The 115,343-nt window shown below is 56.7% G+C and carries 88 protein-coding genes, 1 other RNA gene and 2 riboswitches (1 of these 91 running past the window's edge); of the genes, 47 read left to right on the top strand and 42 right to left on the bottom strand.

Annotation, left to right across the window (positions count from 1 at the left end; all coding sequences use genetic code 11):
- Nucleotides 1-332 carry the final stretch of a chain-length determining protein gene (locus tag RSK20926_RS13335; RefSeq protein ID WP_050773086.1) on the top strand. It extends 934 nt beyond the left edge of the window, so 332 of the gene's 1,266 nt are visible here — the last part of the coding sequence; the start codon falls outside the window, past its left edge; the stop codon is at nucleotides 330-332.
- Nucleotides 333-394: 62 nt separating this feature from the next.
- On the opposite strand, the gene RSK20926_RS13330 is transcribed toward RSK20926_RS13335, so the two are convergent.
- Nucleotides 395-1,765, bottom strand: coding sequence for an oligosaccharide flippase family protein (locus RSK20926_RS13330; protein WP_037255133.1), 1,371 nt, complete (start codon nucleotides 1,763-1,765; stop codon nucleotides 395-397).
- 232 nt (nucleotides 1,766-1,997) lie between these two features.
- Here RSK20926_RS13330 and RSK20926_RS13325 point away from each other — a divergent pair, with 232 nt between their 5' ends.
- A complete protein-coding gene (locus tag RSK20926_RS13325) occupies nucleotides 1,998-3,209 on the top strand; it encodes a glycosyltransferase family 4 protein (RefSeq protein WP_008207434.1) in 1,212 nt (403 codons plus the stop codon).
- Nucleotides 3,210-3,244: 35 nt separating this feature from the next.
- Here RSK20926_RS13325 and RSK20926_RS13320 read toward each other — a convergent pair whose 3' ends face one another.
- From RSK20926_RS13320 to RSK20926_RS13285, 8 genes are all read right to left on the bottom strand, one after another.
- Complete coding sequence (locus tag RSK20926_RS13320) at nucleotides 3,245-4,081, bottom strand: glycosyltransferase family 2 protein (protein WP_008207433.1); 837 nt, start codon at nucleotides 4,079-4,081, stop codon at nucleotides 3,245-3,247.
- On the bottom strand, nucleotides 4,078-6,603 hold the full coding sequence (locus RSK20926_RS13315) for a hypothetical protein (protein ID WP_008207432.1): 2,526 nt from the start codon (nucleotides 6,601-6,603) through the stop codon (nucleotides 4,078-4,080). The genes RSK20926_RS13320 and RSK20926_RS13315 overlap by 4 nt, the downstream gene beginning before the upstream one ends.
- Nucleotides 6,600-7,376, bottom strand: a complete 777-nt coding sequence (locus tag RSK20926_RS13310; protein WP_232281900.1) for a hypothetical protein — start codon at nucleotides 7,374-7,376, stop codon at nucleotides 6,600-6,602. The genes RSK20926_RS13315 and RSK20926_RS13310 overlap by 4 nt, the downstream gene beginning before the upstream one ends.
- Before the next feature lie 152 nt (nucleotides 7,377-7,528).
- Entirely contained in the window at nucleotides 7,529-8,242 is a 714-nt protein-coding gene (locus RSK20926_RS13305) for a 4'-phosphopantetheinyl transferase family protein (RefSeq protein ID WP_008207430.1), read from the bottom strand.
- On the bottom strand, nucleotides 8,239-12,822 hold the full coding sequence (locus RSK20926_RS13300; RefSeq protein ID WP_008207429.1) for a MupA/Atu3671 family FMN-dependent luciferase-like monooxygenase: 4,584 nt from the start codon (nucleotides 12,820-12,822) through the stop codon (nucleotides 8,239-8,241). Before RSK20926_RS13300 ends, RSK20926_RS13305 begins: the two co-directional genes overlap by 4 nt.
- Nucleotides 12,819-13,826 (bottom strand): glycosyltransferase family 2 protein, encoded by a 1,008-nt coding sequence (locus tag RSK20926_RS13295; RefSeq protein WP_008207428.1) that lies wholly within the window; start codon nucleotides 13,824-13,826, stop codon nucleotides 12,819-12,821. The genes RSK20926_RS13300 and RSK20926_RS13295 overlap by 4 nt, the downstream gene beginning before the upstream one ends.
- A gap of 5 nt (nucleotides 13,827-13,831) precedes the next feature.
- Nucleotides 13,832-20,320, bottom strand: coding sequence for a type I polyketide synthase (locus RSK20926_RS13290; RefSeq protein WP_037255185.1), 6,489 nt, complete (start codon nucleotides 20,318-20,320; stop codon nucleotides 13,832-13,834).
- Nucleotides 20,321-20,588: 268 nt separating this feature from the next.
- Nucleotides 20,589-22,052, bottom strand: coding sequence for a membrane protein (locus RSK20926_RS13285; RefSeq protein ID WP_008207426.1), 1,464 nt, complete (start codon nucleotides 22,050-22,052; stop codon nucleotides 20,589-20,591).
- Nucleotides 22,053-22,326: 274 nt separating this feature from the next.
- On the opposite strand from RSK20926_RS13285, the gene RSK20926_RS13280 reads away from it, so the two are divergent.
- Nucleotides 22,327-23,118, top strand: a complete 792-nt coding sequence (locus tag RSK20926_RS13280; protein ID WP_050773085.1) for a WecB/TagA/CpsF family glycosyltransferase — start codon at nucleotides 22,327-22,329, stop codon at nucleotides 23,116-23,118.
- 22 nt (nucleotides 23,119-23,140) lie between these two features.
- On the opposite strand, the gene RSK20926_RS13275 is transcribed toward RSK20926_RS13280, so the two are convergent.
- The 5 genes from RSK20926_RS13275 to RSK20926_RS13255 all read right to left on the bottom strand — a co-directional run bounded on the left by RSK20926_RS13275 (nucleotide 23,141) and on the right by RSK20926_RS13255 (nucleotide 32,033).
- On the bottom strand, nucleotides 23,141-24,118 hold the full coding sequence (locus tag RSK20926_RS13275; RefSeq protein WP_008207423.1) for a glycosyltransferase: 978 nt from the start codon (nucleotides 24,116-24,118) through the stop codon (nucleotides 23,141-23,143).
- Nucleotides 24,111-25,169: a glycosyltransferase family 2 protein gene (locus RSK20926_RS13270; protein ID WP_008207422.1), complete on the bottom strand. Its 1,059-nt coding sequence runs from the start codon at nucleotides 25,167-25,169 to the stop codon at nucleotides 24,111-24,113. The genes RSK20926_RS13275 and RSK20926_RS13270 overlap by 8 nt, the downstream gene beginning before the upstream one ends.
- Before the next feature lie 103 nt (nucleotides 25,170-25,272).
- Nucleotides 25,273-28,758, bottom strand: coding sequence for a translocation/assembly module TamB domain-containing protein (locus RSK20926_RS13265; RefSeq protein ID WP_008207421.1), 3,486 nt, complete (start codon nucleotides 28,756-28,758; stop codon nucleotides 25,273-25,275).
- A complete protein-coding gene (locus RSK20926_RS13260; protein ID WP_008207420.1) occupies nucleotides 28,758-30,575 on the bottom strand; it encodes an autotransporter assembly complex protein TamA in 1,818 nt (605 codons plus the stop codon). The genes RSK20926_RS13265 and RSK20926_RS13260 overlap by 1 nt, the downstream gene beginning before the upstream one ends.
- A gap of 228 nt (nucleotides 30,576-30,803) precedes the next feature.
- Nucleotides 30,804-32,033, bottom strand: coding sequence for a urate hydroxylase PuuD (locus RSK20926_RS13255; RefSeq protein ID WP_008207419.1), 1,230 nt, complete (start codon nucleotides 32,031-32,033; stop codon nucleotides 30,804-30,806).
- A gap of 125 nt (nucleotides 32,034-32,158) precedes the next feature.
- Between RSK20926_RS13255 and RSK20926_RS13250 the strand changes: the two genes are divergently transcribed.
- The gene (locus tag RSK20926_RS13250) at nucleotides 32,159-33,100 is read left to right on the top strand and encodes a LysR family transcriptional regulator (protein ID WP_008207418.1); all 942 of its coding nucleotides are present in this window, start codon (nucleotides 32,159-32,161) and stop codon (nucleotides 33,098-33,100) included.
- A 255-nt stretch (nucleotides 33,101-33,355) separates the two neighbouring features.
- Here the strand turns inward: RSK20926_RS13250 and uraH are convergent, their stop codons facing one another.
- Nucleotides 33,356-33,712 (bottom strand): hydroxyisourate hydrolase, encoded by a 357-nt coding sequence (gene uraH / locus RSK20926_RS13245; RefSeq protein ID WP_008207417.1) that lies wholly within the window; start codon nucleotides 33,710-33,712, stop codon nucleotides 33,356-33,358.
- Between the two features lie 221 nt (nucleotides 33,713-33,933).
- Here uraH and puuE point away from each other — a divergent pair, with 221 nt between their 5' ends.
- From puuE to RSK20926_RS13230, 3 genes are all read left to right on the top strand, one after another.
- Nucleotides 33,934-35,349, top strand: coding sequence for an allantoinase PuuE (puuE, locus tag RSK20926_RS13240; protein ID WP_037255128.1), 1,416 nt, complete (start codon nucleotides 33,934-33,936; stop codon nucleotides 35,347-35,349).
- Nucleotides 35,346-35,837: an ureidoglycolate lyase gene (locus RSK20926_RS13235; RefSeq protein WP_008207415.1), complete on the top strand. Its 492-nt coding sequence runs from the start codon at nucleotides 35,346-35,348 to the stop codon at nucleotides 35,835-35,837. The genes puuE and RSK20926_RS13235 overlap by 4 nt, the downstream gene beginning before the upstream one ends.
- Nucleotides 35,838-35,915: 78 nt before the next feature.
- Complete coding sequence (locus tag RSK20926_RS13230; RefSeq protein ID WP_037255126.1) at nucleotides 35,916-37,379, top strand: uracil-xanthine permease family protein; 1,464 nt, start codon at nucleotides 35,916-35,918, stop codon at nucleotides 37,377-37,379.
- A 254-nt stretch (nucleotides 37,380-37,633) separates the two neighbouring features.
- On the opposite strand, the gene RSK20926_RS13225 is transcribed toward RSK20926_RS13230, so the two are convergent.
- The 4 genes from RSK20926_RS13225 to RSK20926_RS13210 all read right to left on the bottom strand — a co-directional run bounded on the left by RSK20926_RS13225 (nucleotide 37,634) and on the right by RSK20926_RS13210 (nucleotide 41,101).
- Nucleotides 37,634-38,617 carry a type I glyceraldehyde-3-phosphate dehydrogenase gene (locus RSK20926_RS13225; protein ID WP_008207412.1) on the bottom strand — a complete coding sequence of 328 codons (984 nt, stop codon included), beginning with the start codon at nucleotides 38,615-38,617 and terminating at the stop codon, nucleotides 37,634-37,636.
- Nucleotides 38,618-38,691: 74 nt separating this feature from the next.
- Nucleotides 38,692-39,021: a hypothetical protein gene (locus RSK20926_RS13220; protein WP_085979712.1), complete on the bottom strand. Its 330-nt coding sequence runs from the start codon at nucleotides 39,019-39,021 to the stop codon at nucleotides 38,692-38,694.
- 151 nt (nucleotides 39,022-39,172) lie between these two features.
- The gene (locus RSK20926_RS13215; protein WP_008207409.1) at nucleotides 39,173-39,997 is read right to left on the bottom strand and encodes a bifunctional allantoicase/(S)-ureidoglycine aminohydrolase; all 825 of its coding nucleotides are present in this window, start codon (nucleotides 39,995-39,997) and stop codon (nucleotides 39,173-39,175) included.
- A gap of 327 nt (nucleotides 39,998-40,324) precedes the next feature.
- On the bottom strand, nucleotides 40,325-41,101 hold the full coding sequence (locus RSK20926_RS13210) for an IclR family transcriptional regulator domain-containing protein (RefSeq protein WP_008207407.1): 777 nt from the start codon (nucleotides 41,099-41,101) through the stop codon (nucleotides 40,325-40,327).
- A 168-nt stretch (nucleotides 41,102-41,269) separates the two neighbouring features.
- Here RSK20926_RS13210 and RSK20926_RS13205 point away from each other — a divergent pair, with 168 nt between their 5' ends.
- The 4 genes from RSK20926_RS13205 to RSK20926_RS13185 all read left to right on the top strand — a co-directional run bounded on the left by RSK20926_RS13205 (nucleotide 41,270) and on the right by RSK20926_RS13185 (nucleotide 46,906).
- Nucleotides 41,270-42,586: an aromatic ring-hydroxylating dioxygenase subunit alpha gene (locus RSK20926_RS13205; protein WP_008207405.1), complete on the top strand. Its 1,317-nt coding sequence runs from the start codon at nucleotides 41,270-41,272 to the stop codon at nucleotides 42,584-42,586.
- A gap of 56 nt (nucleotides 42,587-42,642) precedes the next feature.
- A complete protein-coding gene (locus RSK20926_RS13200) occupies nucleotides 42,643-44,100 on the top strand; it encodes a glutamine synthetase family protein (RefSeq protein WP_008207404.1) in 1,458 nt (485 codons plus the stop codon).
- Between the two features lie 219 nt (nucleotides 44,101-44,319).
- Nucleotides 44,320-44,399, top strand: a riboswitch (glycine riboswitch).
- Between the two features lie 109 nt (nucleotides 44,400-44,508).
- A complete protein-coding gene (gene gcvH / locus RSK20926_RS13195; protein WP_037255124.1) occupies nucleotides 44,509-44,868 on the top strand; it encodes a glycine cleavage system protein GcvH in 360 nt (119 codons plus the stop codon).
- A 364-nt stretch (nucleotides 44,869-45,232) separates the two neighbouring features.
- Entirely contained in the window at nucleotides 45,233-46,906 is a 1,674-nt protein-coding gene (locus RSK20926_RS13185; protein ID WP_232281899.1) for an amidohydrolase, read from the top strand.
- Between the two features lie 36 nt (nucleotides 46,907-46,942).
- On the opposite strand, the gene RSK20926_RS13180 is transcribed toward RSK20926_RS13185, so the two are convergent.
- Complete coding sequence (locus tag RSK20926_RS13180) at nucleotides 46,943-47,365, bottom strand: group III truncated hemoglobin (RefSeq protein WP_008207401.1); 423 nt, start codon at nucleotides 47,363-47,365, stop codon at nucleotides 46,943-46,945.
- Nucleotides 47,366-47,509: 144 nt separating this feature from the next.
- Nucleotides 47,510-48,742 (bottom strand): 50S ribosomal protein L11 methyltransferase, encoded by a 1,233-nt coding sequence (locus RSK20926_RS13175; RefSeq protein ID WP_008207400.1) that lies wholly within the window; start codon nucleotides 48,740-48,742, stop codon nucleotides 47,510-47,512.
- A gap of 427 nt (nucleotides 48,743-49,169) precedes the next feature.
- Between RSK20926_RS13175 and ileS the strand changes: the two genes are divergently transcribed.
- Complete coding sequence (gene ileS / locus RSK20926_RS13170; protein ID WP_008207399.1) at nucleotides 49,170-52,112, top strand: isoleucine--tRNA ligase; 2,943 nt, start codon at nucleotides 49,170-49,172, stop codon at nucleotides 52,110-52,112.
- Nucleotides 52,113-52,164: 52 nt separating this feature from the next.
- Complete coding sequence (locus tag RSK20926_RS13165) at nucleotides 52,165-52,455, top strand: DUF1330 domain-containing protein (RefSeq protein WP_008207398.1); 291 nt, start codon at nucleotides 52,165-52,167, stop codon at nucleotides 52,453-52,455.
- A 210-nt stretch (nucleotides 52,456-52,665) separates the two neighbouring features.
- On the opposite strand, the gene RSK20926_RS13160 is transcribed toward RSK20926_RS13165, so the two are convergent.
- The 4 genes from RSK20926_RS13160 to RSK20926_RS13140 form a co-directional block, all read right to left on the bottom strand.
- Nucleotides 52,666-54,561: a methyl-accepting chemotaxis protein gene (locus RSK20926_RS13160; protein WP_037255174.1), complete on the bottom strand. Its 1,896-nt coding sequence runs from the start codon at nucleotides 54,559-54,561 to the stop codon at nucleotides 52,666-52,668.
- Nucleotides 54,562-55,381: 820 nt separating this feature from the next.
- Nucleotides 55,382-57,043, bottom strand: coding sequence for an FAD-binding oxidoreductase (locus tag RSK20926_RS13150; RefSeq protein WP_008207391.1), 1,662 nt, complete (start codon nucleotides 57,041-57,043; stop codon nucleotides 55,382-55,384).
- Between the two features lie 57 nt (nucleotides 57,044-57,100).
- Nucleotides 57,101-57,724, bottom strand: a complete 624-nt coding sequence (locus RSK20926_RS13145) for a glutathione S-transferase family protein (RefSeq protein ID WP_008207390.1) — start codon at nucleotides 57,722-57,724, stop codon at nucleotides 57,101-57,103.
- 24 nt (nucleotides 57,725-57,748) lie between these two features.
- Nucleotides 57,749-58,225, bottom strand: coding sequence for a nuclear transport factor 2 family protein (locus RSK20926_RS13140; protein ID WP_037255172.1), 477 nt, complete (start codon nucleotides 58,223-58,225; stop codon nucleotides 57,749-57,751).
- Between the two features lie 132 nt (nucleotides 58,226-58,357).
- Between RSK20926_RS13140 and RSK20926_RS13135 the strand changes: the two genes are divergently transcribed.
- Entirely contained in the window at nucleotides 58,358-59,260 is a 903-nt protein-coding gene (locus RSK20926_RS13135; protein WP_008207388.1) for a LysR family transcriptional regulator, read from the top strand.
- A gap of 46 nt (nucleotides 59,261-59,306) precedes the next feature.
- Here the strand turns inward: RSK20926_RS13135 and RSK20926_RS13130 are convergent, their stop codons facing one another.
- A complete protein-coding gene (locus RSK20926_RS13130) occupies nucleotides 59,307-60,269 on the bottom strand; it encodes a LysR family transcriptional regulator (protein ID WP_008207387.1) in 963 nt (320 codons plus the stop codon).
- Nucleotides 60,270-60,350: 81 nt separating this feature from the next.
- Between RSK20926_RS13130 and RSK20926_RS13125 the strand changes: the two genes are divergently transcribed.
- From RSK20926_RS13125 to RSK20926_RS13105, 5 genes are all read left to right on the top strand, one after another.
- The gene (locus RSK20926_RS13125; RefSeq protein WP_008207386.1) at nucleotides 60,351-61,880 is read left to right on the top strand and encodes a trimethylamine methyltransferase family protein; all 1,530 of its coding nucleotides are present in this window, start codon (nucleotides 60,351-60,353) and stop codon (nucleotides 61,878-61,880) included.
- Entirely contained in the window at nucleotides 61,880-64,246 is a 2,367-nt protein-coding gene (locus RSK20926_RS13120; protein ID WP_008207385.1) for a GcvT family protein, read from the top strand. The genes RSK20926_RS13125 and RSK20926_RS13120 overlap by 1 nt, the downstream gene beginning before the upstream one ends.
- Nucleotides 64,243-66,621 (top strand): GcvT family protein, encoded by a 2,379-nt coding sequence (locus tag RSK20926_RS13115; protein WP_008207383.1) that lies wholly within the window; start codon nucleotides 64,243-64,245, stop codon nucleotides 66,619-66,621. Before RSK20926_RS13120 ends, RSK20926_RS13115 begins: the two co-directional genes overlap by 4 nt.
- Complete coding sequence (locus RSK20926_RS13110; RefSeq protein WP_008207380.1) at nucleotides 66,618-67,943, top strand: aspartate aminotransferase family protein; 1,326 nt, start codon at nucleotides 66,618-66,620, stop codon at nucleotides 67,941-67,943. Before RSK20926_RS13115 ends, RSK20926_RS13110 begins: the two co-directional genes overlap by 4 nt.
- Nucleotides 67,944-68,063: 120 nt before the next feature.
- Nucleotides 68,064-69,299 (top strand): acyl-CoA dehydrogenase family protein, encoded by a 1,236-nt coding sequence (locus tag RSK20926_RS13105; protein WP_037255119.1) that lies wholly within the window; start codon nucleotides 68,064-68,066, stop codon nucleotides 69,297-69,299.
- A 694-nt stretch (nucleotides 69,300-69,993) separates the two neighbouring features.
- On the opposite strand, the gene rpsU is transcribed toward RSK20926_RS13105, so the two are convergent.
- The gene (gene rpsU, locus RSK20926_RS13095) at nucleotides 69,994-70,200 is read right to left on the bottom strand and encodes a 30S ribosomal protein S21 (RefSeq protein WP_008207378.1); all 207 of its coding nucleotides are present in this window, start codon (nucleotides 70,198-70,200) and stop codon (nucleotides 69,994-69,996) included.
- A 153-nt stretch (nucleotides 70,201-70,353) separates the two neighbouring features.
- Between rpsU and RSK20926_RS13090 the strand changes: the two genes are divergently transcribed.
- The 3 genes from RSK20926_RS13090 (at nucleotide 70,354) to RSK20926_RS13080 (ending at nucleotide 73,034) form a co-directional block, all read left to right on the top strand.
- A complete protein-coding gene (locus tag RSK20926_RS13090; protein ID WP_008207368.1) occupies nucleotides 70,354-71,067 on the top strand; it encodes a COQ9 family protein in 714 nt (237 codons plus the stop codon).
- Between the two features lie 119 nt (nucleotides 71,068-71,186).
- Nucleotides 71,187-71,909 carry a hypothetical protein gene (locus tag RSK20926_RS13085; RefSeq protein ID WP_157133125.1) on the top strand — a complete coding sequence of 241 codons (723 nt, stop codon included), beginning with the start codon at nucleotides 71,187-71,189 and terminating at the stop codon, nucleotides 71,907-71,909.
- A gap of 135 nt (nucleotides 71,910-72,044) precedes the next feature.
- Entirely contained in the window at nucleotides 72,045-73,034 is a 990-nt protein-coding gene (locus tag RSK20926_RS13080) for an NAD(P)H-quinone oxidoreductase (RefSeq protein ID WP_008207364.1), read from the top strand.
- 170 nt (nucleotides 73,035-73,204) lie between these two features.
- Here the strand turns inward: RSK20926_RS13080 and RSK20926_RS13075 are convergent, their stop codons facing one another.
- Entirely contained in the window at nucleotides 73,205-73,852 is a 648-nt protein-coding gene (locus tag RSK20926_RS13075; RefSeq protein ID WP_008207362.1) for a ribonuclease T2 family protein, read from the bottom strand.
- Between the two features lie 145 nt (nucleotides 73,853-73,997).
- On the opposite strand from RSK20926_RS13075, the gene RSK20926_RS13070 reads away from it, so the two are divergent.
- Nucleotides 73,998-74,768, top strand: a complete 771-nt coding sequence (locus RSK20926_RS13070; RefSeq protein WP_008207361.1) for a DUF1013 domain-containing protein — start codon at nucleotides 73,998-74,000, stop codon at nucleotides 74,766-74,768.
- Nucleotides 74,769-74,826: 58 nt separating this feature from the next.
- Here the strand turns inward: RSK20926_RS13070 and RSK20926_RS13065 are convergent, their stop codons facing one another.
- Nucleotides 74,827-75,726 (bottom strand): LysR substrate-binding domain-containing protein, encoded by a 900-nt coding sequence (locus tag RSK20926_RS13065; protein ID WP_008207359.1) that lies wholly within the window; start codon nucleotides 75,724-75,726, stop codon nucleotides 74,827-74,829.
- A gap of 89 nt (nucleotides 75,727-75,815) precedes the next feature.
- Here RSK20926_RS13065 and RSK20926_RS13060 point away from each other — a divergent pair, with 89 nt between their 5' ends.
- Entirely contained in the window at nucleotides 75,816-76,520 is a 705-nt protein-coding gene (locus tag RSK20926_RS13060) for a hypothetical protein (RefSeq protein WP_232281898.1), read from the top strand.
- Nucleotides 76,517-77,572 (top strand): low-specificity L-threonine aldolase, encoded by a 1,056-nt coding sequence (ltaE, locus tag RSK20926_RS13055; RefSeq protein ID WP_008207356.1) that lies wholly within the window; start codon nucleotides 76,517-76,519, stop codon nucleotides 77,570-77,572. The genes RSK20926_RS13060 and ltaE overlap by 4 nt, the downstream gene beginning before the upstream one ends.
- 104 nt (nucleotides 77,573-77,676) lie before the next feature.
- Here the strand turns inward: ltaE and recR are convergent, their stop codons facing one another.
- Entirely contained in the window at nucleotides 77,677-78,276 is a 600-nt protein-coding gene (recR, locus tag RSK20926_RS13050) for a recombination mediator RecR (RefSeq protein ID WP_008207353.1), read from the bottom strand.
- 318 nt (nucleotides 78,277-78,594) lie between these two features.
- On the opposite strand from recR, the gene RSK20926_RS13045 reads away from it, so the two are divergent.
- Nucleotides 78,595-78,801: a cold-shock protein gene (locus RSK20926_RS13045; protein WP_008207352.1), complete on the top strand. Its 207-nt coding sequence runs from the start codon at nucleotides 78,595-78,597 to the stop codon at nucleotides 78,799-78,801.
- 187 nt (nucleotides 78,802-78,988) lie between these two features.
- Here the strand turns inward: RSK20926_RS13045 and RSK20926_RS13040 are convergent, their stop codons facing one another.
- Genes RSK20926_RS13040 through RSK20926_RS13030 form a run of 3 tightly spaced genes read right to left on the bottom strand, consistent with a single transcriptional unit; the run spans nucleotide 78,989 to nucleotide 81,547 of the window.
- On the bottom strand, nucleotides 78,989-79,333 hold the full coding sequence (locus tag RSK20926_RS13040; RefSeq protein ID WP_008207351.1) for a YbaB/EbfC family nucleoid-associated protein: 345 nt from the start codon (nucleotides 79,331-79,333) through the stop codon (nucleotides 78,989-78,991).
- 10 nt (nucleotides 79,334-79,343) lie between these two features.
- Nucleotides 79,344-79,760 (bottom strand): hypothetical protein, encoded by a 417-nt coding sequence (locus tag RSK20926_RS13035; RefSeq protein WP_232281897.1) that lies wholly within the window; start codon nucleotides 79,758-79,760, stop codon nucleotides 79,344-79,346.
- Complete coding sequence (locus tag RSK20926_RS13030) at nucleotides 79,736-81,547, bottom strand: DNA polymerase III subunit gamma/tau (RefSeq protein ID WP_008207349.1); 1,812 nt, start codon at nucleotides 81,545-81,547, stop codon at nucleotides 79,736-79,738. Before RSK20926_RS13030 ends, RSK20926_RS13035 begins: the two co-directional genes overlap by 25 nt.
- A 217-nt stretch (nucleotides 81,548-81,764) precedes the next feature.
- Between RSK20926_RS13030 and RSK20926_RS13025 the strand changes: the two genes are divergently transcribed.
- On the top strand, nucleotides 81,765-82,301 hold the full coding sequence (locus RSK20926_RS13025) for a protein-tyrosine phosphatase family protein (RefSeq protein WP_008207348.1): 537 nt from the start codon (nucleotides 81,765-81,767) through the stop codon (nucleotides 82,299-82,301).
- A 36-nt stretch (nucleotides 82,302-82,337) separates the two neighbouring features.
- Here the strand turns inward: RSK20926_RS13025 and RSK20926_RS23355 are convergent, their stop codons facing one another.
- From RSK20926_RS23355 to nudC, 4 genes are all read right to left on the bottom strand, one after another.
- Entirely contained in the window at nucleotides 82,338-82,469 is a 132-nt protein-coding gene (locus RSK20926_RS23355; protein WP_008207346.1) for a hypothetical protein, read from the bottom strand.
- A 378-nt stretch (nucleotides 82,470-82,847) separates the two neighbouring features.
- A complete protein-coding gene (locus RSK20926_RS13020) occupies nucleotides 82,848-83,252 on the bottom strand; it encodes a hypothetical protein (RefSeq protein WP_232281896.1) in 405 nt (134 codons plus the stop codon).
- 105 nt (nucleotides 83,253-83,357) lie between these two features.
- Nucleotides 83,358-83,586: riboswitch (cobalamin riboswitch) on the bottom strand.
- Between the two features lie 59 nt (nucleotides 83,587-83,645).
- Nucleotides 83,646-84,113, bottom strand: a complete 468-nt coding sequence (locus tag RSK20926_RS13015; protein WP_008207342.1) for an SRPBCC family protein — start codon at nucleotides 84,111-84,113, stop codon at nucleotides 83,646-83,648.
- A gap of 69 nt (nucleotides 84,114-84,182) precedes the next feature.
- Nucleotides 84,183-85,169: an NAD(+) diphosphatase gene (gene nudC / locus RSK20926_RS13010; RefSeq protein WP_008207341.1), complete on the bottom strand. Its 987-nt coding sequence runs from the start codon at nucleotides 85,167-85,169 to the stop codon at nucleotides 84,183-84,185.
- 414 nt (nucleotides 85,170-85,583) lie between these two features.
- Here nudC and RSK20926_RS13005 point away from each other — a divergent pair, with 414 nt between their 5' ends.
- The 3 genes from RSK20926_RS13005 (at nucleotide 85,584) to RSK20926_RS22135 (ending at nucleotide 89,715) form a co-directional block, all read left to right on the top strand.
- Nucleotides 85,584-87,458 (top strand): 5'-nucleotidase C-terminal domain-containing protein, encoded by a 1,875-nt coding sequence (locus RSK20926_RS13005; protein ID WP_008207339.1) that lies wholly within the window; start codon nucleotides 85,584-85,586, stop codon nucleotides 87,456-87,458.
- A gap of 52 nt (nucleotides 87,459-87,510) precedes the next feature.
- An RNA gene (gene ffs / locus RSK20926_RS22530) (signal recognition particle sRNA small type) lies at nucleotides 87,511-87,609 on the top strand.
- A 276-nt stretch (nucleotides 87,610-87,885) separates the two neighbouring features.
- Nucleotides 87,886-89,715, top strand: coding sequence for a putative bifunctional diguanylate cyclase/phosphodiesterase (locus tag RSK20926_RS22135; protein WP_050773082.1), 1,830 nt, complete (start codon nucleotides 87,886-87,888; stop codon nucleotides 89,713-89,715).
- 57 nt (nucleotides 89,716-89,772) lie between these two features.
- Here the strand turns inward: RSK20926_RS22135 and RSK20926_RS12995 are convergent, their stop codons facing one another.
- Nucleotides 89,773-90,606, bottom strand: coding sequence for a prephenate dehydratase (locus RSK20926_RS12995; RefSeq protein WP_008207337.1), 834 nt, complete (start codon nucleotides 90,604-90,606; stop codon nucleotides 89,773-89,775).
- A gap of 119 nt (nucleotides 90,607-90,725) precedes the next feature.
- Between RSK20926_RS12995 and RSK20926_RS12990 the strand changes: the two genes are divergently transcribed.
- The 5 genes from RSK20926_RS12990 (at nucleotide 90,726) to RSK20926_RS12970 (ending at nucleotide 97,165) form a co-directional block, all read left to right on the top strand.
- Entirely contained in the window at nucleotides 90,726-91,229 is a 504-nt protein-coding gene (locus tag RSK20926_RS12990; RefSeq protein WP_008207336.1) for a c-type cytochrome, read from the top strand.
- A gap of 210 nt (nucleotides 91,230-91,439) precedes the next feature.
- Nucleotides 91,440-93,380, top strand: coding sequence for an extracellular solute-binding protein (locus tag RSK20926_RS12985; RefSeq protein ID WP_008207334.1), 1,941 nt, complete (start codon nucleotides 91,440-91,442; stop codon nucleotides 93,378-93,380).
- 9 nt (nucleotides 93,381-93,389) lie between these two features.
- Nucleotides 93,390-94,478, top strand: coding sequence for a microcin C ABC transporter permease YejB (locus RSK20926_RS12980; protein ID WP_008207333.1), 1,089 nt, complete (start codon nucleotides 93,390-93,392; stop codon nucleotides 94,476-94,478).
- Between the two features lie 3 nt (nucleotides 94,479-94,481).
- Nucleotides 94,482-95,588 carry an ABC transporter permease gene (locus tag RSK20926_RS12975; RefSeq protein WP_008207332.1) on the top strand — a complete coding sequence of 369 codons (1,107 nt, stop codon included), beginning with the start codon at nucleotides 94,482-94,484 and terminating at the stop codon, nucleotides 95,586-95,588.
- On the top strand, nucleotides 95,585-97,165 hold the full coding sequence (locus RSK20926_RS12970; protein WP_008207331.1) for an ABC transporter ATP-binding protein: 1,581 nt from the start codon (nucleotides 95,585-95,587) through the stop codon (nucleotides 97,163-97,165). Before RSK20926_RS12975 ends, RSK20926_RS12970 begins: the two co-directional genes overlap by 4 nt.
- A gap of 43 nt (nucleotides 97,166-97,208) precedes the next feature.
- Here the strand turns inward: RSK20926_RS12970 and hemN are convergent, their stop codons facing one another.
- Entirely contained in the window at nucleotides 97,209-98,573 is a 1,365-nt protein-coding gene (hemN, locus tag RSK20926_RS12965; protein WP_008207330.1) for an oxygen-independent coproporphyrinogen III oxidase, read from the bottom strand.
- 62 nt (nucleotides 98,574-98,635) lie between these two features.
- On the opposite strand from hemN, the gene fnrL reads away from it, so the two are divergent.
- Nucleotides 98,636-99,376, top strand: a complete 741-nt coding sequence (gene fnrL, locus RSK20926_RS12960) for a transcriptional regulator FnrL (protein ID WP_008207329.1) — start codon at nucleotides 98,636-98,638, stop codon at nucleotides 99,374-99,376.
- A 126-nt stretch (nucleotides 99,377-99,502) separates the two neighbouring features.
- Here the strand turns inward: fnrL and RSK20926_RS12955 are convergent, their stop codons facing one another.
- A complete protein-coding gene (locus RSK20926_RS12955) occupies nucleotides 99,503-100,390 on the bottom strand; it encodes a LysR substrate-binding domain-containing protein (protein ID WP_008207328.1) in 888 nt (295 codons plus the stop codon).
- Nucleotides 100,391-100,502: 112 nt separating this feature from the next.
- Between RSK20926_RS12955 and glyA the strand changes: the two genes are divergently transcribed.
- Nucleotides 100,503-101,834: a serine hydroxymethyltransferase gene (glyA, locus tag RSK20926_RS12950; RefSeq protein ID WP_037255114.1), complete on the top strand. Its 1,332-nt coding sequence runs from the start codon at nucleotides 100,503-100,505 to the stop codon at nucleotides 101,832-101,834.
- Between the two features lie 317 nt (nucleotides 101,835-102,151).
- Here the strand turns inward: glyA and RSK20926_RS12945 are convergent, their stop codons facing one another.
- A complete protein-coding gene (locus RSK20926_RS12945; RefSeq protein WP_008207325.1) occupies nucleotides 102,152-102,991 on the bottom strand; it encodes a universal stress protein in 840 nt (279 codons plus the stop codon).
- 206 nt (nucleotides 102,992-103,197) lie between these two features.
- Here RSK20926_RS12945 and ccoN point away from each other — a divergent pair, with 206 nt between their 5' ends.
- From ccoN to ccoS, 10 genes are all read left to right on the top strand, one after another.
- Nucleotides 103,198-104,808 (top strand): cytochrome-c oxidase, cbb3-type subunit I, encoded by a 1,611-nt coding sequence (gene ccoN / locus RSK20926_RS12940; protein ID WP_008207324.1) that lies wholly within the window; start codon nucleotides 103,198-103,200, stop codon nucleotides 104,806-104,808.
- A gap of 14 nt (nucleotides 104,809-104,822) precedes the next feature.
- A complete protein-coding gene (ccoO, locus tag RSK20926_RS12935) occupies nucleotides 104,823-105,551 on the top strand; it encodes a cytochrome-c oxidase, cbb3-type subunit II (protein WP_008207323.1) in 729 nt (242 codons plus the stop codon).
- 12 nt (nucleotides 105,552-105,563) lie between these two features.
- Nucleotides 105,564-105,776, top strand: coding sequence for a CcoQ/FixQ family Cbb3-type cytochrome c oxidase assembly chaperone (locus tag RSK20926_RS12930; RefSeq protein WP_008207322.1), 213 nt, complete (start codon nucleotides 105,564-105,566; stop codon nucleotides 105,774-105,776).
- On the top strand, nucleotides 105,773-106,642 hold the full coding sequence (gene ccoP / locus RSK20926_RS12925; protein ID WP_008207321.1) for a cytochrome-c oxidase, cbb3-type subunit III: 870 nt from the start codon (nucleotides 105,773-105,775) through the stop codon (nucleotides 106,640-106,642). The genes RSK20926_RS12930 and ccoP overlap by 4 nt, the downstream gene beginning before the upstream one ends.
- 162 nt (nucleotides 106,643-106,804) lie before the next feature.
- Nucleotides 106,805-107,737 carry a carbohydrate kinase family protein gene (locus RSK20926_RS12920; RefSeq protein WP_008207320.1) on the top strand — a complete coding sequence of 311 codons (933 nt, stop codon included), beginning with the start codon at nucleotides 106,805-106,807 and terminating at the stop codon, nucleotides 107,735-107,737.
- Between the two features lie 616 nt (nucleotides 107,738-108,353).
- On the top strand, nucleotides 108,354-109,217 hold the full coding sequence (locus tag RSK20926_RS12915) for a LysR family transcriptional regulator (protein ID WP_037255112.1): 864 nt from the start codon (nucleotides 108,354-108,356) through the stop codon (nucleotides 109,215-109,217).
- A 241-nt stretch (nucleotides 109,218-109,458) separates the two neighbouring features.
- Nucleotides 109,459-110,898, top strand: a complete 1,440-nt coding sequence (gene ccoG / locus RSK20926_RS12910; RefSeq protein WP_037255110.1) for a cytochrome c oxidase accessory protein CcoG — start codon at nucleotides 109,459-109,461, stop codon at nucleotides 110,896-110,898.
- A gap of 2 nt (nucleotides 110,899-110,900) precedes the next feature.
- A complete protein-coding gene (locus RSK20926_RS12905) occupies nucleotides 110,901-111,365 on the top strand; it encodes a FixH family protein (protein ID WP_008207315.1) in 465 nt (154 codons plus the stop codon).
- A gap of 7 nt (nucleotides 111,366-111,372) precedes the next feature.
- Nucleotides 111,373-113,550 carry a heavy metal translocating P-type ATPase gene (locus RSK20926_RS12900; RefSeq protein WP_008207314.1) on the top strand — a complete coding sequence of 726 codons (2,178 nt, stop codon included), beginning with the start codon at nucleotides 111,373-111,375 and terminating at the stop codon, nucleotides 113,548-113,550.
- Nucleotides 113,551-113,580: 30 nt separating this feature from the next.
- Entirely contained in the window at nucleotides 113,581-113,739 is a 159-nt protein-coding gene (ccoS, locus tag RSK20926_RS12895; RefSeq protein WP_008207312.1) for a cbb3-type cytochrome oxidase assembly protein CcoS, read from the top strand.
- A gap of 121 nt (nucleotides 113,740-113,860) precedes the next feature.
- On the opposite strand, the gene RSK20926_RS12890 is transcribed toward ccoS, so the two are convergent.
- On the bottom strand, nucleotides 113,861-115,342 hold the full coding sequence (locus RSK20926_RS12890) for a D-alanyl-D-alanine carboxypeptidase family protein (protein ID WP_008207310.1): 1,482 nt from the start codon (nucleotides 115,340-115,342) through the stop codon (nucleotides 113,861-113,863).
- Between the last annotated feature and the right edge of the window lies 1 nt (nucleotide 115,343).

The following is a 115,343-nucleotide window of genomic DNA, read 5'->3' as shown; positions in this document are numbered from 1 at the left end:
CCCGCCGGAATGAGGCCGAAGTAGGTTTTCGGCTTGAAACAGCGCGCCAATCGGAGCGTTTGACCGTTCTGGAGCCCGCGACACTTGCGGATTATCCTGCGACTTCAGCGCGAAAGAAGAAAGCGATCATAGGTGGGGCTGCAAGCATTCTGATCGGCTTGATCATTGCCTTTCTCCTGGAGCTGCGGGCTCCGGTGCTGCGAACTGCAGCACAGATGGAGCGTGAAACCGGTCTGGCTCCCGTTGCTTCTATTCCCCCGTTGAAGGTGGGGCGCCGTGGGCAATTGCTGTTTTCGCTTTTGGCGCCTCTGCGCATGATCGGAAAAAGATAACTTCTTTTGCTTGGGAGGATGGTTGCAAGGGCGTCTCTTTTGGGGGGATGTCGCGTTTTCCGCTACTGAGGTGGCGCCATGTAAATCAGCTCTACCAAAGCGTCTTGATGCCACCAGAGGATGGCCGCACCTGCCAGCAGTGAGCCTGTGGCAAAGACGACGTCATGGAGCGGATCCCAGGCCTGGTGCTTTCGTGCCAACCAAATCAGAACCGGATATGCCAGCAGCATGGAGCCCCCCATGGTGACAATGCCGCCGGGTAGCCCCCAGAACATAGTCGCGAGCAAGAATAGCCCGGTCTGCAGAATGGCTCTGGTTGCGGTAAAGGCAAAGAAAGACCGCCCATCACCAGCGGCCAAAGCGGCCTGATCATAGGTCATGGTAATTACGGCGGGCACAAGTGACAGGGCGATCATGACCATCATTGGGCCAGCCATTGTGTAACGGGCATCATAAAGCAGATCTATGAGCCATGGGCCCAGCATCGCCATCGCAAATAACATCCCCAGAACGCCGAAGCTGAGGCCAAAACGAAGCAGTCGTTGTTTCCGCCGGTTTGCCGGATCAGCGGATACAGGTTTATCGCGATAAACCGGGATCATCAGGCGCTGGTTGACGGCATGCCCCAGCAACATCGGAAAACTGGCCAGGAAAAAACCGATATTGTAGATCCCCAGGGTCTCCAAGGGGACGAACTTCCCTAGAATGGCGCGGTCTCCCTGGGAGGTGAGAAACCAAAACGCGGTCGACATGAAGATCCATTTTCCAAATCGTATCAGCTCTTTGGCGGCATCTTTTTCCCAACGAAACCGATTGCGGTGCCCAGGTAGGCCAACATGCATCATGGTCAGCTTGGCTATGGCTTGGATAACGCCTCCCAAGACCAGTGCCAGGACGGATTCTGTCACCCAGGCCAAACAGACCATGGCGCTGACCCCCAATATCTGGGCGGCAAGATCCAAAAGAGTGACGCGCCCTACTAGGAGGTGGCGATGTGCGGTTTCAATCCGCGTCGGGTTGAAACCTGCGACGGCCAGTCCAACCCCCGCAATAGGCAGGTAGTAAAGCAACTCACGGCTGCCGTAAAACTCTGCCATCGGCCAGGCAAGAAGCAGTGTCATGCCCCATAGGACAAAGCCTCGCAGGATCTGAATACTCCAGGCAGTATCCAGAAAGGCAGGGTCATCCCCGCGGCTGTTTTGTGCAATCGAGGGGCCGATCCCTACATCAGAGAACAGTGAAAGACCCACGGTTACCACCGTAATCAAGGCCATCAAGCCGAAGGCTTCGGGAAACAAAAGTCGCGCAAGGATCAGGTTTGCGCCAAGCCTCAGGGCCTGGCTGCCGCCATAGCCTGCAACGAGCCAAAACGTGGATCGCAGGACCCGTGCCAAAAGTCCTTGGCCGGAAAAATGGGCTGCGATCTGCTTCATGGTTTCTCCGGCTTCTGAATGTGCCACTGCAAGCTAAAGGGCCTGCCTGTTATCGTCAATTGAAGGGCGAAAGTGCTAGATTTTAGGCCAATTTCAGGATTGGTTGCGGGATCAATTCCGATGAGAAACCCTCATTAAAGATGGATAAAGAACAATCGCTTAACACCTCTAGGCAAACGGTGGGGTAGCGGCTATTCTGCCGAAAATTTGGCTGACCTTGGAGTATAGGCCTTTGAAAATTGCTTATGTTCTGAACAGCTACCCACAGCCTTCTCACAGCTTCATCAGGCGGGAAATTCAAGCCCTGGAAAACCAGGGAATAGAGGTTTTACGTTTGGCTATGCGACCGGGGTCAGCACCATTGGTTGATCCGGGCGATATGAGCGAAGCCCAGAGAACGCAATATGTTCTCAAGGCGGGGGGCGGGGCCCTGCTTTCTGCGCTTTTTCTCAGTCTTGTCCAAACTCCAAGGCCGTTCTGGCAGGCTCTGCGTCTGGCGGTGAAAATGGGGCGTGTGTCCGAGGTTGGCTATCTGAAACACCTGATCTATCTGGTCGAGGCCGCTTATGTGAAACAAGAATGCCAGCGTGCTGGCATTGACCATATGCACGCCCATTTTGGGACCAATGCCACCTCGGTTGCGCTTTTTGCAAAAGCACTGAATGGACCCAGTTTCAGTTTTACAACTCACGGTCCCGAAGAGTTTGACAGCCCACGCGCATTGTCTCTGGGTGAAAAACTTAAACAGGCCAGTTTTGCAGTCGCGGTGAGCAGTTTTGGAAAAAGCCAATTGAGCCGCTGGGCCGATTTTGATTGTTGGCGCAAGTTAAGGGTCGTTCATTGCGGCATCGAGCCCAAGCATTTTTCTGAGGTGGTGCCCCTCCCTTCGAGTAGATTGCGACTTGTGGCGATTGGTCGTTTTGTAGAGCAAAAAGGGCAGATGGTACTGATCCAAGCTCTTTTACAGGTGATCAAAGAGCAGCCTTCTGTGCATCTAACCCTGATAGGGGATGGTGAGATGCGGCCTGAGTTGGAAGCCGCAATTGCGGAAAACGGTCTAGGGGCGCATGTCACATTGACTGGCTGGCTCTCGGAGGCTGGTGTGCGCGCAGAGCTTGCCGCCTCCCATGCTTTGGTCATGCCCTCCTTTGCGGAAGGGTTGCCGATGGTGGTTATGGAGGCCATGGCTGCGGGGCGTCCCGTGCTGGCCACCTATATTGCCGGAACGCCAGAACTGGTTTTGCATGGAGAAAACGGCTGGCTGGTCCCGGCTGGTGACGCAGGAGCATTGGCAGAGCAGATACTGGAGATAGCGGATTTGTCGCAAGAACGTTTCTCTGAAATGGGGATGGCCGGTCGCGAAAGGGTTCTTCAGCGGCACGACAGTGACAAAGAAGCGGTCAAGCTTGCGGCGTTGTTCCGAGAAGCCTGTGAACAAGCCTAGTTAGCAATCATCAGAGCGAACAGTTCGAACAGCAGCTAGCGCCCTCGTGTCCAGCGTTGGGAGGAGGGGAAAAGCGGAGATTTCACCGCAAGGGACAAAAGTGCGTAGACGGCAAACCCCAAGCAATCTTGTCGCATCAGGCGCAGCAGTTCTGTGATGGTTAGCTCTGATTTATCCTCGTTCTGCAAGAGATGAGGGAAACGCTGAGCCAGTTCCGCCACCCCTTCATTTTGCCGCCGCCGGACACGAACGAGATTGCGGAACCCCTCGACCAGGGGCCAGCTATATTTACCCGCGAGGCGGATGCGTTCAGTGGGTGCAAAAGAGAGGCGGGCAAACATGTCATCGGCGATGATATCCGGCCAGCTCTGCCAGCGTTCTCGTCCCGCTCTGTTCATTGCAAAGAGACCAAACCCAGGAACACCACTGCGAAAGAAAGGCAGCCTTACCCAAAACCGCCCATAGAGCCTGGAGATCAGGCTTGGGGATGGTGCGATCAGAGGGGTCCCGCTGGCATAGATCGGAGCCGAGCGATCCAGTGTTTTCCGGATCTGTCGGATCAAATCTGGTGCGACCTCAACATCTGCATCAAGGTAGACAAGAACGTTCCCTTTGGCGCGTGCATCGCCGTGGTTGAGCGCGTTCAGCTTTCCCCCCTCGGGGATTTCAATCACTTCGCAGTGCCATCCTTTGGGCACGGGCACGCCACGGGCGATCGATGCTGTTTCGTCGCTGCAGGCATTGGCAAGAACCAGAACCTCGACTTCGTCCCCATCAGGCAAAGGATCAGATGCGAAAAGGGCGCTGAGGCAAGGCCCTATATAGTTCGCCTCATTATGTGCAGGGATCAAAACGGAGAGCGCGGCGCTCATTTCACGGCCTCCAGTACAGACCAACGAGGGTTCTCATCGCTTAGGAAACGCAAGGCACCCCAACTGCCCCATTTTCCGGGGACGGCAATATCCGCATAGGCCGCAAATAGGCCGCCGCCATTCTCTTGCCAACCTGCGAGCAGCATTTCATAGAGTTTCCCCATCTCTGGGGTAAAGTTGAAATGGGTGAAGAAGGCGGTAATGGCTTCATCTTCTACAATGGGGCCCAGTCCCACCACATGGCTTCCGCCCTCATACATGATGAGGTCCAGCCCATGACGGTCTGCCACGGTTTTGTGATAGGGCAATACCCGACCTAAGAGGTCGGTGAGCGTGTCATCGACATTGCCGGTCACGAGCCCATCTTCAATTTCAATGGCGGCCTGAGCCACCGCGATGTCATATTGGTGCTCCAGAATGAAGCGTTCCGCCTCTTCGCCCTTCAAGCCGTTTGACCTAGCCTGTTCCGCTGCCAGGCTGCGGCTCTCGGCGAGCCAGGCACGCAACACCGGAGCGCGTTCTTTTGAACCAAGGATGCCGCCAAAATATCCAGTGACTGCATAGGCATCAAAATAGCTGGCAGGGGGGCGGCGATCTGCGACTTCGGCTGTCCAGAGTGGTGCGTTGAGGATCTGTTCTTCGAGGCCCAGCCAACCCGTTTGGGTGGCGAGTACACGGATCAAGCGTTCTTTGCTCTGGTCCCCAAAAACATCGGTCCAAATCTGCGAGATCTCGGCGGCCCGCCCCCCATAGAACTGCATCCAGAGATCTCTTCCCCCCCATATCCTTTGGGCCTGCTCATCTGCCCATCGGGCCTGTTCAAATTGCCAGTTCCAGACCTCATTGGAATATTCCACATAGGCCTGTAGATCGAAATCCAGCTGCTCTTGAACCAGGGTTGCGAATTTTCGCGTGTAGGTATCATCGGCCCGGTGGGGCATATTGAACCATGGTGCAGTACCAAGTTCATTGGCCAATGAGATCATTACTTCTGCGGGAACACCTTTGCGGGCCCAGCTGTAATCGCTGATAAGAGGGCGGTCTTCCCAGCCTACTTGAGCGGAATCATTTGTCCCCATCCAATCCATGAACCGAAGGGCGGCAAAGCCGTCCAGCCTCTCCAGCCAGAGCGGGTTGAACAAAGCTCCGGCGTCAAAAGCTTCGAGATGCTCTTCTTTGACCACGGTGATATTGCGGATGTAGTCCCCTTTTGGGCTCAGCCTTTGAATGCGGATTTCGACCGGACCAGGGCCGGGGCTGTAGTCAAACGATACCTGTCCCTTGCCATAGCGCTGGTTCGTTGCCCTGCCAGCGACTTCGACAATACCATCACCTTCAAACCGCAACACATAACGTCCAGCCAGAGAGCTGGCCTCGTCAGGCAGGTCGGTCAGGATCACGGTGCCGATGGATCCTAGCTCTGGCGGGATTGCGGTGGGCCAGCCTGTCGGGTCCAAATAGCCCGCAAGCTCTAGATCCTGTTCGGTTGCGCCACCCCAGCGTCCCGGAAGATGCCCAATCCAGGGGCGCGAGGTCTTGAAGTGATCCAGAAAGGGGGCCTGTGGGCTCCAGTCCGCAACAGGCATCAAGTTCATGGCAATGGGCTGGCGGTCTACCTCTGATGCGGGCTCAAGCGCATCGGGGAGAGCAACCGCAAGGGGGCCATTCAGCGCTGGCACATCAAGGTCTGCGGGTGGGAGCGGAAGCTCTTCTGGTAGGACCTCAGTCTGTACAACCCCATCCTGAGCCGACGCCCATGCAAGTTCCTTGAGGCGCTGGGCAACCTCGGGTGAGGGCGCGCGATAGGCTTCCCCCCACCGGTCTTTCATATGGGATGGCAGATCCTCGGGCGAGGATCCGGTCAGCACGGCATATTGCAACAGACTCAGATAGTAGAACCCCAGCGCATTGGGGTGGATATCATCGGCAAAGAAATCCTGGATTTTGTGATGACCCGGTATAGTTCCCGCGCGGATCGCATCATCCAGTCGCGCCAGGGCCTGGCCAGCAGGCAAAAGTGCGATTGTGCCTCCGGTGGCGTCGTTGACTTCGTCCACCAGTCCCTGCCACTTCGGGAAGTCTAACTCCAACCGGTCCCGCCAGGGCGTTTCGGCCCCATCATCAAAACGGATCTCTTTTCCCGTGCCACTCTCAAGGCTGTGCCAGGTTTCCTGGAGATAGAATTTCACCTCCGGATTGCTGCTGCGGGCCAGCTCATAGAAATTGGTGATGGCCTCTTCGGTTCCACTCCATTTTAGGTGGTTGTCCAGCGGAATGGCCTCAGTCACGATGACCACATCAGCGCTCTTGCTGAGGCGAAGGCGGGCATTGATGCCCTCGGCGCGGTCCGCATGCTCCCAGTTGTAGCCGAGTGGAGCCCCATTGATGATCTGCGCTTCTACCGCAACCTCAGAAACCTGGTGTTGATTGCTGAGCAGCTGTTCCAGCATGACGGGGTTATCTTGACCAAAGAGCGAATGGCCGATCATGACCACGCTGGTGATGAGGCTCTCGACATTCATTCCTGCGCGCCCTCGGAGGCGGAAACACTGGCAAGGCCGGTGCGAGGCTGTGCTTGCACCACCTGCCAGACAAGTTTCTGGATCTCATTTGCAGCGGGAGCAGAGAAGGCCTGAGCAGGGGATCCATCCGCGCGTGTCAGTTGATGTGGCAGGCCGACCGGAGAGAGTTGGTAAATGACCGCAAAATGGGTGAGCGCTACGAGATAGGCGCCCAGATCATTGATGTGGATGGTATCAACCTCTCCCTCGGGCGTGCGTGCAAAGAGATCCTCACGTGTGACAAGGCCCTCGATCTTTCCAGCTTCGATTGCCTGGACAACTGCGGCCATCACCTGGCCTGCGGGGATCAAATAGACCGGGCGACGCGGATTGCGTCGGCTGTCTGGTCCCAGCAAACCACCCAACCAAAGAGAATCCAAATCCTGCTGGATCCGCCTTTCCCACCCAGTAGGGTCGTTCAGGTGGTGCCAGGTCTCATAGAGATAGATGCGGGTTTCGGGGTTGGCTTTGCGGGCCAGATCCGCCCAATAGCGCAGGTACTTTGCGCCATCAAAGTACTTCAGCGCATCGCGCAATTCGACCATTTCGGTCAGCACGATGACATCATATTCACCAGAGCCCACTGCCTCACGCGCATCGCGATAGGCCGGAGCAGGATTGCTGATTTCAAAGTGCAGGATCTCTTCCTCTGGTTCCCAATGGGCCCTAAGTGAAGTTCCAGAGCCACGCTGCGCATTCCAGCGATGCCCATTGGGTGCTAGCTGCGCCAACATATGAGGCACATCAGGACCTACGAGCGAATGTCCAAGGTGATAGGTGGAAAGCGCGCCTTTGGGAGGGGGGAGCGGCGGAATGGGGAAGGGGCCTGCGATACTGGCAAAAGGCCACAGCGCCATGAAGGCCGAAAGTGCCCAAAGATGACATCTTAGCATTGTGGTTTCTGCCTGTTTTCTGCTGCCGTTAGGATCAGGCCAGCACCTATGGCATAGCGCCCAGCGATAAAATCTCCGGATCTGAAAGGGGGCTGATCGGCGCAAAAATAGGCGCGGAATGATCCGTTTTCCACATCAAACTCCAGTTCCATTCCGTCAAATCCATAGTAGCGGCGACTGGTGGCATACTGGCATTTGTAGGCAGCTTCCTTGGCGGAAAAAACCAGCTTCGCCATTTGTCCTGGATTTGCTTGGGTTCTGGCCCATTCCTGCTCTTGCGGGGTGCAGATCGCACGCCAAAGAACCTTGGCCAGGGGGGTGTCTTCTTCAATATCAATTCCAAGCCCCAGAACCATATTCGCCGTGGTGGGATCTTGCAGGGCGGCAACGGCCATGGCGCAGCTTTTAGTATGGCTGATCGATCCGGTGACGCCGAGGGGCCAGATGGGCGCGCGGTCTTCTCCAGCCAGGATAGGGACCACCGGTTCTCCGAGTGCGGTCAGGGCATCGTGAGCAGCGGCACGACCCGCAGCAAATTCACGGCGTCTCTTTTCTACGGCATTGGGAGACAGGCAGGCGCTTTCCTCGGTCAATGGGGCGGGCAGGTCGGAGAGAGGATCACATACAGCAAGTGCAATATCGTCAGCAAAGAGCGACCGGGCCAGGCCCCATCGCTCTTTGTCTTGGTTCAGGGTGTCTAAGATCATCCGGACCTTGCTTTGCGGTTGGCCCGCATCGCGCGCCGTTTCGAAATGGTGTCGCTTTTGTCAGCGGTGGGGGTGTCGTCCGGCTGATCGTCCGAACTCCCCCCGTTGCCCGTCAAACCTTCCACATGGGTAGCTAGACCCGAAAGAGTGGGGAAGCGGAAAATATCGGTGATCGAGAGTTTCTGGACCGAAAGCGCTTCGCGAATGTCTCGGTGGGCCTGAACCGCGAGCAGACTGTGTCCGCCAAGGGCAAAGAAGTTGTCCTGCGCTCCGATGTCCTGCACGCCCAAGATCCGGCTCCAAATCTCTGCAATTGTGCTCTGCGCCCCTAGTGCCGGGGTCTGTGCTGAAACTTGGACCGCAGGCGCCGCTTTTTGTGGTTTGGGATCGGGCAAAGCCTTGCGATCGATCTTCTTATTTGGAGTCAGAGGAAAGCGGTCCAGGGCGACGATCTGGTTTGGAACCATGACCTCGGGCAGTTGACCGGAAAGCGCAGAGAGCAATGCCTGCTGGTCTACCGGATTTTCCGGGTTCTGTGTCACATAGCCCAACAGTTGCTCGGTCTTTCCGACTTGGCGTTGAATGACGACTGCACCAGTGACCCCTTCAAAGGCTGCCATGGCGGCCTCAATCTCACCCAGCTCGATCCGCTGCCCGCGGATTTTGACCTGATGATCGCTGCGCCCAAGGAAATCGAGTTCACCATCAGCGCGCCAGCGTACCAGATCGCCGGTGCGATAGATTTTGCCCTGTCCAAAGGGGTTTTTCGGGAAACGTTCGGCGGTTAGATCAGGCCGCTGCCAATAGCCTGCGGTAACGCCTAACCCACCGATATAGAGCTCTCCCGCAGCGCCCATGGGCACTGGGTGTTGCGCCTGATCCAGGACAAAAACAGATGTATTGGCAATCGGCTTTCCAATTGGTGCTATTCCATGCGGGTGTCCGCGCATACTATGCATTGTTGACCAAATGGTGGTTTCTGTCGGGCCATACATATTGCGAATTTCGGCATTTGTGGCCTCGCGCAGACTGCCAGCCAAGTCGGCAGGCAGGGCCTCACCCCCAACCAAGAGATGCTGCAGACGCCCCAGCACGACACGTGCTTCATCATCCTGAACCAGCATACGAGCCATTGAAGGTGTACACTGCATATGGGTGACTTGGTGCCGCATCATCTGCGCAGAGAGAGAGAAATCATCCTCTGCCAGTTCCTGTGCCGTATTGGCGCGGCGCAAGACTACGGCTAGCGGTTTGAGGCCCTCCAGTACTTGTTCCGGGGCGATGCCATAGTCGATGAGACAGGCAATCTCATCAACGCCAATGCGCTTCAGCTCTTCGGTCCGGGCCAGCGCGTCTTCTACCGTTCCAAAGAGGCCGGAGTCTTCAAAATAGCGTTCGAAGGCGAATTCCAGAATGGCCTCCAGCTCATCTGCCGTGAGGGCATCCAGTTGCATCTCAAAGGGGTTGTTCACACCCTTGGGTCGCTTAAAGGCAGGGAAAGCCCAGGCATATTGCTTGATCAACCCTGCGGCGGCGCGCAGGTAGTCCTTCATGGGTTCCCGCGCTGTTTGCCGCGCTTCCTCGCGGGTTTCTGCGAGATAGCTGTGCAGCATCAGCGTGACTTTGAAATCAGCAGGATCCCGGCCCGCAGCGCGCAGAGCATCATGATAAATACGGATCTTTCCTGCCACCTCATCAATGCTCTGCCCCAGCAGATGGGTCAGCACATTGGCGCCGATTTCACCGGCTTCACGCCAAGTGTCCGGGTTGCCAGCGGTTGTCACCCAGAGGGGTAGCTCTTTGGAGACCGGCCGCGGCTGGGTGATGACGCTATGCATGGAGCCATCTTTTCGGGGAAATTCAACCTCCTCACCCCGCCACAGCTTGCGCAGGGTTTCGATGCATTCATACATTGCGGGTTTGTTCGCCGGAGGTGTGTTCTCCGGGCGCAGGATAAAATCATCTGGCTGCCAACCGGAGGCGATGCCAAGCCCGGCTCGACCATTGGTGAGGTTGTCGATCACCGACCATTCCTCGGCCACCCGGGCAGGGTGATGCAGAGGAGCAACCACCGATCCTGCCCGCACGCTCAGGTTTTTGGTCACCGCTGCAACAGCCGCACCGGTAACAGAGGGGTTTGGATAGGGGCCGCCAAAGGCGTGGAAATGGCGTTCCGGTGTCCAGACCGCGTTAAAGCCATTTTCATCGGCGAATTTGGCTCCTTCCAGAAGAAGGTGGTATTTACGCGGTCCTGGTCCGTCGTCATTGCCCCAGTAGAACAGATTGAAATCCATTCGCCGATCCGAGATCGCAATCGTGCCTTTGGATAGTTCCAGGCGACTTTCGTCGCTGGACAACACCAGTTTGAAACCCCGCGAAAGCGTCCAGAACAACTCTAGAACGGAGATGTCAAAGGAGAGGCTGGTGACGGCGAGCCAGCAATCTCCGGCTTTGTGTGGGATACGTGCATCCATGGCAGCGAAGAAGTTGGCGACATTTTCGTGACGCACAACCACGCCCTTTGGCGTGCCCGTAGAGCCGGAGGTGTAGATCAGATAGGCCGTATCCGCCGCCGTTGCTTCACTGGTAATGTTTGACTGGAGAGCATCACCCACTGCGATCTGGTCGACCAAAAGCACCTGCGCCGCGCTGTCAGGAAGGCTATCCAGGAGGTTTTCCTGTGTGATGACGAATTTGGCCGCGCTGTCGGTCAGAAAATGTTCTAGTCGATTGGCTGGATAGGCGGGATCCATTGGAACATAGGCCGCGCCCGCCTTGAGGACACCTAGAGCCGCGATCAGCAGCTCAGCCGAACGTTTTACATAGATGCCAACATGGTCGCCAGGAGCAACGCCCCTTGCTTGCAGTTGAGCAGCCACCCCATTGGCACGGGCATTCAAAGCGGCGTAGCTGAAACTCTGATCCTCAAAAACCAGTGCAATTGCGTCGGGTGTTTGGGCAACCTGGGCTTCAAAGGCAGCTTGAATTGTTGGTGCCTCTGGAAGGTCTGCTGCTGTCTGGTTCCAATCCGACAGCAATTGTTTTCGCTCCGCTTCGGGGAGGATGGATAGATCTGACAGCGGGCAGTCAGGATTGGTGGGGATGACACCCAGCGCCAGCTCCAGCCGCGCGGCGAGCAGCTCCGCGGTTTTGCTGTCAAGCCGGGCGTCATCCACATGCAGCGCCAAAACGCCGTCATGAAGTGAAACCGTTGCAACGCAGCCTGGCAGGTCCGCATCCTGTTTCACCGTCATTCCAATTGCCGGTTGTTGATGCGGTGCCAGCTCTGGTGCACGTGCAACCAGGTCCAATGCGAATCCGCCATGCTCGCGCGCCATTTGGACCTCGGCCTTTACCCGAGAGAGGTGCTCTCCTGCAAGAAGGTTGCGAGAGGCCTGCAAGGGAACCCAGGGCGAGACGAGCCCTAACGTTTCGTCAGCTGGCTCAACCGCAAAAGCGATATCGGCGGTTTCTTCACCAGTGCTGAGCATGGCCCAAGCTGAAACTGTGGCAATGACGTCTTCTTCGGCCAGACCCTGGGGGAGCGCGACTGCATGACGAGTGAGGCCAGATGCTGGGTATTGCCCGCTGAGGGGGACGGTTACAGGCTGCAGATTGGCAAGGGCCTTGCGCCAGTGGCTTTCTCCACCCTGGGTCTGTCGAAGGGCTTGCGTCAGGCGCTCGGCGGCAACTGCGTTGAAACTCGGGAGTGTGTGCCCCGCTTCGAACAGAGCGGGGAGATCTGCGGCCTGACCATCAAATTCAGTGATACCCGAGAGAGCCAGGGTTCCCTGGCCGGTCGCAACGCGCAGCTCTGCTCCTGTTACCGAGAGTATGGTCCCGGCAGCACCAATCCCATCCACAACCTGCGCCTTGCTGACCAGAAGTGACCGTGTTGCGGTCATGATCTTTGGGGCCCAGAGCGGGTTCCAATAGCCGCCGAAATCAAGCGCTTGAACCAGGCGCGCCAGCTCTTCTGCCGGTTTGGAAAAATCCAAAACAGCCCCTCCCGAGGGGCGTTGATCTTTGGCAAAATAACTACGCTGGCTCAGATCCTGGGCGCGGCGCTGCAAGCTGCCGCTTTCCAACTGCGCCAGAACCTCTGGAAAACTGTCCATGGCGGCTGCGTAGCATTTGGAATTCAGACTAAGGGCGGTTTCATCCGCGCCAATGTCAAAGAGGCGTTGGGCCAGGATGTCACCCTCATCCACGCCGCCCTCCATCACGTGCCAGGTTATTCCATGTTGTGCCTCTCCAGCGATCATCGCCCAGACTGGAGTGTTCAAGCCAGCATAGTTTGGGAGCGGCCCATCGTGGAAATTAACCGCACCTTTGGTGGCTTTGTCCAGAACCCCCTGTGGGATCATGCGGAGGTTGGCGATGGAGAGGAGCCAATCGAACTCCTCATTGATGTCCTTGGGATAGGCGAGAACCGGCAGACCCTTGTCAGCAGCCCAGGAGGTGATGTCCTGATCCTGGGTGACCACTGCCTTGATGTGATGCCCTCCAGACAAAAGGGCTTCTGAACAGCCAATCAAAAGGGACTCATCGCCGATGACGACGCAGGAAAAGGGGCTCATTTAAGGTCCTCCGAAATCGGGGTATGGGCGCGCGTTTCGGGTTTGGAAAGGGCGCTCACACGGGGGAGCGCATGGCGGATCAAATCGCGAAGGAAGTGATCAGGGTCTTGCTTGGGCTTGCCTTGTACAACCTGTCGAAAGCGATAGATCGCGCAGCCCAATGCACGTGCAAAAGTGGCGCAGGCTGCATAGGCTTTGCCATGGGTTTTGGTGAAGTAATGCTGGCGGGATTGAAACCAGTAGCTTGGCGTGCGTTGCCACTCTTTCATTCCAGTTGAGGCAGAACCGACGTGAATAACTCGGCTTTCCGGGACGTAATGTGTGCGCCAACCGGCATTGGCGGCCCGTTTGCAGAGGTCGGTTTCTTCAAAGTAGAGGAAGAAGGTCTCATCAAATCCTCCGATTGCCTCAAGAGCGGCTTGGGTAATCATGAGACTGGCACCAGCGACCCAATCCACCTGCGTCTCATCCGAGGGGATTTCCATCGCCACGATCCATGGCTTTAGCAGCCGTGTGAAAACACCGGTGCGTGCGGCCATTTCAAACTCACCCGCGATCGAAGGAAAGCGAAAGGCAGTGCGGTGTGGGGTGCCATCAGTTCCCTCGGTATAAGAGCCGGCCAGTCCAGCACCAGGGTGGTCTTTGAGAAAGTTGCGCAGGGTGCGGATCGAGCGCCCCTGAACAAAGGCATCAGAGTTCAGAAGGTAGTAATAGTCAGGTTGGGTGCCATCAGAAAAGCCAGACGCAAAGCCGATGTTCATTCCTGCCCCAAAGCCGCCATTCGTCATAGAGCGGTGCAGGCGCAAACGGCCACAGTCCTGCCAGCCGCGTTCCCGCACGCCCTGCTGCAGTTTCTCCCAAGACCCATCACCGGAACCATTGTCGATGATCAGGACTTCCCCGGTGAGATCTTCCATCTCCCCAAGGGCGGCCTGCGCACATTGCAGTGTCATCTCCGGGGTTTGATAGTTCAGAATAATGGTTAGGACACTGCCATTCTGCATCACTGTTACTCCGCTGCTTGTGAGAGGCTGCTTCGTTGAGCCTCCAGATGCAGGGCTTCTGCCCGGTCGAGGCGTTGTTTCACCTCTGCTGCCAGGGTGGTGACATTCGGTGTGAGGACCATGCTGTCGTGATCTCCGGGCACCTCCACCACTTCAATTGCTGGCGCCCACTGGGTCCAATCATTGTCGGCAAAGACATATTCGCGCTCGCTGCTGACCCAATTGCTGTTGGAAACCTTCCAATGTTGATCGAGCGGCGGGCGCAACAACAACATGGGGCCAGCCCAGGGTTTCAGATCATAACAGGCAACCGCGTGGCGGAAGGCAAGTTCGATCTTGCGGTTGTTGAAACTGGGGGTGTTCCCAGCTTCGGCCAAAGCGCCCTTGCGTTTTTCGAATTCCCAGGCAATGCGCTTTTTGGCCCATTCCCAAAGGTATCCCGGCCCTTTGGTCTTCAACTCTTGCAGTTTGATCAGGAGTTTGTCCTGACGATTAAGCGGAGGCCGTACCGGTAGAGGGGTATCGAGCAGCACCAGGGCCGCAGTTTCTTCACCGGCCTGTTTCAGCTGCTGGGCGATTTCATAGGCGGTGATACCGCCCCCTGAAAAGCCGCCAAGAAGATAGGGGCCTTCGGGTTGGATTTGACGGATTTCAGCCAAGTAATCGCGCGCGGCTTCTGGCATGGTGTCATGCGGCTCATCGCTGCCGATCAACCCTCTGGCCTGCAACCCGTAGACCGGGCGGTCTTGTCCCAACAGTTGCGCCAGGTGCCGCAGGTTCAGAACGTTGCCAAACATGCCGGCCACCAGGAAGAAGGGCCGCTGCCCGGTACCATTGCCAGGATGCAGCTGAACCAGATGGGTCTTGACGGGGGCTTTGCCGTCGTCATCGGTATCCCTGCCTGCACCGGTGTCAGCTTGTTCCAGCGCAACACCGCCCCCGGTCTGTTCAATGACCTGTTCGGAAAGCTGGCGGACATTTGGAGCTTCAAACAGTACAGCCAGCGGGAAATCTACCCCGTGCAGGCGCTTGATCTGGGCAAAGAGACGCACTGCAATCAGTGAATGACCACCAAGGTCGAAGAAGCTGTCGTCGATACCGACCTGCCCAACGCCCAGCAGCTTCTGGAACAGCCCTGCGAGGCTCTCTTCGATCGGGTTCGAGGGGGCCACGTAGCCATTGTCCAGATCAGGCCGTTCAAAGGCGGGGGCTTCGCTTTGTGACGAGGATTGCCCATTTCGTTCAGCCTGGGTGATCAAGGCAGGCAAATCGAGCGAAGAGACCAGGATCTGTGACAGGCCTTTTGAATTGCTGATCGCAAGAGCGCGTTCCAGGGCTTCTGCGCCTTCTTCTGCGCGAATGCCATTTTGAACATTTCGTTGCAACTGCTGCTCTTCGGGAGAAAGGGGTTGCGCTGCGCCCCCTGTTTCCAGAGCCAGACTGGCAGCGCTGGCATCAGCTTTGTCCTGCTGCAGCAGTCCAGTCTCAAAACCGGCCGCCAAACGGGTCATCCTGAAACCGGTGATCTCGACCAGAATGCGCCCGGAACAGTCACAGAGGGTGATATCGAAACTGGCCTGGTCACCACCGGTGCTTTCTGCAAGCCGCATGTGGCTGAAAATCTCTACCGGAAGAGGCGCGCGTACCAAAATAGACTGGTAGGATACCGGAACCCAGAGAGCATCATCTCGATAGCCCGGTGCCAGTTGGATTGCCCAGCCCGTGGCCAGATCCATCAGCCCCGGGTGCAAAAGGCAATGATCATCCTGGGCCACCTCTGGTAGCCGAAGGCGCGCCAATCCCTCCGCCTCGCCAAAGGCAGTTTCCTGCAGAACATGCCAGCGCGGACCAAACTGCAGATGCGCTTCCTGCGGAGAGCGTAGGTTTTGCCCCGATGTCTGTTCACGGCAGCGGGCTTTGATCGCCTCTAGATCCAGTGGAGGCAGGGGCATTGCATCCGGCAATAGGGCGATCTGCGCTTCAGCGTGCAGACGGTAGCCGCCTTCACTATGATGGCTGAGCAGTGAAAAGTCATAGCCGGTATCATGTGCGGTCAACCGCAAAACGAGATCCTGCTCACTGTCTTGTGAAACCACCAAGGGGCGCAGGAAGTAGAGATCATGGAGGTCAAAGGGACCCTCCATGCCAAGAGCTGAGAGCGCCTCGGCAGCATATTCGATGTAACCGGTGCCTGGTACCAAAGCAGTGCCTGCCTTGGTGCGATGCTCATCAACAATCCAATCGCGATCCGCACGCAAAGCTGTGGCAAAAATCGGATTGCCCTCGACGTCAAAGCCCTCTTCTTGCAGCAAGGGTTGCGATGAGGGGTGGCGTGGGCTGGGCGCTTGCCTACCTGTGCGGGCTGAAAGCGCCTCGGCCGCCATGCCGGTATCACTCCAGACCCCCCAGTTCAGTGCCAGCACCCGAGTCTTGCCTCCCTGGCGCTGGGCAGCCCAGGCGTTCAGGTATTCATTCGCGGCAGCATAGTCGATTTGCCCCGCAGGTGTAGTCGCGGTCGAGGAAGAGGAAAACAGCACCATCAGGTCGAGGCTTCCATCAGGAAAAACCTCTTCCAGCACACGCAGCCCGCTGACCTTAGGGGCTAGTACTTTGGCGATCTGAGTACCGGTTTTTGCGAGAATGGGGCCATCTTCAATATAACCAGCGCCGTGCAGCACACCGCTAATGGGCCCATGGGCCTGTTCCAACTCGGCGACGGCTGCGCGCAGATCACCGCTGTTGCAGACATCCGCAGTCAGCGGCAGCACCGAGCCTTTGCCTATGGCTTCCAGGGCCTGCACGTCCTTGATCCGGCGGGCGATGCGATTTGCGGGACTATGAGAGGCGATATGCCGATCCCAGGCCGCCCGCGGCGGAAGTCCTTGCCGCGACAAAAGCCCAACTTTGGCACCATTGGTTTGCATCAAATGCGCCGCTAGGGTGAGGCCAATACCACCGTATCCGCCGGTGATCAGATAGGTGCCACCTTCTTTGAAGCCAGAGGAGGGAAGATCCACTTCTGGCAAGGTCTGGCTGCGCCAGGTCTTTTCAAACCTCTTTTCGCCCCGCCAGGCCGCTTGGGTATTCTGCGCCGTGGCCAAAAGCTCTTCGAGCAGGCGCTGCGTGAGATCTGCCTCTCCGGCGCCCAGCAAACGCTCCAATGGGCCAGGTTGACGGGGGAGCTCCACATCTGTGAGGGAACAGGTAATCAGTGGGAACTCCCGCGGAATGACTCCCGCTGCCCCACCAATCAGAGCTTTTTCGGGATAGGGCAGTGCCTCTGATTTGAGGCTGACCGCGCCTGTTGTGAACAGGGAGATATGCAATGGCTGGTCGATCTCCAGCCCGCCTAGCTCCTGCACAAGGGCTGTCAGTGAGTGAAAACCCATCTCCAGATTACGGTCGAAGAAAGAGGATCCGGGGCGATAGCTTTCCCTCTCGGTAACCAGCCAGAAATGGGCAACCCGATCCGGTAAAAGGTCGCGCTCGGCAAGATCACTCAGGAGCAAGCCATAGCCCGAACGACCCTCTTCTGGCGCCAAAACATAAGAGGTGTCAGAGAGGCGCGCAAATGTATCGCCTGGGCGGACCCGGATGACCCGGTGGCCTGCTTCACTCAGCTTTGCGAGGGCAGGCGCTGCAAAGCCGCAGTCGTCCTCAAAAAACAACCAGGTGAGGGGGCCATCGCCGAGATCTTCATCGAGATCCAAAGCGCAATCTGCCAGGCGCAGGCGCCAGGTCAGCCGATAGCCCCAGTCTGTAAGCGCGTCGTGGCGCTGCGGGAGAGGGGCCTCCTCCGCAATATGGGCCTTTCCGGGGGCGATAAAATACCGGCTGCGCTGAAAGGCATATCCGGGCAGGGGCAAACGGTTACGCCGTGCTTCGCCCCAGATTTGATCCCAATCCGCCTCAACGCCACAGGCCCAAAGTCGGCCTATGACGCCAAAAAAGAAGGCATCATCCATAATCTCCTGGTCTGGATGGCGCAGCGAGCTGAGAACCTGCCCAGGCTGCACCGAAGGCGACATCTGCGCCAGCGCGCTGAGTGCCTTGCCCGGGCCGACCTCCAGGAAGACTCGACCGGGGATTGCGGCCAATGTGTTGATGCAATCTGCAAAGCGCACCGTATGGCGCAGCTGCCCGGTCCAATAGTCGGGATCCGTGGCCTCTTCAGCGGTCAGAGGTTGTCCCGTCCGGTTGGAGATCACCGGGAGCTGAGGTGCGGAGAGGGTGAGGGATGCAAGAAAAGCGCGATAGTTCTCTAGGATTCCCTCCAGCATGCGTGAATGGGCTGCGATGTCGATCTGAATGCGTTGGTGATCGATCTCTTTGGCGGCAAGCTGTTTTGACAGCGCATCCAAGGCTGCCTGAGGGCCTGAAACAGCGGTCAGTGCGGGGGCATTCACACTGGCGATGTCCAGATCGTCACCAATCAGTTTTTGCACCTCATCCAGTGGCAGCGCTATTGAGAGCATGCCTCCTGCCGGGACCTGGTCAAAGAGCCGCCCGCGCAGCAGAACCAAATCGATACAGTCCTCAAATGAAAGCACCCCTGCCAGACAGGCTGCTGTGTTTTCACCCATGGAATGCCCAACTAAGGCCGCAGGGCGGATACCCCAGCTGATCCAGAGCTGGGCCAGGGCATATTCCACGATCATGATAAGCGGCAGTTGGACCGAAGGTTTCTGAAGGCGCGCGTTTGCGGCCTCAATAGCGTCATCCTCTGGCAGCCAGAGCGCGCGAATGTCATAGTCTAGCTGAGGTTGCAGGTGATCTAACCCACGATCCATCCAGTCGGCAAAAACCGGCTCTGTCTCATAGAGGTCGCGGGCCATGCCTGCATATTGGGCGCCCCCACCGGGAAAGGAAAAGACCACCTCCGGCGCAGTACCGAGGTGATCATGGGTGAAGATCTCTCTTGGGTCACCGGTGCGCAGCTGCTCGGCGGCCTCCGTCGTGGTTTCTGCAATCAGGACACGCCGTTTGGCAAAACCTCTGCGGCCTTCTTTCAAGGTAAAGGCGACATCTGCCATGTCTGCTTCTGGATTGCCTTCCAAATAGTCTGCAAGAGCAGTGCTGTTTTCTTCCAGAGCGGATTTTGATTGTCCGGAAATGCACAGAATATGAAAGGGAAAATCGCTTTCCTCAGAAGCTTGGCGTTTTGGCGCTTCTTCCAGGATTGCATGGGCATTGGTTCCACCTACGCCAAGCGCATTGATCGCTGCGCGCCTTGGACCTTTGTGAGACGCCCAAGGTGAGAGGCGATCATTCACTTTAAACGGGGATGTCTCAAAATCAATCGCAGGGTTTGGCGCCTCATAGCCAAGTGAGGGGGGGATTTCCTGATGTTTCAGGCCTAGCGTGGTTTTGATCAGCCCGGCAATACCCGCCGCGGTATCAAGATGGCCGATATTGGTTTTGACCGACCCAATCCGGCAGTAGCCTGTGTCTTCTGTGGTTTCGCGGTAGGCCTCTGTGAGGGCTGAGACCTCAATCGGGTCTCCCAGATAGGTGCCGGTACCATGGCATTCGACATAGTCGATGGTTTCGGCGGGCGTCTTGGCCGCGTTCAAAGCCTGACGAATTGCTGTGGCCTGCCCGCCTACGGAAGGGGCCAGATAGCCGGCCTTGTCCGCACCATCGTTGTTGACGGCAGATCCTTTGATGACCGCCCAAATATGGTCACCATCAGCAATCGCATCTTCCAGTCGCCGGAGCGCAACAACCCCGGCTCCAGAGCCAAAGACCGTGCCTTTGGCACGGTGATCAAAGGCGTGGCAATGCCCATCAGGTGAAAGGATCTCGTTCTCTTTGTAGAGATAGCCACGCCCCTGAGGCATGTCGATGGTGACACCACCCGCTAGTGCCATGCCGCATTCGCCCTCGCGCAGGGCCTTGCAGGCATAGTGGACTGCAACCAATGAGGTGGAGCAGGCTGTCTGGATGTTGAGTGATGGGCCTTTCAGGTCAAAAACATGGCTGACACGCGTTGACAGGAAGTCCTTGTCATTGCCGGTATGGCGCAACAGGAACATGCCGGTTTCTTCTACAAGATCCGGGTTGGAACATATGTTGAAATAAAAATAGCTGCCCATGCCACAGCCCGCATAGACTCCGATGGGCTCTTTCAGGCTTTCAGGAAGGTGCCCCGCGTTTTCCATCGCGCTCCAGGATACCTCAAGAAACTTGCGGTGCTGCGGGTCCAGGATTGCTGCTTCCTTTGGACTAAAGCCAAAGAAATCGGCGTCGAAATGGTCAAAATTCTCTAGGAGCGCTGCATTCGGAACATAGTTAGGGTCAGCAAGCATGGCTTCGGAAACCCCAGCTTCCAGCAGGGTTTCGCGGCTGAGAGGGGCAATGGACTCGATGCCATTGCGCAGGTTGTTCCAGAAGGTTTCAACGCTTGGGGCGCCGGGCAGATCGGCAGCCATACCCACAATGGCAATATCGCCGGAATACTCCGTTTGTGCAGCGGTGTTTTCTTCAGACTTCATCACGTAACCCACAGACCCCATACATCCGGCATTCATTTCTTCGTTTCGCAGCACTCATGCCCTCCTGCCGGGGGGAGGACCACATGCTGCTATTTCCTTGTGCCCAAGCGCATGAACAGAGGTGAGCCGTGCTTGGTCTGGCTTCTGCCAGACTGCTCACCCCAAAACTACGAATCCCAGTCACCCACGGCGAAATTGCTCAATTTATACGGCCAAGTCATGAAGGCATGGTGTCGAATTCTGACGGAAAGACGGAAACAATAAGGCATCATAGCAGGCTCCGTTTTTCCGGTGCAGATCCGGCCTGCGTTAGAATTTGACGGCCGTCAAACAGAGGTTTGGCTTTGCCAAAGAGGTTTGGGTAGCGCAGGCGTTCAGCATAGCCCAGCACCGACCCGGCACAAAGCCAGGTAAAGGGAACAAGCGTGTCGTTCAGCATCATATCAACCAGAGTTGCCGCCAGAATGATGGCAATCGCCGTCGCATAGGGGGATACCTCTTTCGCCTTGTGGCGATGCAGTTCTATCCCCAACAAAATGAGAGAGAGGCTCAGCAGGCCCATTTCCGAGATATAGCCCAGCCATCCCAGGGTGCCAAAGACCAGGATCCAATGCCCATCGGGAATTGAAATGATCGAACCGGTTTCTCCGTCCCGGACGAGGTTGCGCCCCCAGCCGCCCCAGCCAAACCAGGGCTTCTCAGCCGCGCGTTCCAGCATCAGTGCTTCATTGTGAAATCGATATCCCAATGATTGTGCGCGATCAGCGCTGATAGCTTCGGCTTGGGCCAGAATTGCTTCGGTTGGGAACAGACCAAGATTGCGCAGCATGGGATAGGTGATGGCGATTGTCGCCAAGAGAACGGCTACTTTGATCTGCAGTCGATAGGACCCAAGGGCAACCAAAGGCAAGAAGGCAAGCGCATAGGTGAAAGACGCCAAGCTTTTGCACAGGAAAAGGACAACAAAGAGATAGGCGCAGGCAATTGCAAAACGGGCGCGTGTTTTTTGATTGGCGGCGCGTGCCAGTGCTGCTGCTGCAATCATTGCCGAAAACATGAAAAGCGCCAGCCAGAGAGCATGGGGAAGGAAAACAATGGGGCGAAAGCCGCCTTGCCGCATCATCTGTGAGAAGTCGTGCTGAAAAAAGCCATAGATTATCGTGTTGGTTTGCGGGCTTAGCCTGATTTCGATCAGAGAGGGGATCGTATATGCCAATCCTGCAATCGCAATGGCCAGCAACAGTTCTTTTTGTCCGTCCGGAGAGGACAGGTAACGCCGCGCAAGCAGGAAGGGCATCAAGATGATCACCTGATTGATCGCCACCGAGCCCAAGTCAATCCAGCGCAGACCCGGAAGCATATCAGTGATGTATCGGATCGGTTCAGATCCGGCCAGAACTTCAAAAATCACCGGATCATCATTGGTTAGAACCGTGGGGATGACGCCAAAGACAAAGCCAAGGGTGAGTAGCTTTGCCAAAGGATGATGCGGCAGTAGCGGAACCGGTTTGCGCAAGAGCCCGATGCACAGTACGAAAGCCATGACCGAAGGGATTGTGAACTTATCCATATCCGGGACCAAAGGCAGGTCAAACTCAGCAACCGGAGGGAGGATCAGGTATCCTGCGAGGATGCACCAAAGAATAGCCCGTTCGAGAGGCAACCTCCGGAACAGAATCAGGCTCACTGCGGGCCAAAGCATCAGCATGAGATAAGCGAGTGCGTTGGGCATGTGCATTACCTAGTGAGAGAATGCGGCAAGGGATAGAGGATTTGGTGGCTGGCTTTTGACATTTTCAAAGTTCAGCATAGAGGATTTCTTAAACCAGTTCCTAAACGCATTATCACTAGTCGGAATGCCAAAAGGTCAGCGAAAACATACTAAAGGGGAGTCGCTTTCTGATCGAAAACACTGGAAAATAAGTGCAGACGCCTCAGCTTTGCCATCTTTTCCGGCTAGGGCAAAGGCGTGTGAACCACAATGGTGAGAAAGGGCGCAGGAACCTTTGCTGTTTGAATTTCAGGGACGGGTCATTCCCGTAAACATGCCAGATTGGTCCGGTCTCAGAGCCGAAGTCCTGCGCAGGTTTGCTTCAGGGGAGGGCTTTGCTTTGGCTACGGTAAACTTGGATCACCTGGTGAAACTGGAAAGTTCCAAAGCCTTTTTGGATGCCTATGTTGGGCATGATCTCATTGTTGCGGATGGTCGCCCGATTGTTTGGCTTTCTCAACTTGCCCGTAGTCCAGTCGAACTTATGCCTGGCTCTGATATGGTGTTGCCGCTCTGCCAATTGGCCGCTGCTGCCAATGTGCCTGTTGCCCTGGTCGGGAGCACGGAAACAGCATTGGAAGATGGGGCAAGCCATCTCGAATCGGCGGTTCCGGGGCTGAATCTGGCCTGGAAGTATTCGCCTTCGCGTGGATTTGATCCCGAGGGAGCGGAGGCTGAAGAGATCTTTGGCCAGTTGAAAGAAAAGAAGATCCGTTTGTGTTTTCTGGCTTTGGGTGCTCCCAAGCAAGAGCTTTTTGCGTATCGCGGTCGTAGATTGTCTCCTGCCGTAGGGTTTGCTTCTGTTGGCGCAGGGATCGATTTCTTAGGTGGTCATCAACGCCGAGCGCCTATGTGGATGCGAAACATGGCGCTTGAGTGGCTGTGGCGGGCGCTCAGCAGTCCAAAGCGAATGTTTCCGCGTTATGCGAAGTGTTTTGCAATTCTGCCGGGCTTACTGCTGAAAGCGCTAAAGCTGCGGCGTGAATCGAGCCATCAGGGAACTCTGGGTGTAATGCGCGACAAGTAGGCGCAGGCAGTTTCTACTGCGCTTACTTGTACTCCAGTATCCCACGCCCCTTACCGCGGGCTCGATTCCACCAGTATTCCAAAATACCATGACTTTCCGCGAATTTTCCCAGCGTGGTAAGCAACGCTGAAGCGGGTCCCATACGTTGGCTTAGGCGCAAGATCTGCGCGGGATAGACTAAGAATCCTAAGAGAGCCCACCAGCCAAACAGCAAGGCCCCCGCGAGGATAACAGCTGGTATGGCAATGCCCCATAGGGTCGCGCGCCGGGTTTCGGCAACCCAGTGCTTTTCTTGTGATTTCCCATGCAGAGCCGCACCTTCTGCGAAGGCATGGCCTGCTCGTCTGCTGCGTTTCCACCACTGCGAAAAACGGGTCATCTGGGCGTCATGCAACGTCATCTCATGATCCAAGCGCCAGATAGTCCAGCCCGCCTGTCGTAGGCGCAGGCACATTTCGGGCTCTTCGCCCGCAATCAGATTATCCCGATATCCCCCGACCTCTTGCAAGGCCGCCAAACGCATCAATGCATCCCCCCCACAGGCTTTGGCCTCACCAATTGGGGTGTCCCATTCCTGATCACAAAGCTGATTGAAAAAGGAGGCTTGTGGAAAGCGTTCACGGCGACGGCCACAGGCAACAGCCGCCTTTGGGCTCGATGCCAAAAACTGCTGTGCTTTGGGGATCCAATCGGCGTCCACCTCACAATCCCCATCGACCAACTGAATGAACTCGGCCTTTTGTTGACAACCCTGTTGTAGTGCTAAAAGCCCGGCATTTCTGGCGCGTGCAGCGGTGAAGGGTAGGGACATATCCAATTCTACAACTTCTGCGCCCAATCGGCGGGCCGCGACAACAGAACCATCAGTTGAACCGCTGTCGACATAGACCAAACGTCTGACCTGCGGTTTGAGGGAGGCAAGACAGGCTTCCAGTCGGGCACCTTCATTGCGACCAATCGCAACCGCGTCAACAATGGGAGGGGCCGCTTTGTCAGTCATGGCTTGTGCCCGTGTTTTCGATATCCGCTATACCGCCCGACGCGCATAAGAAGCCCTGTTTTTGCAATGCTAGAAAGCCTGGATAGAGCTGTGCTGCTTCACTCCAGAGGCTGAGATCTGGTTGGTTTTGCAGCAGGTCATAGCGCAGGCGATCTTCACCATGGGAAATAGCCGCACTGGCAAGGCTAAGGCGATCCCGTTCCAGAGCGTCATTGGCGAATTTATAGTGCTTGATGAGAGCGGTCCAAGGGGCAAGGTTAAGTCCCGCAGAAACATGTGGATGCGGGCAAGGTGACACATCAGGTCCAAGGAAAAACAACGGGTGTTTAGTAAGGCAGCAGTTTTCGCCAAAAACCTTGCCGCGAATCCCGCCATAGAGAAGCTGCATCTGATCTGTAGCGCCCTGGTTCTGTTGTGTGAAATAGGAAAGCCCACTTTCAGGAGCAAAATACGACCAGGCCTTGATGCTCGTGGTGTCGCAATATTCAAAGCGATCTAACACTTCCCGATAGGGAAGATGGGCAACCTCACACAGAGGGGCCTTGGGAAACATCTCCAGCATTTGCGCCATAAGGCCGGTGTAACCGTGGCTCGCTAGATCCTGGATCAAGTTGGAAATTCCGTTTCCATTTTGGCCCTCAAAGACAAAAATCTCATCCATATCTGCGATCAAGCACCAGCGATCCTGACCATAGCGTTGGGCAGCGTAGGCACGCAGATCGTTTTCAAACTCACCCCAAGGAAGGCGACATTGTAGCAGAGCAACGCCGTCTTCCTGTTTTAAGCGTTCAACGGTGTCATCGCTGGAGCCATTGTCAACAAACGCAAAATGCCGGATGCCCAGTCCACGATAGTGGTCGAAAAAAGCATCAAGGTAGTAGCTACCGTCCCGGACCAATGTGACTAAGACCACCTCATCCGGTGCAGCCATACGTCGGCGCGGGCCATGCAGATGCCGGATGGCCCTATGCAACCGCATTCTGTGCTTTTCCTTGGCCAACCGCTTGCGCAGTCTTTGCCCGAAAGCTTCGCGCTCGGAGGTCTTCGTCATGCCCGTTCCAGAATTTACCCTTGTTTCAAGCAAACCTAGGCTGAAGCCAATTGGCAGGGAAGGGGGCAGATACTCTTTCACGCGCAGATAGGTTTTTGGGGCGCTAGTAATCTCGCTTGAAAAAGAGTCCGACACCGGTCTCTCCGGCACTATCCACCGTTCCGGTTGCTGTCAGGCTTTTGCTCAGATCCAGGTTAATGCTCAACTCGCTGTCGCCCCGGGTGTTGACGTTAAAATCGGTATAGACATTGTCCGACACATATCCCCCCAATCCCAACAGCCCGGCACCGAGGTTGTCCAGCCCGATATCCACATTGTCTGCACCAGTTTCCTGTTGCAGTTTGTTGGCCGCACGGTTGCCACCGCGGCCGCTCAGCTCCAGGGCTGAACTGGCCAGTCGGGCCAAGGCAAGCGGGGAGAGGTTGCCGATATTGTCGCCAAAAAGCAGAAGGGCCAGTGCTTCCTCGCTGGGACGCGGCGGATCGGAGATCACCTTTATTTCTGGTGCGTCGGATCGACCAGAGATTTCCAGAGTTGCGGTGCCATTAGCGGTACTGGCAGAAGATTTGAGCTCCAGATAAGGCATGAGATCACCAAGGAGAGTGATCCGGCCTTCGTCCAAAGTCAGGCGACGCCCCAGGATGTCAAAGGTGCCCCGGATCAACTCGATTTGTCCAGACGGGGCCAAATCCGCGGTACTGCCGCGCAGGTGAATTTGCCCCCCCAGTTCAGACCGCAATCCACGCCCTCGCGCGTAGATCCGATCCGGTGCGTTTATCAGGATATCCAGAGCAATATTGCTGTTCGAACCAGCACTACCAGCGGTTTGGGTCAACCCGGCCCTGCTCCGCGTCAATCGGCTCTCTCGGCTTTCACCAAAGTGTCGGATCGGGGGAATGGGAGCCGAGGAAATCGAACCACCGGCGGTATTGAGATTGATCACGGTCTCACCGACATCAATCCGGCCACTTAATCCTGCTTGTCCTGTCAGCGCACCTGTCAGGTTCAGATCTCCGTTCAAGAGAGTCTCGTAGCTCAGATGATCTTTGAGAACCACGCCGGAGAGGCCGATGTTCAGCGCGGTCTGGAAAGGCGCTGATAGGGAAACAGGGCCCGAAATCTGCAGGCTCCCACCTTCCTGTGGCTGGGCTGAGACCCTTACATTGGCACTGGACTGCGCCAATGTGACCTGAGCGTTGATGCCGTTCAAATTTTGCCCCGCAGTGGGCAGAACCAATCTTGCGTTTGCGGTGCTGATAGTGCCGTTCAGCGCCGCCAGCGAATGGGCACCTTGCAGCGCAAGATCGAACGCTGCGCTGCCCTGTAGCAAGTTGGGCTTCATAAAGGGATTTGCCCCTTCCAGGCGCAAGGTGCCCTTGGCGGTCAGATCCGCCAAGCCCGTATCTTCGTTGAAACTGCCCGCTACCTTTGCCAAGGCGCCGGCTGGTGCCTGAGTATCGGCCTCAACCTGCCAGACGCCATCTTTACGGTTGGCCCTGCCTTTGGCTGTCAGCTTTCCTGGCAATTCCGGTAGAAACCGTTCCAGAGATGAAAGCGCTGCGTCGAATGTCAGATCAGCATTTCCCTGCAGAGTGGCGCTGCCGATCAAGAGGGCATGGGATTCGTTCGGGCCTTGTAGCTCTGCTTTGCCATTGAGATCACTGCCCTGTCGCTGCACTTGGCTGGACAGGTGCAATGGCCCAGAGATTTGAGGTAGGATTTTCTGCAACTCATGAATGGAGGCATCGAACTGCATTTTCCCTGTGTGACTGCTGAGGTCACCATGAGCGTGAGCGGTCAGTTCTTCCCCTTTGAGTGACAGGTTTTCTACTGTCAGACCGCCCGCGTCACGTCTGCCTTGAAAAACAAGCGATAGGGGACCGCGGGTCAGGGTATCAAGTTGCGAGATGCCCAACCCCAGGTCCTTGGCCTGGGCCGCCAGTTTCAGATCAAATTCACCAGACAGGGGCGTAAAGGCTCCTGCTACCTGTCCGTCAAAAGTCCCTCTGAGGCTAAGGCCCGTCAGGGGCGCAAAACGCTTGAGGGAGGGGACGGAGACATGCAGATCACTGTTGATCTCTAGCCCTTGATCCAACCCGGCAAAGAAAAGCGAACCTGTGGTTGCGAGATCACCCGCTGTGGCGCGAAGCCCGCTGAGGGCCAGGCGCCCCTGACCATCGGTTGAAATCCGGGTGTCCAGGGTTAGGCGGTTGCCGATGGCACGGGACAGGTTTTTCTCGCGCAGGGTAATACCAGCAAGCCCAGCTGAGATCTCACCATTCAGCGCCAGGGGGCTGCGGCTATCCTTGGCCAAACGACCTTTGCCGGTGAGGCGCAGTTCACTCAAGCCCCCTTCCGGATGGCTCAGGTCCTGGATCAGACCCTCAATGGCCCAGCTTTGGCGGCTGGTGAGCTTTAGGCCCACCCGAGAGGAACCCAAAGTTGTGGCTGCCCCTGGCAGGGGTAAAAGCACGGCACTTTGGCCCATTGGCGGGGAGATCTGGGAGAATAGATCGGCCTGCTGCAGCAATCCATCAGGGGAGATTAGCAATCGCCCGGTCAGTTCGAGTGCCTGACTTTGGATTTGCAATTGATCAAGGGATAGACCCGTTTCCGGGTGCTGCTTGCCAGTGAGGTGCAGCTGCAGGTCAGCGCCAAAGAACGGTCGATAGTCCGGATGCAGGAGCGGATCGATATCACCAGAGAGTTCCGCTGAAAACTGCAGACCTGTGTCTGTCGCTTTGGGTTGTGTTCCAACCTCATCCGTCGGGGTTGCAGCTAGCCCGAGGAGTTGAACCTGACCTGCCAGACGTTCGGTTCCGTTGGAGGCCAGACGCATATCTGCGGTGAAATCTGCTAGGGGTCCGTTCCCCTTGAGGTTCAGATCGAGGCTGGGTGCAGCGGGCAGAGACAGCGCCGCTGACAATAGCCCTCCGGGAGCTTCTTGCAATTGAAGATCCAACGCCAGTTGACTGCTTTGAGTGCTATAGGCGCCCTCCAGAAAAAGATGATCGCCGGGGCGATCTACCCGTCTCAGATCAAAAAGACTGGTCAAGTTGCCATCGGCCAGGGCTAGGTTCCCGACGAGGCTGAGTTCCGCCTCAATACCCAAAAGCGCTTTGCCCAACTGGATCCGCTTGGCCGAGATCTCGCCGATGTTGACCGCTACCGGCAGCTCCGGCAACTGAAATGCCGTGGCCTCAGGGCTTGGCAATGTCTCATCCGGGGGCAGTGGCTCTGGTGCGCGCGCAACGGTGATACGTTGTGCGGCAAGGCGATTTACCGAAAACTCGCCACGCAAGAGAGCCAGACGGTTCCAATCCAGTTCAGCCCCTTCAAGGGTCAGCCAGACCCCCGAGGCATCAGCGACTGTAAGCTTCTCAATGCTGGCCTGTGATGAAAGCGCGCCAGTAAGGCCGGTAACTTTGATGAACTGGTTCTCACCAGAGAGGTTCTCTTCCAGCAGTTCTGAGAGGTAGCTGCCTTCGTTGCTAGGCTCTTCTTGGGTTGTTTGCGCGGAAGGTGCCCCCAGTGAAAACAGGCAAAAAACCGTGGTGGCTAGGATAGGTTTGATAGAGAAGTAACGCATCAAAAGGCCTGCCCCACACCGATATAGAATTGCAATCCATCCGTTTTGTCGCCTTTGACGGGGTAGGCGAAATCAACCCGCAATGGTCCAATGCCCGCAACATCATATCGCAACCCGATCCCGGCACCGGCATGGCTTTGAGAGGAGGAGGTGATGAAGCTATCGCTGTCCAGATACCCGATGTCCGCAAAACCAACGAGAGAGAATTTCTCTCCGATCTTGGCGCGAATTTCACCGGAGAGCGCCAGATAGCCGCGCCCGCCAGAGGCATTGGTGCCAACGGGGATGCCGAGGGATTGAAACTCATGCCCACGCACAGATCCGGCACCACCGGAAAAGAACAACAGGGTTGGCGCGGTATCTCCCAGTGAGGGGCCAATGACAGAACCAAGCTGGGCTCGGCCAGCCAGAACAATCCGATCGGAACCACCCAGCCCATGGTATATGCGGCCGTCCAGCTTTAGTTGCAGGCCTGGGTCCCGACCGTCTAGCCCAAAGAATGGCCGGGCACGGGCATCCAGAAAATAGCCGCGTGAGGCGTCGACAGAGCTGTTCCGCCGGTCATATTCGACCCTTAGGAAGCCAGCAGCATATTTGAATCGACGCTTGCCAAAGGCATCTGTCGCCAGAATGCTGGTGGCGCCAATACCGGCTTCGGCAAAGAGGTGATCGGAAAAGACGCGGCGCACACCAATCCCCCCTAGCGCTTGAAAAGTGCTGTAATGTTCCTCATCCAGCCGTTCGGCTTCCAGCAGATAGAACAGATTGTCGTCAGGACCCAATGTGGCGGGTTGATCCAGCCTGAGCGCGATCCGGCCGTCCAGATCGTTGCTACTGCCAATACCGCTAAGGCGGGTTTCAAATCGGAATTTTTCCGCATTGCCAAAGAGATTGCGATGCATCCATGAGGCTGAGACTTCCAACCCGTCAGTAGAGCTGAGTTCGGCGCCGAAGGTCAGGCGGCGTTTTGGCATATCCTCAAGTCGCGCGGTGAAATCCAGGCTGCCATCTGGATTGGGTGTAGGCGCTTCTTTTAGGGTGACACTGGCAAAGGTTCCAGTGCGGCGCAGGCGTGTGGCTGTCTTGGCTGCAAGATCGGGATGAAAGACCTCACCGGTTGGAAAGCCGGCGATACGCTGGATTGCCTGTGGGGAGACATCGCTATCTCCGACGGCTTGCAAATAACCAAATCGCAACTTTGGGCCTGGGTTCAGGTGAAGTCGTGCACGCAGGGTCGCGCTCCGATGATTGGCCGCGATCTCTTGCCCCGCGATTTGCGCCTTGGCGTGACCTGCCTGCCGCCAGGCCTGTGTTCCAGCATCAGCGGCTTCCTTTAGGATGCCGGTGTTTGCATCTTCACCTCTGGCAAAGCCTTTTGGGATGCTGGCCTCCGGATGAGCGGGCAGTGGGCCGATTGAGGCATGTGAAAAGCGAAAGCGAGGGCCGGGTTTGACGGTAATTGCAACCGCTTGCACCTGTCGTGGCAAGTAAAGAGGTTGGATCAGAGCCGCTTCGCGGCCATCAAGCCGGACATGCACGATGGGTGCAAAATGTCCGGCATCATAGAGGACCTGCACCAGCGTTCTGTAGTCAGAGAGTGCAGCAGCCAGTATCTCTTGCACATTGTTGCTTTGTGCGACGCCCAAACTTGTCGAGGCCGCCTGGAGACGGTCGCTCAGCTCAACACTCGCTCCCGGGGCGTTGAAATGCACCTCTGCAGAGAGGGCCGGTTCCGCGGATACAGCACCCAGACAGGAAATGGCCGCGCCCAAGGCGGCTGTGCTCAAGGAGGGGCGCAGAGAAAAGCGAAAGGTCATGGGCACTCCGGCAGCGTGCAATTTCCGGCACCCTAGGTGCAGATCCACAGAATGCCTTGCGGGGAAACCTATCACAGCCACTGCGAGGGTAAAGCAGAGAGAGTGTAATTCATATCTGTCAGCTGTCGCTCAGGCAGGTTGCCGCCGAAAGCCGTGACAAAAAGAAAGGCGGCCAGAGGATCCGGCCGCCAGTTTGGGGAAGTAACTAGAATTTGGAGAAGGAGGAGGTCAGCCTTCGGCGTTGCGGAACCAGCGACGGATTGCGGCCCGGTCTTCGGCTTCCATAAAGGTGACATTTGCGGGTGGCATAGCATCGGTCACGCCTGAGTGCAGGTAGATGGCCTGGGCCTGAAGCGCTACATCGGCTTCGGTTTCCAAGAGCACACCTTTGGGGGCGGTGCGGATCCCGTCCCAGAAGGGCTCGCGGGCGTGGCACATGCTGCAGCGCCCCATGACGATCTCATGCACTTCTTCAAAACCATCGGCCTGTGCCATCACCAGGGCAGAACCGCTGAGCGCGGCCTGCTCCTCTTCGTCGCCTTCATACTCCAGCCCCATGGTGGAGAGGATGATCACACCGAGGAAGAGGAGCGCGGTCACAGCCCAGGTCCAGGTCGGATTGCCAGCACGGGCATGGCAGGTGTTGAAGTAGTGGCGGATGGTGACGCCCATCAGGAAGACCAGCGCCGCAATGAGCCAGTTGTACTCTGAGGCAAAGGCCAGCGGGTAGTGGTTGGACAGCATCAGGAACACCACCGGCAGGGTGAGGTAGTTGTTATGGGTCGAACGCAGCTTGGCGATCTTGCCGTATTTCGCATCCGGGGTGCGGCTTGCCTTGAGGTCGGCGACAACGATCTTCTGGTTCGGAATGATGATGAAGAAGACGTTGGCGGTCATGATGGTAGCGGTGAAAGCACCGAGGTGCAGCATCATCGCACGGCCGGTGAAAACCTGGTTGAGGCCCCAGCCCATGGCAACCAGCAGGACAAAGAGCAGCACCATCAGCAGGGTGGGGTTTTCCGACAGGCCGGATTTGCACAGGCGGTCATAGATCAGCCAGCCGATCGACAGGGTTGCCGCAGAGATGGCAATGCCCTGCCACAAGGAAAGATCCGCCTTGTTTGCGTCGATCAGGTAGAGCTCGCCGCCAACCCAATAGACCAGCATCAGCAGGGCAAAGCCGCTGATCCAGGTCATATAGCTTTCCCATTTGAACCAGATCAGGTGGTCCGGCATGTTCTCCGGTGCCACCAGGAATTTGCGGATGTGATAGAAGCCGCCGCCGTGGACCTGCCACTCTTCTCCGTGGGCTCCGACCGGCAGGTCCGGCACTTTGCGCAGGCCGAGGTCCAGCGCGATAAAGTAGAAGGAGGATCCGATCCAGGCGATTGCGGTGATTACATGCAGCCAGCGGATCGCAAAGCCAAGCCAATCCCACATCATTATCATTTCATACATGCCGTGCCCCTTTAAGTCTTCTGGCAGAGTCGTGTGTTTTGCACCCTAGGCAAAGTGGCGTTTATTCGGTATTCCAGTAAACTTCCAAACTGTATCAAAAATTCTGGAAGAATGGCGGGGCCGACATGTCCTATCTCGACAATATTCGAACCTTTGTGCGGGTTTATGAGCTGGGCTCCATGTCTGCGGCGGGGCGGGATCTGCGGATTTCACCGGCAGTGACCTCGGCGCGAATCTCGCAGCTGGAGGATTATCTCGGCGTGCGGCTGTTCCAGCGCACCACCCGCAATCTGACCGCGACCGAGCAGGGTCAGGCCTTTTATACCGGTGCTGTGTCGGTGCTGGATGCGGTGGATCAGGCCGAGGCGCAGGTGATGCATCTGACCGACACTCCGCGCGGGACCTTGTTTGTGGCAGCACCGCTTGGCGCGGGGCGGCGGCTGGTGGCGCCGGAAGTGCCGACTTTTCTGAAAGAATACCCTGAGATCAACATGCGTCTGCGGATGTCGGACCGTTCGGTGGACCTGACCACTGAAGGGCTGGATCTGGCGTTCTTCTTGGGGCAGCCGGAGGACAGCAATCTGCGCATCCGCAAGATCGCTGATTGCCAGCGTGTGCTTTGCGCTGCGCCTGAATACCTGGCACGAAGGGGAAAACCCGAAAGCGGCGAGGACCTGGTTAAGGACAAGCATAACTGCCTGAACTTGCGCTTTCCTGGCGCAAGCGAATTCCAGTGGATGCTGCAGACAGAGGAAGGGCCGCAGCGCTTTGCCATCTCCGGGCGCTATGAGTGCGATGACGGCGATGTGCTGACCGATTGGGCTTTGTCAGGGGAAGGCGTGGCGTTGAAACCGGTCTTTGAAGTGGCTGAGCACCTGCAGAGTGGTGCGTTGGTGCCTGTGGCGCAGAAAACACCGCCGGTGCCGGTGCAGATGGCCTGTCTTTATACCCATAGGCGTCATCAGGATCCGAAAACGCGGCTGTTTATGGAATATATGACACAGAGGGTGGGGACCTCGGTGCGCGCGGCGGAGGCCTCGGTCGCAGAAGTCTTGTCGCAGGAATAGGCTGCCTGGACCTAAGCGGCTGGGGAGGGGAGCTCCCGCCTCCGTTCTGGCCCATTCGGGCCCTACCGGAGTTGGGCCGGGCGCCGCTGGCGCGGCGCAGGTCTTTTTGCTGAGAAGCGGTTCAGGGGCAGGTCTGCCCTGAACGCGCTACTTCGAGTTTCAGTTCCAACAGCATCGCCTCAAGGGCAGGCAGCGCAAGCCGCGGCGGCTTTGCCGCCCTTGACCCGCTGCTGCAGGAGTTTGCAGAATTCAGGCTCAGCTGCCCCGGTAGGTCGAGTAGCCATAAGGGGAAAGCAGCAGCGGCACGTGGTAATGAGCCGATGCGTCGCTCATGCCGAAACGGATCGGGACTTCGTCGAGAAAAAGCGGCTCTTCGGCGGCCTGGCTGCTGGCGCGCAGATAGGTGCCTGCGTGGAACACCAGCTCATAGCTGCCGGTGGCAAAAGTTTCTTTGGGTAGGATCGGCGTGTCGGTGCGCCCGTCATCATTGGTTACCATCTCTGCTATTTTCTCGCGGGTGCCGCGCTCAACCCGGTAAAGGGTGATCGGCAGACCTTTGGCAGGGCAGCCGCGGGCCGTGTCCAAAACATGAGTCGTAAGATAGCCGGTCATCTTGGATTTCCTTATACTTGTTCCCTCTTCTCTCCTGCACCAGGAACGGCAGGGCTGCAAATGGGGAGGTTTTGACAGTGTGTTCTGGAAAATTTGAAAAATCACCACCGCTTTTTGCAATATCAAGAGAGAAGGAAAAGATTCATCCGCGATTTATGCTTTGCCGACCTGAGACCAAGCAGGGCAAAAGGCGCGGTCCGGCACAGGAAAGAGACAGGCGCATGAACAGATACCCGCGCAATATGATTGGCTATGGCAGCAAGGCTCCGGATGCCGCATGGCCGGGCGGCGGCAAGGTAGCGGTGCAATTTGTGCTGAATTACGAGGAAGGCGGCGAGAACTGCACTCTGCATGGGGATGCCGCCTCGGAGGCCTTTCTATCAGACATCCCAGGTGCCGCGCAATGGCCGGGCCAGCGCCATTGGAACATGGAGTCGATTTACGAATACGGCGCCCGTGCGGGGTTCTGGCGGCTGCATCAGCTGTTTACTGGTGCAGGTATCCCGCTGACGATCTATGGCGTTGCCACTGCGCTGGCCCGCAGCCCGGCGCAGGTTCAGGCGATGAAGGATGCCGGCTGGGAGATTGCCAGCCACGGGCTTAAATGGGTTGAGCATAAAGATATGCCCGAAGAGGAAGAGCGCGTGGCGATTGCCGAGGCGGTGCGCCTCCATACCGAGGTTGTGGGTGAACGCCCGCGCGGCTGGTATACCGGGCGCTGCAGCGTCAATACAGTGCGTCTGGCTGCGGAAGAAGGCGGCTTTGACTATGTCTCGGACACCTATGATGACGATCTGCCGCATTGGATGGAATTCGGGGGGCGGGATCAGCTGATCATCCCTTACACTCTGGAAGCCAACGACATGCGCTTTGCCACGGCGCCGGGCTATATCACCGGAGAGCAGTTCTTTCAGTATCTGAAAGATGCTTTTGATGTGCTTTATGCGGAAGGCGAAACCGGCGCGCCCAAGATGATGAGCATTGGTCTTCACTGCCGGCTGATCGGCCGTCCGGGCAAAATTGCGGGGTTGAAGCGTTTCATCGATTATATCCAAGGCTTTGAAGGCGTCTGGTGCCCGCGCCGTATCGATATTGCCGAGCATTGGGCAAAGACCCATCCGCATCAACGCTGGGACCGACCCAGCCAAATGACGCGCGAAGACTTTGTGGCCGCCTATGGTTCGATTTTTGAGCATTCGCCCTGGATCGCCGACCGGGCTTTTGATCTGGAATTGGGCCCGGCCCATGACTGCGCGGCTGGAGTGCACAATGCTCTGTGCCGGATGTTCCGCACCGCCAGCGAGGAAGAGCGCCTGGGTGTTCTGACCGCGCACCCGGATCTTGCGGGTAAGCTGGCCACAGCAGGCCGCCTGACTGCCGAGAGCACTTCGGAACAGGCAGGCGCTGGCCTCGACATGCTGACCGACGAGGAACGCGATACATTTACCCGGCTGAACACGGACTATGTAGAGAAACACGGCTTTCCCTTCATCATCGCAGTGCGCGATCACAACAAGGCCTCGATCATGGAGTCCTTCCATCGCCGTATCGGCAATGACCGGGCAAGTGAGTTTGCCGAGGCCTGCAAACAGGTGGAGCGCATCGCTCAGTTCCGCCTGATGGACCTCTTGCCATGAGCCTGCAGCTGACCGCTGAACCCCTGACCGCCGAAGCCTTTGCCCCCTATGGCGAGGTCATCGAGGTCTCTGGCGCGCCGGACAAGATCATCAATCAGGGCATGTGCGGGCGCCACCATGACCGGGCGCGGCTTGATTTCGGGCCCGAGGGGCGTGCGGGCATCAGCCTGTTCGATGCCAAGGCGCGGCACTTCCCGCATAAAGTTGATATGGTCGAGCGGCATCCTGAGGGCAGCCAGGCCTTTGTGCCGCTGAACGGCGTGCCGATGCTGGTTGTGGTCGCGGAGGATGAAGCTGGCGCCCCTGCAAATCTCAGGGCTTTCCTGAGCCAGCCAGGCCAGAGCATCAATCTGCACCGGGGCTGCTGGCACGGCGTCCTAGCCCCCATGGGCGCGCCGGGACAATACATCGTTGTCGACCGCATCGGTAGCACCCCGAACCTCGAAGAACACTGGTTCAAGACCCCCTTTACCGTGGTCTCCGGCTGACGCTGGAGCCGCACCCAAGTGAAGCTGCCCGCCAAAAGAGGCAGCAAGACCCCCATGACTGACAGGAGAGATGAAGACATGGCTGACACTTCCATCGGGACGCCGCAGCAGCTGCGCGATCCTAATTATACACCGCCGCTTATGCAGGCGGTGCCTCTCGGCATCCAGCATGTGCTGGCGATGTTTGTTTCAAACATCACCCCTGCCATCATTATTTCGGGCGCTGCCGGCTTTGGTTTTGGCTCTGATGCCGGCGCCCAGGGCTTCCCGGATATGAGCTATCTGATCCAGATGTCGATGCTGTTTGCCGGTATCGCAACGCTGTTTCAGTCTATCGGCATGGGGCCCGTCGGTGCCCGGTTGCCGATTGTGCAAGGCACTAGTTTTGCCTTTATCCCAATCATGATCCCGCTGGTTGCGGGCAAAGGCCCCGAGGCTCTGCCGGTGATATTTGGCGGCGTCTTGATTGGTGGTCTGTTCCATGCGGCGCTTGGCACCATCATTGGCCGTATCCGTTTTGCCTTACCACCGCTGGTAACCGGATTGGTGGTCATGATGATAGGTCTCTATCTGGTGCGGGTCGGCATCGAATACGCAGCGGGCGGCGTGCCTGCCAAGGCATTCGGCAAAGCGGAATACGGCAGCCTTTTGAACTGGTCGGTGGCACTGGTGGTGATCTTCTCGACTCTGGGGCTCAAATTCTTTGCCCGTGGCATGTTGTCGGTTTCGGCGGTGCTGATTGGCATCCTGATTGGTTACGTTTATGCGATGTTTTTTGGCCTCGTGACCTTGGAAGGCATTGGTCAGAGCTGGAGCCGTGCAGCCGCCTTTGGCCTGCCAAACCCGTTCAAATACGGGATTGAGATCACCACGGCTGCGGTTATCGGCTTCTGCCTGATGTCCTTTGTCAGCGCGGTCGAGACCGTGGGCGACGTCAGCGGCATCACCAAAGGCGGCGCGGGCCGTGAGGCCACCGATAAGGAGATCCAGGGCGCAACCTATGCCGATGGTGTCGGCACCGCCGTTGCGGGTCTGTTCGGAGGGCTGCCCAATACCTCCTTCAGCCAGAACGTGGGCCTGATTGCCATGACTGGTGTGATGAGCCGTCATGTGGTGACCATTGGCGCCATCTTCCTGATCATCTGCGGCTTGATTCCCAAGGTTGGCGCGGTGATCCGCACCATCCCGATTGAGGTACTGGGCGGCGGTGTGATCGTGATGTTCGGCATGGTGGTTTCCGCCGGAGTCTCGATGTTGTCTGATGTGGTCTGGAATCGCCGTAACATGGTGATTTTTGCGATTGCCCTGTCAATTGGGTTCGGCCTGCAGCTGGAGGTGATGAACCTCAAGCCGGGTTCGCCGAATGCGCTGCAGTATTTGCCGGATACCCTGCGTATCCTGGCGGCTTCAGGCATTCTCCCGGCGGCACTGATTGCCATTGTGCTGAATCTGATCCTGCCGGAAGAGCTGGCTGCGGAAGCCACTGATGAAGTCTCTGGCGGGCATGCAGGTCACGGGTCAGGCAGCCTGCCTGGAGAATAAGGTCAAGGGCGGGGGCTCCCGCCCGGTCCAAGACAATCAAAGATTGCCCAAGACCCGTTGGGCCCGGCGCCGCGCTTTGCGCGGCGCTTTTCTTATTGCGAAGTCCCGAAGAGATTTACGCTGTCGGCCGCCCTTTGAGAGCAGCCAGCGCCGTGCGCAGCACGGCGCCCGGCCCAACGGGAGGGCTGCAGTTTTGCTGCAGCAACGACGGGCGGGAGCCCCTGTTGTGCTGGTGGTCGGCTAGGAAGGGGAAGCTACTGCGCCATCTTCCGGGCGACATCTAGCATTCGGGCGGAGAAACCCCATTCGTTATCATACCAGCCGAAAATCCGGACTTGCCGGGGCCCGCAGAGCCGGAATTCCGGGCCGGCTATTACCAGAGATTCTGGGCGCGATCGCATATCGGAGGAGACCAGCGGGAGATCGGTCCAGCCCAGGACCTCTGACGCACCGACCCCTTGACGAAGCGCTTGCGCAAAACCATCGGCGGTAATCTCTTGGCGCAACTGCGCAACCAGATCCACGGCCGACACGCTGGCGGTTGGCACCCGCACGGCGGCCCCGCTGATCCGGCCTTTGAGATGCGGCAATACCTCGTCAATCAGATGTGTCGCCGAAGAGGTTGTAGGCACCATCGAGAGTGCGCCGGCGCGGGACCGGGCAAAATCTCCGCGTGGCGCGTCGACCATCGGCTGTGAGTTGGTATAGCAGTGGATCGTGGTCATATGGGCGCTTTCGATGCCCGCGATCTGATCCACAAGTTTGACCAGGGGGGCCAGGCCGTTGGTGGTGCAGGAGGCGTTGGAGACAATCCGTTCTGCGCCGAGTTCTGCATCGTTTACCCCAAGAACCAGAGTTAGTTCTGCCGCTGGCGAAGGCCCCGAAATCAGTACTTTCCCGGCCCCGGCTTGCAATCCCCGCTCTGCCACATCGGAGGTGCGGGCGATGCCGGTGCATTCCAGCACCACGTCAACGCCGCTGAGATCCACTTCAGTGAGGTTGGCCGCATGGTGCATGGGAATACTCCGCCCCAGCACATGCAGCGCTTTGCCCTCGTGTGAGGCTTCGTGCGGAAAGGGGCCAAAGGTGCTGTCGTATTGAAACAGATAGGCGCACATCTCCAGTTCCGCGATGTCATTGATCAGGGCAACTTCGATGCCCTCTCCGCGCGGGGTGGTCAGGATCTGGCGCAGAATTGCACGGCCGATGCGGCCAAAACCATTGATAGCGATTTTCATGACTGTCAGGTCTCCAAAAGCCACGGTGCAGGAGCAGCTCGGGCAGCAAGAAATGAGGAAATTTCGCTCTTAATTCAGCGAGATGGGCAGATCAAAACGGCATGATAGCTGCCAGAAATTGTTCGGATGAGCGTATCCAATTTGACGCGACAGCCGGTAGCTGCGCGAAAGGCGCGCGTGGCCTGCTTGGCTGAGAGGATGGGAGGCCCACGGAATGGCAGTAGTTCTGCATTCTGACGTGTCGCCTGATGGTAGCCTGGAAAAACCTCTGAACCCCTCACATGCCAGACCCGCTCAAAGACCGTGACAGCTTTGATTTCAACTGTTTTCGCAGCACCGGCCATAGGGGGCATAACTGCCAGCAGGCTCAGCAAAAAAACGGCGGTCGGGACAGAGGGTTTCATTGCACAGACTCCATAATCCGGAAACATGGCTGCAGCCTAGCGTCTTCGCGGGTCTTTGCAACGCCCTTCCCCGCCAGCGCTGGCGTGGAAAGCGGCAGATTGGTGTCTAGTAAGGGCAGAACAGCCAGACTTACCCCTGTTGAGGCTGCGGTCAGAGGTGCAGAGGCATGTGCCGGTTCACATCTTTATAAAGCAGATAGCGGAAACGGCCCGGCCCGCCGGCATAGCAAGCCTGGGGGCAGAAGGCACGCAACCACATGAAGTCGCCGGCTTCCACTTCAACCCAGTCCTGATTGAGGCGGTACACAGCCTTGCCCTCAAGCACATAGAGACCATGTTCCATGACATGGGTCTCAGCAAAGGGAATGACGCCGCCGGGCTCAAAGGTGACAATCGTCACATGCATGTCGTGGGACAGATCTTCTGGATCCATAAAGCGGGTGGTGGCCCAGCGGCCGTCCGTGCCGACCATTGCATTTGGTGTGATGTCGCGCTCATTGGCAGTAAAGGCCTTGGGCTTGTCCATCCCCGGTGCCGGCTGCCAGCGCTTGCGAATCCAGTGGAAGACCGCTTGGCTGCCCGTCAGATTGCGCAGAGACCAGGTGCTTCCGGCAGGTATGTAGGCAAATCCGCCTTCTTGCAGAATGTGTTCCTGGCCTTCTAGAACCAGCGTGACCTGGCCTTCGGTCACAAAGAGGCTGCCCTGAGCCTCTGCATCGCTCTCAGGAGTTTCAGAGCCTCCACCGGGCTGCAACTCGACGATGTATTGCGAGAAGGTCTCGGCAAAACCACTTAGAGGGCGTGCCAGCACCCACATGCGCATGCCGGTCCATCCGGGCAAAAAGGAGGTCACGATATCCTGCATTGTCCCCTGTGGGATAACGGCATAGGCGTCCGTGAATACCGCGCGGCCGGTCAGCAATTGCTCCTGTCCCGGAAGTCCTCCCTTAGGGGTGAAGTAGCTGCCTGCGCTCATGTTTTTTCCTTTGATACGGCCCGGGTTTGGGAGATTGCCCAAAAAGAAGCCTTTGTTCGAATAGGCAGCATCCGGAGTGTGCGATCCGCAAGAGCGGTAGCCCCACCGAATGCTGCCTGGGAGGGTCAGGACAAATATGCGCTTGCTGGGACTTGGCTCCAAGCAGCCCCGAGGGAATAGCATTTTTTTGTTTTTTTTGAAAAAAGGGGGAGGTCTTACTTTCTCCCTTCCCTGCCGTGGGGCACAGGCCTGCAGCACCTTAAGGCATCCTGGAAATGACCCAGGATGCAGAGGGGGAAATTTCGAGTTATTGTAAATGGATAGAGGTTATAGGTCGTTCACGGCTTCGGTTTGTCGCAACTCCGCCGCGCAGACCTGTAGACCCTGCAAGAGGCGCTGCGAAGCGCGACCGGCATCGATGCCACGCGGGGCAGAGCTGCCAACGACAACAGGCGTTTGATCGGGGCGTGATACCGGAACTGCATAGCCAATGATGCCTGGCTCAAACTCACTATCGGTAACAGAAAACCCTTGGCTGCGGGCCGCGTCAATCTGCTCCAGAATCGCTTCCGGCCGGGTCAGCGATTGCTCGGTGTGCTTTGGAATATCAGCCTGGATAATAGCGCGTTCCGCGTCTTCGTTGGGCAGACAGGCAAGCAACATCCGACCCAGGCTGGTATGGGCAAGGGGGATATGGGCTCCGGCGGTGAAGCCATAGGTGACTATGCCACGTTCTGTGGTGGATTGCGCCAGCAGCAGAACACGCCCTTGGTCAAGCGTGGCAAGAGTGACTTCGGTTTCCAGCTTGGCGGCGTGCTGGTTTAAAACCGGTTGAACCCTGCGCCCAAATTGGTTGGCCTGCAAGAAACCACCAGCCAGCGCCAATACCCTGGGAGTCAGAGAGAGCATTCTACCTTGTTGGCGCAGATAACCTGCCTGCACCAAGGTCAAGGCGCCGCGCCTTGCGGTGGCGCGATCTTGCCCGGTACGCCGGGCAATCTCTGCCAGGGTCATAGAAGGTGTTGCAGCATCAAAAACGGCCAAGACGGCCAAACCCTTGGCGAAACTGGAAGAGATGTTTCGATCTTGTTCTGTAGTACTCATAAAGTTGCCGCCCCCGCGAAACTTGGAACTTAAAATCTGTTGGTCTTGACAAGGACCGGCACGCACCACAACATTTGGTCGTATTTAACATGTTTAGTACGTAAATCGAACTTATGTCAAGCGTACTTACTAAATATGTCGTCAGGTCACTTTGATTGGGAGCGAGCGATGATTAGCCAAGAATTGAACGACAGTTTGACCCGGGTAGGGCGTGGGAGTGACGCCGGAGAAGTGTTGCGACGCTATTGGCAACCTGCTGCTCTTTTGGATGAGCTGGAGGGACCACGCCCGGTGGTCCCAGTGCGCCTGCTGGGCGAAGATCTTGTGCTGTTTCGCAATGCTTCAGGGGAGTTGGGCCTTATCGGGCGGCATTGCCCGCATCGTGGGGCCGACATGTGTTTTGGCCGATTGGAGGACAACGGGCTGCGCTGCCCCTTTCACGGGTGGCATTTCGACCGCTCGGGCCAATGTGTGGAGCAACCTGGAGAGCCAGAAGACAGCCGTATGCATGAGCAGATCAAGGCGGTCTCATATCCGGTGCAAGAGAAGAACGGCATCATTTGGGCCTATCTAGGACCGGGTGAACCGCCCGAGTTCCCTGCCTTTGATTGTTTTCGCGCTCCCGACAGCCATGTTTTCGCCTTTAAGGGGCTTTGGCGGTGCAATTGGTTGCAAGCGATGGAGGTCGGCATCGATCCTGCGCATGCCTCCTTCCTGCATCGTTTCCTGCAGGATGAGGACCCGGCAGAAGCCTATGGAAAGCAGTTTCGTGACACGGCTGCAGATACGGAAATCCCCATGACGCAGCTCTTGCGGGAATATCCGCGCCCGGAGATTCTGGCAGAAGACGCGCCGCATGGCCTTCGGATCACAGCTTTGCGCCACCTGGAGGATGGGCGCACCCATGTGCGCATCACCAATCAGATTTTCCCCGGCGCCATCTGCATTCCGATGTCGCGAGAGATGACGATTACCCAATGGCACGTGCCAATCGACGATGAAAATTGCTACTGGTATGCGATGTTCACCAGTTTCGACAATCCTGTGGATAAGCAGCTGATGCGCGAGCAGCGCCTGAAGGAGCATAGCCTGCCAGATTATGCACCTCTCAAAGGTGCTCATAACAACTATGGGTTTGATCCAGAGGAGCAGGCAAAAGAGACCTATACGGGCATGGGGTTGGACATCAATGTGCATGACCAATGGGCGGTCGAGAGCATGGGTGCGATCCAGGATCGAACCCAAGAGCATCTGGGCAAAACCGATGCGGCAATCATTCGCTATCGCCGCCAATTGCGCGCTGCCATTACGGCCGTAAAGGCAGGGCGCGAGGAGGAGTTGCCCATGTGGTGTGAGGAGAATATCGCAAGCATTGCAGGCCCTCTCTCAAATGACACAATTGCCAAGGATGGCGACTGGCTTGGCAGCGCCAAGGCAGGGGATCAGAAACGTCGCAGCGATTGTCCCTGGGACGCAGATATCTGACACTGGACAAGCGGATGGATCAGAGGTTTCTTTCCTCTGAAAACGGGAGGCAGCAAATGGTGGACAATCTTGCGGGTGGCAGGTTGGCGGAGATGGGCCTCTTGAAAGCCGAAGCGCTGGATAGGGCGCAAGAGGTGCTGGCTGAGATTGAGGCTAAGGACGTTGAAACTCTGCGCGTGCTTTTTGCGGATCAGCACGGGCTTTTGCGCGGTAAAACGCTGACCGCCGAAGCCAGTGCCAGCCTGTTCAAATCTGGCCTCAATGTTCCTTCTACGCTTTTGCTAAAGGACACCTCTCACCGTACGGCCTTTCCTGTTTGGGAGGCTCAGGAGGCCTCGGTCGATGGGTTTGAGCCCATGACCGGTGCGGGAGATGTGCTGTTGGTGCCGCGGCCGGAGAGTTTTCGTATTCTTCCCTGGTCGCCGCATTCAGCTTGGATCCTCTGTGATGCGGCCTATGCTGATGGAAGACCTATTGCTTTCTCGTCAACCGAGGTGCTGCGGCGCGCTGAGGAGCGATTGGCTCTCAGGGGGCAGCAAGCCATCTTTGGGTTGGAGGTGGAGTTTCAGATTTTTGAACGTCTGGATGGGGCCAGGGGGCATGCCCAAAGCGCCATGCCAGGTGCGCCGGTTGAGACCCGGAACCTGTCACAAGGGTATCAGTACCTGACAGAGACCCGCTATGCCGAATGTGAAGAAATCCTGGATCGGTTGCGCCGCAACGCACAGGGGCTCGGTTTGCAGGTCCGTTCTGTCGAGATTGAGATGGGGCCCAGCCAGGTTGAGTTCACCTTTGCACCACTGCCCGCAATGCAGCAAGCGGATGCCATGGTGATGTTCCGCACCATGGTCAAAGAAGTCTGCGCGCGGGAAGGGTTTCATGCCAGCTTTATGGCCAAACCTAGATTGGAAAACGCGATGGCCAATGGCTGGCATCTGCACCAATCACTGGTCGACATGTCATCGGGGCGCAATCTGTTTGAACCCTTGCCGGATGGCACGCTTAGCCCGGAGGCCTCTGGTTGGATTGCTGGGTTGTTGCACCACGCAGCGGCTTCATCATTGATGATTGCACCCACTGTGAACAGCTATAAACGCTATTTGCCCTTTCAGCTCGCCCCGAACCGCATCCAATGGGGGCGCGATAACCGAGGGGCCATGCTGCGGGCCTTGATTAAATCTGGCGATCCGGCCAGCCGGATTGAAAACCGGGCGCCGGACAGTTCCGCCAACCCCTATTTTGCGCTGGCTGCGCAGATCTTTGCGGGTGTTGCAGGGATGGAGGCGGAGTTGCAAGCGCCAGAGCCAACGGTTTCACCCTATCAGGACAATGCCGCGCGTTTGCCCCGGTCATTGGGGCAGGCTCTGGCGGCCTTTGATGCTTCGGATCTTTACCGGGACAGCCTGGGAGAGCACTTCGTCACCTACCTTTCAACGCTCAAACGGTTTGAATGGGAACGCTATCTGGACACTGTCAGTGAGTGGGAGCAGGCAGAGTATTTCAATCTGTTCTGACCCGGAGCGTTGGTTCTAGCCTTTTGCCTGGGCGTGGAAAACTAGGTGGGTAAAAACGCCATTATCGGTCGTGAATGCGGCTTGAAGGGGCTGCGCCCCACTGCTAGCGTATGCCTGTGTATACGGGAGAACCGATGCCACTTGGGGGTTAACCACGAGGTGAGCACGGTGCCGAAGGAGCAACCGCCCCGGAAACTCTCAGGCAACAGGGACCTTATGCATTTGAACTCTGGAGAGGGCCCGGCCGGACCGGGACGCCGAAGGATAACGATCTCAGGCAAAAGGACAGAGGGGGCATCAAACGTGCAGGGCTTGCTTTGCGCAAATGTGATGCCGGAGGATGCAGCCAATACCACCGGCCAAGCGAGAGACCCCGACGGGACGGGGCGTCAGAACGGGAATAGGACAATGAAATTTACCGAAGAACACGAATGGCTTTTTGCCGAAGGCGATATCGTGACCGTAGGCATCACCACCCATGCGGCAGAGCAGCTGGGCGATGTGGTCTTTGTCGAGTTGCCAGAGGTCGGCGATGAGGTGGCCAAGGATGATGAGATTGTTGTCATCGAATCCGTGAAAGCCGCCTCTGACATTCTGGCCCCTCTGGATGGTGAAGTCGTCGAGGTGAACGAAGCGCTCACGGATGAACCTGGCAAGGTAAATGATGATCCTCAGGGCGATGCCTGGTTCTTCAAGCTCAAAGTCTCAGACATGTCCCCTATGGAGGACTATATGGATGAAGCGGGCTACAAGGATTTCATTGGCTAAAGCCTCTTCCTTTTTTTCGCCGGATCCAGATGGGAAATTGGATCCGGCGGCTCTGGTAGCAGTGCAGGGTATGCCAACCAACCCGGCCTCAAATCTGAACGGTCAGGAGCCAGCCAGCCAGGCTTTGCGCTGTGGCGATGCCCTGTATGCATCCTCTGTATGCCGTAAACACTACCGGTCACCAGCTGCTCCAATTTCAGGTGTTTTGCCTGCTTTCTCAACATGAGTGTGCGGCTCCCGCCACGTCAGGCTTGCTCGGTTACCAAGAGCTGCCAATCATGCCCGTGCATGTCGGGAGGGTGGCACCATGAGGCGGTTTGGGCGACTATTGCGAAGCTTACTGTTGGGGTTGGCTATCCTGGGAGTGACCGGTTGGCTTTTCCTCAGACCTGAAACAGTTTCCCCGCGCGTCATTCTGACCGGTGGCGAGGTTCTGACCATGTCGCCTACCGCTGGCGCGCGCTCTGTTGAGGCGGTTCTGGTCGAAAATGGTCTCATTACAGCCGTTGGGGCTCTCGCTGACTTTAGCGACAAAGACGCCCAGATTTATGACCTGAATGGGCGGGTGCTTACCCCCGGTTTGATCGAGCCGCACACCCACCCTTTGGCAACAGCTCTTTTGGGGGCAGCAGTTGATGTCAGTGGCTTTACCCACAGCTCGCGCGTTGAGGTGATGCAAACGCTGCGAAAGGCCGCTGATGGGGCGGCACTTACACCTTGGCTGATAGCCTATGGTTGGGATCCGGTTGCGATTGCGGATCTGGCGCCGCCCAGTTTGTCGGAACTGGATGAAATCGCACCTGACAGGCCAATGGTGGTGATAACTCAGATGCTGCATGAGGTCTTTGCCAATAGCGCTGCCATGGCAGCCGCTTCGGTCCCCTTCCAGTCTGAGCAGCACCAGGAGGGTGTCATCCGGGACGAAAACGGGAAAGCCACGGGTGCGTTTCGGGAGCTAAATGCGGTGAACTTGATACTGGGTGCTATGCCAACAGCGGATCCCGCTATGGTCGAGCTACTGTTGCGGAGGCAGTATGCAGTCTATGCCAAAGCGGGATATACCAGTATTGGGATAACTGGCGCGGTAGGGAAGCATGAAGACCCCGTTGGGTTGCTGCGAGATGTGGGTCATGATGATGCGCCCCTACGCAGCTTCCTATATCTGCTTTCGCATCAAAAGGGGGATATTGGCGGAACGGATGACTTCAAAATCCTTGGCACCAAATTCTGGATGGATGGCTCACCTTTTACAGGTGGGGCTGCCTTTGCAGATGCCTATGAAGACACTACGCTCACCAAGGATCGAATGCATATTCCGCATGGGCATTTGGGGCCGCTGACACCTATTGCCCATGATTTTCTGGCAAAGGTCTCCTCTTTGCAGGCCAAGGGTCATCAAATTGCCGTTCACGCACAGGGGGAGCGCGCACTTGATGCGGTTCTTGCAGCCTTTGAGGCCGCAGGTCCGGCACCGTCAGGTGTGACGCATAGGATTGAACACAACGCTTTGATTACGGAAGCGCAAATAGAAAAAGCGCGTAACCTGGGTATCAGTCTCGGCTTTTTCGTGGACCACATCTATTTTTACGGCGATGTTCTGCCCCAGATCGTCGGTGAACGCGCCCAGCGCTATATGCCCGTTGCACAGGCCATGCGCAGCGGAGCCGTTACTACGCTGCATGGGGATCATCCTGCCTCACCGCTCGATCCACTGCGCACCCTGCGTGTGGCGGTGGAGCGGCGATCTGCCTCTGGTGAGACCGTAACAGCGCCAGACCAAGCGCTGACACGCGAGGAAGCGCTGCGCGCGATGACCCTGATGGCGGCAGAGCAGTTAGGGCAGGGGGCAACGCTAGGTTCAATCGAAGTAGGCAAACGCGCGGATTTCACCCTGTTTCATGGCGACCCATTGACCGCTGACTGGCAGGATCTTGCGATTGCGGGCACCTGGAAGGATGGGCAGCCTGTTCATACCGGGTATTCAGGATGGCTGCGCCTGGGACCGGTCTGGTCCGTGTTCAAGAACATGCTGTTCTGAATGGCAAGAGGGGCAACCACCCCCTGCAAGCAGGCACTAAAACAACTTGGGATGCGCATCTTTGGATTGGCGCATGGCAACGATACCGGTTCGGAACCCCTCACCAATTCGATCGGCCAGCGCGCCCCATTGCAGCGCTGTTTTCTCTGGCAACTCAGCTTTGAGTACCTCATGGAAAAGGCCTAGCCAAAGGGGGAAATGCTCCGCCTTCACATCGGAGCGCGAAACATGCACCCGCATGGGATTGCCGCTATAGCTCTTTTCCCGCAGGATCGCATTGCGCCAGAAATCAGTGATTTTTTTCTCATGTTTTACCCAATCGGAGATATGAGCCGCAAAGACCGGGCCAAGCGTTTCATGTTGCCGAACACGAGCATAGAAAACTGTGACCACCTGGGTGATCTGCTCTGGTGTGATATCAAACCGGGCCAGGGGTCTGCTGATTTCTGACTGGGTCATCAGGGTGCTCGCTCTAGGTTCATGCGCTGCTGAAAATAGAGAGTTCCGCTCAAAGGTGAAGGGGCAGGCGGTGTTCTTTTGCGACCACCTTTTTGCCCGCCCTGTGACGCTGGTTGCGCCAGGCCTTTCGCCTGTGTTTGGTGCCTAATGGGGGATGTTCTCCAGGCTTTGACCTGTGGCGGCTTCTGACCGGCGCCAGGCAGGAGCATCAGAGGCCCTTTGGCCAACATTCTCTTGTTGTGGGCGCTGCTTCATCCAAGCGGGGGAGAGCCATATGCCGTGGGTGCCGGTTTCTTCCAAGGCGGGTAACTTGCCATGAACCGAAAGGCTCAGATGGGCGGCGTCATGTTGCGCCGTGATCCGCAGGCGGTCGCAGGGTTTTGTGGTTCCCGTCTGATCCAGCAAGAAGGCCGTTCGTCCCCAGTGTCCCCCGCCATTCAGGCCGTTGTCCAAGACCACCCCAGGGGCGAGTTGCAGCTGAAAACTGGCCAGAACAGCATGCGCCCGTCCAGGGGTGGAGCAGGTCAGATCCGTTGTTACGCGGGCCGGGGACAAGCTGGGCCTCTTGAAATCAAAGTGAAACAGATCCGTGCTGGCCCCCAGCGCTTTCATATTGCAGGCTTCAAAGTCGCTGGGCGTGAGCTGCGCCACCGCGACAAATCTGTGAAAGGCGCTGAGATCGAAACCCTCGGCCTCTTGTGGGCGCCAGAGAGAGAGGAGCATATCGCTCTCGACCATCTGCGCCCGCAAAACACCGCATTCAGGGATTGCACGGGCTTCAGGTTTGGCAAGGGCTGACATGGCATGAATGAGGGTCGCCAAAGCGCCTTCGCCCAAAAGAACCGTGTCGACAATTTCAGACAGGACCACATCGGCCTGTTCCGGCATATCCTCGCCAATGATGATGTCATGCGACCATTTCGAGATCACGGTGATCTTGTCGCTGAGCCCATTGTCAGCGATCACCTGCCGCGCAGCCTGGGCGATCAGGGGTTGTTGTTCGCAGGTATAGACATGTTTGGCTCCGGCGCGAGCCGCCAACATGGCAGTCAGACCGGCGCCACAGCCTATGTCTAGGACCACATCATCGGGGGTGACGGTTGCCGCGATTGCCTTGGCATAGGCGCGATTGCGCAGGCTGTCGGCAAGCATGGGAAAATGCCAGCGTGGCACAAACGTCTGATGCAGACGCTCTTGCAGGATATGCGAATCGTGATTGTGCGGATCCAGGCAAAGGGCGCGCGATAAGAGCGCGGATGTCTGCAGCCCCCCGTCACTCAAAGGTGTGGATTTCGCTCGCTCAACCAGCCGTTCTGCTTCGGTCTTGTTGGGGGGCGAAAAAACATTGGGCGAAGTTGGGGAGCAATCTTTGGTCATTTTCAATTTTCCCAGTCTTTGAGGTAAATGCTGTTTTTTCGTTTTATTCACGACGGGGCGCTAACAAATGATGAAGGCAAGCCGTTGCGTGGAAGGCATTCGGAAAACTCTTTGTGAACGCATCTCTTTGTGAACACGTAGCGCGCCGAACCCCAGAGCGAGCAGGGGAGTGTGTTCCTGGGCGAGGGGGACCCTGTGCATTGGGGTTGAGCCTTGGCAATAGGATTGCATCTGCGGCTTTACCCTCCGGCGGGTCCGTCATATAAGGCCCGCATGTCCCATATCGCGGCCATCATTATTCGAATTATATCCCCGGCGCTCTGACTGCATTCGAGCTGCCGGGCAAAGGCGCTTGAGCCATCGCGCCGAACCGAATATTCCAATTTCCGAAACGATCCCCTCTACGATCTTCCAAAGGACGCTCTCCATGTGCGCCGACACAGCTGACACACCCGAATACAAAGATACGTTGAACCTGCCCAAGACCGCATTCCCGATGCGCGCCGGCCTGCCCAAGCGGGAGCCCGCCTGGCTGGAGCGCTGGGCCAAGCTTGGTGTCTATGACCGCCTGCGCGACAAGGCCGCCGCGGGCAAAGGCTCTGATGCAGAGCGCCAGCCCTTCACCCTGCATGACGGCCCGCCCTATGCCAACGGCCACCTGCACATCGGCCACGCGCTGAACAAGACGATCAAGGACATGATCGTGCGTTCGCATCAGATGATGGGCTTTGACAGCCGCTATGTGCCGGGTTGGGACTGCCACGGTCTGCCGATCGAATGGAAGATCGAAGAGCAGTACCGCAAGAAGGGCAAGAACAAGGATGCGGTCAATGTGGTGGAGTTCCGTCAGGAATGCCGCAAATTCGCCGAGGGTTGGATCGACATCCAGCGCGAAGAGTTCAAGCGCCTTGGCATCACTGGCAATTGGGCTGATCCCTATATCACCATGGACTATCATGCAGAGGCAGTGATCGCCGATGAATTCATGAAGTTCCTGATGAACGGCACCCTCTATCAGGGCTCCAAGCCGGTGATGTGGTCCCCGGTCGAAAAGACCGCCCTGGCCGAGGCCGAGGTCGAGTATCACGACAAGGAAAGCTTCACCATCTGGGTGAAGTTCAAAGTGGCCGAGCCCGCAGATCATAAACTCGCGGGCGCAAATGTTGTGATCTGGACCACCACCCCCTGGACCATGCCGTCGAACAAGGCTGTCGTTTACGGTGAAGAGATCGCCTACGGCCTTTATGAAGTCACCGGCACGCCGGATGAGTGCTGGGCAGTGGTGGGTGAGAAATACATCCTGGCCGACAATCTGGCAGCGGATGTGTTTAAACGCGCTCGCCTGGGCGAGGACCAGTATACACGTGTTGCCGACGTGCCTGCCGCCGATCTGGCAGGCATCGGTCTGACCCATCCGCTGGCTGGCGCCGAAGGCGCAGATGGCGAATGGGACGATATCCGCGACTTCCGCGCCGCTGATTTTGTCACCGACACCGAAGGCACCGGTTTTGTCCATTGTGCGCCCAGCCACGGTATGGAGGAATTCGAACTCTACCGTGATCTCGGCATGCTGGAGCAGGTCATTACCTATAACGTGATGGATGACGGCGGCTTCCGCGCGGATCTGCCCTTCTTTGGCGGCAGCTATATCCTCAGCCGCAAGGGCGGCGAGGGCGATGCCAACAAGAAGATCATCGACAAGCTGGTCGAGGTCGGCGGCCTTCTGGCGCGCGGCAAGATCAAGCATAGCTACCCGCACTCCTGGCGCTCCAAAGCACCGATCATCTATCGCAATACGCCGCAGTGGTTTGCCTCTGTGGACCGTAAAATGGATGACGGCATGGATCAGATGGGTGACACCATCCGCGAGCGTGCGTTGAAATCCATCGATGAGCTGGTCACCTGGTATCCGCAGGCGGGCCGCAACCGCCTGCATTCGATGATCGAAGCGCGTCCGGACTGGGTTCTGTCCCGCCAGCGTGCCTGGGGTGTGCCGCTCACCTGTTTCACCAAGAAAGGCGCGCTGCCCACCGATGCGGACTTCCTGTTGCGCAATGAAGAGCTGAACAAGCGCATCGTGGCCGAGTTCGAAGAACACGGCGCTGATGTCTGGTATGAAGACGGTTTTAAGACCCGCGTGCTGGAAGGCATCGCGGATGCCGAGGCCTATGAACAGGTCTTTGACGTGCTGGACGTCTGGTTCGATAGCGGTTCGACTCATGCCTTTGTGCTCCGCGACCGCGAGGATGGCACCGAAGACGGTATTGCAGATGTCTATATGGAAGGCACCGACCAGCACCGCGGCTGGTTCCACTCTTCCCTGTTGCAGGCCTGCGGCACCAAGGGCCGCGCGCCTTACCGCAATGTGGTGACCCATGGTTTCACGCTGGACGAAAAGGGCATGAAGATGTCCAAATCTCTCGGCAATACCATTGTTCCGGAAGAGGTCGTTAAGCAATATGGCGCCGATATCCTGCGCCTTTGGGTGGCGCAGACTGATTACACCACCGACCAGCGCATAGGGCCTGAGATCCTGAAAGGCACCGCCGACAGCTACCGCCGTCTGCGCAACACCATGCGCTATATGCTCGGCTCGCTGCATGATTTCAGCGAAGATCAGCGGGTAGAACCTGCCGATATGCCCGAGCTGGAGCAATGGGTGCTGCACCGTCTGGCAGAGCTCGACCATCAGGTGCGCAGCGGCTATCAGAAGTTCGATTTCAACGGGGTCTGGCAGGCGATTTTCAACTTTGCTACCGTGGATCTCTCGGCCTTCTACTTCGATATCCGCAAGGATGCGCTTTATTGTGATGGCGACACGCTGAATGCACGGGCCGCGCGCTCGGTGCTGGATATCCTGTTCCACCGCCTGACCGCTTGGCTGGCGCCGATCCTGGTCTTCACCATGGAAGAGGTTTGGCTGGAGCGCTTCCCCGGCGAGGACAGTTCGATCCACCTGCAAGACATTCCTGCGACTCCGGCGGATTGGCTGAATGAGCCTCTGGCGGCCAAATGGTCCAAGATCCGTCAGGCCCGCCGTGTGGTGACAGCAGCACTGGAAGTGCAGCGCGTTGACAAGGTCATCGGTGCCTCGCTCGAGGCGCACCCGTTTGTCCATGTACGCGACGCTGAAGCTCTGGAGGCACTGGGCACGGTGAATTTTGCCGATGTCTGCATCACCTCCGATATCACCCTCACCGGTGACCCCGCTCCGGCCGAGGCCTTCCGTATGCCCGAAGTCGATGGTGTTTCCGTGGTCTTTGAAAAGGCCGAGGGCGAAAAATGCCAGCGCTGCTGGAAGATCCTGCCGGATGTCGGTAGTCACAGCCACGCAGGCGTCTGCGGGCGTTGCGAAACGGCGCTCAGCTAAGTATCAAAAAGGCCTCGGCATTGCCGGGGCCTTTTCTTTAGGAGCTTTGAAGATGCCGCTTTTGATGATTGCCAAGGCAGTGATCCTGAACCCGGAAAAATTCGCAAACTATGTTGAAGGCGCGGGGAAGCTGATGCTGGATCATGGCGTCGAAGTGGTGATGCGCGGGCGTTACGATCATACCCTCAAGGGAGCCACTCAGGGGGAGCATATAATGGCGGCTTTCCGATATGACAGTCGCGACACTCTTGAGGCCTTCTTTGGCTCGCCTGCCTATGCCGAGCTGATCCCGCTCCGCGATGAAGCCTGTGAGATGGAGTTTCAGGTCTACGAAGAGCTTTGAACTGTTCCCACCTTTGGCGTTTTCGGGTGAGCGCAGCAGTTCGCCGCCACAACTCATCATAAACCCTGCCGACGACCTGGTTCCGAAAACCTTTTTGCGCTTTCTCACGAGAAAGGAAGGGGGAGGCCTGCGAGCATGGCAAAGTTCGGACCCGGCTTTTGGGGCCCGAACTTTTGTAAGATCTAGCTTTCAAAAACTGCTTACGGTCCGCTAGGCGCTTTTGGCAATGTCCTCATCATCGAAATCATCGAACGACTGGAAGTCTTCATCGTCAATGGACATTTCCTCTGCGGGTTCGTCAAAGCCGCTTTCAAAGGACTGCTCATACGGGGTGTCGTCGCTTTCCGGATAGGAGGAAAATTCGGAACTCCCCATTGGGGCGCCACTCATCAGTTTGAATTGCCCAACCAATTGGCCCAGGCCGAGGGTCTCATTGTTCAAGCTCTGGGTCGCATTGCTGGAATCTTCGACCATAGTGGCGTTTTGCTGCGTTACCTGATCGAGTTGAGAAACACCGACATTGACCTCTTTGATGCCATTTGCCTGTTCGACGGAGGTTGTCGCGATGCCTGTCACCAAATCAGAAATATTCGCGACTTGGCGAACGACCGCTGACAGGGCTTTGCCGGCTCCGTCAACTTGGCGTACGCCGTCCTGCACATGTTTGGTACTGGTGCTAATAAGAACCTTGATTTCGTTGGCGGCTTCGGAAGAACGCTGAGCAAGCCCACGGACTTCCGATGCCACCACGGCGAAACCGCGACCAACTTCACCCGCTCGGGCCGCTTCAACACCTGCGTTGAGGGCCAGGAGGTTGGTTTGGAAGGCAATATCGTCAATCACTCCAATGATTTGCGAGATCCTGCTGGATGAGGACTCAATTTCGTTCATGGCTTCAATCGCACCTTCAACAACCCTGCCGCTGTGTTCGACATCTGCTTTGGCAGTGACAACGGCTTCTTCTGCGTCTTTGGTGTTTTGCGCCGCAGTTTGAACGCTATTTGTCATCTGTTCCAGCGCGGCTGCGGTTTCTTCCAGTGTTGCAGCCTGGCTGGCAGTGCGGACTGACAGTTCTTGCGATGCATCGCGAATGTCAGAAGATTGTTTCTGAATGCCCTGGCTGGCCTGAACCACCTGAGACAACAGGTTGTTCAGCTTATCAACCGTTTCATTGAAGTCTTGGCGCAGTGGCTCGTAGTCTTCATTGAAGGTTTCGTTGATCTGATCACTGAAATCACCGGCAGACAGCATGCGCAGACCCGAGCCCAGACGTTTGATGACCCTTTCACCCTCTGCCCGCAGGGCGTCCTGCTCATCCAGGGTTTTTACAACACGCTCGGAAATCTGGTCGATGTCCTGAGCGATTTCACCAAAATCATCCGCCCGCATTCTTGAGGCAATCTTGAGGCCAAAATCCCCCTTGGCAACATCATGCAAGGCAGCGCGCAGGCGTTCGATTGGTTTGGTGATCGTGTTGGTCACTTTGCGCGCATTGTGCAGTACAAGACCAATGGTAACGACCGCCACAGCTAGGAGCGCGTAGAGCATGTTCTGGTCATGCTGCTTTGACGCCGCCGCAGAGGCTTCTGCATGGGCTGCCAAGCGTTTACCAAGTGGCACCAGAGCGGCCTCTAGGGCAGAAAACTGTTTGTGGAACTTTGGCAGCGTGGCCATTGCTGCGTCTAAATCCGAGAAGGCCTCATTCATGAGTTTCTGACCTGCAGACATGAACTCTTCTGCGGCGGGTGTTATTTGATCAAGCGTCGCATTGATTTCAGGCGAGAGGTCCAAGCCACGCAAAGAGCGCAAGGAGTGGCGGAATACCTCGATATCTTCTGCAAGTGTGGTTTTTAGGTGCGATTTCTTTGTGGCAGAAGAGTTTTCAGCTATGAGTAAAGCATAGTTCACTCTGCCATCGATCTTCTCGTGTTTTGCAATTGCCGCCCATTGATGCCCGACTGCCTCTGTCATCACGATTTGCTTCTCCAGCTCCAGCTCACTTTGCCAAAGGCTGTACACCGCCAGAGCGCCAAGAATTACGATAGAGAAGATGGAGACGATGCCTGAAAAGACCAGCCGCGTCTTGATTGGAAGGGTACGAAACATGACCAAATACACCATACAGTTGTTTTCCTAACCGTAGGATGTGTTCATTAAGAAAGGTAGAACCGTGCTGCTGAGACACTTTTTTGCGCTGCGATTGCGATATCTAATTTTTTGTTTTTGCTTGGCAAATTTTGTTGAAGAGGGGTTGAAGTCTAGTTTCTTTTTGATATTACAAGCTGATGCAGGAATTGAGATGCTTCAATTCAGCTACTCTCCTTCCGGTAATGAGCGTTTCTCTATCGTAAAAGAGGTCATCTCCTTTTTGAGTGGCGAGAAAGCGTCATAGGGGTGGATTTCGATAGTTATGTGGAAAATGATCCTTTCCTTTTTCAAAAGCGCAGTGATCAAGAGCTGATGATTCGACCGGCTTTGAGATCCTTTTGCGGCAGAAGGCTCAGTGATAAGGAAGATGTGCAGTCACTACCGTTTCTTGGCAATCGTCCTGGCTAGGATGAGAACGCAAAACAAGTTCCCAAGCCCTGCAAGCATCCTCTACCCCACGGCTGCGGATTGTATCGCTTCCAAAGTGTCCTTGCCCCCCCCCTTGGTGCGGGATCAGCGGGGTAACGCCCCGTTTGCCAGTGGTCTGCAAAGGCTTTGGGGTGACGTTTGGAAGAAAATGCCCAGAGGCATGCCCGAGACGATAGAGTTCGGTGTGACAGGCAGTGAAGGCGGTGGACTGCTGCTTAAAGACGGTGATGACCTGGAATACCGACCTCCTACGATTGAATATGTCTATTTTTTTTGCTGCTCATACAACAATGGCTGCTTTGATTGAGCGGCAGGATTGCTTGTGGGTGTGTGTCACGGCAGACCCGTATCACTCTGGAAGACACTGGCTGGTTGGCCTTGCCCCGAAGAGTTCAAAAGCGATGCTTTCAGGACCGACACCTGCCGTTTCCAAGCCCCTAGATAGATCCGCGACAAACCCCGCAGGTCCACAGAGCCTGTAGTGAGCTCTTTCTCCTGCGCGAAGGCGCAACAGGTCTTGGACCGTTATTCTGCCTTGCTTGTCGAACTGCCGCCCCAAGGCATCCGCCCTTGAGGGGCGGGTGTAGAAAATGCGCTGTTGCGCAACCGGGCTCTGGGCAATCAGATCTTCCACTTCCTGACGCAGCGCATGTTCCGCGCTACTGCGGGCGCTATGGACAAACCAGACAGGAGAGTGTCGTGGAGCGGCAAGTGCTGCATGCAACATAGAGACCATAGGTGTCAGTCCCACGCCCGCGCTAACCAAAACCAATGGTTCATCCGCCTTTGGTAGGGTGAAAGTCCCAGAGGGCGCTGAGGCACGCAGCCTGGACCCCTCTGCTATTTCTTGATGGAGAAACTGCGAGACAAGCCCTGCTTGTTCGCGCTTGATTGTCAAGCGGTAGGCTTTGGCGTCCTTTGGTGAGCCAGACAGGGAATAACTGCGTTTGACTGGGGCGCTATGGCCTGGAATCTGAACTTCTATTGGCAGATGTTGGCCCGGTTTGAAGGCGGGCAAAGCTCGCCCACCTTCGGGTGTAAGATAGAAAGAGGTTATGGTCGCGCTCTCCCGTACCTTCTTTGTGACAAGGTAAGAGCGGGTTGGTTGATCTGGGGATGACCAGCGTAAAGCCAGGGCGGAGGGACGTTCGACAATCTTGCAGATTTCGACCTCGATAAACCTCTGTGCCAGTGGGTCGATCTCTTGGTTCGGCATCCAATCGATCTTTGCCCGTCCTGTAACATGCAACAAGTCGCCGGTCTCAAAATCGACAAAGACAAGACCTATCTTAGGGTTGGCGATCAGGTTGCCTATCGTGTTGAAAAAGTTGTTGCCGGAGAAGTCGGGAATACGAAGGCGATTGTTGCCCAGGACCTGGACAAAACCCGGCGCGCCGCCTCTGTGCGAAGCGTCATAGCCGCGAGAAAAAGTGCTTGCCCCTGATTGTTGCCCAGACCCGATGAACAGAGTGTCAGATTTTTCAATTAGGGTGCGTTGTGAAGGGGTAAGCTGATCACCAGTGACTGCAACGCCGGGGGTGTTTTTCCCGGAGTAATGCCAGGTGCGCTCGGTGATATACTGAGGGCAATTTCCGAAGCTCTGTTTTATATCGACGATATATCGCGATCCGTTACGTTTTAGGTGACCGCTGAACCGGTTGCGCCGTCGCGTGGAGGGCTCGATACCGATAGCCCCAATATCCGCACCAGAGTTCAAGGCCTTCTTCAATGGATCCTGGTCATCGAGCTTCATATCCAGGGCCAGCTGCCGCGAGTTTGGCGAGGTGATAAAACCCTCCTTGCCTTCGACCAGCGTTACCCAGTTCTGCCCATGGTGATCCTCCCCGGCGAAAACCATGAAAGGCAGGGTTTCGTAGAACCTGCGGTGTTGATCAGGCATGTGGTCCCGGATAAAGCCAGCGGCCCATCGAGCCACATCGCCCGCGCCGACTCGCATCTGAGCGGCCAACTCACCTTCATGGAAGGGATTTCGCAGAGCCTTGGATGACATAATTTCGGCCTTTCAGAATGGAGGAGGTGACTAGGGCCGACTGGCGGCCCTAATCAGTTAGGCCAACTCAGCGATGGGAGAGGCCAGCATGCCAACAAACTTTGGCTCCGCTTCTATACGGTTCAACCAGGCACGCAGGTTCGGATATGGCGCGAGGTCAACGCCACCTTCCGGAGCATGCGCGATATAGCTGTAACCGGCGATATCAGCGATTGTGATCCGCTCAGAGGCCAGCCAGGAACGATTGTTCAGATGTGTTTCCATGTATTGGAACAGCGTATGGGATTTTGCGATGGCTGCCTGATGGTCCAGTGGCGCACCAAAGAGGGTGACCAACCGTGCGGCACAGGGGCCGGAATAGATCTGGTCCGCCGCTACCGTGAGCCAGCTCTGGACTTCGGCGGCCGTTTTTGCATCCCGAGGGATCCAGCCGGTGTCCTTGGCGTAGGTCTGTACCAGATAGACAAGGATCGCATTGGAATCCGCCAGAATGTAGCCACTATCATCGATGGCCGGAACCTGCCCAAATGGGCTGATCTGTAAATAGTCCGGAGCCTTATGCGCGGCATTGGCCATATCCAGGTCGATGGTCTCATAGGGCAAGTCCAGCAGCGCCAGCATGAGTTCCACGCGGTGGCAGTGACCAGACTTCGGGGTGCGGTAGAGTTTGATTGGGGTCATTGGTTTTTCTTCTCTTGAAAACAGTTATAGGCCGAGATCGCTTAGACCTGGGTGATCGTCAGGGCGCCGCCCAAGGGGCCAGCGAAACTTGCGTTCTTCTTCGGTGATGGGTTTTTCGTTGATCGAGGCATGGCGGTTCGACATGTAACCCAGAGCGTCAAACTCCCAATTCTCATTGCCATAGGCCCGGAACCAGTTGCCGTATTCGTCGTGATACTCATAGGCGTAGCGAACGGCGATGCGATTGCCACTATGGGCCCAGAGCTCCTTGATCAGGCGATAGTCTTGCTCTTTGCGCCATTTTTCCTCCAGGAACTTCTCCACCTCTTGGCGGCCAACTGGAAAAGCGGTGCGGTTGCGCCATTTGGTGTCGACTGTATAAGCGAGCGCGACCTTCGCCGGGTTGCGGCTGTTCCAGCCATCCTCCGCTAAACGTACCTTTTGGCCGGCAGTTTCTTCGGTGAAAGGGGGGAGGGGACTGCGGGGTGGTTCTGTCGTCATCTGCTTGCCTATGGTCTGTGGGTGCATTGGTGTTGCGATGACAAGAGATCTAAATTGCTTTGCCTTTCAGATTAATATGCTATGCAAGAAAGATATTATTTCGAGAAATGGCAATAATTGAGGTAGGCTTGGATGGATCGCCTGCAATCCTTGGAAGTGTTTATTGCGGTCGCTGAGGCAGGCAGCTTTGTTGCTGGTGCCCGAAAAGTTGGCCTTAGCGCGCCCTCTGCTACAAGGGGGATCAACGCGTTGGAGGCGCGTCTAGGCGCGAGACTGCTATCGCGCACCACTCGGCGTGTTCGTCTGACAGATGTGGGCAAGGCCTATCTCGAAGACGCTCGCCATATTCTGGCGCAGATGCAGGCTGCGGATGATGCGGCGACCGGTGCAGCCATCAAGCCTTCTGGGCAGTTGCGTATTACCTGCCCAACAGAATTCGGGCGCATTTATGTTGCGCCAATTCTGACTGATTTCCTTGATCTGCACCATTCGGTTACTGCAGATGTCCTGATGGTCGATCGCATCGTCAATATGGTTGAGGAAGGGTTCGACCTGGCCGTTCGCATTGGCGAGCTTCCCTCCTCGGGTTTGACCGCTGTACGCGTGGGGCAGGTTCGGCGGCTGATCTGCGGAACACCAGAGTATTTTGAAAAGAACGGGCGCCCGGAAACTCCGGCAGATCTGCAGCAGCATCAGATGATCTCTGCTTCACCCGTTAGCCCGGTGACAGAATGGCGTTTTGGCAGCGAGTTGCAGACACCCGTTCGGATTGAGCCGCGACTGATCGTTAGCAGCGTTGCGACCGCCATCTCAGTGGCCCGAAGGGGCTGGGGTCTGTGCCGTGTTCTCTCTTATCAGGTTGGGCCTGACCTCCAATCGGGGAAGCTGCAAACGGTCTTAGAGGATTTTGAGCCGACGCCTTTGCCGATCCATCTTGTCCATGTGGAAGGTCGCCGCGCCCCGGCCAAGGTGCGCGCCTTTGTTGATCTGGCAAAGACACGGTTAAGAGCGGTCGAGGTCCTCAACTCGCGGTGATCGTGCAGGATTTGCGAAGCTGGGGCGACTTCGCGCGCTTTCAACATCAGGAACGGTCGACGCTTTTTAGGCCGATTTCGCCGACAAACCTGACAATTTGATCCATCAAACTGTGTTTGGACATCTTTGCGACCGCAGCAGGCAGGTCCTGCAATTCCCCCTCACGGGCCACGGCGGTCAAGGTCCGCGATAGCCCCACCACAGGCAGTTTCAGCAGGCGCAAATTCATGTTCTCCACCAACCCATCGATCAACAGGGTGGGCGTCAGCAGGCTAAAACCCTGACCGGTAGCAACACAGGAGGTTACCATGCTGGAGCGATCCGCCTGAATGACACGATCCGGTTCAAACCGGAGGCGCCGTAGGTGTTGTGCGATCTGCCGTCCAGCATTGGTCGTATCACCAAAGCGCACCAGCGGCAGCTCTCGCTGGATGGCTTCCAGACTGTCGGTTGAGCCCTGGTAGCCCGCAGGCAATACCAGAAGATAGTCTTCTTTCAGGATATGGTGGCGCTCCAGCCCGTCCATATCCAGAAACGGGTTTGAGGTGATGGCGAGATCAGCCTGTTTGGTACGCAACAGCTGTTCATGATTGCCGCTCTGACCTGCGTGCAGGGTTATATCCTCTACCCCAAAATCTTTCTGTGCCAGAGCCACCAGAGAGGGGGTGAGGGTTGTTGCGATTGAAGCTTGGATCCCGACGCGCAACAGGCTGATTGAGGCCTGGCCCACGTGGCGCAACTCTGATTCCATGTCTGACAAGGCGTGCAGGATCTTCTGGGCTCGGATATGCAGGCGCATCCCAGCATGGGTTAGTCTTGCTGGGCGAACGCTGCGATCAATGAGCCGGGTGCCAAAAGACTTTTCCAAGGCTGCGATATGTTGTGAGGCGGCCGATTGTGACAGACCCAGAAGCTTCGCGCCGGAGCGCATCTGCCCGGTTTCGGCAACAGCGATGAAGACTTCCAGTGACCGAATGAGGCCCGGCGACAGGGTGCGGCGATCAAGCATCTGATCATCCTTAGTATTAGAACTTCTAATACTGTTGGAAAGCATTTGGGAAAAAGTCAATCTGCCTGCAAACCTGCGCCTATGGAAAAAACGCGAAGACATAGACGCCGCAGAGGTGCAGACCGGCCTGCTGCAGCAGAGCCCCGAGCCCCCTTTGTCCTGCGCAAGCTTGCGACCTTCAATGTGTTGAGTGAGGCGGGGCTGGAGCAGATTGAGGCCAATGCGGATCGGATCCTGCATGAGACCGGAATGGAGTTTCACGATGATCCGGAAATCCTGGAGATCTTTGCCAAGGCCGGATGCGATGTTGATGGAACCCGCGTTCGCTTTGCCCCAAGGTTTTGCCGGAAGACTATCACGGCCACTGCGCCAGCGCGTTTCACGCAACATGCGCGCAATCCGGAAAACAATCTGCAGCTCGGGGGTGACGCGACGGTGCTTTGTCCGTCCTGGGGCCCGCCTTTCGTGCATGATCTGGATCGGGGAAGGCGCTATGCCAACTATCAGGATTTCACCGATCTGGTGAAACTCCATCATACTCTGCCCTGGCTGCATCATTCTGGCGGCGTGGTCTGTGAGCCGGTGGACCTTCCTGCAAACAAGCGCCATCTCGATATGCTTTATGCCCATATTCGCTGGTCTGATCGTGCTTTTATGGGGGCCTTTATTGGGGCAGGGCGGGCCGGGCATGCCCTGGACATGGCGCGGATCCTTTTTGGTGACGAATTCGTTGCCGAAAACCCGGTGCTTTACTGTGTGTCCAATACCAATGCGCCGCTGGTGATGGACAGCCATATGTCAGGGGCGCTCAAGACCTATGCCCGTGCGGGGCAGCCGGTGGCCTGTACGCCCTGGGTGCTGACCGGGGCCATGTCTCCGACGACGGTGGCAGGTACGCTCGCGCAGGTTCTGGCAGAAACAATGGCGGCAATGACCTTGGTCCAGCTGATTGCACCCGGTGCGCCCTGCTTGATGGGGAGCTTTGCCTCAACCATGTCGATGAGGTCCGGCGCACCCACCTTTGGCACCCCAGAGGCCGGGCTGATGGTCCTGGCTGCAGGTCAATTGGCGCGCCGCCTTGGTGTGCCGCTTCATACGGTTGGCACACTGAGTGCTTCTAAACTCCCCGATGGGCAGAGCCAGCAGGAGGCGGCATGGGGGTTGATGATGTCAATGTTTGCTGGCGCAAATCTGATCAACCACGCTACGGGGTGGCTCGAAGGTGGGTTGGTGACCTCCTATGAGAAGACCATCCTTGACCATGATCTCTGCGGAAAACTGGCGCGGTTCTTTGACGGCATTGATCTGAGTGAAAATGCCCAGGCGATGGAGGCCATTGCCGCAACCGGGCCAGGGCAGCATTTCCTTGGATCAGAGCACACCCAAGCCAATTTTAAGAGCGCTCTCTTTCGACCCTGGACGCCGGATGACAATTCCTTTGAGCAATGGGAGGCCACGGGCAGCAAAGACGCTGCAAGTCGTGCCAATGCAATCTGGAAAGACCGCCTGGCAAGCTATGAAGATCCGGGTCTGGATCAGGATGTGGATGAGGCTCTGAAGGACTATATTGCGCGGCGAAAAGCCGAAGTGCCAGATCAGGAGTATTTCTGATGCCAAAGATCCTGATCATTGGCGGGGGCGCACTCGGGCTGAGCATCGCCTATCATCTGAGTAAGCGGGGCGCGGATGAGATTGTTCTGTTGGAACGCAATTCGCTAACCTCCGGCACTTCCTGGCATGCGGCAGGGATTGTTGGCCCGCTGCGTGCAACGCCGAATATGACCAAGCTGGCGTCAGCCGCGCTGGAGGTCTTCCCTGCATTGGAGGCGGAAACGGGAATGTCCACGGGCTATCGGCGCACAGGCGGCTATTGGCTGGCCCGTGAAAAGGCACGGTTGGATGAATTGCACCGGATTGCCGACCTGGGTGAAACGCAAGGTCTTACGCCCCGCGTAATTGAAGCCGCAGATGTACCGCTTTCCATTTTGTATCTGACCAAGCATGTCGGGGCACTCTATGTGCCGGAAGATGCAAATGTGAACCCTGTGGACCTTTGCATGGCCTACGCGAGTGGGGCGCGCAGCCGGGGTGTAGAGATCCGGGAGCAAGTGCATGTCAAAGGCCTCGTGAGCGATGGGCAAGGCATCACTGGTGTAGAACTTGCAGATGGTTCCAGGATCACGGCGGATAAGGTTGTTCTGGCCACCGGTGCCTGGACGCGGGAACTGGCAGCGACAGCCGGAGTAGAGCTGCCGCTTCAGGCGGTCGAACACATGTATGTTGTGACGGAACCCCTGTCGGGCCTACCTGACACATTGCCGGTTATCCGTGACCTTGATCGTGGGATCTACATCAAGGGAGACGCCGGAAAACTGGTGATCGGTGGCTTTGAGCCCAATGCCAAGTGCTGGGAGGCATATGGCCCCGAAGGGGATCGCGCCTTTCTGGAAATGGGTGAAGATTGGGATCAGTTTGCCCCCTTCATGGAGGCCGCTCTCGATCTTTGCCCAGCATTGGAGACAGTCGGCATCCAGCATTTCATGAACGGCCCAGAGAGTTTTACTGCAGATACCAGGCCTCTGGTTGGCGAGACCAAGGTGAACGGCCTCTTTGTGGCAGCGGGCATGAACTCGGTAGGGATCATGTCCTCCGCTGGGATCGGTCGGGCACTTGCGGACTGGTTGGTTGATGGACACCCCCCCATGGATCTGTGGGAAGTTGATGTTGCCCGTGTAGATCCGCAGGCGGCCAGCCCGGAACATATGCAAGATCGTATGAAAGAGGCAGTGTCTGACCTCTTTGCCCTTCACTGGCCTTACAAACAGCCCAAGGCGGGGCGAGGCTTGCGGAAATCGGCACTGCATGACCATTGGGCCAAGGCGGGAGCGCATTTCGGCCTCACTGCCGGGTGGGAGCGCGGGCTCTGGTATGGTCCAGCGCTACCCTATTCGGTGGGTGCGCAAGAATGGTGGCCGATTGCACAGGCCGAAGCGGCGGAGCTGGCAGAGGGGGTCGCCCTGCTTGACCTCAGCCCCTTTACCAAGATCGATATCACTGGTTCAGGGGCGCTTGGCGCGTTGAACAGGCTTTGCACCGCGCAGTTGGATGTTGCGGTGGGGCGGGCGGTTTATACCCAGTTTCTGAACCTGCGTGGCGGCATCGAAATGGATGTGACGCTGACACGAACCGGGGAAGAGAGCTTTCATCTCACCTCTGGTGCGGCAACCCGAATGCGGGATCTGGCCTATCTGAAGCGTAACCTTCCTGGGTCTCTTCTCATAGAAGACGTGACAGAGGACTTCTGCACTCTCGGCGTTATGGGGGCGTGGAGCCGGGATATGCTCAAGAACCTAGGTGACTTGCCTTCCGGTGCATTTGGCACTTCGGGCATGGCCCGGATCTCTGGCGTGAACTGCTGTGCCACAAGGGTGAGCTTTGTGGGAGAGCTGGGCTGGGAGCTGAGGGTTGCCAATTCAGCGGCGCCAGAGCTGTTTGAGGCGTTGCTGACAGCAGGCGCAAAGCCCCTAGGGCATTTCGCGCTGGATGGGTGTCGACTTGAAAAAGGGTTCAAACACTGGGGGCACGAGTTGGGACCTGAGGTGACCCCCTTAGAAGCGGGTCTTGGGTTTACCATCGATTGGAGCAAGGAATTCCTCGGCAAGGCCAGATTGCAACAACAGCGTGCCGATGGGGTATCGCAGCGCCTGGTCTTGCTGGAGGTCGAGGGGGAGGCCCTCTTGCTGCATGATGAGCCGGTCTATGAAGGCGGATGGCATATTGGCATGACGACCTCTGGTGGGCGTGGCCCACGAACGGGCGCGAACCTGTGTTTTGCGATTATCAAAACCGCTGCGGGTGAGAGCCGGGCTCAGACTGCAGAACGGAAACTCACCCTCAAAGTTGCTGGAAAAGACTATTTGGCGCGCGTGTTGCGCAACCCGCCATTTGATCCAAAAGGTGAAAGGATGCGTGCATGACAAAGGCACAAGTTCTCATTATCGGTGGGGGCGCCATGGGTGTTTCGCTGATGTACCATCTGACCAAGATGGGTTGGTCGGATGTCCTTTTGGTGGAGAAGAATGATCTGACCCATGGCTCCACCTGGCATGCGGCAGGGCTTTGCACTCATTTTGCGCATAATTCGACAATTCAAGAGCTGCGGGCCACTTCGGTCCGGCTTTATCGCGATGTTCTTCCCCAGGAGACAGGCCGGGACTGTGGCTTCCACCCTTCGGGTGCGATGCGCATTACCCGCAACAGCGACCGAATGGACGAATTTCGTCATGTGGCCGGGCTGTCGGAATTCACCGGCTATCCGCTGGAGATCCTGACGCCTGAGAGGATCGCGGAACTCTATCCTTTGGCCAAGCTGGATGGGCTTCTGGGAGGGATCTATGAGCCGGACGATGGCCATGTTGACCCCACTCTGGCGACCCAGGCAATGGCAGAAGTGGCCCGCAGAGGAGGCGCGCAGATTTGGCGCAATTGTCCCGTCACTGCTATCCGCCGCGAAGGGAAAACATGGAAGGTGGAGTGCAGCAAAGGCACTGTTGAAGCCCGGCATGTGGTCAACGCAGCAGGGACATGGGGCTGGGAAATCGGTGCCATGATGGGGCTGAATATCCCTTCAGTTCCGGTGCTGCACCAGTATCTGGTCACTGACCGGGTTGAGGCTGTCAGCAGTAGAATGGCCGAAGCTCAGCCCGAGTTGCCGATCATTCGGGACCCGGAAGAGAGCTGGTATGTGCGCCAGGAACGCGATGGGCTGATCCTGGGGCCTTATGAAAAGGAAGCGCAAGTCTGGTCGGTTGATGGTGTGCCCCCGGAGTTTGGCGCGGATCTGATGGCCCCGGATCTGGATCGGGTGGAACATATCATTCAGGCTGCGATGGAGCGCATTCCCGCGCTCGAGACCGCTGGTGTCAAAACAGTTATCAACGGGCCAATCACTTTTACGCCGGATGCCAATCCTCTGGTTGGACCTGCTCATGGTTTGGCGAATGCCTGGTTGCTGACCGGATCTTCCATGGGAGTCATGGAGGGTGGCGGCGCTGGCTGGTTCCTGGCGCATTGGATGACTCATGGCGCCCCCCCAATGGATGCGCTTGCCATTGATAGCCGTCGGTTTGGTTCTTGGGCGGATCGAGAGTATCGGGTGGCAAAAGCGATAGAGTGTTTTGGCCTCCAATTCGGTGTTCACTACCCGCATGAAGAACGCCCGGCGGGTCGTGACCTCAGACTATCCCCCCTACATGATGAGATGTTGAAACGTGGCGCAGTCATGGGGGCCGCCCATGGCTGGGAGCGGCCAAACTGGTTCTCATCCACTCCCGGGGCTGTCGCGGATGCAACCTTCCGGTGCCCCAATTGGTTTGCACCCGTCGCTGCCGAGGTGGAGGCCGCAACCTCTAGGGTGGCGATGGCGGATCTTTCGGTCTTTTCCAAATTCGAGTTACACGGCCCGGATGTGTCGGCCTTCCTTGAGGCAGTTGGCGCAAACAGAGTGCCGCAGGTTGGGTGCATCGGCCTAACCCACGCGCTGACGCCAGAGGGCGGAGTATTGTCCGAGTTCACGGTTGCGCGCCTGGGGCAGGATCATGCTTATTTGACCTCTGCGGCCGCGGCGCAGGAGATTGACTGGGATCTGCTGCAGTCGCGAAAGGGTGAATTCGATGTGCAGCTACAGGATGTGACTGAAGGCCTTGCGGTGATTGGCATCATGGGGCCTGAAGGCATTCGCATCCTGCCTGAGTTGGAAGACATGCCCTGGCTGACGGTGCGCGAGACATGTGTTGCCGGAATTTCAGTCCGTGCAATGCGGCTATCCTACATTGGGGAGGTAGGCTGGGAGCTGCATGTTCAGGCGGAAGATGCGCGTCAGCTCTTTGCTGTTATAGAGGAACGTGCCACTCCCTATGGCCTCGGCTTTTATGGCGCTTATGCCGCCAATTCCATGCGGTTGGAAAAGGGCTATCGCGGCTGGGGCAGTGATCTGACTACCGAGCGCAGCCCGCTTGAGGCGGGGCTTGCGACCTTTATCCGCCCAGAACTGCAAGACGCGCTGGTGCGCCAGGACGCCTGGGACATGGTGCTTCTGGAGCTTGAAACTGGTGAGGTAGACCCATTCTACGCCCATACGCTGTGGCAGGGGGCAAATCCGGCTGGCATTGTCACATCGGGTGCCTTTGGGCATCGCACTGGCAAGGTTCTTGCACTGGCCTATCTGCGGTCTCCTTCAGCGCAGCAGGATCTCGAAGTTTCTATCCTCGGGCAGCGCCGCGCAGCAAAGATACTGACACAGCCCCCCTTTGACCCTGACAATACGCGTCTCAAAAACGGAGCTCCCAAATGACTGATCACGCCCTTCACACCAACTGGGATTTTCAAGCGACCGCTGAGAGGCGGGACAGATTTTATGCGGCGTCCTTGACCCGCTTTACTCCGTTTCGGGAACCTATCGTGTTCAAGAAAGGACAGGGGCAATATCTCTGGGATACGGAGGGTCGCAGATATACCGATATGCTTGGGATGAATGTCTGCATTTCCGTTGGGCATTCCCACCACAGGGTTGTTGCTGCTGCAATGGAGCAGGCTCAGGAGCTGACCCATTGCACCACGATGTTCTATCATCCCACCCCCGCACACCTGGCAGAGGAGCTGGCAGCGACAATGCCTGCAGGACATGACTGGGTGGTGCATTTGACCAACTCAGGATCCGAAGCGGTCGATCTCGCCATGACCATGGCGCGAACCTATACGGGTAATCTGGATCTCCTGGCGCTGCGCACCGCCTATCATGGGCCAACGGCTGCGGCACAATCCATCACCGGAATCTCTGGTTGGCGACACCCGGGCATGCCGGGCAACGTTGCCTTCGTACCGGAACCCAATCAATACCGTGGCATCTTTGGGCCCGGCACCCAACCCTATCTGGACGAGATTGACCGAACCATCGCAGCGGCGACCTCTGGTCAGGTTGCGGGACTCTTTGTCGAAAGCGTGCAGGGCTATGGGGGCATTATCGAAATGCCACCGGGCTATATGTCTGGTGCCGCCGAACGAGTGCGCGCCGCAGGGGGGCTTTATGTTGCGGATGAAGTTCAGTCGGGATTTGGACGCACAGGCGCCCATTTCTGGGGGTTTGAGGCCGACGGGGTCGTGCCCGACATTGTGGTGATGGCCAAAGGGTTGGGCAATGGCTTCCCCATAGGTGCGGTCGTAGCGAAAAAGCATATCGCCGCACCAATGGCTGAGAAATTCATGTTCCATACCTATGGCGCCAACCCAACCTCCGCCGCTGCCGCGCGGGCGGTCCTTGCGGTGATGCACGACGAGGGTTTGCAGGACAATGCACGCAAGGTAGGCGCGGTTTTGTTGGAACGGCTGCAAAACCTAAAAGACAAGCACCAAGCCATTGGGGATGTCCGGGGTAAGGGTCTGATGCTGGCCATCGAAATGGTTCAGGATCGGGACAGCAAAACGCCAGACAAAGACACAACAACAGAGGTGTTTGAGGCATGCCGAGAACAGGGGATCATCCTGTCGAAGTCGGGGCCATTTCAATCCTGTTTGCGCATGGTGCCCCCTTTGTGCCTGTCGCTCGAAGATGTTGATCACGTGGCCAAGGGGTTGGATCAGGCGTTTCAGAAAGCGGCGACCCGCCTGGGGCGCTGATCCAAAGCTTCCCCTCCGTAACATGGCTTTCGCCGCATGACGTCCCGTCACTGCGCTGGACAGGTGTCCTGCGGCTAAGCCATGTTTTTTCAAAGGCTAAAGCGTTTCAGGAGGAAGATGATGGATATGAACTTCGGTATGCGGGCGGAAAACCGCGAACTCTTGGAACGCGTTGCGATGATGGTGCGCGATGACATCATGCCCTTGGAAGAAGAGTATCAGGCCGAAATCAGCAAAGGGGACCGTTGGTCCTATACCGATCGTCAGGCCGAGATATTGGAAGGGCTGAAGGCAAAGGCCAAAGCGGCAGGCCTGTGGAACTTCTGGCTCACGGACAGTGACAAGGGCTTTGGCCTTTCGACGGTGGAATATGCCTATTTTGCTGAGGAGATGGGCAAAACGCCTCTGGGGGCCGAGGTGTTCAATTGCTCAGCGCCCGATACCGGCAATATGGAAGTCTTTGAGCGCTACGGCAGCGAAAAGATGAAGCAAGACTGGCTGTTGCCGCTGCTAGAGGGGCAGATCCGATCGGCCTATCTGATGACCGAGCCGGATGTCGCCAGTTCTGATGCCACCAACATCTCCATGTCCTGCGTGCGCGATGGCGATGATTATGTGCTGAACGGAGAGAAATGGTGGGCTTCCGGGGCCGGGGATCCGCGCTGCAAGGTCTATATCGTCATGGTGAAAACCGGCGGGGACGAACTGCCGGTTCACAATCGTCAGTCCATGATTGTGGTGCCCGCTGAGATGCCTGGGATAGAAATCCTGCGCCCGATGGAGGTCTACGGCCACGATGACGCGCCGCATGGGCATATGCATATCCGCTTCACGGATGTGCGTGTGCCTGCTGAGAACCTGCTGCTCGGCGAGGGGCGCGGGTTTGAGATTGCTCAGGGGCGGCTTGGGCCCGGTCGCATTCATCACTGCATGCGCGCCATTGGCCAGGCAGAGGCTGCGCTGGAGCGCATGTGCAAACGCTCTCTGCAGCGCGAAGCCTTTGGCAAGAAGTTGGCACATCTTGGTGCCAACTATGACATTATTGCTGAATGCCGGATGGAAATCGAAATGGCGCGCCTCCTCTGCCTCAAGGCGGCTTGGTATATGGATCAGGGGGATGGGCGCGCTGCCGCCCCTTGGATAAGCCAGATCAAGGTGGTCGCCCCTCGGGTTGCGCTCAAGGTCATTGACGAGGCTGTGCAGATGCACGGGGGGCAGGGTGTCAGTCAGGATACCCCGCTGGGGATCGCCTGGACCCATGTGCGCACCCTGCGCCTTGCGGATGGGCCAGATGCGGTCCATCGCCGCCAGGTGGCGCGGGTCGAGCTGAAGAAACACACGCAAGAAAAGGTCTAACAACCTTATACCTTGATGCGCTTCCCAAGATGTGCGGCCAGGATGAGCGGAGAGTGTGGAGGACTGCGACCGAATAGGGCTACGGTCGGCCATATGACCCGCGTGAACGATGCTTGAGCATGCGGCAATTTGGGTTGCGCTCTTGCTATGGGGTAAGGAAATCCGGATTGCTGAGGCAAGCAGTTGCTGTGGTGGTTGGAAAACTCCCGGGATGGCAGAGCCTTGTGCGCAGGGGAAAAGGCAAGCGCCGCGACGACGTGGGGGGGCGCGTAGCCATCCCGGGACACAGCCGGGTGTTCCAAATCCGGCTAGAGGTGCTGGGCGGGGAAACCCTGTGGAACCGACCCATGTCTCAGAGGTTAGATCAAGAAAAATAAAAAATACACGTTAAAGTTTAAATGTATTGGAATTTTTCTCTAGAATTTACTGAAGGGATTGAAGATATGAGGGTTTTCAACCTACGCGTTCGGCAATAACCTTCAGATTCAGCATGCCTGGGGGCCTTGAGAAGGGTGTTCCGGGAGGCATGCAGGTGTGGAGTGCAGTTTATTCGAGGCGATTTCAGCCCGTCACATCTCAGCCCAACCTTAGGTGCGATCCCTCCAATAAAGGGCACCCAAAAAAGACAAACCCCCGAGCCGGGGCGCGGGGGTCATCAATAGGTGTCCAGAAAAACCTGGAGAGGAAGGGCTGCTTAGAGCATACCTTCGCGCTGTGCTTTCTTGCGTGCCAGCTTACGGGCACGGCGGATCGCTTCAGCTTTCTCGCGCGCTTTTTTCTCGGACGGCTTTTCGAAATGTTGCTTGAGCTTCATTTCGCGGAAGACGCCTTCACGCTGCAGCTTTTTCTTCAGGGCACGGAGCGCCTGATCGACATTGTTGTCACGAACACTAACCTGCATGTGGTTTTCACCACCTTTCTAGATAAGAGTTGCAAGGATTTGCAGGAAGCCGCCGTATAGCAAAGCCTCTTAAAGTTGTCTAGTACTGTGAATAGGGTGGGTTTGACCCTATTTTCCCATCAAACCAGGATCTGACAGTCTAGGAGCATAACCATGACCTGCCAAACCAGTGCCAAGCCAATGGCCGATTCTTCAGATCCTGTGGAGCTGCTGTTGGATGCGGCATTGCTCCATGTTGTTTTTGATGGTTGGTCCGAGGCCACCTTTGAAGCTGCTATTTCAGAAACGGAGATCGATCCAGCTCTGGCCCGTGCGCTTTGTCCGCGTGGTGCGGCTGATCTGGCCCTGGCCTATCACAGGCGCGGCGATCGGCTGATGCTTCAGCGGCTGGCCGAAGAAGATCTGACCGGATACCGCTTTCGCGATAAGATTGCCGCCGCTGTGCGCTTCCGGTTGGAGGTTGCTGAGGACAAAGAGGCGGTGCGACGTGGCACCACGCTCTTCGCCTTGCCGCAATATGCGGGCGATGGGCTCAAGGCGCTTTGGGGCACCTGTGATGCAATCTGGAACGCGCTAGGTGACAATTCCGATGACCTGAACTGGTACAGCAAACGTACCACGCTGTCGGGTGTCTATTCCGCGACGCTGCTCTATTGGCTGGGCGATGACAGCCCCGGCCATCAGGCCACCTGGGAGTTCCTGGACCGGCGAATCGACAATGTGATGCAGTTCGAAAAGCTAAAGGGCTCCCTGCGCAAGAATCCTTTGCTCAAGCCACTTCTGGCTGGGCCCGAGTGGCTGGCAGGTCAGGTCAAAGCTCCAAAGCCGCGTGATGATATGCCGGGTTCACAGGGGGCGCGGGGGTGAAGCCGAGCTCCCTGTTGGTATCGAAATGGTAGCTCGAGTTGGTTTGAACTTTTTTGGCAGTACTTGGTATTATGACAGAACGAAATCTATTGAATCTGAGCCTATATGTTCGTGCTAGCATGTTTACCGCAGATGAACTTCGGCGGCAAAAACGACTTGGTTTAAGTCAATTCAACCAAGAAGTACTCGAAGGACTGGTCAGTCAAAGGGCCAAATTGGAGGTACAGCAAAATACGGTTATTCGCTCACTCATGATCTCGTTGTTCTTAGCCTTCATTGCATGGAATGGGGGCAACATCCAAATCCCCGGTACAGGTGCTTCAATGGCAGAGGTGCCAGCATTTTTGGAGCTTAGCTTGGTCGCAGCGTCATTCAGCGTGTTGATGGTGACCTACACCTTTCTTTCAATACAGATTTACAATGCAGTGATTGAGGCTGTGGCGGATGATGTGCTGGCTAAAAACAAGCTTGACCCCGACTTGTTTGCAGCCGCGCATACTCCTGCTTGGTTATTTTTGAAATACGCCCGAGAAACTCCGGTTAACGGAAGGTCGCCGGGTTTCAGAATCTCTACACATGGAAGGTTCTTCTACAATATCCTCGTTGGTTCCATGACGCTGGTACTGCTTGCATTGTGGCTACTCGCAATAGCAAGTATACTTTATATTGCACACTCTGGTCTCTCAAATGACATTCCCGGATGGGCCATCTATTCCGCATGTATCGCAATCATTTTTGTTTCTTTCATTTCGATGGCGGCGAACGTAGTGGGCTTCTCCCATGAAATGGATTTTGCGGTGCTTGAGGAGATGGAGGCGGACAACGGTGACACAGTCAACTAGCTTGCTTCGGTGTGCAATGTAACTCAGTCTCTAGGGTGAACCACTCCGTAAACCGTCTGTGCAGCGCCGCCTTTCCTGTTTGCGCTCACCTTGCCGAGTGCTAGGCAGGGGGCAAGGATCAGGAGGATTTCAGCAATGACAGAGATGATGCGCGCGGTGGAGATTGCCGAACCCGGCGGGCCGGAGGTGCTGCGGCTTTGTGAGCGACCGATGCCGGAGGCCGGTCATGGCCAGGTGGTGATCAAGGTGGCCTATGCAGGGGTGAACCGCCCTGATGCGCTGCAGCGGGCCGGGGCTTATAATCCTCCGCCAGGTGCTAGCGACCTGCCGGGGCTGGAGGCTGCCGGTGAAGTAGTCGAGCTGGGCGCCGGTGTGTCCGGCCTCTCCATTGGTGATCAGGTCTGTGCACTATTGCCCGGCGGTGGCTATGCGGAATATGTCGCCACGCCAGCGGCCCATTGCCTTCCGGTGCCTGCCGGCCTCTCGCTGAAAGAGGCGGCCTGCTTGCCGGAAACCTGCTTTACCGTCTGGTCCAATGTTTTCACCCGTGGTGGCCTCAAGGCAGGGGAACGGTTTCTGGTCCATGGCGGCTCCTCGGGGATTGGCACAACCGCGATCCAGATGGCCTCGGCCCTGGGCGCGCGGGTCTTCACCACCGCCGGATCTGCCGAGAAATGCCAGGCCTGCCTGGATCTGGGCGCAGAGCGAGCAATCAACTACCGGGAGGAGGATTTTGTCGCGGTGCTGCGCGAAGAAGGCGGCGCCGATCTGATCCTCGATATGGTGGGTGGCGACTATATTCCACGCAATATCAAGACCCTGGCCAATGATGGGCGGTTGGTTCACATCGCCTTCCTCTCCGGACCCAAAGCAGAGCTGAACTTTGCCCAGATCATGGCGAGACGCTTGACGGTGACCGGCTCAACCCTGCGGCCGCAAAGCGACGAGGCCAAGGCACGGATTGCGCAAGACCTGTCAGAGGTGATCTGGCCGCTGATTGAAACCGGCAAACTGAAGCCGGTGATGGACAGCACCTTTAGCCTGGATGAAGCTGCTGCAGCACATGCACGGATGGAGAGTTCGGGCCACATTGGAAAAATTGTGCTGGAGGTCAGCGGCGCCTAAGGCCCACAATTCAACTTTTCCTAGGGGGCGCCGCGCTTGGCGCCCTTCTTTTGTTCGAGGCCGCAAATCTCATGCGGTTTGGGTCACTTGCCATAGGCTGCTGGCGCTGCTGCTGACAGAGCCAGCGAAGTGACTGTTATCGAGGCTAATCGGAAGTTAGCTCCAAAAGCTTAGCGAATAGGCGTGAAACGCGCGTCCTTGAGGCGGCAATCCTTGATCACATCTCTACCGCAGGGCACGGGTTCCAGAGCTTTGGAGAGGCACAGCCGAACTTCCTGAATAAAGTGATCCCGGCAAGTGACGGTTACGGCATCTGCATTGAATTCGGGGTTCTCTTTCAGGAAAGCCTGCTCAACAAGGCTGGCGGGAAGGGTAACTTCGCGCTCCAGTTTGCGGAAAATCTGCGGGCGATTGATGGCCTCATAGGCCTTGCGCGATAGGTCGAAATAGCCGCGCGCGCTCAGGCCAGAACAGGTTCCATGCTTTTTCCACTGATGCCAGGCGAGGCCAGCGGTGCCCATGATGTCAGCCATCGCCGCAGAGGCGCTGCGCCGGGGTGGTGCTTCGGCTGTGCGGCAATAACTTGGCCAGCCGCGGTGAAACTGCGGCCAGAGCCCGTGCAGGGTCCAGCCATGGTCGTGGCGGGGGGCGCACTGCTCCGAGCCTTTGGCGTCACCCTCGATCTCGCACCAGTTCGGCGACCAGCTGAGCGCCAGAACGTAGTAATCGAACTCGCCCGCCTTTTCACCATCCGCCAGGGCGCCTGTACCCACTGCGGCCAAAAGGGTCAAAATAGCTGCTTTGAAGAACCTGCGCATTCGCCTCTTTCCTTATGCAATTGGCGCGACTATATAGGACTGAAGTTCCCCGACAACGGAAACCGCCCCGAAACGCCGGGGAAGCCTCTTTCAGGCGACGGGAGAGATGTATGTCGGACCAACAAGTTTGTAAGGAGATGAGCGCATGGCAAAACCGTTGATGGCCAAAGCGACCGCCGTGTGGCTGGTAGACAATACAACGATCAGCTTCAAGCAGATCGCCGATTTCGTCGGCATGCATGAACTGGAGATCCAGGGCATCGCCGATGGTGATGTTGCAGCGGGCGTCAAAGGGTTTGATCCCATCGCCAACAACCAGCTGACCCAGGAAGAGATCTCTGCTGCGGAAAACAACCCGCTTCATAAGCTTAAGCTCAAGTTCAATGCTGCGGCTGCCGGCGAAGAAAAACGCCGTGGTCCACGTTACACACCGCTCTCCAAACGTCAGGACCGCCCGAACTCGATCCTCTGGCTGGTAAAATTCCACCCCGAGCTTTCCGACGGCCAGATCGCGAAGTTGGTGGGTACAACCAAGCCGACTATCCAGTCGATCCGCGAGCGTACCCACTGGAACATCGCCAATATGCAGCCAATCGATCCAGTTGCGCTGGGCCTGTGTAAACAGTCCGAACTGGATGCGATTGTGCAAAAGGCTGCAGCCAAGAAAGCGGCCGAAGGCGGCGTGATGAGCGATGATGAGCGTCGCAAGCTGGTTTCCACAGAGCAATCGCTCGGTATGGATGCAGAGCCGAAGATCCCATCGGCGATTGAAGGTCTGGAGACCTTTACGCTGGGTGGTGCTCCTGAAGAGGATAAGCGCGAGGAAGATATCCTTGATGCGGATAGCTTCTTTAACCTGCCCAATGCTTCGGATGAGGACGAAGAGGAAGACAACGGGATCGATCCCCGTTTCTGATCCGGTCCCAATTGGCTGAATTCCATAAAAACCCTGCGTGCATCTGCCCGCAGGGTTTTTATGTTGGGGCCTTGGCATCGCTTTCTTGCTGCAACAACCAGTCTCGCAACCGTTCAATCCGACGGGTCCCGACCTTGGCCTGAGGCGTTAGCAGGTAATAGGCGCTGGGAGGCATCGCCTTGAAGGGGTGGGCAAGAATGAGATGCCCCTGATCCAATTCAGGTGCGATCAGCACCTCGGGCACGATGGCGATGCCATGGCCAAACTTCACCGCATCTATCAGCATCTCAAACTGGCTGAACAGGGGCCCTGTTGGTGCTCTGGGCAGCGCAACCCCCTGCGCTTCTAGCCAAATCTTCCAACTGAGTATGCGACTGCGGTGCTGCAAGATGCGGTGGGAAAGCAGTGCCTCTGGGTTTTTGGTAGGAAGCTCTTTGGTGCTTGGTGCGCAAACCGCAACCAGGGTTTCGCGCATCAGTGGGTCAATACGAAATCCGGGCCAAGGCGGATCGCCTTGAACAATAGCAAGATCCACAAGGCCTGCGTCAAGCTGGCTGTTATCGAGATAGGTCAATGTGCTGACCGTCAGTTTCGGGTGTTGTTGAGCCAAAAAGGAAAGTTTTGGCATCAGCCAGCGACTGCCAAGGGTTGGATAGGTGCCAATGTTGATTGCCCCATCCGGGTTGTCGTGGCTGCTGAGCCTCAGGAAGCTGGCTTCGAGAGCTTCCAGCAGTGGTTCCAGCTCCAGCAGCAAAACCCTGCCAGCATCGGTGAGTTTCACTCGCTGGCGGATCCGATGGAACAGGCTTTGTCCACATTGGGCCTCCAGGGCCTGAATCTGCCTGCCGAGGGCGCTCTGAGACATGTTCAGATCACGAGCAGCTTCGGCAAAGCTCTCACAACGCGCGGCGGCTTCAAAGCATAGCAGGGCGGAGGTTGAGGGTATCTTCCGGCGCATCCGGCACTTCCAGTTCTTGCAATTTCTGCAAGATATCTTGCGTATTCTCTACTTTGCAATGGGGTTTGCGCTGTGCAATGTCGCAAAAGATGCAAAACATCTCCCAGGAGCGCGCCATGACCTACCAACCCGAAGTCCAGGATGCAGATACTGATTTCATCGCTAGCCAAATGAAGCGACAACCCGATAGTGCTTCGGTTGCGGGCTTTGTTCCAGGGCCGGGTATTGCTCGTTTGGAACTGAAGTTCGACATTCAGCTACTGCGCGAAGCGCTGGAGGAATGCCTCCGGCGAGAGGCCTTTATGGGGGATATGCAGGGCCAGGGTTTTGCCGCCTTGCCACTGACGCAGCGGCCTGGCCAGACGGAATGGACTGCCAATGACCTCTCGGGGCGCTACTGGCTGCGTGGTGATGACCGCTATGTTGAAGAACCCCGCGAGTACTTGGTTCCAGAGGTGGATTTCAGCGAATTCAATCCCAAATTCGTGGGGACCTATTTTGAGCAGGTTCATGCGGAGCTGTGCAGGCGCTTTCCTATCGGGCGGACCCGCATTCTGTCCAAAGGGCTCTACAATTGTAATTCGTGGCATCGGGACCCAGAGCCCCGTCTTCATATTCCGATTGTCAGCAATCCGGGATCGCTTTTCATCGTGAACCATCATGTGACCCACCTGCCTGCAGATGGATCGGTATATTTTACCGACACGCGTGGCTATCATACCGCGTTGAATGGTGGTGAAACCCAGCGTGTCCACATCGTAGCAGCGCTGGCCTATGAGCAGGTGCAGGAATGAACCAATATGCCGGAATGACAGGGAGTGCAGGGCGCAACACGCCGCTCTGCGATCTGCGCAGTGATACCGTGACCCGCCCAGATGCGGGCATGCAGGCAGCAATGGCTGCGGCAGAACTGGGGGATGATGTCTACGGAGAGGATCCCTGTGTTAACCGTCTGGAGCGGAGCCTTGCCGAAAGGCTGGGCAAAGAGGCGGGGCTTTTCCTGCCCACCGGGACCATGAGCAATCTCGCAGGCCTGCTGGCGCATTGCCAACGTGGTGAAGAGATCCTGGTGGGGCGGAACTATCACGTTTACCGCTATGAGGCAGCGGGGGCCTCTGTCCTGGGTGGCATCGCGCTTTGCCCGCTTGCGGTAGGGGCAACTGGCGGTTTGGACCCGACAGAGATTGCAAGCGAAGTGAAGCCTGATGACAGCCATCTGGCGGTGAGTCGCCTGCTCTCGCTTGAGAATACGCATAACGGCATGGCTGTCTCGCTTGCAGAAACCTCTGGTGCTGCGAAAACCGCGCGCAGGCACGGCTTGGCGGTCCATCTGGATGGCGCGCGTTTCTTCAATGCCGTGGCTGCCCTGGGCTGTGATGAACTGGCATTGGCGGGAATCCCGGACACAATCTCGATTTGCCTGTCTAAGGGGCTGGGTGCCCCTGCCGGTTCGGTTTTGGTCGGGCCTGCTGATCTCATTGCTCGCGCCCGACGCTGGCGCAAGATGCTGGGCGGCGGGATGCGTCAATCGGGAGTTCTGGCGGCAGCGGGCCTTTATGCGCTAGAGCACAATGTGCAAGCGCTATCAGATGATCATTGCCGGGCTGAAAGGCTTGCTGAGGTTCTACATTCCCTTGGCGTCGGTGTGGTGCAACAGGCCAGCAACATGGTGTTCTTCACGCCGCCAGAGGGCACTCATAGGGATCTGCGCGCCGCTTTGGCTAGTGAGGGCGTGATCATTGGTGGAGCCGATTCTGGCGCGATTCGCCTGGTTCTGCACCGAGACATCTCTGACGATGCTCTTGAGGTCGCGATAGATGGAATAGGGCGGTTTTTCTCAAACTAGTAAGAGACACTCTGCGAGTGGGGGCAGGCTATGCGTCTGGCCCCTGCGTTTCGCCTGAGCACTTGGGCCTGCTTGGGCTGAGCGTCTAACAACACATGGGTAAGCTAGAGGTCTTTGCGGGCCCGCAGGGCCGCTGTAATTGTGCCCTCATCCAGGTAGTCCAACTCCCCGCCAATAGGCACACCCTGCGCCAGTGAGGTCAAGCGTACCTGTCCCTCCAGCTGGTCGGCGATGTAATGCGCCGTGGTCTGGCCATCAATTGTAGCGTTCAGCGCCAGGATGACTTCCCGAATCCCTTCGCTTGTGACCCGATCGACAAGGCGTGGAATGTGCAGATCCTCCGGACCAACGGCGTCCAGCGCAGAGAGGGTTCCGCCAAGCACATGATAGCGGCCTTTGAACACCGCGGCGCGCTCCATCGCCCAAAGATCTGAAACCGTTTCAACCACACAAAGTTCGCCATTCGCGCGATCTTCATCATTGCAGAGGCTGCAAATGTCGCTTGTGCCAACATTCCCGCAGTTCAGGCATTCGCGTGCTGTGGCGGCGACCTCGCTCATGCAATCGGCCAGGGGGGTGAGCAAAAGGCCCCGTTTGCGGATCAGGTGCAAAACGGCGCGCCGTGCAGATCTTGGACCCATTCCCGGCAGCTTTGCCATTAGTCCAATCAGGTTCTCAATATCGCTGATGCTGTTGTCGCTCATGTTGGGGCCTTCTTTGCGCCTCTGACATTTAGGCCTCAGCGGGGAGCGGGTGCAAGAGCTGGTAGCAATTATGTTCGGGTTTTGTTTCTTCGGGGAAAGCTGGGTTTTTGGGCACAATTGGCATCGGAAATGCTGTTGTGTTGCAGGATTCTCTCAATTCCCCCTTGTATGAACGCAGTCAGGACGGCATAGAAAAGGCGCAGACGTTTCTCTTTTTCGGCCACTGTCTTCCGTTCACCGGTGTTCAGTCTTTCGATCCAGACGACAACGCCGGGCCGCCGCACTCCTGCGGGCGGCAATAACTTAGGAGACTACGGGATGGCTTCAGGCACCGTAAAATGGTTCAACTCTACCAAAGGCTACGGCTTTATTGCACCCGATGGTGGCAGCAAGGACGTATTCGTTCACATTTCCGCTGTTGAGCGTTCGGGCCTCACCGGTCTGGCCGACAACCAGAAAGTAACCTTCGACATCGAGCCCGGCCGTGACGGTCGCGAGTCGGCGGTGAACCTCGCACTGGCCTAAGCGCCACTGCTGAGTTGAAATAGAAAACGCGGTCTTCTTTCAGAAGGCCGCGTTTTTCTTTGCCCTGAAGAGATCGTTACCCTGTCGAGATCTTCGCACCGCCGATAGGGTGGAGAAACAGGATACAGAAAAAGCGCCTCCGGTGGGAAGGCGCTTGATCCAAATGTCTCACATCCGTCAGGTCGGATCAGAAGGGCAGTTTAATGTCCTTTGGAAGACCCATGCTTTCGGTCAGCTTGGTCATCTCATCCTTGGCCTTCTCTGCTGCCTTGGCCTGGGCGTCCTTGATCGCTGCCAGGATGAGATCTTCGACAACTTCCTTGTCATCGCCATTGAAGATCGAGGGGTCGATATCCAGGCCTTTCAGGTCACCCTTGGCAGAGGCCGTCGCCTTGACCAGGCCTGCACCCGCTTCGCCAGTGACCATGACATTGTGCAGCTCTTCCTGCATCTCTGCCATTTTGGTCTGCAGTTCCTGTGCCGATTTCATCATCTTGGCCATGTCGCCAAGACCGCCGAGGCCTTTGAGCATCTGTTTTCTCCTAATTACGGGGGCGCAATGCGCCATAAGTCATCCCCGCACATATCGCAATTGCGAGCGCGATGAACAAGTCCGGCGGGCCGATGCATCCCTCTTTGATAGAATAATACCGCACATCATTCATGATCACCCCATAGAAATTGGCGCTTCCAACAATGGCTGCTACGGCCCAAAGGAGCGATGCAACCACGAAGAGCCATCGCCGACGCACCAGTATTGCGAGGAGGGCAAGAGTAAGCAATGCAAGCGTCAGGGGCTGGGTGACCAAATAGGCCAACTCATCCCTATCGGTTGCAGGGCCTTGGCTCGGATTCCATAGGGGACGGCTTACTTCGCATTCCGCTGCAAGTCCTGCTGTTGGCAGAAACAAAAGAGAGACATAGAACAGAAGCGTTATTCTTCCTCGAAGGGATCCCATTCGTCTTCCACTTCGGGTAGGGCTTCGGCCTCGACCTCGGCGGCGAGTTCTTCGGCGGTGCGGATCTTGGTGATCTTGGCTTTGGGAAAACTCTCTAGCACGGCCTGCACCAAAGGGTGTGCCTTGGCCTTATCGCGCAATGCGTTTTCAGCGGCGTTTTCACGCTCGGTTATGGTCTCACCGCCGCCTTCGTTTTCCAGTGAGATGATCCAGCGCGCATGGGTCCAGCCCTGCAGCTGCTGGCCCAGACGCGCGGCGAGATCCTTGGGGGCGTCATTGGTGGGCTGGATAGTAATGCGGCCGGGCTGATAGGCCACCAGCCGCAGATAGGTCTTTACATATTCCAGCAGCAGCCCGTCGCGTTTCACACGGATGAGTTCCACCACATGCTCAAATGTCGGATAGCGGGCCAGAGCTTGATCCGTCTGCGGAGCGAGGGCTGCGGCTTGGCCAGAGCCTAGTGACATGACAGGTCCCGAGCCGGGGCCTTCTGGTGTGCCTCCGGCGGGGGCGCCATAGGCCTGTGTGCCCTGCTGTGCCCCGCCCCCCTGTGACTGCGCCATACCACCACCGGGTCCGCCCATCGGGCCACCGGGATGTGGTGGAGGAGGGGTGTCCTGCAACTTGCGGATCAACTCCTCGGGGCTGGGCAGATCTGCGACATGGGTCAGGCGGATCACCGCCATTTCTGCAGCCATCATCGCATTTGGCGCGGCAGAGACTTCCTCAAGTGCTTTTAGCAGCATTTGCCACATGCGGGTTAGAACGCGCATGGGCAGGGCTTCGGCCATCTGTTGCCCGCGTGAGCGTTCATCCGGGCTGATGGTTGGATCTTTGGCCGCATCCGGGGTGATCTTCACCACAGAAACCCAATGGGTAATTTCGGCGAGATCGCGCAGAACGGCCAGCGGATCAGCCCCTTCGGCATATTGCGCACCAAGCTCGCTGAGTGCGCCGGCAGCATCGCCACGCAGGATCATGTCTATCAGGTCCAAGACACGGCCGCGATCAGCAAGGCCCAGCATGGCGCGAACCTGATCCGCAGTGGTCTCTCCTGCCCCATGAGAAATCGCCTGATCCAGAAGAGAGGTTGCATCACGGGCGGACCCTTCGGCGGCACGGGTAATCAGCGCGAGGGCATCCTCGTGGATCTCGGCCCCTTCCGCAGTCGCAATCTTGCGCATGAGCGCAATCATCACTTCCGGCTCGATCCGGCGCAAATCAAACCGCTGACAGCGCGACAGGACCGTGACCGGCACCTTGCGTATTTCAGTGGTTGCGAAAATGAACTTAACATGGGCGGGTGGCTCTTCCAGGGTTTTCAACAGCGCGTTGAAAGCCGAGGTGGAGAGCATATGCACCTCATCGATGATGTAGATCTTATAGCGGGCAGAGGCCGCGCGGTATTGGACCGAATCAATGATTTCACGGATATCGCCGACACCCGTTCGGCTCGCGGCATCCATCTCCATTACATCGACATGACGCCCTTCCATAATGGCAGTGCAATGTTCGCAGGTTCCACAGGGCTCTGTGGTGGGTTGACCGGTGCCATCCGGCCCGATGCAGTTCATCCCCTTGGCGATGATCCGTGCGGTGGTGGTTTTACCGGTGCCGCGAATACCGGTCATGATAAAGGCCTGAGCGATCCGATTGGTCTCAAAGGCATTTTTCAGTGTGCGCACCATGGCGTCCTGGCCAACGAGATCGGCAAAAGTCTCTGGCCGGTATTTACGGGCCAAGACCTGATACTGAGTTTGGCCGGTGTCGCTGGTGCTGTCGGTCATATAGTTCTCTTAGCGGTTTGAGCCGGATTCGAAGTGGCGGTATCGGGTCAGGGCAAGGTACGCAACAGGGAGGCCAAGGTCTACCGCTGTTGACCCGAACTGGTGGAAAAGGGCAAAGTTCCTGGGCTGCGGTCAAAGAGCGGTATTGTCCAATCCTGGGACGCGCAGTGTTTTGGTGATTTTATGCGGTGCCCTCTCTTGGGGTGGGGAGATTGAGATGCAGGATGTGAGTTCGGAAGCAAATCTCGAGGCGCCAAATGGGCTGACACTCTATGCTCTATCCGTTGGTGAGGGGATCTTAGCCCTTTGTCCCCTGCCAGGTGCAGGTGGCGATTTGCTGGGGGATCTGAACCACATTCATGAATGGGAGCCTGGCCTGGTTATTTCCATGACAACAGATGCCGAACATGCAGCGGTGGGGGCTGCGGATCTTGGCCTTAGGTTGCAGAATATGGGCTGCCGCTGGTCTCATTTGCCATTGGCTGACTTTTCCGCTCCTGATCACGAGATGTGCGAACCCTGGCAAGAGGTAAGCGCCCTGGCACTGCAGGCCCTGCGTGGCGGCGGCCGGGTACTGGTGCACTGCAAGGGCGGCTGTGGCCGCTCGGGCATGGTGCTGTTGCGGCTGATGGTTGAAAGCGGCGAACCACCGGCCAAGGCTCTGGCTCGGCTTCGTGCGGTCAGACCCTGTGCGGTTGAAACCCAGTCGCAGATGGAATGGGCCTATGCCGGAGCACATGCCGCCCAGTCTTGAGCGGTTCTTTTAGGAGAGAGTTTGTAGATCCCGTGGCTAGTCAAAGCTGAGGTCGAAGCCATTGCCGATGATAAAGGGGCCCCGGAAGTTTTCGCTGTGGAAATAGTACAGGCCCTGTTCTGTATCCTTCAGAATGGAGAAGCAGCCCCATTCCGGTGTGTTCCACAAGCCGGACCAGCTGGAACAGTATTTGCCATCTTCGATTTTGTAGCGCGCTTCCGACGGGGCAGCGTCCCCCCTGCTTGATCCAGAGCGTCAGCCCGGACGCCGAGAAATACTGACGGGTGTGGCTTTCGAAATGCAGCCCTTCAATGGTTTTCCCGGTCAGCAAATCGCTGATCTCTGATGTGGACAGTGGCTGTTCGGCCGCTAAAGCCGCAGACCGACAATAAGGTCTTGGTCATTGGCAATCCTCTTGTTCAAAATCAGGACACCGGACCTGCCAAAAACCAATTTCAAAAGCGGGCCAGCCTGCTGCGGAACACATTCCCGTCAGTTAGATCAGGGGTCTCTGCGGCAATGGCGCCAGCCCGCTCGGGCAACAGGTTACAAGGCCATCATTTGTTCTGCCTGCCGGGCCTCTGCGGTTTTTGGCAGCGCCTCCATCAGGGCGCAGGGGCGAGTTTTTAGCGCATCGGCCGCAAAACCCTTACCATCGCGGCTGAGGATGGCATCGGCGAACTGGTCAAGCCCTGCACGCGGCGCCTCTTCTCCTACACCACAATAAAGCCGGATCCGGTCGTGACTGGCGGCGAACTGCGCCGGGCAATTGCGGGGGCACCCGTCCAGCGCTGAGGTGCCGGTGATCTCGAAATCCTCCTGGGTTAGCGGTTTGGCCTTGGTGATCGCCTCTGCCAGCTTGGCGATCATCCTTTGTGCCGCAGGGCATGGCCTGCCCAGGTATTTGCAATCCGTTGCCGCATAGAAATGCGTTTGGTCTGTCCACATCATATTTGCGCCCTCCGCGCGTGGTACGGAGGCCCATGGGACAAGAGTTCGGATGAAAGGCGAGTGAAGACGCTGCCATCAGACCCTGTCCGGACACCCCGTCCGGGTTCGAGTTTTCATATGATGGCAGGTCTCCTGACTTGCGGGTCGCTGCGAAACCGGTCCTTCCCAACCTGGAGCGCAAAACTCCATGCCAGTGGTTCACCCGGTCCGCTCACCGCTTACAGTTGCGGGGGCAGTCGCGGAATTGGCTGATCAGTACCAGCCGCACCGCGTTCCCTTTTCATCCTGGACACACAGTTTGTGTCTCGCAGGAACCATCCTCTCCAGCGCTATCGCTGGAAAGGGTGAGTCGTCAATCGGATTTGCGTCTGTTCACATACGAAGAGCGAAACGTCAGGCGCTATGGCTCAGCCGCTCTTCCGTCAGTTTTGCAAATTCTGCCACGCGCAGCTTGAAGCGGCGGTTGATCTTGGATTTGGCAAGCTTGAAGCTTTGCAGCAACAGTCGCCCGGTAAGACCCTTGGCCTGAATTTGCATCGAAACAGAAATGCGTGTGCGCTGTGGCGACAAGGCCAGCAACTCAATCCGGCCTTCGCCCTTAAGAGCCGCGCTTTCACCGCTAAGGCCAACTAGGGTTGAGGGCTCATAGGCGGTCAGTGTCAGATGCAGGTCCCGGGGCTTGCCACGAAAGTCGAACCGAACATCCCAAAACTGACCAACTTCGGGAGTTTGCGGATGATCCTGGCTTTGCACTTCGATACCCCGTCGTATCGCCGAGCGTTCAAAGCTGCCGAAATCCGAGATTGCGGCAAAGACATCTGCGATTGGGGCGTCTAGGTCTTCTTTGCTTGAAAATTCCATCTCTTGCTCTCTGGCCTCTGTTTCCAGATGTTTTCTGTTCTGGGGTTCTTGGGTCTTAGAACAATCTCCTTAATCCAAAGTGTCCGCAAGCCAGTTCTGGAGCAGAAAATGCGCAATTGCGCCTTTGCGTGCGGGTTTCAGCACAGGATGCTCACCGGCAAAAGAGGCCAGAATGTCTTGGCGACTGACCCAGATGGCATCTTCGATTTCCTTCGGATCGATAATGATGTCTCGGCTTAGGGCATCCCCATGACACCCGATCATCAGGGACATCGGGAAGGGCCAGGGTTGGCTCGAAAGGTAGCTGACCGCACCGACGGTGACATTGGTTTCTTCCATGACTTCGCGCCGAACCGCTGCCTCAAGGGTTTCTCCCGGTTCCACGAAACCGGCCAAAAGTGAGTACATCCCCTCGGGCCAACCAGGTGAACGTCCCATCAGGACGTCATCATCATGGGTGATAAGCATGATAACCACCGGGTCGGTCCGTGGAAAATGCATGCCTTGACAGCTAGGGCATCGTCTCTGCCAGCCGGCCTGGGTAAGATCGCTGCGATGCCCGCAACGGGCACAGAACTTGTGGGACTGATGCCAAGAAAACAGAGCCTTTGCACCGGCTGCGAGCTCCGCCTCTAAGGGAGTCAAACGCGCCATGATGAGGCGCAGTTCGGCGAAGACATCGCCCAGAGGGAGGTCCGGGTGCTGTTGCTCACTTTGATCAGCAAAACTGGCCAGCGCCATTTCGTCCAGCGCATCCGGCGCCCAGTTGCTAATGTCGCAAGCAAAATAGGCTTCGTGTTGCGGACCTATGCCGAGAAAGAACGCTTTGTCTGGTTGATCTGCCACCAGGGGGTGATGGCTTTGAATATAGGCAAGAGTGTCCAGTCCTCGTTCGGGATTACTTCGCGAGGCCAATACCTTGCCCCGCCAAAAGAGCAGAACACGTGTCTCGGGTTTGGTCCAGAAATCCATCAGCTTAGCTGTGTCGTCACGCAGTTCTGCTCTGCGGTTCAATCCCCCGCCGCCTCCAAAGGTGACCTGTTCTGCGTTTCTCATTTTTTAAGTTCCTTTTGGATGTTGCAAAAATACAAGCCATCAAAGCCGCAACTTGCCGTCTGAAAGCCGCCCCTAGGGAAAGCTACTTCGCTTGAAACATGAGGAAGGGGAAATGGATTTCAATCCATCTCTTCCTACGATGCCCCTTGTAATGAAGGTTCAGCAAGGAAAGCACTTGTTATTTCAGACTCTTTTTCGTTCCGCGAAAAAAACCTTTCCGAGGATGATTTGCACGCCTTGATTGTGTCGTTTTCCCTGCTACGTCAACGGTATCATTTCCAAGTTTCTCAAAAGCGGTGGAAATGGTGACTTTGCAAATCTGAAAAACGTTGTTTGAGTGTTGGTAACGGGCTTGTGGTGGGTCGGGTTGGTTAAGAAAATGGGGCGGGCAGTGAATTCTGCGGCGAAAACATAATGGCGGGCCTTGGCGCGTCAGATCAGATGCCGAGCACTCTGTTGCGCGTTCTTGCGACAACGGACCTGCACTGCAATTTGCTGAGTTATGATTATTTTGCCGACCGGAATGATCCTGGCGTCGGATTGTCCCGCGTGGCCGCCTATATCGAGAAAGCCCGGCAAGAAGTTCAGGTACTTGGTGGTGCTACAATTTTGCTAGACAATGGCGATAGCCTACAGGGCGCGCCAATTGGTGAAATCGGCCTGAATGATGTGCCTCAAATAGAACAGGGTAGGAAACCGTGTGAACCTCATCCGGTGATGAAGGCTTTTACCGCCTTAGACTATGATGCCATCGGTCTGGGGAACCACGATTTCAATTTCGGATTGGAGAAATTGGGGCAGGTGCTTGCGGATGCGCCTTGCCCGGTTCTGTGTTCAAACATGCGCCCGGTAGGCCATGATCAGGTTCTACCATTTCTGCATACAACCATCCTGGAACGCGGATTTGCAGGGCACCCTAAGCTCCCCACCCTTAGAATTGGCCTCCTGTCCGTCTTGCCGCCGCAAACGCTGAAGTGGGACGCTCATTTGTTGGAAGGACGGGTCTGGATCGAGGATATGGTGCAATCCGCGGCTCATCGGGCATCAGAGCTGAAATCCGCTGGATGTGATCTGGTGATCGCGCTGGCGCATACCGGTGCAGGTGGCGAAGAAGCGGTGCCAAATATGGAAAACGCATTGCTGCCGATTGTGGCGACTTCTGGAATTGATGCGGTTGTTGCGGGGCACACGCATTTGGTCCTGCCAGATCCAGCCACCCCTTTGCCAAAGCCGGTTGTGATGCCTGGTGCGCATGGGTCGCATCTGGGGCAAATTGACCTGAATCTAGAGTTTGATCAGGCAGGATGGCAACTTGCGGACTGGCAGGCAAAGGTCATTCCAATCTCACGCCGTAGCGAAGCGGGCAAGCTCGGCTCTTTGGTGGAAGAAGATACCGGTCTCGTCGAACTTTTGGCAGAGCCGCATGAAGAAACGCGCCGAAGAATGCAAAAACCTGTCGGCCATTCTAGCGTCGCGCTGCATTCCTTCTTTACGCTTTTTGGTAGGGATCAGGGGCTTGCCATGGTTGGGCAAGCGCAGTTGGAAGCCGTCCGTTCCTTACTTGCCGGAACAGAGGCAGGCGACCTCCCGCTGATCTCTGCAGTTTCGCCAGGCAAATTTGGCGGAAGATCCGGCCCGGAGAGCTATACGGACATTGAGGCGGGCGAGCTCTGTCTACGCAATATTGCCGATCTCCAGATCTTTCCCAATGAACTTTGGGCTGTGGTCGTGGATGGTGCGCATTTGCTGGATTGGCTGGAGATGTCGGCAGGGCTCTTCAATCAGATCCAGCCAGGTCAAACTGGCAGGGATCTGGTCAATAGTGATCGCGCAGGGCACAATTTTGATGTGCTGTTTGGGCTTGAGTACGAAATAGATGTGACGCAACCTCCCCGGTTTTCCGCTTCGGGTCTGCTCATCAATGCAGAGGCTCACCGAATTCACAACCTGCGTTGCAACGGCATAGAGGTAACCTCGGACCAACGTTTTGTTGTTGCGACAAGTAGCTATCGTGTCAGCGGTGGCGGGAATTTTCGGATGGCGCAGGAGGCGGAGCGCTTGCCTCTGCCCAAGCTTCGCATTCGTGAGGCGGTCTGCGATTTTGCAGCTGGCCACCCGCCTGAGCGGCAGATGCCCTATCCATGGGCATTTTCAGCCGGGGTTGACGCCAATGTCTTTGTCTATTCTTCGCCCACTGCACGTAAGTATCTTCACGAACTCAGTGAGCTGCAGTTTGAGGAGCTTGGTGTAACACCTGGCGGATTCTTGCAGCTACAGATCTGTTTGTGAGCACTTGTTGTGAGCTCTTGCGTTAGCCGCAGGAGAGGCCTATATGGATCCCTGAGAGGTTGGCGCGGGCAGGCGCCTCGCCAACCTGGTCAGATCCGGAAGGAAGCAGCCACAACGAGCCCCGCTTGGGTCGATGTCCAACCTCTCACTTCATCCTTGCTAGAATTGATTTTGCGACGGCCCTTGGCTTTGGATCAGGTGCTTTTTGCTGTGCTCCAGATGGACCGGGTCAGACCTGTTTCTGACGCGCTTTCCCCAGATTCGGTTTACATTAGGTTTTTTGTGTCAACGTGCCCGCTAGGTTTTGTGTCTGGGCTAAAGCATGTTGCTCCAATTTGGTCGTATCTTGGTTTTAGGTATCATACTGCTCGGAGCAGTATGGTCGGTTATCAATAGTGGCGTAGACCGTGCAGTTGAGCGTGCAGTTATGCGCGATGCGATAAACAAAGCAGGGCAGTGGGGTTCTTATCTCGCCACACATGTTCCCGATCTCGATACTTTGGTCCTGACCGGTATTCCCTCACCTGAGCAGCGGAAGAATATTAGGGATGTACGTCAGGCGGGCGACATTTTCCGTTTTAAGCTGTTTTCTGCCACCGGACATTTGGTTCTTGTCTCTGATGATCAGAGCATAACCTCTCCACCTGGTGTGGCAGCAGAACCCGATGCTGAAGCCAACCGAGTGGCTCACTCAGGGATGCCGATTGTTGTGGTTAAAAACGGCGAACAAAAGCCGGATCGACCGGACCTCTATGCCGAGGCCTATATTCCGCTCCGGGGGCAGGATGGGGCTCTACGAGGGGTCGTTAAGGTTTATGTGGATCAATCCAAAACGCGCGACCATTTTGTGGAGAGCTTTAAGAGCTTTGCGGTTGTTATGGCCGTTTTTTGTTCGGTGGTCTTCGCTGTACCGGGGAGTGCTTTCTATTTGCAGCGGATCTTTGCGGAACGATCCAGGAAGAAAGCCGAATATCTGGCCAAATACGACCCGCTGACGGGGCTATTGAACAGGCGCTCTTTCGTGGAACAGGCAGAGCAGTGTATTCAGGAAAAATCACTGGTTGCAGTGTGTTACATTGATCTCGACCGTTTTAAGGCGATCAATGATACTTTTGGGCATGCAATCGGAGATGCTTTTCTTACCCATGTTGCCCAGATCCTTAAGGAAAACAGCAATTCAGGGGATCTGCTTTCGCGTTTTGGCGGTGATGAGTTCGTCATTGGGTTTTGTGAGGTTCCACTGGATGAGGCTATCCAAACGGTGCGCAACATACTCAAGGAATGCGCACGCAAGGTGGAGTTGGGAGCCATCAGCCTCGAAGCTTCTGTCAGTATTGGCGTTGTCGCGGTCGAAGAGGCTGGCAGCCTCGAAGTAATTTTGAACAATGCTGATGCGGCTCTTTATTTTGCCAAAAATGCGGGGCGAAATGACTTTGCGATTTATGGCGAAGAGATGGGTGATGAGTTGCGGCGACGTCATGGCCTGGAGACGCGGCTGCGTGAAGCAACCTTGAACAAGGAATTCGACGTGCACTATCAACCTCTTGTTCGAAGCGCAGATCAAGCGGTGATAGGCTATGAGGCTTTGTTGAGGTTGAAGGATCATGACGGCAATCAAATCTCCCCCAGTGACTTCATTCCAATGGCGGAAGAGACCGGTCTGATCGAAGAAATCGGGCGTTGGACCCTTCAAACGGCCATTGGTCAAATGGCATCCTTGGAAGAGGGGAAAAAGCTGGCGATCAATCTGTCACCGACACAGTATCGCAGCGGTGATCTTGTGGGGTTTGTGCAAAAGGCGTTGATGGACACGGGTTTTCCGCCAAACCTATTGGAGTTGGAAGTAACTGAAACCCTGCTGTTAGAAGACAGCATGATGATTGAAATGCAGCTGGACACGCTCAAGGAGATGGGGGTGTCCATCGCAATGGATGATTTTGGAACCGGTTTCTCCAGTCTGAGCTACCTTTGGAAGCACCGGTTTGACCGCCTGAAAATTGATCGCTCCTTTGTTGCGGCGCTCGAGAGGAATCCAGAGAGATCGCGGGAGATCATTGAAACTATTGTTCTTTTGGGGGCAAAGTTGGACATGGAGATTACTGCCGAAGGGGTGGAAACAGCGGCTCAGGCTCAGTTGCTGACGGATCTTGGCTGTGATGTCCTGCAGGGGTATCTCTTTGGCAGAGCAGCATCTCTGGAAGAGATCAAAAGTCAGGTTTTTGGGGCTTCGACGGCATTGAAGTCCGGGCTCCAGTAAGGTGCCTGATAGGAGAAATGGCCCAGCATCAGGGGTGATGCCGTCGAAAACTAAGGCTTAGTAGCGTCCATTATCTGCGGGATAGACGCCCAATATTTCCACATTGGTTGTGAAATAGGCCAGCTCATCCATGGCAAGTTTGACGTTGGAATCTTCGGGGTGCCCTTCGATGTCCGCATAAAACTGGGTCGCGGTGAAAGAACCATCCACCATATAGCTTTCCAGCTTGGTCATGTTGATTCCATTGGTGGCAAAACCGCCCATCGCTTTGTAGAGTGCAGCGGGAATGTTGCGCACCTGGAAGACGAAACTGGTGATCATCCCATGGGCACCGCGACGATTATAGTCAGGTTCGCGAGACATGATCAGAAATCGTGTGGTGTTGTCACCGTGATCTTCGATGTGCCGTGCCAGCACGTCCAGCCCGTAGATTTCACCGGCCAGCTCACTGGCCAGGGCTGCAACATGCTTGTCCCCGGCCTCTGCTACATCGCGGGCGGCGCGCGCGTTGTCCGGGCTGACGCGCCCGTGGATATTGTGTTTGCGCAGGAAACCGCCGCATTGAGGCAGCAGCACAAGATGTGATTTTGCCTCACGGATATCTTCCAGCTTGGCGCCGGGCACTGTCAAAAGATTGATATGCACACGGACAAAGGCCTCATCGATGATATGCAAACCACTGTGGGGGAGCAGGCGATGACTGTCGGCGACGCGGCCATAGGTGGAATTTTCCACCGGCAGCATGGCCTGATCCGCTTCACCGCTGCGCACGGCCTCTATGACGTCCTCAAAAGTACGGCAGGGCAGCACCTCCATGTTGGGGCGCGTATTGCGGCAGGCTTCATGGCTGTAAGAGCCGAGCTCTCCCTGGATAGCGATTTTTCCGGTCATCAGTGCGACTTTCCTGCAAAACTTGAAGAAACGGGCATTTGGTCGCGATGTCTATACCTTGCCACTTGGGAGTGGAAGCCTTAGACAAGCGCCAGACAGCTAAAACGGACACGCGATTCATGTTTGACACTATGACCCTAACCAAGGCGACTGCGGGCGTCTGCAGCACGTTCCTTGTGTTTCTTCTGGGCCATTGGGCCGCGGATGTGCTCTATTCCACCGATGCGCACGGTGAGCAATCTTATGTAATTGAAGTCGCCAGCGCCGAGGCCGCGACTGAAGTCGAAGAAGTCAGCTTTGAAGAGCTGATGGCCTCCGCCGATGTTGCCAAAGGCGCAAAGGTATTTAAGAAATGTGCCGCGTGCCACAAGCTTGAGGACGGTGTAAACGCAACCGGGCCTTCGCTTTATGACGTGGTTGGACGGACCCAGGGCACCGAAGATGGCTTTGGCTATTCCGGCGCTCTTGCAGGTCGTGATGGCTCCTGGACCGCTGAAGAGCTGGATGCCTTCATCGCCAAGCCATCGGCCTATGCCTCTGGCACTTCGATGTCTTTCTCCGGTCTGAAAAAGCAAAAAGACCGTGTGAACCTGATCGCATATCTGGACAGCCTCGACGACTAAATCGTCTGACTGTCAGAGAGAAATTGAGGGCCGCAGCGCAAGCTGAGGCCCTTTTTTCTGCTCCCCCGCTAAATTGCGCCAGAAAAACAGCGTAAAACCGGCCCTCTCTGAAAGTTCATTCAATCTGAACTTGCAGTTTACCACCCCGGCCCATTAGCTTTGAGACGAGAAACCGCAGCAACAAGCGGCGGGAAAAGGAGGTTATGGCAGATGGCACGCAACCCGATACCAAAAGAGCAGAGCACATCGCGCATCATCGCAAAAACCGCAGAACCTGAGGGTCTGCTACGGTTTGGTCAGCTTGCTACGCTACTTCTCTTTAGCTTTTTTCTTACCCTTTTTGCGCTCCCTGCCAAATCGAATGAGGCGCTGATCAAAAGCCATGGTTTTGCTGAGTTTGGGGCGTTGAAATATACGCAGGATTTTGCACATTTTGACTATGTGAACCCTGAAGCGCCCAAAGGTGGAGAGCTTTCGATCTCGGCTGTCGGGACATTCGACAGCATGAACCCCTATACGCGCAACGGCCGGGCCGGTGCCCTCTCATCAGAGCAATTTGAAAGTCTGATGATTGAATCCTACGATGAACCGGGATCTTACTATGGGCTGATCGCCGAGAGTCTGGAATATCCGGAAAATCAGGACTGGGTGGTTTTCAACCTGCGACCTGAGGCACGGTTTTCTGATGGCTCTCCGGTAACGGCTGAAGATGTTGTGTTCTCTCACAATATTCTGCTGGATCAGGGGCTGAAGTCCTATGCAGAGGCGGTGCGCAAACGAATCCCCCAGGCGGAGGTTCTGGGCCCGCATCAGGTCAAATTTCATTTCTCGCCAGATTTCCCCCGTCGCGCGATGATCAGTCAGGTTTCCGGGACACCGGTATTTTCAAAGGCCTGGTTTGAAGCTGATCCGAAAAATCGCCGACTGGATGAGCCGCGTCTTGATCCGGGCATTGGTTCGGGTCCCTATATCCTGGACGAAATCGACATCAATCAGCGCATCACATATCGGCGCAACCCGGATTACTGGGGCAAGGATGTGAATGTGAACATCGGCCGCCACAACTACGATAAAATCCGGGTTGAGTATTTTGGCGATGCCATTGCGGCGATGGAAGGGTTCAAGGCTGGGATCTATACCTTGCGGCCTGAAAACAGCTCCAAGAGCTGGGCGACAGCCTATGAGTTTCAGGCGGTGACAACCGGGAATGTAATCAAGGATGAAATCCCAAATGGCAATGTCCCGGCAGCTGGCGGTTTTGTGATGAATCTGCTGCGACCCCAATTCCAGGACATTCGTGTTCGCGAGGCGGTGCAGCTTGCCTTCAACTTCGAATGGACCAATGAGAGCTTGCAATACGGGCTGTTCCGTCATCGTAGTTCTTTTTGGCAAGACACTGCCCTGGCGGCCACCGGTTTACCTGAAGGGCAGGAACTGGACGTTCTGCAAGCCTTGGGCAATCAGATCGACGCCTCCATTCTGACGTCAGAACCGGTGATGGCGCATAGTTCCAAAGCCAAGCGCCCTACGGACCGGCGCAATCTGCGTCGGGCCATGAAGCTATTGGATGAGGCAGGCTGGAGTGTGGGTGACGACGGGTTGCGTCGCAATGCTGAGGGTAAAGTCCTGGCGCTGGAATTCTTGCTGGATACACCAACCTTGGAACGGATCGTCCAACCCTATGTCGCGAACCTCAGAGCGATGGGGATCGACGCAACCTTGAACCGGGTGGACTATGCCCAATATACCAGCCGCCGTCGCGAAAAGGATTTTGACATGGTCTCCTTTTCCTACCCAAAATCGCTGGAACCTTCGACGGGTCTCTATCAGCAATTCGGGTCCGAAGCGCATCTCTACTCGGTGTTCAATCCGGCTGGCCTAGCGGATCCTGCAGTGGATGCCCTGATTGCCAATATAGTCGATGCCAAGTCACAGGAAGAGCTTTATGCGAATACCCGTGCTCTGGACCGTGTCTTGCGCGCCAAACGGTTCATGGTGCCAACCTGGTATTTGGACGTCAACTGGATCGCCTATTGGAAGCAATATGAATACCCAGAGAAAATGCCGCCTTATTCCACCGGTCTGTTGGACCTTTGGTGGGTGAACGTGGAGCGCGAAGCGGCGCTGAGGGCCGCTGGCGTGCTGCGCTAGGGTCGCGACATGGCAGCCTATATCCTTAGACGCCTGCTTCTGGTGATTCCGACGCTCTTTGGGATCATGGTGGTGAACTTTGCCCTGGTACAATTTGTACCCGGCGGTCCGGTCGAACAGGTCATTGCCCAGTTGCAGGGCAGTGGCGATGTTTTTGAAGGTTTTGCCGGAGGCGGTGGAGATGCGGGCGGAAACGAAATCCTGGAGGCTAACGACAGCTATGCCGGCCGTCAGGGCCTGCCACCAGAATTGATCGAAGAGCTGAAACAGCAGTTTGGTCTTGATAAGCCCCCGCTCGAGCGATTTGCCCTGATGATCTGGAACTACCTGCAGTTTGATTTTGGCGAGAGCTACTTTCGCAAAATCGATGTGACTGATCTGGTGCTTGAGAAGATGCCAGTCTCGATCTCGCTTGGCCTCTGGTCGACCTTGATCGCCTATATGATTTCAATCCCCATGGGTATTCGCAAGGCCCTGCGGGATGGTAGCCGCTTTGATACCTGGACCAGTGGAGTCATCATTGCGGCCTATGCCATCCCGTCTTTCCTCTTTGCCATCATGCTCTTGGTTTTGTTTGCAGGTGGTTCCTATTGGCAGATCTTCCCGCTGCGGGGCCTCACCTCTGATAACTGGGAGAGCCTAAGCCTGATGGGGAAGATTGGTGACTACGCCTGGCATATCGCGCTGCCGGTCATTGCTTCGACCATTGGGGCCTTTGCCACATTGACCCTTTTGACCAAGAACTCCTTTCTGGATGAGATCAAGAAGCAATATGTGATTACGGCGCGGGCCAAGGGCCTGAGCGAACATCGTGTGCTGTATGGGCATGTCTTCCGCAATGCCATGCTGATTGTGATTGCGGGATTTCCTGCGGTCTTTATCAGTATTTTCTTCTCCGGCAGCCTGATCATCGAGACGATCTTTTCGCTCGACGGGCTGGGTCGGCTTGGCTTTGAAGCGGCTGTTGCACGAGATTATCCGGTGATTTTTGGCACGCTATTCATCTTTGGCTTGATGAGCCTGGTGATCGGAATTCTCTCGGATATCATGTATGTGCTGGTCGATCCCCGCATCGACTTTGGCAAGAGGGAGGGCTGAGCTATGGCATTGTCCCCGCTCAACCAACGCCGTTGGAACAACTTCCGCCGCAACAAGCGCGCCTATTGGTCCATGTGGATCTTTGCAGTGCTTTTTGGTCTCTCGATCTTTGCCGAGTTTCTGGCCAATGACAAACCCATCCTGGTGAGCTATCGCGGTGAAATTTACACTCCTGTGTTCAAATTCTACCCAGAGACCGCCTTTGGTGGGGATTTCCAAACCGAAGCCATCTATCGCGATCCAGAGGTGGAGTGCCTGATCCAATCCGGTGGCATCGAAGACTGCTTTGATGAACCAGAAGAGATTCTGGAAGAGATCGCCGCCGGGACCTACACCGCTGATGGATTTGAGAAGGGCTGGAGCCTTTGGCCGCTTATTCCCTATTCCTATGACACCTCGGTGGATCGTCCGGGTGCTGCGCCGCTGCCGCCCAATAGCCAGAACCTGTTGGGGACGGATGACACCAAGCGGGACGTGCTGGCGCGGGTGATCCATGGCTTCCGCCTGTCTATCGTCTTTACCCTGATCGTGACGGGGGCGGCGACGGTGATTGGTATCATGGCCGGCGCTGTTCAGGGCTATTTTGGCGGCTGGTTGGATCTAGCCTTTCAGCGCTTTATCGAGATTTGGTCCTCAACGCCGACGCTTTATGTGATCATCATCATGTTTGCCATTCTGGGACGCAGTTTCTGGCTCCTGGTAATTTTGATGATCATCTTTGGTTGGACCGCTTTGGTTGGCGTGGTGCGGGCAGAGTTCCTACGGGCTCGCAATTTGGAGTATGTCCGTGCCGCCAAGGCATTGGGGGTGAGCAATATGACCATCATGTTCCGCCATATGCTGCCCAACGCCATGGTAGCGACGCTGACCATGCTGCCCTTTATCGTCACTGGCACCATCAGCGCGCTGGCGAGCCTGGATTTTCTGGGCTTTGGATTGCCCTCCTCGGCGCCTTCGCTGGGGGAGCTGACGCTGCAAGCCAAGCAGAACCTGGATGCACCCTGGCTAGCCTTCACCGCCTTTTTCACCTTTGCGCTGATGCTCTCGCTGCTGATCTTTATTTTTGAAGGCATCCGCGATGCCTTTGACCCTAGGAAGACCTTTTCATGACCGCGCTGCTCGAAGTTAAGAATCTGCGAGTTTCATTCCGTCAGGACGGCGAGATTACCCAGGCGGTGAGGGGCGTTTCCTTTAGCGTGGATCGGGGCGAAACCGTGGCTCTGGTTGGCGAAAGCGGCTCCGGAAAATCGGTTTCAGCTCTGTCGACGGTCTCGCTTTTAGGCGATAGCGCCATTGTCGAAGGTTCTGTCACCTATGCGGGGACCGAGATGGTAGGCGCTTCCGAGAAGCATCTGATGCAGGTGCGCGGCAATGACATCAGTTTTATCTTCCAGGAACCGATGACCTCGCTCAATCCGCTGCACACGATCGAAAAGCAGCTGGTGGAATCCCTCTCTCTGCATCAGGGATTGGTGGGTGCAGCAGCGCGGGCGCGTGTGCTTGAACTCCTGGACAAGGTTGGTATCCGCGATGCTGAAACCCGATTGGGGTCTTATCCGCACCAGCTTTCGGGCGGGCAGCGACAGCGTGTGATGATCGCCATGGCCTTAGCCAACAAACCGGAAATCCTGATCGCGGATGAGCCGACCACTGCACTGGATGTGACCATTCAGGCGCAGATACTGGAGCTATTGGCCGACCTGAAGAAAAGCGAAGGCATGGGGCTATTGTTCATCACTCATGACCTCAATGTGGTGCGACGCATCGCCGACCGCGTTTGTGTGATGAAAAACGGTGAGATCGTCGAGGAAGGCCCTGCGGCAGAGGTCTTTGCCAATCCGCAGCACGCCTATACGCAAAAGCTTTTGGCGGCGGAACCTTCGGGAGCGCCGGAACCGGTGGCGGATGAGGCTGCCGAGATGGTGGCTACAAAGGACTTGAAGGTCTGGTTCCCGATCGAAAAAGGCCTGCTGAAGCGGACGGTAGGTCATGTCAAAGCAGTCAACCCCAGCTCTATCAATGTGCGGGCCGGTGAAACCCTGGGCATCGTCGGAGAAAGCGGATCGGGCAAGACTACCATGGCGCTGGCCATCATGCGGCTCATCGCCTCCGAGGGGGAGGTTCGTTTCCAGGGGCAAGACCTGCGCCAGTGGTCGACCAGGGATCTGCGCAGCCTGCGCAAGGATATGCAGATCGTTTTCCAGGATCCCTTTGGCTCCCTCAGTCCACGTATGACCTGCGCGCAGATCATTTCTGAAGGACTGGCCATACATGATGTGGATCAGGACCGCCCCCCACGTGAGCTGGTGGCGGAGGTCATGGAGGAGGTCGGATTGGACCCTGCCGCCATGGACCGCTACCCGCATGAGTTTTCTGGTGGGCAGCGTCAGCGCATCGCTATCGCGCGCGCCATGGTTCTGCGCCCCAAACTTGTTGTCTTGGATGAGCCAACTTCAGCGCTGGATATGACAGTACAGGTGCAGATCGTGGAACTGTTGCGTGGTCTGCAGGAACGTTATGGGTTGGCCTATCTCTTTATCTCTCATGACCTCAACGTGGTGCGTGCCATGTCGCATCGGGTTGTTGTGATGAAACAAGGCGACATCGTAGAAAGCGGCAACGCGCAGGAGATTTTTGACGCTCCGAAGGAAGACTATACCCGCCATCTGCTGGCCGCAGCTCTCTGATCCTCTCTAGCCACTCGGCACTGATGGCAGCAGCAAAGGCGGGCTAGGCTCGGGGGGCGTCGCTGTGCGCGCTTTGCTCCTGTGCGAAACTGTCAAAGATCTGCTGTGCGATCACTCTGACCAAGGGACGCGCCTGTTCTGTCAGAGAGAGGCGAGTGTTGCTTAGATCCATTGCCCCAGGAAAGGAGCGATAGGCCAGGTTCAGCAGCGGATCAAGAATTGCCTGGCAACCTGGAAACTCATCTAAAGCTTCTGACCGCGAAATCTCGAACTGGCACAACAGCATCTCTATCAGCCTGGCCCTTAGCGCGTCCTCGCCACAAAAAGCATGTCCGGCCCTGGTGGCAAATCGACCTTTCTTGATAGCAGCGCTGTATTTGGCCGTACTCGCTTCATTTTGCGCATAGCCCTGCGGAAAGCGTGAAACAGCGGATGCGCCAAGTCCGATCAGAACCTCTGAGGGGTCGGCGGAATACCCCTGGAACCCGCGTCGCAATCGTCCCGTGTTACGTGCTAGAGTGAGGGAGTCATCACTCCGTGCAAAATGGTCGATCCCGATTGCTTCATAGCCGTCCCAACGCAGCAGTGCGGCAGCGGTTTCAAACAGGTCAAATTTTTCCTCGGGCTTTGGCAGCGAATCCGTTGGGATCATGCTTTGGCGTCGCGCCATACCGGGCTGGTGGATGTAGTCAGACACAGCCACCCGGTCTGGCGTCAGTGACAAAAGAAGCTGCGTGGTTTCGGTGATGCTTGGCTGGGTTTGATAGGGCAACCCACACAAGATTTCAGCATTGAGCTTTTGGAGCCCAGCCGCGCGGAGCAATCGGGCGGCCCCATTGGTCTGTTCAAAGCTCTGCTGCCTGCCAATCACCTGCTGAATGTGGTCGTTGAAATCCTGTATTCCAATAGAGGCGCGTGTCATCCCGGCCTCAAGCAGCGCGTCACAGCGTTCTTGGTCAATTTCCCATGGGTCGACCTCAACCGAGAACTCCGTGGTGGGGGAAAGCGGCAAGTGATCTGCAAATCTCTGCGCCAGGTCCCGGATCTGCGCAGCCGAAAGAATGGTGGGGGTTCCACCGCCCCAATGCAACCTGGAGATTTCCAACCCTTCCGGCAATTGTGAGGCCACGAGCGAGATTTCCGATTTCAAAACCTCCAGATAGGCTTCAATGGGCTCATTGCTCTGGGTTCCCTGTGTGCGACAGGCACAGAACCAGCACAGCTTGCGGCAGAATGGGATGTGGACATAGAGAGAGATCTGACTCCCCGGTGAGATTGCTTTCAACCAGCTGGAGTAGAGAGTAGCATCAACATTCGGCGTGAAATGTTGAACAGTGGGGTAACTCGTATAGCGCGGCACTTTGGCAGTAAACAAACCAAGCTTCGCCAATTGTGATTTCCGGCTCATCCGGGTAACCTAGGCAGGACCGGTGCTGTAGCACTTTGACATGGATCAAGCCGAGGCAGGTAATGAACGCTCCGACCATATCGCATATCAACTGTGCAGACTGCCCAATCCGCCATCGTGCTGTATGCGCACGCTGCGAATCGGATGAGCTCGCGGCGCTGGATTCGATCAAATACTACCGCAGTTATGAAGCCGGGCAGCCGATTATCTGGTCTGGCGATCAGATGAATTTCGTGGGGTCTGTTGTCTCTGGCATCGCAACGCTGACACAGACAATGGAAGATGGCCGCACCCAAATGGTTGGTCTGTTGCTGCCAAGCGATTTTGTTGGTCGCCCAGGTCGCGATGGCGCTGCCTATAATGTGGTTGCAACCACCGATCTGGTCATGTGCTGTTTCCGTAAGAAACCTTTCGAAGAGATGATGGTGACGACACCACATATCGCGCATCGCTTGCTGGAAATGACTCTGGATGAGTTGGATGCCGCGCGGGAATGGATGCTTGTGCTAGGGCGAAAGACTGCACGCGAGAAAATTGCAAGCCTGCTGGCCATTATCGCCCGCCGTGATGCCTCTTTGACGCCGGGTGGCGCGGTCAATGAAATGACCTTTGATTTGCCTCTAACTCGCGAAGCAATGGCGGATTACCTCGGTCTGACCCTGGAAACCGTCAGCCGTCAGATGTCGGCGCTTAAAAAGGACGGTGTCATCGCGCTAGAAGGTAAGCGCCGCGTTACCGTACCGGATATGGGCAACCTGCTGGAAGAGGCAGGGGATGACAGTGACGGTGGCTTTTTGATGTAAGGCCAAAGCCTTCATTTCGAATGCTCTGGGGTTCAGCGATGTTGAGCCCTGTTTTTCTGATATTTCTCATGGGTTTGGATAGGGCAGCACTGTCTCAGAAGGTGCTAGCGTGAGCATTGTCGCGCTCTAAGAGGGTGCTTCGCCCTGACCCCTTAGCCAATCTGCAACATGCCGACTGGCTGAATTCTGGCTGCGCCCGGGCATTGACCAAAGGCACAGGCCACGGGGCAGGGTAACACGTGCTTCAAAGGGGGCGATGAGGCGACCACTCGCTAAGAGTGGGGCCAAGAGGGCCTCATGGCCCATCAGTACCCCGGCACCATTCAGGGCCTCTTCGACAGCAAGCGCATAAAGCGAATAGACAGGGCCGCGCGGAGTGATTTTTTGGCCTGGAACCGTCGCGTCCAACCAATGCTGCCAATCATCCACCCAAGTTGTGTCGCTGAGGCAGGGTATCCTTTCTAGGTCCTTTGGTGATTTCAGATCCCCTGCCAAATCAGGGGAACAGACGGGAAAGATGACATCGGCGCAGACTTGCTGAGAGGTAGGCGCCTCTTGAAAGAAGAGGCAGAGGTCATAGGGGGTGCGCTTTAAGTTTGGGGGGTGTTCCAGAGCCGTTATCGAGATCTCTGTTCCAGGCATTTCCGAACGAAGCCTGGGTAGCCGGGGGGAAAGCCAGTATTGCGCAATGGCGGGCAGGGTTGCGATATGCACAATCCGTGGCGGGGCTTCATCGCGCAGGATTTGGATCGCTTCACCCAATTGATCAAACACCTGGCTGAACCCAGGCAGGGCCCGTTGCCCGAGGGCACTCAGCTGAACGCCCTTTACCCCGCGTAAGAACAAGGGCGCACCCAGCTCTTCCTCGAGGGATTTGATCTGGGCGGAGATTGCTCCGGGTGTCACCCCCAGCTCCTGACCCGCAGCAGCAAAACCACCCAACCGGGCGGCGGCTTCGAAAGCGCGCAACGCGGTCAAGGAAAGGTTGCGCGGTCTGGGAGGGGATACAGGCATATGAGGCTCAATTTTTCTGACCCTAATTTTTCAGAAAACTGATTTGCGGGCAAGCCTGTCTTGAGATGATCTGGGGGTGAGAAGCCGACCAAGCCTGAAAGGGAATGAAACCATGACTAGAACCGCTCACCTGAAACAGCGTGTTTGGGTGCCCGAGCCTTGCGAAACACGCGTACAGCAGATTGCTCGTGCGACAGCTCAGATGGAGGCTGCGCAGGCCGCTGCCCGCATTGAAGCCCTGGTGCAAGAGAATACCCAAATTCACGACCACCAGTGCTTTAACCTCAACCCTGCAACCAATGTCATGAACCCCGCAGCCGAGGCTATTCTGGCCCGCGGATTGGGTAGCCGCCCTTCGCTTGGCTACCCTGGTGACAAATATGAGATGGGGCTCGAGGCGATCGAAGAGATTGAGGTCATGGCGGCAGAGCTCTCTGCTCAGGTCTTTGGTGCAGGCTTTGCAGAAATCCGGGTGGCTTCAGGGGCAATGGCCAATCTCTATGGGTTCATGGCGCTCACCAAGCCCGGCGATTGCATAATCGCGCCACCGGCAGCGATAGGAGGGCATGTGACCCATCATGGGGAAGGCTGTGCCGGGCTCTATGGATTGGAAACCCATCCTGCACCGGTGAATGCAGATGGCTACTCGGTGGACCTGGAAGCCTTGCGGGCTCTGGCGCATAAACTGCAGCCTAAGCTGATCACAATTGGCGGTAGCCTGAATGTGCTCCCCCATCCGGTTGCCGAGGTCCGTGCCATCGCAGATGAGGTGGGCGCCAAGGTGCTGTTTGACGCGGCTCATCAATGCGGTGTGATCGCCGGGGGCGCCTGGGCCAACCCTCTGGCTGAGGGCGCGCATCTGATGACCATGAGCACCTACAAAAGTCTAGGCGGACCCGCTGGCGGTTTGATCGTGACAAATGAGGCAGAGATTGCTGAGCGGTTGGACAAAATTGCCTTTCCGGGAATGACGGCCAATTTCGATGCCGCCAAGTCTGCGGCTCTGGCTCTGACGATGCTGGATTGGCTGGAATATGGGGCTGATTACACCAGGGCGATGATTGAGCTGGCAATAGCGCTGGCAGATGAGTTGGAAAAGCAGGGGCTGCCTATTTTCAAAGCGGGAGGGCAAGCGACGGCATCTCATCAGTTTGCGCTTGAAGCTGCGTGCTTTGGCGGAGGTCAAGCAGCGTCCAAGCGCCTGCGTCAGGCAGGGTTTCTGGCCTGTGGAATCGGCCTGCCGATTGATCCTGTGTCAGGTGACATGAACGGGCTTCGGATTGGCACGCCGGAACTGGTGCGGCGCGGTGTGACCCCAGAACATGCACCGGTTTTGGCTGGGCTTATCGCCGATGGTCTGAAGGGGAATGCACTGCAAGATGTTGCCAAACGCACCGCAGCACTGCGGGCAGAGTTCCAAGGCTTCCACTATGTGCGTAAGTGAGCCCAGGCGCTTTGGATAAGACCAGGGCGGCGTGAAAGAAAAAGGGGGGGGGGTGGTTCTGCGCGTAAATACGACGCGCAGAACCGGGGTCGGCTCGGGAAAACTCTGACGAGGAGCAAGGCCAGAGCAGTCAGCCCTGCGCCAGAGGTTGAGTTGAGGTGTCAGAATCCACCCAGGCACACCCTATGGTAGAACAAAGCCCCTACTAATAGATTGCCAAGATCAAGTGTTTGACGGGACGTAATCGAGAATTTGGCCCAATCCAAAAAAAACTCGATACGATCAAAGGCATACCAACAGTGCGAGGTGGCTCATCTTTAGTGAGCCATCAATACCGGAACCGTGGCTTTCTCCAGCATGTTGCGGGTGGCACCGCCCAGGATTGCTTCCCGAAAACGGGAATGGCCGTAGGCGCCCATAACGATGAGGTCTGCATTTGTATCCGTTGTATGGCGGATCAGAAGGTCCGAAACCCGTGGAAGCGTTTTGCTTAGAACATCAATCTCACATTTCACGCCATGACGAGCCAGCATCTGGGCGAGCATGCCACCAGGGTCGGAGCGTTCGGGGCCGTGCTGCGGAGGATCAATCACCACGATGCGCACTAGATCAGCGGTGATCAACAAGGGAAGGGCTCTGCGAATGGCCGTCATCGCCTCAATACTCTCATTCCAGGCAACAAGAACGGTTTTTGGCTTACCTTTCAGTTGATTTTCCTCGGGGGTGACGAGTACCGGCGCGCGCCCTTCAAAGAGAGCTGCTTCGACCACCGGCTCTGCTTCAACACCGACACCTTCCCCATAGGGTTTTCCCAACACCACGAGATCGGAAAAGCGTGAAAGCCTTGCGACATGGCGCCCCATGTCGGCGATCTGCGCAATTCCCGCATCGGTTGAATATCTGCATCCAGTTTTCTTGAGAGTCTCTTCGGCCAAATTCTGCAGTTTTGCTGCGTCGTCTTTGGCGCGGCTCATTGTTTCCTGTAAAACCAGGGCATTGGCCCCGGCGTAATAGTACCCAGTCTGAGTGCGATCCACGCCCAGGCACAGGGCCTCTGCGTGGCCTTCAAAGCTAGTTGCTAGAGCTGCACTCTGGGCCAGAGGCGCATTTGCTGTCGCTTCGGAGGTCAGCACGGTCAGTATGGATTTATACGTCATGGTTCACCTCATGGTGGAGTAATTTCAGTCTATCTGTCACAGTAGTGGTTGAAGAAGACCTCTGCTTTGTGGTGTGTCACAGACTAGAGGCAATTGTCTTGATGCAGATCAATGCATCCGCAGCACATGTTTTGCATCAAGCGCACAGTCTAAATGGATTCCACGCGGCGTTAAGAATCGCGGGGGACAAGGCAAAGGGACGCAAGATGTCTAATTTTATCAAGCTGATAGCGCTTGGTTTGGTCACGCTGTTTGCGATGATCGGGACCAATTACGCGCGGGATCTGGCTTACCAGGTGCATGCGGTGATCGTTATGCTCGTTGCTGGTGGCCTCTTCCTTTATACACTGCGCCGCACAGGCGAGCCGCAGGTGGCCACTGGCAGCCTGCAGGGTGAGTATTTTGACAGTGTTATTCGTGCTGGTGTGATTGCCACCGCCTTTTGGGGTGTTGTTGGTTTTCTTGCGGGCACTTTTATCGCTTTTCAATTGGCTTTCCCGGCATTGAATTTTGAGTGGGCGCAGGGTCTTGCCAATTTCGGCCGCCTCCGTCCATTGCACACTTCGGCGGTGATTTTTGCCTTTGGAGGCAACGCGCTGCTGGCAACCTCTTTCTACGTGGTGCAGCGGACATCAGCTGCACGCCTCTGGGGCGGTAACCTGGCCTGGTTTGTATTCTGGGGCTATCAGCTATTCATCGTGTTGGCCGCAACCGGCTATCTGCTGGGTGGCACCCAATCAAAAGAATACGCGGAACCAGAATGGTATGTTGACCTGTGGCTGACCATCGTTTGGGTGGCCTATCTGGCGGTCTATCTCGGTACCATCATCAAGCGCAAAGAGCCGCATATCTACGTGGCCAACTGGTTCTACCTGGGCTTCATCGTCACCGTTGCGATGCTGCATGTTGTGAACAACCTGACCATTCCCGTTTCGATCTGGGGTTCCAAATCCGTGATCGTCTGGTCTGGCGTGCAGGATGCTATGGTTCAGTGGTGGTATGGCCACAATGCAGTGGGCTTCTTCCTGACCGCAGGCTTCCTCGGCATGATGTATTACTTTGTGCCAAAGCAGGCCGAGCGTCCTGTCTTCTCTTACAAGCTGTCGATCATCCACTTCTGGGCGCTGATCTTCCTGTATATTTGGGCCGGTCCGCACCACCTGCACTACACCGCGCTGCCTGACTGGGCTTCGACCCTTGGCATGGTGTTCTCGGTTGTGCTGTGGATGCCCAGCTGGGGCGGCATGATCAATGGTCTGATGACGCTCTCGGGCGCCTGGGACAAGCTGCGTACCGACCCGGTGATCCGCATGATGGTGATCTCGATCGGTTTCTACGGCATGTCCACCTTTGAAGGTCCGATGATGTCGATCCGCGCTGTGAACTCGCTGTCGCATTACACCGACTGGACCATTGGCCACGTGCATTCCGGTGCTTTGGGTTGGAACGGGATGATCACCTTTGGTGCTCTGTACTTCCTAGTGCCGGTGCTGTGGAAACGTGAGCGCCTCTATAGCCTCAGCCTGGTTTCCTGGCACTTCTGGCTCGCCACCATCGGCATCATTCTCTATGCGGCATCGATGTGGGTGACCGGCATCATGGAAGGCCTGATGTGGCGTGAAGTGGATGCCAATGGCTTCCTGGTGAACTCTTTTGCAGACACCGTAGCTGCAAAGAAGCCAATGAACATCGTGCGTGGTCTGGGCGGGGTAATGTTCCTCACCGGTTCCATCATCATGTGCTACAATCTGTGGATGACCGTCCGTAGAGCTCCGGCCAAAGAGTCGAGCCTTACGGTCCAGGTCCCGGCTGAATAAGGAGGGCCGGACAAATGGCAATTCTCGATAAACATAAGATCCTCGAGACCAATGCGACCCTCCTGCTGATCTGCAGTTTCCTGGTGGTGACAATTGGTGGTTTGGTTCAGATCGCTCCGCTGTTCTACCTGGAGAACACCATCGAAAAGGTGGAGGGCATGCGCCCTTACACCCCGCTGGAGATGGCAGGCCGGGAGGTCTATCTGCGCGAAGGCTGCTATGTCTGCCACAGCCAGATGATCCGCCCGATGCGCGACGAGGTCGAGCGTTATGGCCACTACTCGCTGGCAGCGGAATCGATGTATGACCACCCCTTCCAGTGGGGCTCCAAACGCACCGGACCTGATCTGGCCCGCGTTGGCGGTCGCTACTCGGATGAGTGGCATGTCGACCACCTGCGTGATCCGCAATCCGTTGTGCCGGAATCTGTGATGCCAAAATATGGCTTCCTCGAGCAGAAGATGATCGATGGCAAATACATCGGTGACATCATGGCAGCGAATGCGCTGGTGGGCGTGCCCTATAGCGATGAGATGGTGACCAATGCTCAGGCGGATTTCCGTGCTCAGGCTGATCCGGACAGCGACTATGATGGTCTGCTGGAACGCTATGGCGAAAATGTCAGCGTGCGGAACTTTGACGGCAAGCCCGGTGTCTCCGAAATGGACGCTATGGTGGCCTATCTGCAGATGCTCGGCACATTGGTTGATTTCTCAACCTTTACCCCTGACGCAAGCCGCTAAGGAGGAAATGGAATGGAAATCTATACCCTCTTACGGGAATTTGCAGACAGCTGGATGCTTTTGTTCCTGTTCACTTTTTTCATGGGCATTGTGTTCTGGGCGTTCCGCCCAGGCAGCACCAAGGTCTACGAAGATACCGCCAGCATTCCCTTTCGCCACGTAGATGCTCCGGCTCCGGCTGAGGCAGAGGCGACACCCGCCGCTAAGAAGGAGGCGCGGACATGAGCAAGCCCGTCAAAAAGTTCGACGACGATCCAAACACCACCGGCCACAGCTGGGATGGGATCGAAGAGTTTGACAATCCGATGCCGCGTTGGTGGCTCTGGACCTTCTATGCCACCATCATCTGGGCGGTGATCTACACCATTGCCTATCCGGCATGGCCATTGGTGAATAGTGCCACAGCCGGGGTGCTGGGGTGGTCGACACGTGCAGATGTTGCGGCTGAAATCGCTGCGGTGGAAGAAGCCAATGCACCGATGAACACCAAGCTAGAAGAGGTGGAGCTGGCTTCCATCGCAACAGATCCGGAACTGGGCAGCTATGCGGCTTCCTCTGGTGCCGCGGTCTTTAAGACCTGGTGTGCGCAATGCCATGGTTCTGGTGCCAATGGTGCCAAGGGCTATCCGAACCTTCTGGACGATGATTGGCTCTGGGGTGGTTCAGTTGAGGACATCCACATGACCATCAGCCACGGGATCCGCAACGAGGAGAGCGACGAAGCGCGCTATTCCGAGATGCCCGCCTTTGGCCGCGATGAGCTTTTGGAAAAAGAAGAGATCGATCAGGTTGTGAACTATGTCATGTCCCTCTCTGGCGACGCGCAGGACGCATCCAAAGTGGAAGCCGGCGCGGAGATCTACGCGGACAACTGTGCCTCTTGCCATATGGATGACGGCACCGGTGATCGCAGCCAGGGTGCGCCGAACCTTGCAGATGCGCTGTGGCTCTATGGTGGCGACTACGCCACTTTGATGGAGACCGTGAACAACTCACGCTACGGGGTTATGCCTTCGTGGAATAACCGCCTGACCGAAGCGCAGGTGCGTGCAGTAACCACCTATGTGCATCAGCTTGGCGGTGGTGAGTAACCTCCCTTTCTGGTGAAGAAATTGAAAAGGCCGTTCGTTCAGAGCGGCCTTTTTCTTTGGTGCTATGGATAGCATGGGTGGATCTGTGTTTCGCCTCTGGTGGTAAATTGTGCTTTGCGGTAGCTCTGGGCCCAGAGTTTTCATTCCGGTGGAGTGCCAAAGATGATCTTGTGCTGTGGTGAAGCGCTGATCGATATGTTGCCAGCTGTCACAGAACAGGGAGATCCCTGTTTCCGTCCCCTGTGTGGGGGCGCTGCCTTCAACTCTGCAATTGCCTTGGGTCGGCTTGGAGCACCAGTGGCCCTTGTTTCCGGATTGTCAGAAGACCAGTTCGGCAGGCAGCTGCACCATGAGCTCACAGCGAGCGCAGTGGAAACGGGTCTGGCAATCGTCAGCGATCGCGCAACCACGCTTGCCTATGTCAGCCTGCAGGATGGGGACGCCAGCTACCGCTTTTATGACCACGGTTCCGCCATGCGGGAGATCACTCTTGCCGATATGCCGCTGGTGCCGAAAGAAACCCTGGGTCTTTTGTTTGGGGGGATCAGTCTCTGCAACGGTCCCTTTGCAACCACCTTATGCAGCTATGCGGAAAAGGTCGCGGATCAGCATCTAGTGATGTTGGATCTGAATATCAGGCCCGGTTTTGCCGAGGATGAAGAGGCCTATCGTCAAAGGCTTGAGCGTATGGTCAGGCTCAGCGATGTCGTGAAACTCTCGGAAGAGGATATGGAGCATTTCTTCCCATCAGACTCTCGGGAGACACAGGACAAGCTGAAGGGGCTCTTTGACCTCGGGCCGCGCCTAGTTTTGCAGACCAAAGGCGCGCGCGGGGTTATGGCTCTGCGGCCGGATGGCCCACCTATTGTTGTACCTGGGCGCAAAGTGGTTGTTTCAGATACGGTTGGAGCGGGGGACAGCTTTAATGCTGGTTTCCTGACCTACCTGAACGACCAAGATCTTCTCAACAAAGAGAAAGTGGCATTGCTCTCCGATGAGCACTTGCAGCGGGCACTGACATTTGCAGTTCAAGTGGCAAGCATTACGGTTTCTCGGGCCGGGGCAAACCCACCCCGACGGGCAGAGCTGGGGTAGGCTCAAAAAGGCTTCCCGGTCTCTTTGGGCTGGGGCTGGCCGGGAAAAATGTGCAAGACGGAAATTATTTTTGCGCAACTTGATTAGGGTCAAGTTCAGATGCCGTGGTATCTGCTTAATTGGGTTCAACATAAGAGACATGCTGGCGAGCTGCTCTACCCTCCCATGGGATTTCAGAATTGCCAGCATCGGTTCCCCAAAGCCAACGTGCAGGCTGAAGGGGATCTAGCGTCGGCTTTTCGATCTGTTCGCGCGTTTCCTGGAAAGCCGACGCATACCCCCTCCATTGTTAAATCTCTGGCCCCCGCAGGGGTGTCGCAGCCCCTCAAATCTCTTGCGGTTTGACACAGCGGGTCTGTCTGCCTGTTCCTTTGAGCCAAACAGAGAGAGCCGCTAGGGGCTTCCAAATGCCCTTGCGAGAGGTGGCCGCAGGTTCAACTGGGGGAAGCTCCCGCAAATGAACACAGTCTTGGCGGGTCGCGATTGTGAAAGATCTGGCGTAGATATCAACTAACACTTTCTTTACTCCTTCTCATCTTGGTGCCTTTAAAACTTGTACGAATAGGGTGTTTCATGCGAGTCAGGAAAATAATCATCATGTAAGCTGAGGTTACATATGAACTGGCTGGACCTACCATCACTCTCCACGCTTAGGGCGTTTTGTGCCTATGCGGAAACTGGAAGTTTGGCGAAGGCCGGGGCTTCGTTGAATGTCAGTCATGCGGCGGTCAGTCAGCAATTGCGTGCCCTAGAAGCGCATTTGGGGGTTGAGCTGCTGGATCGTGGTGGGCGTGCATTGGAGCTGACAGCGGCTGGGCACCATTTGGCCCGCGCGTTGCAACTGGGGTTTGGGGCCATCGAAACCGCAGTTCAGGAATTGTCCAGAGCAGGTTCCAGCCGCCCCTTGCATATAACCTGCACGCCGACTTTTGCAGCCCACTGGCTAATGCCGCGTCTAGCGGGGTTTCAACAGGAATATGCAGATATTGATTTGGTTGTGGATCCGGTCGGAACGGTATCAGAGCTGAAACCCGGCGGCATTGATTTGGCGCTGCGATATGGGGGCGGAAACTGGCCTGGGCTACAGTCGGAATTGTTTCTGTCCTCCCCGATGGTAGTGATAGCGGCGCCGGATTTGCTTGCGGACCGCCGCGTGCATGCCCCTGAGGAGCTGCTGGATTTTCCCTGGCTAGAAGAGCTTGGCACAACCGAGGCTGCATTTTGGTTGCGTTCGCGAGGCGTGACCCAGGCCCAAAGGGGCGCCAGAGTGACCCTGCCGGGCAATCTCTTGCTGGAAGCGGTCAGAGCAGGGCAGGGGGTTGCTGTCAGCGTTCGCGAATTCGTGAAGGAAGATCTGCGGTTGGGACGGTTGGTCGAGCTTTTTACAGAGCAGGATGGGCGCGGCTATCATATCGTGACCCGGCCTGGTGTGCAGCGCCCCGAAGCGAGACGGTTTATTTCCTGGCTAAGAAAACAATAGATCTTTGATTTATATTGCGAAAAATAGCTGAAGGGACATCCGCGACGGCATGCCTCAGCCTCTCAGAAGGGAGAACCCTGCCGCTTGCCTGTGATTTGCTCTAAGAGGACGATTAGGCAAAGCTCTCACGCGATTTGGTAAAAGATGCTTATCTGATACTCTTTATTGATCCACGTCAAAGAGCGCAGCGCCTGCATTTGAAAGAAACTGCACAAGATAAGAATTCCAGTGGAGTGAGTCCGTGAGTGATTCCAATCCCGCCCCCAGCCTATACGCCGCTAGGGAACCTATTTTTCCAAGACGAGTATCGGGCGTGTTCCGAAACCTGAAATGGTACATCATGGCGATCACGCTTGGTATTTATTACCTGACGCCATGGATTCGTTGGGACCGCGGTCCCTCTTTGCCGGATCAGGCCGTCTTGCTGGATCTGGCGAACCGTCGGTTCTATTTTTTCTGGATCGAGATCTGGCCACATGAGTTTTACTTTGTTGCCGGTTTGCTGATCATGGCGGGTCTTGGCCTTTTTCTGTTTACCTCGGCCCTGGGGCGTGTCTGGTGTGGCTATGCCTGCCCGCAGACGGTTTGGACGGATCTCTATATTCTGGTGGAGCGCTGGATCGAGGGGGATCGCAATGCCCGTCTGCGGCTGCATCGCCAGAAGAAGATGGATTTTCGCAAGGCGCGGCTGCGACTGACCAAATGGACCGCCTGGTTCTTGATCGGCCTGGCGACAGGCGGCGCTTGGGTCTTCTATTTTGCTGATGCACCTACGCTCCTGGTGGATCTAGTCACCGGTCAAGCGCATCCGGTTGCCTATTCCACAATGCTGATCCTGACAGCCACCACCTTTTTCTTTGGTGGCTTTGCGCGGGAACAAATCTGTATCTACGCTTGCCCCTGGCCCCGTATTCAGGCCGCAATGATGGATGAAGACACCCTGGTCGTAGGGTATCGGGACTGGCGGGGAGAACCCCGTGGCAAGCTGAATAAGAAGCAGCAAGAAGCCGGGGCAGAGCCAAAGGGCGACTGCATCGACTGCATGGCCTGCGTCAATGTCTGCCCCGTGGGGATTGATATTCGCGATGGCCAGCAACTGGAATGCATCACCTGCGCCCTTTGCATCGATGCCTGTGATGACATCATGGAGAAGATCGGCAAACCGCGTGGTCTGATCGACTATATGGCGCTCTCCGATGAAACCCGTGAGCGGGCAGGGGAGCCTCCAAAGAACATCTGGAAACATATTCTGCGCCCCCGCACGATCCTCTATACCAGCCTCTGGAGCTTTGTTGGTCTGGGGCTTCTGTTTGCGCTCTTTATCCGGGCGGACATTGATCTGACCGTGGCTCCGGTTCGCAACCCGACCTTTGTGACGCTCTCCGATGGCTCTATCCGCAATACCTATGAGGTCCGTCTGCGCAACAAACATGGTGAAGCACGGCCCTTCAAACTCTCGGTCAAAGGTGATCCAGCGATGCGGATCCAGCTGGAAGGGACGTCCTATGACTCGGTTGAGGTACCTGCCGATGCAGCCTATCTTCAGAAGGTCTATATCGTGACGCCAAAGGCGGCGGCGGCCTCTGCAGCTGAGGCCACACCAGTGCGGATCTGGGTTGAAGACCTCAGCAATGGTGAGCGCGCCTATAAGGACACGACATTCAATGGACGGGGGAACTGATCATGGCAAAAGAACCGCGTAAACTGACCGGGCTCCATGTGTTTTTGATCTTTGCCGCGGCTTTTGCGGTGATCATTTCGGTGAATATCACCCTGGCTGTGAATGCCGTCAGTACCTTTCCGGGGCTTGAGGTGAAGAACTCCTATGTTGCCAGTCAGGAGTTTGATGCGCGACGCTCGGCGCAGGAGTCGCTTGGTTGGTCGATCTATGCTTCAGCTCAGGAAGATCAGGTGAAATTGGAAATCTCTGACCAGAATGGCAATCCAGTTGAGGTTGCCAAGCTCAGCGCCACCCTGGGTCGGGCAACGCATGTCAAAGATGACCAGGAGCCGGATTTCCGATTTGATGGCCAAGCCTATGTGGCGCCAGCCATTCTGGGGCCAGGTAATTGGAACCTGCGGCTTGTTGCCCGCGCCGAAAATGGGATCGAGTTCACTCAACGGGTGATCTTGCACGTAAAGGGATGACCCACCAATGACCGCGCAGATGCGTCCTTCGATGGCAGTTTGCCCTGGCTGTGTCGCGGCACCGGAAGGCCCGGTCGAGGCGGTGCCACAAGAGGCGCGACTGGCGCTTTCTTTGCCGCAGATCCATTGTCAGGCCTGCATCTCCGGTGTTGAGCGGGTGCTGAATGCGCAGCCCGGCGTGCAGTCAGCGCGGGTGAATCTGACCCTGAAACGGGCCATGATCGAAGCAGATCCCGACCTGAAGGCCACGGATCTGATCCCGGTGCTGGAAGCAAATGGCTTTGAAGCGCATGAACTGGATCTGGCTGCGCTGAGCGATACCAACAGCGACCGTCAAGGGCGGGAGTTGTTGATGCGATTGGCCGTGGCCTTTTTCGCGTCGATGAATGTCATGCTCCTGTCCATATCCGTTTGGTCCGGGGCATCTGATGCCACTCGTGACATGTTCCACTGGATCTCTGCGGCGATTGCTTTCCCGGCGGTGATTTTTGCTGGGCAACCGTTTTTCAAAAGCGCCTGGACCGCCTTGCGGGTTGGGCGCCTGAACATGGATGTCCCGATTGTGCTGGCCCTAGTGCTGGCCTTGGTGACCTCTTTGTGGGAGACGATGCTCTCTGGGAAACATGCCTATTTCGATGCGGCGCTGACACTGACCTTCTTTCTACTGGCGGGCCGTTATCTGGATTTTCGCACCCGTGCGGTTGCGCGCTCCGCAGCGGAAGAACTCGCTGCGCTGGAAGTGCCCCGCGCCATTCGCCTGGAGGCTGGGCAGGAGGTAGAAGTTGCTGTTTCCGATCTGCGAATTGGTGATCTGATCCTGGTGCGTCCGGGTGGTCGCATGCCAATTGATGGAGAGGTCGCAAAAGGGCAATCGGAACTCGATCGCTCTTTGCTGACCGGGGAAACCCTGCCGATTTTTGCTGAGGCTGGGCACCAGGTTTCTGCGGGAGAGGTGAACTTGACCGGCCCGCTTGTCATTCGTGCAGAAGCCGTTGGCGAAGATACTTCGCTGCATCGCATGACGGATCTGGTGGCGATCGCGGAATCCGGTCGCTCGCGCTATACATCTTTGGCGGATAGTGCGGCCAAGCTCTATGCACCAGGGGTGCATATCCTCTCTGCTTTGGCCTTCCTTGGGTGGTATCTCTACACTTTTGACATTCGCATGGCGCTGAATATTGCGGCGGCGGTGTTGATCATCACCTGCCCCTGTGCACTGGGGCTGGCAGTTCCTGCGGTGACCACCGCTGCCTCGGGGAGGTTGTTCAAGCGGGGAATGCTGATCAAACACGCAACCGCGCTGGAACGTTTGGCCGAAGTGGATACGGTGGTTTTTGATAAGACCGGAACCCTGACAACAGGCACTCCGCAGTTGGAAAACCTCGAAGATTTCACCCGACGGGATCTGGAAATCGCTTTTGCCCTGGCTGAAGGGTCCGCGCATCCGCTCTCCAAGGCGCTATGCGCAGCAGCGCGGGAGGCTGGGCTACAGCCCGCTGAGGTCACAGATCTGCGGGAGCATCCGGGTTTTGGAACCGAAGGGCGCTATAAGGGCCGGACAGTGCGTTTGGGTCGGGCCAGCTGGCTGGGGGCCAAGCAGGGCAGCCAAACCGCCGCTTGGTTAGAGACGGGAACGGGTGAAGCGCAGGCCTTTTATTTTGCGGACAACTTGCGCCCTGGTGCTGCGGAGGCGGTGGCAGCGCTGCATGACGCAGGCAAAGAAGTGCTGCTGATTTCCGGAGATGCCATGGGGGCGGTAGAGGAGCTCGCCGCGCGACTAGAGATCCGCAAATGGGTGGCAGAGGCGCTGCCTGAGGATAAATCACAAAGAATAGCCCGCCTGGCGGAAGAGGGGCGAAAGGTCCTGATGGTTGGGGATGGGTTGAACGATACCGCGGCTCTGGCCTCGGCGCATGTGTCGATCTCGCCAGCTTCAGCGCTTGATGCCGCGCGTGTTGCCTCTGATATCGTCTTGCTCGGCCAGGACCTGAGTCCAATTGCAGAAGCCTGCACCGTTGCGCAGAAAGCGATCAAACGCATCCGGGAAAACTTCCGCATTGCAACGCTTTACAATGTCATTGCTGTGCCGCTGGCTATTGCGGGGCTGGCAACGCCCTTGATTGCGGCATTGGCAATGTCTACCTCTTCCATCACCGTATCCCTGAACGCCCTGCGTCTGCGCTGACGTCTGTTTCAGCAGGAAAGAGCATAAACCATGAGTGTCCTTGCCTATCTCATACCGATTTCTCTGCTCCTTGGTGGTGCAGCGCTGGCGGGGTTTGTCTATACGCTGCGGTCAAATCAATATGAGGACCCAGAGGGGGATTCCCGGCGCATTCTTAGCGATGATTGGGATGATCGCCCCAAACCCTGACAGGATCTGAGAGCGTTGCTTGCGCCAAGTGGTTGCTCACAGCAAAAAGGCCCCTGGGACAGGGGCCTTTCTTTGTTGGCAGGGGCGAGGTAAGCCTGTCTGCCGGTTGTTCCATAGTGTCTTAGGATGGCCCCAGCGTATCGCAAGCGATGTTACGTGCCCGCAACCTGCGGCAGGCGAGATCCGCGCCTTCCTTGGTCATGCCCAGGAAGTTGGCGTCATACCCCTGTCGCGATTCCGCAACCTTGCGCAGGGATCCATCCAGGGTTTCCATCTCCGCCAAGGCGGTTCGCAGGAGCACCTTCTCTGCTTTGTAGCGGCTGGTGTAGCGTCCGACATTGATACCCCAGTACCGCCCGCCAGAGGTGGACAGGCGGGTCACAACTACGGGGGCGGGCTCCGATGTCGGCACAGCATTGGCCAGTTTCACAGGGCGGGCCTGTGGGCGCAGCCCTCTGTAGGGTGCTGCAGAAGCGACAAGCGGTGAAGCGTCGCGATCCTGTGTGCGAGCATCAGGGCCTGTCTGCACAGATGCGGATTGTACAGATGCGGGTTGCACAAGGGCTTCGGCAATGGCTGTATTGATGCTGGCCTGCAGGATCTGTTGTTGCACCGCCGGTGCTGCGGGCGCAGCTTCGGCAATTGCGGCGGGGCTTTGTTCTGGTGTTTCAGAAGCTTCGGCCAGCAAGACAGGCTGGTCTTCGGTATTGGGGCGGAGTTTGGGGCGAAGGCTGGTTTTCACCAGGCCGTTCACGCGAATGGTCTTACCTGCACCGTTGCCTTCAGCTCCGGCACTTGCCACAAGTGTTCCCAGACCCTGATTGCCTTGATAGGCCGGGCGACCAGGTTTGCGCAGCTTCGCCCGAGAGGGCGCGCGGCGGAAACCGAGATCCAGGAGTTCAGCAACCTTCGCATTGCGCGAGGTAGAAGATTTACCACCAAAAACCGTTGCAATGATACGTTCATTGCCCCGCTTGGCCGAGGCAACGAGGTTGAAACCGGCCGCACGAGTGTAGCCGGTTTTGATCCCGTCCGCGCCTTTATAGGCAGCCAGAAGGCGGCGATTGGTATTGGGTACGGTTTTGACACCTGCATCCGCTGTCTTGCGGGAGAACAGATTATAATACTCTGGGTAGTCGTACAGAATATGCCGCCCCAGGGTCGTCATATCCCGTGCGGTCGACATATGCCCCGACTCGGTCAGGCCATGGGCATTTTTGAAACTGGTGCGCGACATGCCTAGGGCCTTGGCTGTCCGGGTCATGCGGCGGGCAAAGGCGGCCTCTGAGCCTGAAAGGGCCTCACCGATTGCGGTGGCCGCATCATTGGCCGATTTCACCGCCGCAGCTCGAATCAGATAACGCAGAGCGATCCGTTGGCCTGAGCGCAGGCCAAGCTTGGACGGGGGTTCTGCCGCCGCGTTTTTGCTGATGCGCACCTTGGTATCGAGAGAGATCTCACCGTTTCGGATTGCCTCAAAGGCAATATAGAGCGTCATCATTTTGGTGAGCGAGGCGGGGTGCAACCGCGTATCTGCATTGCGTGAATGCAGCACCTCACCTGTTCGCGCGTCTAAAACCATGGCCGCATAGGGAGCTGCCAGA

The sequence above is a fragment of the Roseobacter sp. SK209-2-6 genome (genome assembly GCF_000169455.1).
Classification (GTDB): Bacteria; Pseudomonadota; Alphaproteobacteria; order Rhodobacterales; family Rhodobacteraceae; genus Pseudophaeobacter.
The sequence above is the reverse complement of the archived record's forward strand: the minus strand, read 5'-3'. Positions and strand labels throughout refer to the sequence as shown.

Excerpts from the sequence above, each read along its gene's own strand:
- ltaE (WP_008207356.1), top strand. The coding sequence starts at position 76,517 with ATGAACCAATATGCCGGAATGACAGGGAGTGCAGGGCGCAACACGCCG.
- RSK20926_RS13160 (WP_037255174.1), bottom strand. The coding sequence starts at position 54,561 with ATGTTTCGTACCCTTCCAATCAAGACGCGGCTGGTCTTTTCAGGCATC.
- RSK20926_RS13145 (WP_008207390.1), bottom strand. The coding sequence starts at position 57,724 with ATGACCCCAATCAAACTCTACCGCACCCCGAAGTCTGGTCACTGCCAC.
- RSK20926_RS13045 (WP_008207352.1), top strand. The coding sequence starts at position 78,595 with ATGGCTTCAGGCACCGTAAAATGGTTCAACTCTACCAAAGGCTACGGC.
- ccoO (WP_008207323.1), top strand. The coding sequence starts at position 104,823 with ATGGCAATTCTCGATAAACATAAGATCCTCGAGACCAATGCGACCCTC.
- RSK20926_RS13035 (WP_232281897.1), bottom strand. The coding sequence starts at position 79,760 with ATGGGATCCCTTCGAGGAAGAATAACGCTTCTGTTCTATGTCTCTCTT.
- RSK20926_RS13285 (WP_008207426.1), bottom strand. The coding sequence starts at position 22,052 with ATGCCCAACGCACTCGCTTATCTCATGCTGATGCTTTGGCCCGCAGTG.
- RSK20926_RS12995 (WP_008207337.1), bottom strand. The coding sequence starts at position 90,606 with ATGACCGGAAAAATCGCTATCCAGGGAGAGCTCGGCTCTTACAGCCAT.
- RSK20926_RS13235 (WP_008207415.1), top strand. The coding sequence starts at position 35,346 with ATGAGCCTGCAGCTGACCGCTGAACCCCTGACCGCCGAAGCCTTTGCC.
- uraH (WP_008207417.1), bottom strand. The coding sequence starts at position 33,712 with ATGACCGGCTATCTTACGACTCATGTTTTGGACACGGCCCGCGGCTGC.
- RSK20926_RS12930 (WP_008207322.1), top strand. The coding sequence starts at position 105,564 with ATGGAAATCTATACCCTCTTACGGGAATTTGCAGACAGCTGGATGCTT.
- RSK20926_RS13115 (WP_008207383.1), top strand. The coding sequence starts at position 64,243 with ATGACAAAGGCACAAGTTCTCATTATCGGTGGGGGCGCCATGGGTGTT.
- RSK20926_RS13015 (WP_008207342.1), bottom strand. The coding sequence starts at position 84,113 with ATGGAATTTTCAAGCAAAGAAGACCTAGACGCCCCAATCGCAGATGTC.
- RSK20926_RS12975 (WP_008207332.1), top strand. The coding sequence starts at position 94,482 with ATGGCATTGTCCCCGCTCAACCAACGCCGTTGGAACAACTTCCGCCGC.
- RSK20926_RS13080 (WP_008207364.1), top strand. The coding sequence starts at position 72,045 with ATGACAGAGATGATGCGCGCGGTGGAGATTGCCGAACCCGGCGGGCCG.
- RSK20926_RS13275 (WP_008207423.1), bottom strand. The coding sequence starts at position 24,118 with ATGACTGACAAAGCGGCCCCTCCCATTGTTGACGCGGTTGCGATTGGT.
- ileS (WP_008207399.1), top strand. The coding sequence starts at position 49,170 with ATGTGCGCCGACACAGCTGACACACCCGAATACAAAGATACGTTGAAC.
- RSK20926_RS13295 (WP_008207428.1), bottom strand. The coding sequence starts at position 13,826 with ATGCAGAATGGCAGTGTCCTAACCATTATTCTGAACTATCAAACCCCG.
- RSK20926_RS13060 (WP_232281898.1), top strand. The coding sequence starts at position 75,816 with ATGCAAAACATCTCCCAGGAGCGCGCCATGACCTACCAACCCGAAGTC.
- RSK20926_RS12915 (WP_037255112.1), top strand. The coding sequence starts at position 108,354 with ATGAACTGGCTGGACCTACCATCACTCTCCACGCTTAGGGCGTTTTGT.
- RSK20926_RS13075 (WP_008207362.1), bottom strand. The coding sequence starts at position 73,852 with ATGCGCAGGTTCTTCAAAGCAGCTATTTTGACCCTTTTGGCCGCAGTG.
- RSK20926_RS13225 (WP_008207412.1), bottom strand. The coding sequence starts at position 38,617 with ATGAAAATCGCTATCAATGGTTTTGGCCGCATCGGCCGTGCAATTCTG.
- RSK20926_RS13030 (WP_008207349.1), bottom strand. The coding sequence starts at position 81,547 with ATGACCGACAGCACCAGCGACACCGGCCAAACTCAGTATCAGGTCTTG.
- RSK20926_RS13090 (WP_008207368.1), top strand. The coding sequence starts at position 70,354 with ATGACCTGCCAAACCAGTGCCAAGCCAATGGCCGATTCTTCAGATCCT.
- RSK20926_RS13210 (WP_008207407.1), bottom strand. The coding sequence starts at position 41,101 with ATGAGTACTACAGAACAAGATCGAAACATCTCTTCCAGTTTCGCCAAG.
- RSK20926_RS12905 (WP_008207315.1), top strand. The coding sequence starts at position 110,901 with ATGGCAAAAGAACCGCGTAAACTGACCGGGCTCCATGTGTTTTTGATC.
- RSK20926_RS13315 (WP_008207432.1), bottom strand. The coding sequence starts at position 6,603 with ATGAATGTCGAGAGCCTCATCACCAGCGTGGTCATGATCGGCCATTCG.
- RSK20926_RS13105 (WP_037255119.1), top strand. The coding sequence starts at position 68,064 with ATGGATATGAACTTCGGTATGCGGGCGGAAAACCGCGAACTCTTGGAA.
- RSK20926_RS13205 (WP_008207405.1), top strand. The coding sequence starts at position 41,270 with ATGATTAGCCAAGAATTGAACGACAGTTTGACCCGGGTAGGGCGTGGG.
- RSK20926_RS13220 (WP_085979712.1), bottom strand. The coding sequence starts at position 39,021 with ATGAAACCCTCTGTCCCGACCGCCGTTTTTTTGCTGAGCCTGCTGGCA.
- RSK20926_RS12980 (WP_008207333.1), top strand. The coding sequence starts at position 93,390 with ATGGCAGCCTATATCCTTAGACGCCTGCTTCTGGTGATTCCGACGCTC.
- glyA (WP_037255114.1), top strand. The coding sequence starts at position 100,503 with ATGACTAGAACCGCTCACCTGAAACAGCGTGTTTGGGTGCCCGAGCCT.
- RSK20926_RS13255 (WP_008207419.1), bottom strand. The coding sequence starts at position 32,033 with ATGTATGAAATGATAATGATGTGGGATTGGCTTGGCTTTGCGATCCGC.
- RSK20926_RS13330 (WP_037255133.1), bottom strand. The coding sequence starts at position 1,765 with ATGAAGCAGATCGCAGCCCATTTTTCCGGCCAAGGACTTTTGGCACGG.
- RSK20926_RS13270 (WP_008207422.1), bottom strand. The coding sequence starts at position 25,169 with ATGACGAAGACCTCCGAGCGCGAAGCTTTCGGGCAAAGACTGCGCAAG.
- RSK20926_RS13070 (WP_008207361.1), top strand. The coding sequence starts at position 73,998 with ATGGCAAAACCGTTGATGGCCAAAGCGACCGCCGTGTGGCTGGTAGAC.
- RSK20926_RS13175 (WP_008207400.1), bottom strand. The coding sequence starts at position 48,742 with ATGACCAAAGATTGCTCCCCAACTTCGCCCAATGTTTTTTCGCCCCCC.
- hemN (WP_008207330.1), bottom strand. The coding sequence starts at position 98,573 with ATGAGCCGGAAATCACAATTGGCGAAGCTTGGTTTGTTTACTGCCAAA.
- RSK20926_RS13140 (WP_037255172.1), bottom strand. The coding sequence starts at position 58,225 with ATGACGACAGAACCACCCCGCAGTCCCCTCCCCCCTTTCACCGAAGAA.
- RSK20926_RS13125 (WP_008207386.1), top strand. The coding sequence starts at position 60,351 with ATGGAAAAAACGCGAAGACATAGACGCCGCAGAGGTGCAGACCGGCCT.
- puuE (WP_037255128.1), top strand. The coding sequence starts at position 33,934 with ATGAACAGATACCCGCGCAATATGATTGGCTATGGCAGCAAGGCTCCG.
- RSK20926_RS12990 (WP_008207336.1), top strand. The coding sequence starts at position 90,726 with ATGTTTGACACTATGACCCTAACCAAGGCGACTGCGGGCGTCTGCAGC.
- fnrL (WP_008207329.1), top strand. The coding sequence starts at position 98,636 with ATGAACGCTCCGACCATATCGCATATCAACTGTGCAGACTGCCCAATC.
- RSK20926_RS13290 (WP_037255185.1), bottom strand. The coding sequence starts at position 20,320 with ATGAAGTCTGAAGAAAACACCGCTGCACAAACGGAGTATTCCGGCGAT.
- RSK20926_RS12900 (WP_008207314.1), top strand. The coding sequence starts at position 111,373 with ATGACCGCGCAGATGCGTCCTTCGATGGCAGTTTGCCCTGGCTGTGTC.
- RSK20926_RS13005 (WP_008207339.1), top strand. The coding sequence starts at position 85,584 with ATGGCGGGCCTTGGCGCGTCAGATCAGATGCCGAGCACTCTGTTGCGC.
- RSK20926_RS13250 (WP_008207418.1), top strand. The coding sequence starts at position 32,159 with ATGTCCTATCTCGACAATATTCGAACCTTTGTGCGGGTTTATGAGCTG.
- RSK20926_RS13310 (WP_232281900.1), bottom strand. The coding sequence starts at position 7,376 with ATGTTGGCGCAGCTAGCACCCAATGGGCATCGCTGGAATGCGCAGCGT.
- RSK20926_RS13165 (WP_008207398.1), top strand. The coding sequence starts at position 52,165 with ATGCCGCTTTTGATGATTGCCAAGGCAGTGATCCTGAACCCGGAAAAA.
- RSK20926_RS13305 (WP_008207430.1), bottom strand. The coding sequence starts at position 8,242 with ATGATCTTAGACACCCTGAACCAAGACAAAGAGCGATGGGGCCTGGCC.
- RSK20926_RS13200 (WP_008207404.1), top strand. The coding sequence starts at position 42,643 with ATGGTGGACAATCTTGCGGGTGGCAGGTTGGCGGAGATGGGCCTCTTG.
- RSK20926_RS13110 (WP_008207380.1), top strand. The coding sequence starts at position 66,618 with ATGACTGATCACGCCCTTCACACCAACTGGGATTTTCAAGCGACCGCT.
- RSK20926_RS12920 (WP_008207320.1), top strand. The coding sequence starts at position 106,805 with ATGATCTTGTGCTGTGGTGAAGCGCTGATCGATATGTTGCCAGCTGTC.
- RSK20926_RS13135 (WP_008207388.1), top strand. The coding sequence starts at position 58,358 with ATGGATCGCCTGCAATCCTTGGAAGTGTTTATTGCGGTCGCTGAGGCA.
- RSK20926_RS12955 (WP_008207328.1), bottom strand. The coding sequence starts at position 100,390 with ATGCCTGTATCCCCTCCCAGACCGCGCAACCTTTCCTTGACCGCGTTG.
- RSK20926_RS13130 (WP_008207387.1), bottom strand. The coding sequence starts at position 60,269 with ATGCTTGATCGCCGCACCCTGTCGCCGGGCCTCATTCGGTCACTGGAA.
- ccoS (WP_008207312.1), top strand. The coding sequence starts at position 113,581 with ATGAGTGTCCTTGCCTATCTCATACCGATTTCTCTGCTCCTTGGTGGT.
- RSK20926_RS13025 (WP_008207348.1), top strand. The coding sequence starts at position 81,765 with ATGCAGGATGTGAGTTCGGAAGCAAATCTCGAGGCGCCAAATGGGCTG.
- RSK20926_RS13150 (WP_008207391.1), bottom strand. The coding sequence starts at position 57,043 with ATGTCATCCAAGGCTCTGCGAAATCCCTTCCATGAAGGTGAGTTGGCC.
- recR (WP_008207353.1), bottom strand. The coding sequence starts at position 78,276 with ATGAGCGACAACAGCATCAGCGATATTGAGAACCTGATTGGACTAATG.
- RSK20926_RS13260 (WP_008207420.1), bottom strand. The coding sequence starts at position 30,575 with ATGACCTTTCGCTTTTCTCTGCGCCCCTCCTTGAGCACAGCCGCCTTG.
- RSK20926_RS12985 (WP_008207334.1), top strand. The coding sequence starts at position 91,440 with ATGGCACGCAACCCGATACCAAAAGAGCAGAGCACATCGCGCATCATC.
- nudC (WP_008207341.1), bottom strand. The coding sequence starts at position 85,169 with ATGAGAAACGCAGAACAGGTCACCTTTGGAGGCGGCGGGGGATTGAAC.
- RSK20926_RS13230 (WP_037255126.1), top strand. The coding sequence starts at position 35,916 with ATGGCTGACACTTCCATCGGGACGCCGCAGCAGCTGCGCGATCCTAAT.
- RSK20926_RS13120 (WP_008207385.1), top strand. The coding sequence starts at position 61,880 with ATGCCAAAGATCCTGATCATTGGCGGGGGCGCACTCGGGCTGAGCATC.
- RSK20926_RS13020 (WP_232281896.1), bottom strand. The coding sequence starts at position 83,252 with ATGATGTGGACAGACCAAACGCATTTCTATGCGGCAACGGATTGCAAA.
- RSK20926_RS13265 (WP_008207421.1), bottom strand. The coding sequence starts at position 28,758 with ATGCGTTACTTCTCTATCAAACCTATCCTAGCCACCACGGTTTTTTGC.
- RSK20926_RS13320 (WP_008207433.1), bottom strand. The coding sequence starts at position 4,081 with ATGAGCGCCGCGCTCTCCGTTTTGATCCCTGCACATAATGAGGCGAAC.
- RSK20926_RS22135 (WP_050773082.1), top strand. The coding sequence starts at position 87,886 with ATGCGCGATGCGATAAACAAAGCAGGGCAGTGGGGTTCTTATCTCGCC.
- RSK20926_RS13300 (WP_008207429.1), bottom strand. The coding sequence starts at position 12,822 with ATGAGCCCCTTTTCCTGCGTCGTCATCGGCGATGAGTCCCTTTTGATT.
- RSK20926_RS13215 (WP_008207409.1), bottom strand. The coding sequence starts at position 39,997 with ATGAGCGCAGGCAGCTACTTCACCCCTAAGGGAGGACTTCCGGGACAG.
- RSK20926_RS13180 (WP_008207401.1), bottom strand. The coding sequence starts at position 47,365 with ATGACCCAGTCAGAAATCAGCAGACCCCTGGCCCGGTTTGATATCACA.
- ccoN (WP_008207324.1), top strand. The coding sequence starts at position 103,198 with ATGTCTAATTTTATCAAGCTGATAGCGCTTGGTTTGGTCACGCTGTTT.
- RSK20926_RS13065 (WP_008207359.1), bottom strand. The coding sequence starts at position 75,726 with ATGCGCCGGAAGATACCCTCAACCTCCGCCCTGCTATGCTTTGAAGCC.
- RSK20926_RS12945 (WP_008207325.1), bottom strand. The coding sequence starts at position 102,991 with ATGACGTATAAATCCATACTGACCGTGCTGACCTCCGAAGCGACAGCA.
- gcvH (WP_037255124.1), top strand. The coding sequence starts at position 44,509 with ATGAAATTTACCGAAGAACACGAATGGCTTTTTGCCGAAGGCGATATC.
- RSK20926_RS12970 (WP_008207331.1), top strand. The coding sequence starts at position 95,585 with ATGACCGCGCTGCTCGAAGTTAAGAATCTGCGAGTTTCATTCCGTCAG.
- RSK20926_RS13040 (WP_008207351.1), bottom strand. The coding sequence starts at position 79,333 with ATGCTCAAAGGCCTCGGCGGTCTTGGCGACATGGCCAAGATGATGAAA.
- rpsU (WP_008207378.1), bottom strand. The coding sequence starts at position 70,200 with ATGCAGGTTAGTGTTCGTGACAACAATGTCGATCAGGCGCTCCGTGCC.
- RSK20926_RS13085 (WP_157133125.1), top strand. The coding sequence starts at position 71,187 with ATGTTTACCGCAGATGAACTTCGGCGGCAAAAACGACTTGGTTTAAGT.
- ccoP (WP_008207321.1), top strand. The coding sequence starts at position 105,773 with ATGAGCAAGCCCGTCAAAAAGTTCGACGACGATCCAAACACCACCGGC.